The sequence below is a fragment of the Lysinibacillus sp. S1 genome (assembly GCF_044986265.1).
GTDB classification, from domain to species: Bacteria; Bacillota; Bacilli; order Bacillales_A; family Planococcaceae; genus Lysinibacillus; species Lysinibacillus capsici.
This window is the reverse complement of record NZ_CP173154.1, coordinates 4,432,187-4,547,161: the sequence shown is the minus strand read 5'-3', so window position 1 is coordinate 4,547,161 and position 114,975 is coordinate 4,432,187. Positions and strand designations below refer to the sequence as shown.

The 114,975-nt window shown below is 36.4% G+C and carries 136 protein-coding genes and 2 riboswitches (2 of these 138 only partly in view); of the genes, 15 read left to right on the top strand and 121 right to left on the bottom strand.

Annotated features, from left to right (window positions below; genetic code table 11):
• From ACHZEU_RS22930 to ACHZEU_RS22920, 3 genes are all read right to left on the bottom strand, one after another.
• A protein-coding gene (locus tag ACHZEU_RS22930; protein ID WP_279495461.1) for a hypothetical protein crosses the window boundary here: on the bottom strand, window positions 1-425 show its 5' portion. It extends 106 nt beyond the left edge of the window; only the first 425 of its 531 coding nucleotides appear in the window; its start codon is at window positions 423-425; its stop codon lies beyond the left edge, outside the window.
• Window positions 426-796: 371 nt separating this feature from the next.
• Window positions 797-1,159 carry a hypothetical protein gene (locus ACHZEU_RS22925; RefSeq protein WP_279495463.1) on the bottom strand — a complete coding sequence of 121 codons (363 nt, stop codon included), beginning with the start codon at window positions 1,157-1,159 and terminating at the stop codon, window positions 797-799.
• Window positions 1,160-1,240: 81 nt separating this feature from the next.
• Entirely contained in the window at window positions 1,241-1,489 is a 249-nt protein-coding gene (locus ACHZEU_RS22920) for a hypothetical protein (protein WP_279495465.1), read from the bottom strand.
• 184 nt (window positions 1,490-1,673) lie between these two features.
• Here ACHZEU_RS22920 and ACHZEU_RS22915 point away from each other — a divergent pair, with 184 nt between their 5' ends.
• Window positions 1,674-1,898 (top strand): helix-turn-helix transcriptional regulator, encoded by a 225-nt coding sequence (locus ACHZEU_RS22915; RefSeq protein ID WP_009371981.1) that lies wholly within the window; start codon window positions 1,674-1,676, stop codon window positions 1,896-1,898.
• Window positions 1,899-2,091: 193 nt separating this feature from the next.
• Window positions 2,092-2,457 carry a hypothetical protein gene (locus ACHZEU_RS22910; RefSeq protein WP_279495467.1) on the top strand — a complete coding sequence of 122 codons (366 nt, stop codon included), beginning with the start codon at window positions 2,092-2,094 and terminating at the stop codon, window positions 2,455-2,457.
• Between the two features lie 192 nt (window positions 2,458-2,649).
• Here ACHZEU_RS22910 and ACHZEU_RS22905 read toward each other — a convergent pair whose 3' ends face one another.
• The 14 genes from ACHZEU_RS22905 to nusB all read right to left on the bottom strand — a co-directional run bounded on the left by ACHZEU_RS22905 (window position 2,650) and on the right by nusB (window position 17,524).
• Window positions 2,650-3,363: a hypothetical protein gene (locus tag ACHZEU_RS22905; protein ID WP_279495468.1), complete on the bottom strand. Its 714-nt coding sequence runs from the start codon at window positions 3,361-3,363 to the stop codon at window positions 2,650-2,652.
• A 726-nt stretch (window positions 3,364-4,089) separates the two neighbouring features.
• A complete protein-coding gene (locus ACHZEU_RS22900; RefSeq protein WP_279495469.1) occupies window positions 4,090-5,061 on the bottom strand; it encodes a tyrosine-type recombinase/integrase in 972 nt (323 codons plus the stop codon).
• A 140-nt stretch (window positions 5,062-5,201) separates the two neighbouring features.
• Window positions 5,202-5,993: a sporulation transcription factor Spo0A gene (gene spo0A, locus ACHZEU_RS22895; protein ID WP_016993890.1), complete on the bottom strand. Its 792-nt coding sequence runs from the start codon at window positions 5,991-5,993 to the stop codon at window positions 5,202-5,204.
• Between the two features lie 384 nt (window positions 5,994-6,377).
• On the bottom strand, window positions 6,378-7,325 hold the full coding sequence (locus tag ACHZEU_RS22890) for a SpoIVB peptidase S55 domain-containing protein (RefSeq protein WP_048392300.1): 948 nt from the start codon (window positions 7,323-7,325) through the stop codon (window positions 6,378-6,380).
• A gap of 122 nt (window positions 7,326-7,447) precedes the next feature.
• On the bottom strand, window positions 7,448-9,139 hold the full coding sequence (gene recN, locus ACHZEU_RS22885) for a DNA repair protein RecN (protein ID WP_054549167.1): 1,692 nt from the start codon (window positions 9,137-9,139) through the stop codon (window positions 7,448-7,450).
• A gap of 33 nt (window positions 9,140-9,172) precedes the next feature.
• A complete protein-coding gene (gene ahrC, locus ACHZEU_RS22880; RefSeq protein ID WP_004231170.1) occupies window positions 9,173-9,622 on the bottom strand; it encodes a transcriptional regulator AhrC/ArgR in 450 nt (149 codons plus the stop codon).
• 100 nt (window positions 9,623-9,722) lie between these two features.
• Window positions 9,723-10,541, bottom strand: a complete 819-nt coding sequence (locus tag ACHZEU_RS22875; protein ID WP_004231167.1) for a TlyA family RNA methyltransferase — start codon at window positions 10,539-10,541, stop codon at window positions 9,723-9,725.
• Window positions 10,541-12,442, bottom strand: a complete 1,902-nt coding sequence (gene dxs / locus ACHZEU_RS22870; RefSeq protein WP_048392297.1) for a 1-deoxy-D-xylulose-5-phosphate synthase — start codon at window positions 12,440-12,442, stop codon at window positions 10,541-10,543. The genes ACHZEU_RS22875 and dxs overlap by 1 nt, the downstream gene beginning before the upstream one ends.
• Window positions 12,443-12,605: 163 nt before the next feature.
• Window positions 12,606-13,487, bottom strand: coding sequence for a polyprenyl synthetase family protein (locus tag ACHZEU_RS22865; protein ID WP_269898196.1), 882 nt, complete (start codon window positions 13,485-13,487; stop codon window positions 12,606-12,608).
• 3 nt (window positions 13,488-13,490) lie between these two features.
• A complete protein-coding gene (gene xseB / locus ACHZEU_RS22860; RefSeq protein WP_008179899.1) occupies window positions 13,491-13,724 on the bottom strand; it encodes an exodeoxyribonuclease VII small subunit in 234 nt (77 codons plus the stop codon).
• Window positions 13,721-15,079: an exodeoxyribonuclease VII large subunit gene (gene xseA, locus ACHZEU_RS22855; protein WP_054549164.1), complete on the bottom strand. Its 1,359-nt coding sequence runs from the start codon at window positions 15,077-15,079 to the stop codon at window positions 13,721-13,723. The genes xseB and xseA overlap by 4 nt, the downstream gene beginning before the upstream one ends.
• 230 nt (window positions 15,080-15,309) lie before the next feature.
• Complete coding sequence (locus ACHZEU_RS22850) at window positions 15,310-16,125, bottom strand: undecaprenyl-diphosphate phosphatase (protein WP_048392294.1); 816 nt, start codon at window positions 16,123-16,125, stop codon at window positions 15,310-15,312.
• A gap of 129 nt (window positions 16,126-16,254) precedes the next feature.
• Entirely contained in the window at window positions 16,255-17,109 is an 855-nt protein-coding gene (gene folD, locus ACHZEU_RS22845; protein ID WP_054549163.1) for a bifunctional methylenetetrahydrofolate dehydrogenase/methenyltetrahydrofolate cyclohydrolase FolD, read from the bottom strand.
• A gap of 31 nt (window positions 17,110-17,140) precedes the next feature.
• Window positions 17,141-17,524, bottom strand: a complete 384-nt coding sequence (nusB, locus tag ACHZEU_RS22840) for a transcription antitermination factor NusB (protein WP_004231146.1) — start codon at window positions 17,522-17,524, stop codon at window positions 17,141-17,143.
• A gap of 385 nt (window positions 17,525-17,909) precedes the next feature.
• Here nusB and ACHZEU_RS22835 point away from each other — a divergent pair, with 385 nt between their 5' ends.
• Together ACHZEU_RS22835 and ACHZEU_RS22830 are read left to right on the top strand one after the other, a co-directional pair.
• A complete protein-coding gene (locus tag ACHZEU_RS22835; protein ID WP_054549162.1) occupies window positions 17,910-18,812 on the top strand; it encodes a MerR family transcriptional regulator in 903 nt (300 codons plus the stop codon).
• Window positions 18,813-18,936: 124 nt separating this feature from the next.
• Window positions 18,937-20,106, top strand: coding sequence for an MFS transporter (locus tag ACHZEU_RS22830; RefSeq protein WP_404803800.1), 1,170 nt, complete (start codon window positions 18,937-18,939; stop codon window positions 20,104-20,106).
• A 95-nt stretch (window positions 20,107-20,201) separates the two neighbouring features.
• On the opposite strand, the gene ACHZEU_RS22825 is transcribed toward ACHZEU_RS22830, so the two are convergent.
• Window positions 20,202-20,612 (bottom strand): Asp23/Gls24 family envelope stress response protein, encoded by a 411-nt coding sequence (locus ACHZEU_RS22825; RefSeq protein WP_004231142.1) that lies wholly within the window; start codon window positions 20,610-20,612, stop codon window positions 20,202-20,204.
• A 111-nt stretch (window positions 20,613-20,723) separates the two neighbouring features.
• Entirely contained in the window at window positions 20,724-20,972 is a 249-nt protein-coding gene (locus ACHZEU_RS22820; RefSeq protein WP_404804611.1) for a phosphoribosyl-ATP pyrophosphohydrolase, read from the bottom strand.
• 124 nt (window positions 20,973-21,096) lie between these two features.
• Here ACHZEU_RS22820 and ACHZEU_RS22815 point away from each other — a divergent pair, with 124 nt between their 5' ends.
• Window positions 21,097-21,504: a hypothetical protein gene (locus ACHZEU_RS22815; protein ID WP_404803799.1), complete on the top strand. Its 408-nt coding sequence runs from the start codon at window positions 21,097-21,099 to the stop codon at window positions 21,502-21,504.
• A 172-nt stretch (window positions 21,505-21,676) separates the two neighbouring features.
• On the opposite strand, the gene accC is transcribed toward ACHZEU_RS22815, so the two are convergent.
• The 13 genes from accC to ACHZEU_RS22750 all read right to left on the bottom strand — a co-directional run bounded on the left by accC (window position 21,677) and on the right by ACHZEU_RS22750 (window position 30,378).
• Window positions 21,677-23,044 (bottom strand): acetyl-CoA carboxylase biotin carboxylase subunit, encoded by a 1,368-nt coding sequence (gene accC / locus ACHZEU_RS22810; RefSeq protein WP_004231135.1) that lies wholly within the window; start codon window positions 23,042-23,044, stop codon window positions 21,677-21,679.
• 14 nt (window positions 23,045-23,058) lie between these two features.
• Window positions 23,059-23,565 carry an acetyl-CoA carboxylase biotin carboxyl carrier protein gene (gene accB / locus ACHZEU_RS22805; protein ID WP_004231133.1) on the bottom strand — a complete coding sequence of 169 codons (507 nt, stop codon included), beginning with the start codon at window positions 23,563-23,565 and terminating at the stop codon, window positions 23,059-23,061.
• A 200-nt stretch (window positions 23,566-23,765) separates the two neighbouring features.
• Window positions 23,766-24,320 carry a SpoIIIAH-like family protein gene (locus ACHZEU_RS22800; RefSeq protein ID WP_404803798.1) on the bottom strand — a complete coding sequence of 185 codons (555 nt, stop codon included), beginning with the start codon at window positions 24,318-24,320 and terminating at the stop codon, window positions 23,766-23,768.
• Window positions 24,321-24,740 (bottom strand): hypothetical protein, encoded by a 420-nt coding sequence (locus ACHZEU_RS22795; RefSeq protein WP_066036340.1) that lies wholly within the window; start codon window positions 24,738-24,740, stop codon window positions 24,321-24,323.
• Between the two features lie 62 nt (window positions 24,741-24,802).
• Window positions 24,803-24,946 (bottom strand): hypothetical protein, encoded by a 144-nt coding sequence (locus ACHZEU_RS22790; RefSeq protein ID WP_004231124.1) that lies wholly within the window; start codon window positions 24,944-24,946, stop codon window positions 24,803-24,805.
• A gap of 1 nt (window position 24,947) precedes the next feature.
• Window positions 24,948-25,859: a stage III sporulation protein AE gene (locus ACHZEU_RS22785; protein WP_004231121.1), complete on the bottom strand. Its 912-nt coding sequence runs from the start codon at window positions 25,857-25,859 to the stop codon at window positions 24,948-24,950.
• A gap of 12 nt (window positions 25,860-25,871) precedes the next feature.
• Window positions 25,872-26,249, bottom strand: a complete 378-nt coding sequence (locus tag ACHZEU_RS22780; protein ID WP_016994741.1) for a hypothetical protein — start codon at window positions 26,247-26,249, stop codon at window positions 25,872-25,874.
• 5 nt (window positions 26,250-26,254) lie between these two features.
• Window positions 26,255-26,464 (bottom strand): hypothetical protein, encoded by a 210-nt coding sequence (locus ACHZEU_RS22775; RefSeq protein WP_012295089.1) that lies wholly within the window; start codon window positions 26,462-26,464, stop codon window positions 26,255-26,257.
• Window positions 26,465-26,554: 90 nt separating this feature from the next.
• Window positions 26,555-27,562: a nitronate monooxygenase family protein gene (locus tag ACHZEU_RS22770; RefSeq protein WP_048392287.1), complete on the bottom strand. Its 1,008-nt coding sequence runs from the start codon at window positions 27,560-27,562 to the stop codon at window positions 26,555-26,557.
• 194 nt (window positions 27,563-27,756) lie between these two features.
• A complete protein-coding gene (gene efp / locus ACHZEU_RS22765) occupies window positions 27,757-28,314 on the bottom strand; it encodes an elongation factor P (protein WP_404803797.1) in 558 nt (185 codons plus the stop codon).
• Between the two features lie 17 nt (window positions 28,315-28,331).
• Complete coding sequence (locus ACHZEU_RS22760; RefSeq protein ID WP_404803796.1) at window positions 28,332-29,393, bottom strand: M24 family metallopeptidase; 1,062 nt, start codon at window positions 29,391-29,393, stop codon at window positions 28,332-28,334.
• Between the two features lie 2 nt (window positions 29,394-29,395).
• Complete coding sequence (gene aroQ / locus ACHZEU_RS22755) at window positions 29,396-29,830, bottom strand: type II 3-dehydroquinate dehydratase (protein ID WP_404803795.1); 435 nt, start codon at window positions 29,828-29,830, stop codon at window positions 29,396-29,398.
• 122 nt (window positions 29,831-29,952) lie between these two features.
• On the bottom strand, window positions 29,953-30,378 hold the full coding sequence (locus ACHZEU_RS22750) for a hypothetical protein (protein ID WP_048392286.1): 426 nt from the start codon (window positions 30,376-30,378) through the stop codon (window positions 29,953-29,955).
• Window positions 30,379-30,490: 112 nt separating this feature from the next.
• On the opposite strand from ACHZEU_RS22750, the gene ACHZEU_RS22745 reads away from it, so the two are divergent.
• Window positions 30,491-31,462 carry a DUF1385 domain-containing protein gene (locus tag ACHZEU_RS22745; protein ID WP_404803794.1) on the top strand — a complete coding sequence of 324 codons (972 nt, stop codon included), beginning with the start codon at window positions 30,491-30,493 and terminating at the stop codon, window positions 31,460-31,462.
• 36 nt (window positions 31,463-31,498) lie between these two features.
• Here ACHZEU_RS22745 and ACHZEU_RS22740 read toward each other — a convergent pair whose 3' ends face one another.
• The 9 genes from ACHZEU_RS22740 to ACHZEU_RS22700 all read right to left on the bottom strand — a co-directional run bounded on the left by ACHZEU_RS22740 (window position 31,499) and on the right by ACHZEU_RS22700 (window position 41,279).
• Window positions 31,499-32,233 (bottom strand): ABC transporter permease, encoded by a 735-nt coding sequence (locus ACHZEU_RS22740; protein ID WP_279495495.1) that lies wholly within the window; start codon window positions 32,231-32,233, stop codon window positions 31,499-31,501.
• Window positions 32,230-32,952 (bottom strand): ABC transporter ATP-binding protein, encoded by a 723-nt coding sequence (locus ACHZEU_RS22735; RefSeq protein WP_066036343.1) that lies wholly within the window; start codon window positions 32,950-32,952, stop codon window positions 32,230-32,232. Before ACHZEU_RS22735 ends, ACHZEU_RS22740 begins: the two co-directional genes overlap by 4 nt.
• Window positions 32,945-33,412 (bottom strand): DUF3021 domain-containing protein, encoded by a 468-nt coding sequence (locus ACHZEU_RS22730; protein ID WP_048392282.1) that lies wholly within the window; start codon window positions 33,410-33,412, stop codon window positions 32,945-32,947. Before ACHZEU_RS22730 ends, ACHZEU_RS22735 begins: the two co-directional genes overlap by 8 nt.
• A gap of 10 nt (window positions 33,413-33,422) precedes the next feature.
• Window positions 33,423-33,905 (bottom strand): LytTR family DNA-binding domain-containing protein, encoded by a 483-nt coding sequence (locus tag ACHZEU_RS22725; protein ID WP_254659972.1) that lies wholly within the window; start codon window positions 33,903-33,905, stop codon window positions 33,423-33,425.
• A gap of 382 nt (window positions 33,906-34,287) precedes the next feature.
• Window positions 34,288-35,214, bottom strand: coding sequence for an alpha/beta hydrolase fold domain-containing protein (locus tag ACHZEU_RS22720; protein ID WP_048392280.1), 927 nt, complete (start codon window positions 35,212-35,214; stop codon window positions 34,288-34,290).
• A gap of 1,111 nt (window positions 35,215-36,325) precedes the next feature.
• On the bottom strand, window positions 36,326-36,802 hold the full coding sequence (locus tag ACHZEU_RS22715; RefSeq protein ID WP_279495498.1) for a hypothetical protein: 477 nt from the start codon (window positions 36,800-36,802) through the stop codon (window positions 36,326-36,328).
• Entirely contained in the window at window positions 36,799-37,584 is a 786-nt protein-coding gene (locus tag ACHZEU_RS22710; protein WP_279495501.1) for a Nif3-like dinuclear metal center hexameric protein, read from the bottom strand. Before ACHZEU_RS22710 ends, ACHZEU_RS22715 begins: the two co-directional genes overlap by 4 nt.
• A 144-nt stretch (window positions 37,585-37,728) precedes the next feature.
• Window positions 37,729-40,299: a vitamin B12-dependent ribonucleotide reductase gene (locus ACHZEU_RS22705; RefSeq protein WP_259950873.1), complete on the bottom strand. Its 2,571-nt coding sequence runs from the start codon at window positions 40,297-40,299 to the stop codon at window positions 37,729-37,731.
• Window positions 40,300-40,499: 200 nt separating this feature from the next.
• Window positions 40,500-41,279, bottom strand: coding sequence for a biotin/lipoate A/B protein ligase family protein (locus ACHZEU_RS22700; RefSeq protein ID WP_279496366.1), 780 nt, complete (start codon window positions 41,277-41,279; stop codon window positions 40,500-40,502).
• A gap of 263 nt (window positions 41,280-41,542) precedes the next feature.
• Here ACHZEU_RS22700 and ACHZEU_RS22695 point away from each other — a divergent pair, with 263 nt between their 5' ends.
• Together ACHZEU_RS22695 and ACHZEU_RS22690 are read left to right on the top strand one after the other, a co-directional pair.
• Window positions 41,543-41,929: a rhodanese-like domain-containing protein gene (locus ACHZEU_RS22695; protein WP_004231073.1), complete on the top strand. Its 387-nt coding sequence runs from the start codon at window positions 41,543-41,545 to the stop codon at window positions 41,927-41,929.
• A 523-nt stretch (window positions 41,930-42,452) separates the two neighbouring features.
• Window positions 42,453-42,529: riboswitch (glycine riboswitch) on the top strand.
• Between the two features lie 152 nt (window positions 42,530-42,681).
• On the top strand, window positions 42,682-44,019 hold the full coding sequence (locus ACHZEU_RS22690) for an amino acid permease (RefSeq protein WP_349531903.1): 1,338 nt from the start codon (window positions 42,682-42,684) through the stop codon (window positions 44,017-44,019).
• Window positions 44,020-44,053: 34 nt separating this feature from the next.
• Here ACHZEU_RS22690 and ACHZEU_RS22685 read toward each other — a convergent pair whose 3' ends face one another.
• The 27 genes from ACHZEU_RS22685 to ACHZEU_RS22555 form a co-directional block, all read right to left on the bottom strand.
• Window positions 44,054-45,019: a glutaminase gene (locus tag ACHZEU_RS22685; protein ID WP_404803793.1), complete on the bottom strand. Its 966-nt coding sequence runs from the start codon at window positions 45,017-45,019 to the stop codon at window positions 44,054-44,056.
• Between the two features lie 69 nt (window positions 45,020-45,088).
• Window positions 45,089-46,504 carry a M20 family metallopeptidase gene (locus ACHZEU_RS22680; protein WP_404803792.1) on the bottom strand — a complete coding sequence of 472 codons (1,416 nt, stop codon included), beginning with the start codon at window positions 46,502-46,504 and terminating at the stop codon, window positions 45,089-45,091.
• A 19-nt stretch (window positions 46,505-46,523) separates the two neighbouring features.
• Window positions 46,524-47,555: an MFS transporter gene (locus ACHZEU_RS22675; RefSeq protein WP_404803791.1), complete on the bottom strand. Its 1,032-nt coding sequence runs from the start codon at window positions 47,553-47,555 to the stop codon at window positions 46,524-46,526.
• Window positions 47,556-47,582: 27 nt separating this feature from the next.
• Window positions 47,583-47,744: a hypothetical protein gene (locus ACHZEU_RS22670; protein ID WP_404803790.1), complete on the bottom strand. Its 162-nt coding sequence runs from the start codon at window positions 47,742-47,744 to the stop codon at window positions 47,583-47,585.
• A gap of 298 nt (window positions 47,745-48,042) precedes the next feature.
• Window positions 48,043-49,344, bottom strand: a complete 1,302-nt coding sequence (locus ACHZEU_RS22665) for a hypothetical protein (RefSeq protein WP_048392271.1) — start codon at window positions 49,342-49,344, stop codon at window positions 48,043-48,045.
• Between the two features lie 153 nt (window positions 49,345-49,497).
• Window positions 49,498-52,347 (bottom strand): hypothetical protein, encoded by a 2,850-nt coding sequence (locus ACHZEU_RS22660; protein WP_404803789.1) that lies wholly within the window; start codon window positions 52,345-52,347, stop codon window positions 49,498-49,500.
• A gap of 264 nt (window positions 52,348-52,611) precedes the next feature.
• Window positions 52,612-54,966, bottom strand: a complete 2,355-nt coding sequence (locus tag ACHZEU_RS22655; RefSeq protein ID WP_279495507.1) for an ATP-binding protein — start codon at window positions 54,964-54,966, stop codon at window positions 52,612-52,614.
• Window positions 54,939-55,097 (bottom strand): competence pheromone ComX, encoded by a 159-nt coding sequence (gene comX / locus ACHZEU_RS22650; RefSeq protein ID WP_131522431.1) that lies wholly within the window; start codon window positions 55,095-55,097, stop codon window positions 54,939-54,941. The genes ACHZEU_RS22655 and comX overlap by 28 nt, the downstream gene beginning before the upstream one ends.
• A 276-nt stretch (window positions 55,098-55,373) precedes the next feature.
• Window positions 55,374-55,757, bottom strand: coding sequence for an SMI1/KNR4 family protein (locus ACHZEU_RS22645; protein WP_054549147.1), 384 nt, complete (start codon window positions 55,755-55,757; stop codon window positions 55,374-55,376).
• A gap of 29 nt (window positions 55,758-55,786) precedes the next feature.
• The gene (locus tag ACHZEU_RS22640; protein ID WP_048392267.1) at window positions 55,787-56,734 is read right to left on the bottom strand and encodes an ADP-ribosylglycohydrolase family protein; all 948 of its coding nucleotides are present in this window, start codon (window positions 56,732-56,734) and stop codon (window positions 55,787-55,789) included.
• Window positions 56,735-56,764: 30 nt separating this feature from the next.
• Window positions 56,765-57,532, bottom strand: coding sequence for a macro domain-containing protein (locus ACHZEU_RS22635; RefSeq protein WP_048392266.1), 768 nt, complete (start codon window positions 57,530-57,532; stop codon window positions 56,765-56,767).
• Window positions 57,533-57,929: 397 nt separating this feature from the next.
• Entirely contained in the window at window positions 57,930-59,393 is a 1,464-nt protein-coding gene (gene gcvPB, locus ACHZEU_RS22630; protein WP_404803788.1) for an aminomethyl-transferring glycine dehydrogenase subunit GcvPB, read from the bottom strand.
• A complete protein-coding gene (gene gcvPA, locus ACHZEU_RS22625) occupies window positions 59,386-60,732 on the bottom strand; it encodes an aminomethyl-transferring glycine dehydrogenase subunit GcvPA (RefSeq protein ID WP_004231057.1) in 1,347 nt (448 codons plus the stop codon). The genes gcvPB and gcvPA overlap by 8 nt, the downstream gene beginning before the upstream one ends.
• A gap of 25 nt (window positions 60,733-60,757) precedes the next feature.
• Window positions 60,758-61,861 carry a glycine cleavage system aminomethyltransferase GcvT gene (gcvT, locus tag ACHZEU_RS22620; RefSeq protein WP_048392264.1) on the bottom strand — a complete coding sequence of 368 codons (1,104 nt, stop codon included), beginning with the start codon at window positions 61,859-61,861 and terminating at the stop codon, window positions 60,758-60,760.
• A gap of 248 nt (window positions 61,862-62,109) precedes the next feature.
• Window positions 62,110-62,202: riboswitch (glycine riboswitch) on the bottom strand.
• A gap of 144 nt (window positions 62,203-62,346) precedes the next feature.
• Entirely contained in the window at window positions 62,347-62,862 is a 516-nt protein-coding gene (locus tag ACHZEU_RS22615; RefSeq protein WP_004231053.1) for a shikimate kinase, read from the bottom strand.
• Between the two features lie 20 nt (window positions 62,863-62,882).
• Window positions 62,883-63,044 (bottom strand): hypothetical protein, encoded by a 162-nt coding sequence (locus ACHZEU_RS22610; RefSeq protein ID WP_225340350.1) that lies wholly within the window; start codon window positions 63,042-63,044, stop codon window positions 62,883-62,885.
• 16 nt (window positions 63,045-63,060) lie between these two features.
• Window positions 63,061-63,486 carry a competence type IV pilus minor pilin ComGF gene (gene comGF / locus ACHZEU_RS22605; RefSeq protein WP_404803787.1) on the bottom strand — a complete coding sequence of 142 codons (426 nt, stop codon included), beginning with the start codon at window positions 63,484-63,486 and terminating at the stop codon, window positions 63,061-63,063.
• Window positions 63,479-63,796 (bottom strand): hypothetical protein, encoded by a 318-nt coding sequence (locus ACHZEU_RS22600; protein ID WP_048392262.1) that lies wholly within the window; start codon window positions 63,794-63,796, stop codon window positions 63,479-63,481. Before ACHZEU_RS22600 ends, comGF begins: the two co-directional genes overlap by 8 nt.
• Window positions 63,789-64,226, bottom strand: a complete 438-nt coding sequence (comGD, locus tag ACHZEU_RS22595; protein WP_048392261.1) for a competence type IV pilus minor pilin ComGD — start codon at window positions 64,224-64,226, stop codon at window positions 63,789-63,791. Before comGD ends, ACHZEU_RS22600 begins: the two co-directional genes overlap by 8 nt.
• Window positions 64,226-64,546: a competence protein ComG gene (locus ACHZEU_RS22590; RefSeq protein ID WP_279496367.1), complete on the bottom strand. Its 321-nt coding sequence runs from the start codon at window positions 64,544-64,546 to the stop codon at window positions 64,226-64,228. The genes comGD and ACHZEU_RS22590 overlap by 1 nt, the downstream gene beginning before the upstream one ends.
• A 117-nt stretch (window positions 64,547-64,663) precedes the next feature.
• Complete coding sequence (locus ACHZEU_RS22585) at window positions 64,664-65,917, bottom strand: hypothetical protein (RefSeq protein ID WP_279495520.1); 1,254 nt, start codon at window positions 65,915-65,917, stop codon at window positions 64,664-64,666.
• Window position 65,918: 1 nt separating this feature from the next.
• A complete protein-coding gene (locus ACHZEU_RS22580) occupies window positions 65,919-67,547 on the bottom strand; it encodes an AAA family ATPase (protein WP_279495522.1) in 1,629 nt (542 codons plus the stop codon).
• Between the two features lie 86 nt (window positions 67,548-67,633).
• Entirely contained in the window at window positions 67,634-68,689 is a 1,056-nt protein-coding gene (locus tag ACHZEU_RS22575; protein WP_404804610.1) for a GTP-binding protein, read from the bottom strand.
• A 133-nt stretch (window positions 68,690-68,822) separates the two neighbouring features.
• Window positions 68,823-69,794, bottom strand: coding sequence for an HNH endonuclease (locus ACHZEU_RS22570; protein ID WP_279495524.1), 972 nt, complete (start codon window positions 69,792-69,794; stop codon window positions 68,823-68,825).
• An 87-nt stretch (window positions 69,795-69,881) separates the two neighbouring features.
• Window positions 69,882-71,498 (bottom strand): excalibur calcium-binding domain-containing protein, encoded by a 1,617-nt coding sequence (locus ACHZEU_RS22565; protein ID WP_279495525.1) that lies wholly within the window; start codon window positions 71,496-71,498, stop codon window positions 69,882-69,884.
• A 195-nt stretch (window positions 71,499-71,693) separates the two neighbouring features.
• Window positions 71,694-73,130: an S-layer homology domain-containing protein gene (locus ACHZEU_RS22560; RefSeq protein WP_279495526.1), complete on the bottom strand. Its 1,437-nt coding sequence runs from the start codon at window positions 73,128-73,130 to the stop codon at window positions 71,694-71,696.
• A 166-nt stretch (window positions 73,131-73,296) separates the two neighbouring features.
• Complete coding sequence (locus ACHZEU_RS22555; RefSeq protein ID WP_279495527.1) at window positions 73,297-73,515, bottom strand: hypothetical protein; 219 nt, start codon at window positions 73,513-73,515, stop codon at window positions 73,297-73,299.
• A 172-nt stretch (window positions 73,516-73,687) separates the two neighbouring features.
• On the opposite strand from ACHZEU_RS22555, the gene ACHZEU_RS22550 reads away from it, so the two are divergent.
• Window positions 73,688-74,062, top strand: coding sequence for a hypothetical protein (locus ACHZEU_RS22550; protein ID WP_279495528.1), 375 nt, complete (start codon window positions 73,688-73,690; stop codon window positions 74,060-74,062).
• A gap of 59 nt (window positions 74,063-74,121) precedes the next feature.
• On the opposite strand, the gene ACHZEU_RS22545 is transcribed toward ACHZEU_RS22550, so the two are convergent.
• From ACHZEU_RS22545 to ACHZEU_RS22360, 38 genes are all read right to left on the bottom strand, one after another.
• Window positions 74,122-74,838, bottom strand: coding sequence for an N-acetylmuramoyl-L-alanine amidase family protein (locus ACHZEU_RS22545; protein ID WP_404803786.1), 717 nt, complete (start codon window positions 74,836-74,838; stop codon window positions 74,122-74,124).
• Window positions 74,838-75,098 carry a phage holin gene (locus ACHZEU_RS22540; RefSeq protein ID WP_279495529.1) on the bottom strand — a complete coding sequence of 87 codons (261 nt, stop codon included), beginning with the start codon at window positions 75,096-75,098 and terminating at the stop codon, window positions 74,838-74,840. The genes ACHZEU_RS22545 and ACHZEU_RS22540 overlap by 1 nt, the downstream gene beginning before the upstream one ends.
• Complete coding sequence (locus ACHZEU_RS22535; RefSeq protein WP_279495530.1) at window positions 75,088-75,381, bottom strand: hypothetical protein; 294 nt, start codon at window positions 75,379-75,381, stop codon at window positions 75,088-75,090. Before ACHZEU_RS22535 ends, ACHZEU_RS22540 begins: the two co-directional genes overlap by 11 nt.
• A gap of 78 nt (window positions 75,382-75,459) precedes the next feature.
• Window positions 75,460-75,672, bottom strand: a complete 213-nt coding sequence (locus tag ACHZEU_RS22530; RefSeq protein WP_279495532.1) for a hypothetical protein — start codon at window positions 75,670-75,672, stop codon at window positions 75,460-75,462.
• Window positions 75,673-75,738: 66 nt separating this feature from the next.
• Window positions 75,739-75,993 carry a hypothetical protein gene (locus tag ACHZEU_RS22525; RefSeq protein WP_279495533.1) on the bottom strand — a complete coding sequence of 85 codons (255 nt, stop codon included), beginning with the start codon at window positions 75,991-75,993 and terminating at the stop codon, window positions 75,739-75,741.
• A 70-nt stretch (window positions 75,994-76,063) separates the two neighbouring features.
• Entirely contained in the window at window positions 76,064-76,453 is a 390-nt protein-coding gene (locus ACHZEU_RS22520) for a hypothetical protein (RefSeq protein ID WP_279495534.1), read from the bottom strand.
• 14 nt (window positions 76,454-76,467) lie between these two features.
• Window positions 76,468-78,348 carry a phage tail protein gene (locus ACHZEU_RS22515; RefSeq protein WP_279495535.1) on the bottom strand — a complete coding sequence of 627 codons (1,881 nt, stop codon included), beginning with the start codon at window positions 78,346-78,348 and terminating at the stop codon, window positions 76,468-76,470.
• A 204-nt stretch (window positions 78,349-78,552) separates the two neighbouring features.
• A complete protein-coding gene (locus ACHZEU_RS22510; protein ID WP_279495536.1) occupies window positions 78,553-78,711 on the bottom strand; it encodes a hypothetical protein in 159 nt (52 codons plus the stop codon).
• A complete protein-coding gene (locus tag ACHZEU_RS22505; RefSeq protein WP_279495537.1) occupies window positions 78,711-79,025 on the bottom strand; it encodes a hypothetical protein in 315 nt (104 codons plus the stop codon). Before ACHZEU_RS22505 ends, ACHZEU_RS22510 begins: the two co-directional genes overlap by 1 nt.
• A gap of 20 nt (window positions 79,026-79,045) precedes the next feature.
• Window positions 79,046-80,212 carry a hypothetical protein gene (locus tag ACHZEU_RS22500; protein ID WP_279495538.1) on the bottom strand — a complete coding sequence of 389 codons (1,167 nt, stop codon included), beginning with the start codon at window positions 80,210-80,212 and terminating at the stop codon, window positions 79,046-79,048.
• 539 nt (window positions 80,213-80,751) lie between these two features.
• Entirely contained in the window at window positions 80,752-80,943 is a 192-nt protein-coding gene (locus ACHZEU_RS22495) for a hypothetical protein (RefSeq protein WP_279495539.1), read from the bottom strand.
• Complete coding sequence (locus ACHZEU_RS22490; RefSeq protein ID WP_279495540.1) at window positions 80,940-81,302, bottom strand: hypothetical protein; 363 nt, start codon at window positions 81,300-81,302, stop codon at window positions 80,940-80,942. The genes ACHZEU_RS22495 and ACHZEU_RS22490 overlap by 4 nt, the downstream gene beginning before the upstream one ends.
• The gene (locus ACHZEU_RS22485; RefSeq protein ID WP_404803785.1) at window positions 81,259-83,334 is read right to left on the bottom strand and encodes a tail fiber protein; all 2,076 of its coding nucleotides are present in this window, start codon (window positions 83,332-83,334) and stop codon (window positions 81,259-81,261) included. The genes ACHZEU_RS22490 and ACHZEU_RS22485 overlap by 44 nt, the downstream gene beginning before the upstream one ends.
• A 15-nt stretch (window positions 83,335-83,349) precedes the next feature.
• The gene (locus ACHZEU_RS22480) at window positions 83,350-84,246 is read right to left on the bottom strand and encodes a phage tail domain-containing protein (protein ID WP_404803784.1); all 897 of its coding nucleotides are present in this window, start codon (window positions 84,244-84,246) and stop codon (window positions 83,350-83,352) included.
• Between the two features lie 7 nt (window positions 84,247-84,253).
• Entirely contained in the window at window positions 84,254-88,327 is a 4,074-nt protein-coding gene (locus ACHZEU_RS22475) for a hypothetical protein (protein WP_404803783.1), read from the bottom strand.
• A 15-nt stretch (window positions 88,328-88,342) separates the two neighbouring features.
• Window positions 88,343-88,645, bottom strand: a complete 303-nt coding sequence (locus tag ACHZEU_RS22470) for a hypothetical protein (RefSeq protein WP_279495545.1) — start codon at window positions 88,643-88,645, stop codon at window positions 88,343-88,345.
• A gap of 50 nt (window positions 88,646-88,695) precedes the next feature.
• Window positions 88,696-89,202 (bottom strand): tail assembly chaperone, encoded by a 507-nt coding sequence (locus ACHZEU_RS22465; RefSeq protein WP_279495546.1) that lies wholly within the window; start codon window positions 89,200-89,202, stop codon window positions 88,696-88,698.
• 62 nt (window positions 89,203-89,264) lie between these two features.
• Window positions 89,265-90,017, bottom strand: coding sequence for a phage major tail protein, TP901-1 family (locus tag ACHZEU_RS22460; protein ID WP_279495547.1), 753 nt, complete (start codon window positions 90,015-90,017; stop codon window positions 89,265-89,267).
• 11 nt (window positions 90,018-90,028) lie between these two features.
• On the bottom strand, window positions 90,029-90,448 hold the full coding sequence (locus ACHZEU_RS22455) for a DUF3168 domain-containing protein (protein WP_279495548.1): 420 nt from the start codon (window positions 90,446-90,448) through the stop codon (window positions 90,029-90,031).
• Between the two features lie 4 nt (window positions 90,449-90,452).
• Window positions 90,453-90,881, bottom strand: coding sequence for an HK97 gp10 family phage protein (locus ACHZEU_RS22450; RefSeq protein ID WP_279495549.1), 429 nt, complete (start codon window positions 90,879-90,881; stop codon window positions 90,453-90,455).
• Window positions 90,881-91,195 carry a phage head closure protein gene (locus tag ACHZEU_RS22445; protein ID WP_279495550.1) on the bottom strand — a complete coding sequence of 105 codons (315 nt, stop codon included), beginning with the start codon at window positions 91,193-91,195 and terminating at the stop codon, window positions 90,881-90,883. The genes ACHZEU_RS22450 and ACHZEU_RS22445 overlap by 1 nt, the downstream gene beginning before the upstream one ends.
• Window positions 91,188-91,523, bottom strand: coding sequence for a hypothetical protein (locus ACHZEU_RS22440; RefSeq protein WP_279495551.1), 336 nt, complete (start codon window positions 91,521-91,523; stop codon window positions 91,188-91,190). Before ACHZEU_RS22440 ends, ACHZEU_RS22445 begins: the two co-directional genes overlap by 8 nt.
• A gap of 1 nt (window position 91,524) precedes the next feature.
• A complete protein-coding gene (locus ACHZEU_RS22435) occupies window positions 91,525-91,839 on the bottom strand; it encodes a hypothetical protein (protein ID WP_279495553.1) in 315 nt (104 codons plus the stop codon).
• Between the two features lie 56 nt (window positions 91,840-91,895).
• A complete protein-coding gene (locus ACHZEU_RS22430) occupies window positions 91,896-92,933 on the bottom strand; it encodes a major capsid protein (RefSeq protein ID WP_279495554.1) in 1,038 nt (345 codons plus the stop codon).
• 14 nt (window positions 92,934-92,947) lie between these two features.
• Entirely contained in the window at window positions 92,948-93,304 is a 357-nt protein-coding gene (locus ACHZEU_RS22425; RefSeq protein ID WP_279495555.1) for a hypothetical protein, read from the bottom strand.
• Window positions 93,305-93,319: 15 nt separating this feature from the next.
• Complete coding sequence (locus tag ACHZEU_RS22420; RefSeq protein ID WP_279495556.1) at window positions 93,320-93,937, bottom strand: DUF4355 domain-containing protein; 618 nt, start codon at window positions 93,935-93,937, stop codon at window positions 93,320-93,322.
• A 104-nt stretch (window positions 93,938-94,041) separates the two neighbouring features.
• Window positions 94,042-94,332, bottom strand: coding sequence for an ImmA/IrrE family metallo-endopeptidase (locus tag ACHZEU_RS22415; RefSeq protein WP_404803782.1), 291 nt, complete (start codon window positions 94,330-94,332; stop codon window positions 94,042-94,044).
• A gap of 6 nt (window positions 94,333-94,338) precedes the next feature.
• On the bottom strand, window positions 94,339-95,400 hold the full coding sequence (locus ACHZEU_RS22410; protein WP_404803781.1) for a hypothetical protein: 1,062 nt from the start codon (window positions 95,398-95,400) through the stop codon (window positions 94,339-94,341).
• 11 nt (window positions 95,401-95,411) lie between these two features.
• Window positions 95,412-96,878 (bottom strand): phage portal protein, encoded by a 1,467-nt coding sequence (locus ACHZEU_RS22405; RefSeq protein WP_404803780.1) that lies wholly within the window; start codon window positions 96,876-96,878, stop codon window positions 95,412-95,414.
• Window positions 96,879-96,886: 8 nt separating this feature from the next.
• Window positions 96,887-98,167, bottom strand: coding sequence for a PBSX family phage terminase large subunit (locus ACHZEU_RS22400; RefSeq protein WP_279495560.1), 1,281 nt, complete (start codon window positions 98,165-98,167; stop codon window positions 96,887-96,889).
• A gap of 82 nt (window positions 98,168-98,249) precedes the next feature.
• The gene (locus tag ACHZEU_RS22395) at window positions 98,250-98,726 is read right to left on the bottom strand and encodes a hypothetical protein (protein WP_345803558.1); all 477 of its coding nucleotides are present in this window, start codon (window positions 98,724-98,726) and stop codon (window positions 98,250-98,252) included.
• 266 nt (window positions 98,727-98,992) lie between these two features.
• Window positions 98,993-99,787: a phage terminase small subunit gene (gene terS / locus ACHZEU_RS22390; RefSeq protein WP_279495562.1), complete on the bottom strand. Its 795-nt coding sequence runs from the start codon at window positions 99,785-99,787 to the stop codon at window positions 98,993-98,995.
• Window positions 99,788-99,844: 57 nt separating this feature from the next.
• Window positions 99,845-100,273: a hypothetical protein gene (locus ACHZEU_RS22385; protein ID WP_279495563.1), complete on the bottom strand. Its 429-nt coding sequence runs from the start codon at window positions 100,271-100,273 to the stop codon at window positions 99,845-99,847.
• Between the two features lie 168 nt (window positions 100,274-100,441).
• On the bottom strand, window positions 100,442-101,248 hold the full coding sequence (locus tag ACHZEU_RS22380) for a GIY-YIG nuclease family protein (RefSeq protein WP_279495564.1): 807 nt from the start codon (window positions 101,246-101,248) through the stop codon (window positions 100,442-100,444).
• 334 nt (window positions 101,249-101,582) lie between these two features.
• A complete protein-coding gene (locus tag ACHZEU_RS22375) occupies window positions 101,583-101,819 on the bottom strand; it encodes a DUF3953 domain-containing protein (RefSeq protein ID WP_112118263.1) in 237 nt (78 codons plus the stop codon).
• Between the two features lie 299 nt (window positions 101,820-102,118).
• Window positions 102,119-102,511, bottom strand: a complete 393-nt coding sequence (locus tag ACHZEU_RS22370) for a hypothetical protein (protein WP_112118262.1) — start codon at window positions 102,509-102,511, stop codon at window positions 102,119-102,121.
• Window positions 102,504-102,719, bottom strand: coding sequence for a helix-turn-helix transcriptional regulator (locus ACHZEU_RS22365; protein WP_112118261.1), 216 nt, complete (start codon window positions 102,717-102,719; stop codon window positions 102,504-102,506). The genes ACHZEU_RS22370 and ACHZEU_RS22365 overlap by 8 nt, the downstream gene beginning before the upstream one ends.
• Before the next feature lie 154 nt (window positions 102,720-102,873).
• Complete coding sequence (locus tag ACHZEU_RS22360) at window positions 102,874-103,308, bottom strand: hypothetical protein (RefSeq protein WP_279495565.1); 435 nt, start codon at window positions 103,306-103,308, stop codon at window positions 102,874-102,876.
• A gap of 320 nt (window positions 103,309-103,628) precedes the next feature.
• Here ACHZEU_RS22360 and ACHZEU_RS22355 point away from each other — a divergent pair, with 320 nt between their 5' ends.
• The gene (locus tag ACHZEU_RS22355) at window positions 103,629-104,339 is read left to right on the top strand and encodes a copper amine oxidase N-terminal domain-containing protein (protein ID WP_279495566.1); all 711 of its coding nucleotides are present in this window, start codon (window positions 103,629-103,631) and stop codon (window positions 104,337-104,339) included.
• Window positions 104,340-104,937: 598 nt separating this feature from the next.
• Here the strand turns inward: ACHZEU_RS22355 and ACHZEU_RS22350 are convergent.
• The 12 genes from ACHZEU_RS22350 to ACHZEU_RS22295 all read right to left on the bottom strand — a co-directional run bounded on the left by ACHZEU_RS22350 (window position 104,938) and on the right by ACHZEU_RS22295 (window position 111,664).
• A complete protein-coding gene (locus ACHZEU_RS22350) occupies window positions 104,938-106,101 on the bottom strand; it encodes an XRE family transcriptional regulator (RefSeq protein WP_279495567.1) in 1,164 nt (387 codons plus the stop codon).
• 33 nt (window positions 106,102-106,134) lie between these two features.
• Window positions 106,135-106,884 carry a DUF5986 family protein gene (locus tag ACHZEU_RS22345; RefSeq protein WP_279495568.1) on the bottom strand — a complete coding sequence of 250 codons (750 nt, stop codon included), beginning with the start codon at window positions 106,882-106,884 and terminating at the stop codon, window positions 106,135-106,137.
• Between the two features lie 189 nt (window positions 106,885-107,073).
• Window positions 107,074-107,259 (bottom strand): hypothetical protein, encoded by a 186-nt coding sequence (locus tag ACHZEU_RS22340; protein ID WP_279495569.1) that lies wholly within the window; start codon window positions 107,257-107,259, stop codon window positions 107,074-107,076.
• Window positions 107,260-107,439: 180 nt separating this feature from the next.
• On the bottom strand, window positions 107,440-108,393 hold the full coding sequence (locus ACHZEU_RS22335; RefSeq protein WP_279495570.1) for a DnaD domain protein: 954 nt from the start codon (window positions 108,391-108,393) through the stop codon (window positions 107,440-107,442).
• Window positions 108,394-108,417: 24 nt separating this feature from the next.
• A complete protein-coding gene (locus ACHZEU_RS22330) occupies window positions 108,418-109,218 on the bottom strand; it encodes a PD-(D/E)XK nuclease-like domain-containing protein (RefSeq protein WP_345803557.1) in 801 nt (266 codons plus the stop codon).
• A complete protein-coding gene (locus tag ACHZEU_RS22325) occupies window positions 109,172-110,071 on the bottom strand; it encodes a hypothetical protein (RefSeq protein ID WP_279495572.1) in 900 nt (299 codons plus the stop codon). Before ACHZEU_RS22325 ends, ACHZEU_RS22330 begins: the two co-directional genes overlap by 47 nt.
• A gap of 68 nt (window positions 110,072-110,139) precedes the next feature.
• Window positions 110,140-110,412: a hypothetical protein gene (locus ACHZEU_RS22320; protein ID WP_404803779.1), complete on the bottom strand. Its 273-nt coding sequence runs from the start codon at window positions 110,410-110,412 to the stop codon at window positions 110,140-110,142.
• Window positions 110,413-110,420: 8 nt separating this feature from the next.
• Window positions 110,421-110,705, bottom strand: coding sequence for a hypothetical protein (locus ACHZEU_RS22315; RefSeq protein ID WP_279495574.1), 285 nt, complete (start codon window positions 110,703-110,705; stop codon window positions 110,421-110,423).
• 48 nt (window positions 110,706-110,753) lie between these two features.
• Window positions 110,754-111,020 carry a hypothetical protein gene (locus ACHZEU_RS22310; RefSeq protein WP_279495575.1) on the bottom strand — a complete coding sequence of 89 codons (267 nt, stop codon included), beginning with the start codon at window positions 111,018-111,020 and terminating at the stop codon, window positions 110,754-110,756.
• 14 nt (window positions 111,021-111,034) lie between these two features.
• Window positions 111,035-111,283, bottom strand: a complete 249-nt coding sequence (locus tag ACHZEU_RS22305) for a DNA-entry nuclease (protein WP_279495577.1) — start codon at window positions 111,281-111,283, stop codon at window positions 111,035-111,037.
• A complete protein-coding gene (locus ACHZEU_RS22300; RefSeq protein ID WP_066036413.1) occupies window positions 111,264-111,467 on the bottom strand; it encodes a hypothetical protein in 204 nt (67 codons plus the stop codon). Before ACHZEU_RS22300 ends, ACHZEU_RS22305 begins: the two co-directional genes overlap by 20 nt.
• Complete coding sequence (locus ACHZEU_RS22295) at window positions 111,464-111,664, bottom strand: helix-turn-helix transcriptional regulator (protein ID WP_279495579.1); 201 nt, start codon at window positions 111,662-111,664, stop codon at window positions 111,464-111,466. Before ACHZEU_RS22295 ends, ACHZEU_RS22300 begins: the two co-directional genes overlap by 4 nt.
• A 99-nt stretch (window positions 111,665-111,763) precedes the next feature.
• Between ACHZEU_RS22295 and ACHZEU_RS22290 the strand changes: the two genes are divergently transcribed.
• Window positions 111,764-111,892, top strand: coding sequence for a hypothetical protein (locus ACHZEU_RS22290; RefSeq protein ID WP_256389903.1), 129 nt, complete (start codon window positions 111,764-111,766; stop codon window positions 111,890-111,892).
• Here ACHZEU_RS22290 and ACHZEU_RS22285 read toward each other — a convergent pair.
• Complete coding sequence (locus ACHZEU_RS22285) at window positions 111,879-112,079, bottom strand: hypothetical protein (RefSeq protein WP_112118250.1); 201 nt, start codon at window positions 112,077-112,079, stop codon at window positions 111,879-111,881. The genes ACHZEU_RS22290 and ACHZEU_RS22285 overlap by 14 nt on opposite strands.
• 310 nt (window positions 112,080-112,389) lie before the next feature.
• Between ACHZEU_RS22285 and ACHZEU_RS22280 the strand changes: the two genes are divergently transcribed.
• Window positions 112,390-112,983 (top strand): hypothetical protein, encoded by a 594-nt coding sequence (locus ACHZEU_RS22280; protein WP_279495580.1) that lies wholly within the window; start codon window positions 112,390-112,392, stop codon window positions 112,981-112,983.
• Here the strand turns inward: ACHZEU_RS22280 and ACHZEU_RS22275 are convergent.
• Window positions 112,952-113,251 carry a hypothetical protein gene (locus ACHZEU_RS22275; RefSeq protein ID WP_279495581.1) on the bottom strand — a complete coding sequence of 100 codons (300 nt, stop codon included), beginning with the start codon at window positions 113,249-113,251 and terminating at the stop codon, window positions 112,952-112,954. The genes ACHZEU_RS22280 and ACHZEU_RS22275 overlap by 32 nt on opposite strands.
• Window positions 113,252-113,294: 43 nt before the next feature.
• Window positions 113,295-113,561, bottom strand: a complete 267-nt coding sequence (locus ACHZEU_RS22270; RefSeq protein ID WP_279495582.1) for a hypothetical protein — start codon at window positions 113,559-113,561, stop codon at window positions 113,295-113,297.
• A gap of 121 nt (window positions 113,562-113,682) precedes the next feature.
• On the opposite strand from ACHZEU_RS22270, the gene ACHZEU_RS22265 reads away from it, so the two are divergent.
• The 3 genes from ACHZEU_RS22265 to ACHZEU_RS22255 all read left to right on the top strand — a co-directional run.
• Window positions 113,683-114,369, top strand: a complete 687-nt coding sequence (locus ACHZEU_RS22265; RefSeq protein WP_181574697.1) for a LexA family transcriptional regulator — start codon at window positions 113,683-113,685, stop codon at window positions 114,367-114,369.
• A gap of 104 nt (window positions 114,370-114,473) precedes the next feature.
• Window positions 114,474-114,959, top strand: coding sequence for a hypothetical protein (locus tag ACHZEU_RS22260; RefSeq protein WP_279495583.1), 486 nt, complete (start codon window positions 114,474-114,476; stop codon window positions 114,957-114,959).
• Window positions 114,956-114,975, top strand: the start of a protein-coding gene (locus tag ACHZEU_RS22255) for a hypothetical protein (RefSeq protein ID WP_279495584.1). Its footprint extends 703 nt past the window's final position; the window shows 20 of its 723 coding nt (coding positions 1-20); it begins with the start codon at window positions 114,956-114,958; the stop codon falls past the right edge of the window. The genes ACHZEU_RS22260 and ACHZEU_RS22255 overlap by 4 nt, the downstream gene beginning before the upstream one ends.

Sequence of the window (114,975 nt, the reverse complement as noted above, 5' to 3'; positions counted from 1 at the left end):
GCTTCTAATTCGTTGATACGTTCGCGATACGCTTTTAATGTGTCGATTTTACCATCGAGTACTTCCGATTTTGCTTGCGCCTTTGCTTTCGTGGACTCTGCGGAAGGCTTAGCGATTTCGTATGTTAAGGAAACGGGTAAGTCCTCGATTAATTCGCGAGTTTGTTCATCCGAAATTCGGATAATCGTTTCATATCTCCTAATTAAATCGTAAACCTTATTACGTTTGATGCCGATACTCTCTGCCCACGATTGAAAACAGCCGTACCCATTCTTTGCCAGCACGTCTTGTGCCTCTTTTAATTCTCGCCCTAAATTCGTATACGCCTTACCTACAATCTCTCGCATATTCGACTCTTTCATACGTAGAAAGTCAGCGGTTGCTAAGTCTAAATTTTCGTATTGAAACACTGCTACTTCGTTCATTTCCGTTAATTCTCCTTTCGTTTTAGACGTTCTAGCCTTCGCATGATAAATACGTCGACTTGCGATTTAAAACCGTTTTTAGCCACGTTTATAAAGGCGAATCGATGGCGCTATGCTTCGTTTGCGCGCACGGCGCACAATCAAACGTCAAAAATTTTGACAATCGAGTCAACTTATATATGAGCTAAGCACGTAATAGAAAAACGGCTACTCTGCAAAGTAACCGTCTCTAATCGCAGTTGGCGCTACGATTTGATTGTGACAAATTGTCACGAACAAGAACTACTCTAAGATTTGCCAGTCCTGTTGGCGCAGGATCAGTTGGCGCAAGTGAGCTTCCTCATAACAATTCGCTTTAATATCGTTCAGGATTAATTTGAATCCGAGATTACTTCCTCTATAGTTAACGTCATCTTAAAATCTCTTTTCCAGCGTTTACTGACCTTCTTACGAATGTTTACTGAAGTTTCAATATCTCCGGCTATATTTCGTAGTGGATTTAAAACAGCATCCAACCTAGCCATTTCATCCTTCACAACTCGACGCTTTTTAAGTGTGTCTTGTAATTGCGTTACAAAACTTAACGAAAATTCTTCTGATGGATCGATTCCCTCTAAGTCGTGATACATACTACTAATATACTTATCTAGTCGAGACAACTCTTTAGTTAATATGCCTCGTTGATTGTTTAATTCCAATAATAATCCATTAAATTTTGAATGATACTCGCACATATTAACTCCTCCAATCGTTTATTCAGGTACAAATGATGTCAATCAAAGCGTGATTTAACGTCAACAGAAGTAAATAATGTATTAAGAAACTAATCGATCAACTTGCGCTAATGCCAGGAGCAGTTGCTCCGCTGTATAGTTGCTGAGGTTTCCTATGATATTCGCTAATTCCGCTGTGTAAACTAGATTGATATCCTGGTCATTAATCATTAACGTAGCTTCACATTCATCTGCGCAAGTAATTAGCTGCACACCTTCCATTAATTCCGTTGTCACCATCGTTACTGAGTAGTCGTCATCTAAAGTTACGTGTTCAATAGTTTGATTCATCTGTAAAGCCTCCCCATATTTTAAATTTCTTAATATAAGCAATACCCATCGTTTTTATTACCTAAAAAGTATTACTTAATTCGTAATATAAAGATACCACCTTACATATAATACGTCAAGCGTAATACGGGAAAAGTTTTATATTGTTTTAAAACATGCTATACTACGAGGAAGGAGTGATATTATGACAATAAAAATTACACTGAACGAGACATTAGAAAACACATCATTAACACGAAATGCAATCGCAGTTAAAGCAGGAATAAGACCAGCAACACTTCATGAATTAGTAAACAATAAAACCAAAGGAATCACTTTTGAGACATTAAGTAAAATCCTAAACGCCATGAACGAATTAGACACGACACGCACTTACGATATAAAGGATATTTTTATTTATGAAAAGTAAAAAAGCACAGGCCTTATTCGCCTGCGCTCAATATTTTGCAATTATTAATTAAAAAATGCCGGAATAACGTGATGTAGCACTACATAAGCACCTGCACCGAGACCCATTCCTACCACAAATAGCATCTAAAACACCTCGCTATATTTTTTATTACTTTAACCCGTATTCGCAAAAAACATACGGAGGTGCAACATTGGAAAGTGTTTGGGATTTAAGAGACAGTTATAGTCCGTTAGTAATCCGTAAACCAAAAGAAACTGTCTTGGAAAGAAAGACTTTGAATAGTAGCCTTAAAGTTATGTACTCAACGATCCCTCTATTACTGACGCCAGGAATTGCGTACGCAAACGACGGAAGCAGCACGTTTTTTAAAATTTACGATACAGTTATGACTCTATTCGATCAAGGCGTCGTATTGGTTATCGTATTTGCTGGCGCTTCTTGGGCGTTAGGTCACCGCAGTAAAGCTATAGAATTATTAATCGCTTGTTGTTGCGGATATTTACTAGCAGCTCATGCCGTCGAGATTCGCGACTTTTTAAAAAGTATCAAAAGTTAGTTCTAAAACGACATATCAGCTTCATAAGCTATATAGCAACAACGTGCTATTAGCTTTTTCCAAAAATATGACGCTTTACTGCCCTCGCAGTGAGGCGTTTTTTATGGCCAACGTCTAGCAATTTACACAAATCGTCGGAGGTTTTATTTTCTAAGCTTGACAAGACGAGTAAATCGTTAGCGTGCGCCATTTTTAATTGGATAAATCGATATATTCGTCTCTCAGTTTCAATACTTCCGAATTTAGATCTGTTTTAAAGCGTCTCATTACCTTTAACTCATTCTCGATATTTTCATATATAGAAGGATCGTATCCTTTGTAATCATGTATGAACTCCGCATCTTGATATTCTTCGTCCACGTAGATGTAAATTTTATCAGAATTGATTATCCTATCTATTCTAATTATTCTTTCGAACATAGAATAAACACAATCATAGAATTCAAAATTAACTTTTGCAGCATCTTCCAAGTATTTTTGTTTAAACTCCATGCATGAACTTGTTAGCTCTCTAATTCTATTTACTGACCTTTTAGGAATAAATGCTTTTGATTCGTCCAATTGATTATGCACTTCATAGGATTTTAAAATATCAAGCATTAAACCATTTAATTTTTCAGCTTCCATCATTTTTTTAGGTAATTGGTTTCGTCTTTCTTTTTTATCTTGAGAATTAATTGTATGTATTACTCCTAATAGAGTTAACCCTCCACTTATTACCCCTCCGAAAATAGCAGCGATAATTGTGGCGTAAAAGCTAATCCAAGTGGAATTTTGAGAAACATTAAAACCTAAATCTGTTTTAGCAATTAAGTTAACTACAATTGCAGCAATAAAAACGAATATTATTATGTAAACACTGTACTTAAGAACGAATCTTTTATTCTTTATTAAATAATCCCGCATCTAAAACACCAACTTTTTTAATTTTTCAATTAACATATAGTAATTATAAATTATTATTCTATTATTTGGTATTATTAGTTGACTTGAAGCTTTCGCTTTGGCTGACTGAATTAGAGCGGAAGGCTGACCGCAAAATTATCTACCTTGTTCGCAAAACAAGGCTGAAATAGCGATGTTAAGGAACAAGATAGATAATCCGGTTCGGCTGACGTCACCGTCGCGTTGAGTGTGCCGCCCTATTCAATTACGAGATTTCTCTCCGTATTCCTTTAACTCTCACCAATCCCTTGAGCGAGCTATAACGCTTGCAAACGCAGTCTTACGTTGCACATTTAAGCCGCCGTTCCGATCATATTGTCGGGCTGCGACACGTTAAGCATGAAATACGCTACTGCTCCGTAGAGCAATCGGTATCCTTCATACAGCACTTATCGGTAGCTTTCACCGTTCGGCCGCAACGAGGAATAGGGAACTCGTATTCTGCAGCCTACGCTTAATTATTGCAACGGCTAAGCGATAACCTTCCAAGGTTAGATTAACGACGAATTGGTTGGCGAATCCTCGTCGCTACTGCTAAAAAAGTGTGCACTTAATAGGAGTTGCATCATCGAATTTTTTTCGATATAATGAACCCTAAGTAAACGCAATTGCTGGCAGGCAATTATTAGCGTAGATATTAAGTTGTAAAGTCGGTCGACGCTCCAACGTCAGCCGGCTTTTTTCTGTTTAAATATCCAAATTTTCAAGCGGACTATGCTGTCGATACTTCTTCATCACTTCCTTATCAGCGAAATCAAGATAGATTTGCGATGTGACCTCAACACTCGCATGTCCGAGAAGTCGAGATAATGTTGCTAAATCACCACCGTTTATTAGATACCTCTTAGCAAAATTATTTCGAAGTAAGTGCGGTGTTATTTGAAGGCCAACGTCTCGACTCCGAAGTCTAAACGAACGCTCCACGCCTTCTATACGATGCTTTGTCCCTCGATTTGTCGGGAATAGGTAATTACAATCTGTATATCTATCTTTAAATGCAATCCACGATTTTAAGTTATTGCGAGTTTTCTGTGAGAAATAAACAAATCGTTGCTTTCCCGATTTAGTCTTCCTTAATAAAATTGCGTTACTACGTAAATCAATATCTGATGGCACCACTTCTAAAATTTCGCCAATCCTAGCACCGCTATCAAAGATTAATCGAGCTATTACCCAATCACGGTATTGATCGAATTTAGTAACGTCGAAAGAACGGAAAAACTGTTTTAATTCATTATCTTCGAGCATAACTTTGATTTTTCGCTCGGGTTTAACATTCTTTAAATCCTTTAACGGATTGCTGCGAATAAGTTGCTCTGAATATAAATGCGAATAAAATGCTTTTATGTTACGTACATAATTCGCTATTGTCGTTTTACTCACCGGTTTACCAAAATCGACCCGTCGTTCTGGGTAGTTTACAGGCGATTCTACGGCACTTACTGTAAACTTACCTCTATCTTCGATTGAACGAATATAAGCTTGAATATGCTCTACCTTGACGCTTTTAACGTCATCTATTTCGAAGTTATCCAATAAGTACCTTGCGAATAATCTAAGCGTCTGTTCATACGATTTTAATGTTTTAGGCGACAGACCTTTCGCTGAACAATCGAGCATGTAGCGATCAATTTCTACTAAAAACGGATTTAAAGCCATAAAAAAATACGCCCCCTTAATCAGTCGTAAAAAACTGTTTAAGAAGACGTTATAATTAACGTAATATAACTGTTTTATATAATAAGTTTACCGCATATTCTCCGCTAGCCTGTCGTCCATAAACGCAGTCATACCAACGTTTAGCTAGCCATCATATCAATACGAATTTTGTCTGCGATCATGGCGATGAATTCGCTATTTGTTGGTTTGGATTTCAAGTGATGGACTGTATAGCCAAACATTGACGAAATGGATTCATAATTGCCACGATTCCAGGCTACCTCTATGGCGTGACGAATCGCACGTTCCACGCGGGATGGTGTCGTATTAAATTTTTTAGCGATTTCTGGATATAAAATTTTTGTCACAGATCCTAATAATTCAATATCCTCAAAGACCATTTGAATGGCTTCACGCAAATAGGAGTAGCCCTTAATATGTGCAGGTACACCGATTTCTTTGATGATGGCTGTAATCGTACTGTCTAATTGATGCTGATTTAATTTTTGAGGTACTGTCGGTTGTAATACGCTTGTCTTTTTCGGAAGTGTCGCCTTCTGTCCAGCACAATGTAAAATCTTTTGTACCAATTGGTCGAATTCAAAGGGCTTTAGCATGAAATAAGAAGCTCCTAAATCCACCGCCTGTTTCATGACATCCTCTTGGCCAAAAGCCGTTAGCATAATGACTTGAATGGATGACATTTTCTCATTTTGATACATGGACTCTAATACAGCTAAACCGTCAAGATGAGGCATTATTATATCTAGAAGTAAAATATCTGGTGTAAATTCCTCAAGCATTTGTAGACATACTTTTCCATTTGAAGCAGTTGCAATAATTTCTATTTCGGCATGTCCTTGAAAATACTGCTCCATTGTTTTTAATAACTCACGATTATCATCTGCAATCGCTACTTTTACCTTTGTCATTTCAATTCCTCCTTCTGGACTTGCTTTGAACACCTCAAAGCGATAACCTAAACCCCTAAATGCCGTTTTTGGCACACTGTGGAATTTTCGACATTTTTGTTTTAAAAACCTTTTCTATTTCCAAAAATGAGTATGTAGTCCGATACTTTCTTTTAATATCGACAAGTTACGCTAAATGACGCGACTTGTCGAATGCTCTTATAACTTATTTTAGATAAATTTAGTAGATAAAACTACAGTTTTTTTAAATATCATGCCTTCTTCAGGAAATTATCGGAAATACATGTTGGATTCGATGAAATAAGGGTAAAAAATCCGTGTAGTTTCCCGCGGCTTTTGTCCTGCCTGGGGAAAATTAAACGGATTTTTACCTTTCATACCTTTTTATGAAGACCTTCTTAACATTTCCGCTACTGTTAGCGCTGCACCTTTTTTCGGCTCCTCCACAAACATATGTGTCACAGCACCGACAAAACGACCGTCTTGGATAATAGGACTGCCACTCATTCCCTGCAAAATGCCACCTGTTTTTTCAATGAGCTTCTCGTCAGATACTATAAATTCAAGGCGTTCATTTTCCACTTTGGTAATTTCTATTGAAAAGGTTTCCACCTTACTGCCTTCAATGGCTGTATAGATTTCAGCTTTCCCCGTTTTTATATCTTTTTCATGCATAATTTCTATCGCTTTGGGTAATCTTTGTTGATAACCGTCTTCCCAGCGGCCAAAAATACCATAAATAGTATTTTTATCTATACTACCTAGACGTTCTTGATGCTTTTCAATGGAGGAAATTTTATAGCCAGGTTGGCCTGGTGTGCTTTTTCGGATTTGCTGAATAGAAGCTAAAAAAATGGAGCCAGCTCTAAAAACAGGGGCTTCTTGTAGGGTTGAATCGACAATTTGATGACCTAGTGCACCGTAATTTTTTGTCTCTGGATCAATATAAGTCAGTGTTCCTACTCCATCTGTTTCATCTTTTAAAAAGGAAATGACATGCTCTGCTTCTTGGTTTTGTAATTCCAATGTAATTTGTTGGCCTTCACTATTGATCGTCCATGTCTGTTGGCCATCTTTTGCCACAGCCTGCTTGGCATCAGCAAGAGATTTTACTGGTATATCGTTTATTTTTTCAATAACAGCGCCTCCTTTCATCCACTGATTGGAAGCTAACAGTACATCGTGTGCGACAAATACATGGGACAATTGAAGTTGAATTCCAATTGCTTCGCCCATTGGTATAAGCTTTTTGGCGGCTAAAGCTTGTATAGGCAACACTAATAAAAAGATGAGCATAGGCAAAATGACTAATTGACGCCAATGACGATTCATACGACACCTCCTTTTCATTTTTGTCTTTTTACTATGTGTTGTTGTGACGTTCTTATAAGCGGTAAATATTTGCGCAAAATGAAAAAAGCCAGAAACAGCTGAAACTGTTTCTGGAATAATGGTTAACGCATTTGTTTTTTTCGTTCATCTGCCATTTTTAAAAGCTCCGTGGCATGCTGTAGTGTCAACGCTGTAATTTCCGTTCCAGACATCATACGGCTAACTTCCTCTATACGAGCATCTTGATCAATCTCTGATAAGGAAGTAAACGTTCGATCATGCTCGACTTCTTTTTTAATGAAGTAATGATGATCAGCCATCGCTGCAACTTGAGGTAAATGTGAAATACATAAAACTTGAGAATTAACAGAAATCGCGGCAATTTTCTCTGCAATCGCCTGCGCAACCCGACCACTGACACCTGTATCCACCTCATCAAAGATAATGGAAGTAATTCCATTGGAAGAAGAGAAAATGGTTTTCAACGCTAGCATCATTCGTGATAATTCTCCACCTGATGCAATTTTCGGTAAAGACTTTGGTGGTTCCCCAACGTTTGTGGAAATGTAGAAGATAATTTGATCTTTCCCATTGGCATCGAAATAGGGTAATTCATCGAAATTGACAATAAATTTTGCTTTTTCCATATGTAATTCACGTAGCTCTGCCATAATTGCTTCACTCAATTGTTGAGCTGCAGCTTTACGTACAGTTGAAAGTTCACTAGCCAGCTCATTGAGTACAGCTTCCATCTCTAACACACGTCGTTCTTTCACCTGCAAAATCTCATCACGATTCAACAGCTCATTTAACTCGTTTTTAATTTTTTCATAATAAGCCAAAATCTCTTCCACTGTCGTACCATATTTGCGTTTTAAAGTTTGCAACAACGCTAAACGCTGCTCAACCTCGTTTAAACGTGCAGGGTCAAATTCCAATTCATCTAACACATTTTTGACCTGATAGGCTGCATCCTGTAATGCATAAAACGCAGTTGTCACTGCCTCAGATGATTCTTTGAATTGTTCATCAACCGTTGCAGCATCTTCTAAAGCACCCATTGCTGTTCCGATCCAATCAAGCCCTTTCGTTTCGCCCTGAATGGCTTCATAGGCTGCACTAGAACGTTCAAAAATTTTATTAAAATTCATCAGACGACGGCGTTCGTCTAGAAGCTCGTCTTCCTCACCTAACTTTAAATTAGCTTCGTCCAACTCTTTAATTTGAAATTGATACAAATCGATACGTTGTGCCATCAACTGCTCATCAATGGATATAGAAGCTAAGTCTTTTTTGAGCAAACGGTATTCATCATATTGGGCGCGATAGTTTTTTTGAATCGGCGACAGCTCTTCTTCTGCAAACTGATCAAGCAAATTGATGTGCTGCTTTTCATCCATTAGCTCTTGATTTTCATGTTGGCCATGAATATCTATGAGACTTGCCCCAATGTCTCTTAGTACCGACAAAGGCACGAGCTTTCCATTCACTCGGCAAATACTTTTACCGGTATCATTCAAATCACGACGTAAAATAATTGTATCTTCTTCTATTTCAATGCCTGCTTCTTCTAACTTTTTCAGAACAGGATGAACTGAACTCGAAATTTGAAATAAGCCACCCAATTCTGCTTTTCTTGCGCCATGACGAATAAATTCAGTGTTGCCTCGTCCTCCTGCAAGTAAATGCACCGCATCAATGATAATAGATTTTCCGGCACCTGTTTCCCCAGTGAGAACTGTTAAGCCTTCTAAAAAGCTGACAGTCAAATCCTCAATGATGGCAAAGTTTCGAATACTAAGCTCTCTTAACACAAATTGTCACCTCTAAATCAAATTAACCATTTTTTATAGCATGTCTAATAAACGATTTTTTGTATTTTCACGCTCATTTTCATTTCGACAAATAATTAAAATGGTATCATCTCCAGAAATTGTACCTAAAATTTCGGGCCAATCTAAATGGTCAAGTAGGGAAGCAATGGCATTCGCATTCCCAGGAAGAGCTTTCATGACTAAAAAATGTGATGCCCCATCAATACTTACAAAAGCATCCGCTAATGCACGATGTAATTTTTGGACTGGATTGAAACGTTGATCTGCGGGTAGGCTATATTTATAACGCCCATCCTGTAATGGTACTTTTACTAAATGAAGCTCTTTAATATCTCGTGATACAGTAGCTTGTGTCACATTATAGCCTGCTTCTTTTAAAAAATCGACTAAATCATCTTGTGTTTCAATTTCATGATTGGCGATAATATCCCGAATCCGTATATGTCGTTGTCCCTTATTCAACGAAATCACCTCTTATAAATAATTGTATATGTGTATAATCACACTACCATTTTCAACAAAAAAGCACAAGAAAAAACACGGCTCTATAAGCGAGCACGTGTTATTTTAATGAATTATGCGCTTCTTCAACGAGTGCATTAAAAGCTGTATATGCAGGTAGCACTTCTTGTCCAATAGGATTCACTAAATGGAATAAAAATTCAATATTTCCTTCTCCACCTGTGATTGGAGAGAATGAAGCATCTTTTACTACAAAACCAACCTCAGTTGCCATTGCAGCCGTTTTTTCCAAAACTTCTAAATGTACTTTTTTATCACGAACAATTCCTTTTTTACCTACTTTATCTTTCCCAGCTTCAAACTGAGGTTTCACCAATGCCATAACATCCCCGCCTGGCAGCAATAATGTTTTTAATACTGGTAAAATCAGTGATAACGAAATAAAGCTAACATCGATTGTTGCAAAATCAGGTAAACCTTCTGATAAATCAGCTGCCGTTGTGTAGCGAAAATTCGTTTTCTCCATTACTGTCACTCGTTCATCAGAGCGAATTTTCCATGCTAATTGGTTCGAACCAACATCTAGTGCATAGCAATGTCTTGCACCATGTTGTAAGGCACAATCTGTAAAGCCACCTGTAGAGGAGCCAATGTCAAGCATTAGCTTCCCTTCTACAGACATATCAAAAATTTGTAGCGCCTTTTCTAATTTAAGGCCTCCACGACTCACATATTTTAAATCTGAGCCCTTTACTTGTAGCGGTGCATCGACGGCAATTTTCTCGCCTGCCTTATCAATTCGTATTTCATTTGAAAAGACAAGGCCTGCCATAATGGACCGTTTTGCTTTTTCTCTTGTTTCACATAGTCCACGCTCTACAAGTAAAATATCTACACGTTCTTTTGGTTGTTTTGTCATTATTTATTCAAACCCACTTGCTGTTTTTGTTGAAGTAATACATGCATACGTGCAACCGTATCTTCTGCTGTCATATGAATTTCTGCGAGTAGCTGATCTACGTTACCATGCTCAATATATTGATCTGGAATGCCCATTCGATCAACTAGTGCATTTAAATAGCCGTGGTCATGAGCAAACTCTAATACACCACTACCAAATCCACCTTGTAGAACAGCTTCTTCAATTGTTAAAATCGGTTTTTGACTAGATAATATACGGTGTAGCATATCCTCATCCATCGGTTTGATAAAGCGTGCATTGACCACTTCAATATCGATTCCTTGTTGCGCAAGCATTTCAGCAGCAGCCATTGCCATTGGAATCGTTGTTCCAAATGTCAAAATAGATGCATCTTTCCCCTCACGTAAAACTTCCCAGCTACCAATTGGTAAAGCTATAAGCTCATCATCTAATGGCACACCAATTCCATTACCACGTGGATAACGAAGTGCAATAGGACCACCATCATAATCAATTGCTGTTTTTACCATATGTTGCCCTTCATTCTCATCCTTTGGCATCATAATTGTCATGTTTGGAATATGACGAAGGAAAGCAATATCAAATACACCTTGATGTGTTTCCCCATCTGCTCCCACTAAACCAGCCCGATCAATACCAATAAAGACATTTAAATTCGGGCGAGCAATATCATGCAATACTTGGTCATATGCACGTTGCAGGAACGTAGAATAAATCGCTAAAAATGGCTTCATCTTTTGCGTAGCTAATCCTGCAGCCATCGTTGCCGCATGCTGCTCCGCAATCCCTACATCAAAGAAACGATTTGGGAAGTCCTTTTGAATACCTTGTAGCTTTGAACCTACAGGCATGGCAGGTGTAATCGTTACCACTCGCTCATTTTCATGAGCAATTTTACGAACCGTCTCAGCAATTAAACTACTCCAAGCTGGTCCAGTAGTCTCAGACTTCACAAAGGCACCATTTTCAATTTTATAAGGACCTGTTCCATGCCAATTTCCGATTGTATCATCCTCGGCTGGTTTATAGCCCTTTCCTTTTTTCGTAATAACATGAACAAGGACTGGCCCTTTTACTTTTTTCGCATGTGATAATGTCATTTCAAGCGCTTCAAAATCATGTCCATCAATTGGACCAAGATATTTAAAACCTAGCTCCTCAAAAAACACACCAGATACTACTAAATATTTTAAGCTATCCTTTACGCGTTCAACAGTAGAGGCAAGCTTTCCACCTAATACTGGAATCTTATTAATAAGTGATTCCAGCTCTTCCTTGGCTTTTGAATACTCCTTGGCTGTACGTAGACGACCTAAAACATTGTGTAATGCGCCAACATTTGGTGCAATCGACATTTCATTATCATTGAGGATGACAATCATATTTGTTTTTGCATGGCCAATATGATTTAATGCCTCAAGTGCCATACCACCTGTTAAAGCCCCATCACCAATAATAGGGATAACAAAGTTGTTTTCTTTTTTTATATCACGTGCTGCTGCCATACCCATGGCTGCTGATAAAGATGTCGAGCTATGACCTGTTTCCCACTCATCATGTTCACTCTCCACGCGCTTCGGAAATCCACAAAGCCCTTTGAACTGACGTAGTGTGTCAAATTGACTCGCACGACCTGTTAAAATTTTATGCACGTAAGCTTGGTGGCCAACATCCCACAAAAACTTATCTTTAGGACTGTCAAACATTTTATGCAGCATCATCGTTAACTCAACTACGCCTAAATTTGGCCCGATATGCCCACCTGTGACAGAACATTTTTCGATTAAGAAGGTACGAATTTCTTGGGCAAGCTGCTCAAGCTCCTTCTTATTTAAGTTTTTTAAAAAGGATGGACTAGTTATTTTATTTAAATCCACCTTTCTCACACACCTTTTCAATAAAATATTCACCGCAATTGTGTTTCCACCATTATAGCAGTGTTATCAATATGCTAAAAGTACGAGCACTTCATTGTTTACATATTGCAAACGTTCCCACCTATTCTAGCATATTCTTTTCCTTCAACGCCTTGATTTTCTCTTAGTTTTTACGATGAACTATATAAGCAGCAAAGTCACGTAATAGGCTGACATCTATTGGTAATTGATCGAGTGCGTTAATGGCATGTTGATAATGCTCAGCAAGCTTTTCTTTTGCTCCCTCTAGGGTTAAGAGTGCTGGATAAGTGCTTTTATCACTAGCGACATCTTTTCCAGCTGTTTTTCCTAGTTCTTCAGTCGTTCCCTCAATATCTAAAATATCGTCTTGAATTTGGAAAGCTAAACCAATATGGTGCGCATATTCTTTCAATGTAGCACGGTCTTGTGCTGATACATCTGCAAGTACGGCTCCCGCTTCAATACTAAAACGCAATAAAGCACCTGTTTTATTGACATGGACTTGTTCCAATTCAGCTAAATTAAGCTGACGTTGCTCCCCTTCCATATCTAGTACTTGACCACCAACCATGCCTTCTGCACCTGCTGCAACGCTTAGCAACTGGACAAGCTCAATACGCTTTTCAGCAGAGATATCCATGCGTGCTAAAATGCCAAATGCCAGTGTGTTTAATGCATCACCAGCAAGCGTAGCCAGCGCTTCTCCATAAACTTTATGATTTGTTGGCTTGCCTCTTCTAAAATCATCATTATCCATGCTTGGTAGATCATCATGGATTAAAGAATATGTGTGAATGATTTCAATAACCGAACCGACAATCAAACCGTCCTGAAGATTTTCACGGTAAAGCTCTAGTACCGCTAACACAAAAAGCGGACGAATTCGTTTACCCCCTGCCTTTAATGAATAAAGCATAGATTCCTTTAAATCTGCTGGTGCATCAATTTGTTCAACAAGTGCAAACATCATCTCTTCAATTTGTGGTGTATTGCTTTCAATAAAGTACTTTAATGGCTCATTCATTTCCTAATTCTCTCCCTTTAGTGGATCAAATGCTGTTGTTTCACCAGTCTCTTGGACAATTGATACAAGCTGCTCCTCAGCATGTTGCAGCTTACTATGGCAAAACTTTGATAGCTCCATTCCTTGCTTGTATAAATCAATCGCATTTTCCAATGGCACATCACCCTGTTCTAACTGGCGAACGATTTCTTCTAGTGCCGTCATGGCTTCTGCAAATGTTTGTTGTTTTTCAGTCACAACAATTCCCCCTCATTCTTTGGCAAGATATTCGTCACGTTAGCCACAACCTTTCCATCATGGAAAGTCAGTGTCAGTTGATCTTGCTTTTGTACCTCAGTGGATGATTTGATCATTTGCTGATCTTTATATGCTACTGTAAATCCTCTTGTTAGAATTGACAGTGGATTTAAAGCTTCTAATGTTCTAACGGTTGACTCAAATTGTTGTTGCTTTTTTGCCACATAATACGTTGTAGCACGTGATAATTGTTGAACGCGCGCTTCAAGCTCTCTCTGATGAAAAGCAAGTGCCTTTTTGGGTGAATGTTGCTCCACCGTACTATGTAATTGTTGAAGTTGGGCAGCTTTTTTCATCAAGCTCACTTGCATTGCTGCCTGTAATCCTGACTCAAGCTGTGCCAATCTTTCTGTAAAAGGTCGATAAAGTCTTTCTGGCATTGACAATGGATAAGACTGCTGGAGCTTATTTAGACGTTGTCGCTCTGCCATAAGTTGCGACCTAACCATTTGATGTAGCTGTGATTTCTGCGTAAGCACGCGTTGGTAGAGATCCGCTTGATCGGGCACAGCCAACTCAGCAGCAGCTGTTGGAGTAGGTGCACGTAAATCGGCTACATAATCGGCGATCGTTGTATCTGTTTCATGGCCAACCGCACTAATAATAGGAATTCGGCTTTCAAAAATAGCTCTTGCCACAATTTCTTCATTAAAAGCCCATAAATCCTCGATGGAGCCTCCTCCTCGCCCGACAATCAACACATCACAGCTTGCCTCTTGATTAGCACGTTGAATATTTTGCACAATATTCGGTGCAGCCTGAGCTCCTTGTACAAGGGTTGGATAAATCAAAATTTCAGCAAGTGGGTAACGCCTCTTTAAGGTTGAACAAATATCCCGTATAGCTGCACCAGTTGTTGACGTGAGCACACCAATTTTTTCAGGAAATTTTGGTATCGGTTGCTTCCACTCAGGTTTAAAAAGACCTTCTTTTTGTAATTGCTCTTTTAATTGATTGAAGGCAACAAATAGGCTACCAATGCCATCCGGTTGCATTTCCTGTACATATAGCTGATAGGTTCCATAGCCTTCGTAAACGTTTACATCCCCTCGGATAAATACTTGCATACCTTCCTTTGGTTCAAACGCTAATTTGGTAGCCGCTGCTTTAAACATCGTCGCAGCTATTCGGGCACCATCATCCTTTAATGTAAAGTAAATATGGCCGGATTGATGAATTTTCACATTTGATAATTCACCTTTTACATACACTTCACGCAAATGTGGATCTGCATCGAATTTTCGTTTAATATATTTTGTTAACGCTTTTACTGTTAAATAAGAAGCAGAGGACATGTTTTCGGCTCCTTTACTAAAATCAAGTTTTTCACAAAACTACACCTATCATAACATTTTTTGCAGTCGTTGACGTGCCAAAATGCAGTTTCGATAGAAAAAATGACTGTCTTTCTTCTATCGAAAAACAACTATAACACATTCCTACACGTTCTCACTATTAGAAATCGTATATTATGAAAAATAACAAACAAAGCCCCATAACTTCATACGTTATGAGACTTTATATTTTAATAAAATAGTAATAAAAGAGTTCCTACAATAAAACAATAATACGTAAAGTAGCTAAGTTTGCCACTTTTCATAATGCCCATAAACCAACGCATCGCAAAATAAGTCATAATGAGTGTTGCCAAGAAAGTGGCGGCATATGGAAGAGCTAAGGCACCTTTATTCGGCTCGTCTAAAAAATCTGTAATGCCAAGGACTACCCCACCCAAACTTACAGGAATATAAAGCATAAAGGAAAAACGTAAGGCTGTATCCTGCTTCATCCCTACTGCTATGGCGGAAATAATCGTAGCTCCTGAACGGCTAATGCCTGGCGTTAAAGCAACTGCTTGCCCCAGCCCTACAATGATGGCATCTTTAGCACGTAAATCTGCATCTTTCTTCTTGCCACGCATATTACGAATTAACCATAATGCAGTCCCTGTCACAAATAGCATGAGCGCAATCGTTGTCATACTTACGTTATCTGCAATAACATCACTTAATAACACCCCTAAAACGCCAGCAGGAATTGAACCGATGACAATATAGAGAGCAAAGCGAAAATCTGCGTTATACCGCTTTTCTCTAGTTTTCAAGTAAAGAAAAAAATGACTGATCAGACGAACAATATCCTCACGATAAATATACATAATAGCAAGTAACGAAGCTGTATTGGTTAAGATGGCAAAAGTAAAACCTTGTTCACCTAGTCCCAGCATTTCGCTAGCAATCATTACATGTCCACTCGACGATACAGGAATTGGCTCTGTAAAGCCTTGGACAAGTCCAATAATGATATGCTTGACAATTAACATAATATCGATATTTTCCATAAAAACCTCCTCCTCAGTATGTATGTCCCAAACGTTACATTAGACGACATAATCGAAGAAAAGTTCTGAATTTACACAACAAAAAAGTCACCTCACACAATGTTGAGATGACTTTCTTCAAAAGGTTTTTTATTTTGCAAGCGTATTTTCAGCTGCTTGCACTGTGTTGAATAGTAACATTGTGATGGTCATTGGTCCTACACCACCTGGTACAGGCGTAATATGAGACGCAATTCCATCTACTTCTGCAAAGTTTACGTCACCGCATAATTTATTGTTGTCATCGCGATTAATGCCTACATCAATAACAACAGCCCCTTCTTTCACGTGCTCTTTCGTAATAAAGTTTGCACGTCCGACTGCGGCAATTAAAATATCTGCTTGTTTTGTAAATGAAGGTAAATCTGGCGTTTTAGAGTGTGTATAGGTTACCGTTGCATCCTTTTGTAAAAGTAGTTGTCCCATTGGTTTACCAACGATATGACTACGACCTACGATTACAGCATGCTTTCCTGCGATTTCAATTCCTGAATACTCAAGAAGCTTCATCACGCCAAACGGTGTACAAGGTAAAAATGTTTCTTGGCCAAGCATCATTTTCCCAACGCTTACAGGTGAGAATCCATCCACATCCTTCTCGACAGCAATCGTTGCAATGACTGTATCCTCATCAATATGTTTTGGGAGTGGTAATTGAACTAAAATACCATGAATATCCTCACGTTGATTTAAAAGCTCAATTTGTGCTAGTAATTCCTCTTGCGTTGTCTCTTCGGGTAATTTAATGAGTTCTGAAAACATACCAATCGCTTCACAAGATTTTTGTTTATTTCTCACATATGTAGCTGATGCCTGGTTGTCTCCAACTAACACAACCGCTAAACCAGGTGTCAATCCTCGCTCTTTTAAACGAATGACACGCTCTGCTACAGCATTACGAATTTCTTGACCAATCTCTTTACCATTAATAATTGCACTTGACATAAACCTTCGTTACTCCTTCCAATTCAACACATTATTCTTGTTCTGTAAATTTAGAAAGTACACCATTGACGAATTTAGATGAACTATCATCGCCAAATGTTTTACATAACTCGATTGCTTCGTTTAGTACTACTCTTTTTGGTGTTTCTGGCATGTATAACAATTCATATACAGCTAAACGTAAAACCGTTCTTTCAATTTTGGGTAGACGGGCAAGTGACCACTTTTCAAGATGCTGTTCTAATGTAGCATCGATTTCCTCCAAATGTTCAGCTGTTCCATTTACGATCTTTTCGTAGAAGGCATTGGTAGGTTGACCTTTAATATGGCCCATTGCTTCTTCAACTGTTAGATCCGTATTGTCTAGCTGAAACAAAACTTGCAACGCTTTTTCGCGTGCTTCATGTCGTTTCATGTAAAGCTCTCCTTCTTAAGTGGCATTAAGGTTTATAATAGCATAAAATCACATGAGAAACACGATTTCAAGCAAGTTTTCAATAATCTGAACCTTTTTCAAGGAACTTTTTGTTTAAGCCCACTTCTCATCGAAATAGTGGTATTCCAAAAATGAATGTTTCCTGTTCGTAATGGTATAATAAAGAAAAACGTTAGAGGTGTCACAATGCAAACTGAAGCTATATGTCTTAGCTGCAAAAAACATTTAAAATGGTTGACGGTGAAGAACAATATCAACAAATGAAGGAACGTACATCTCACCTATTTTACTGGGTGGATGCAAGCATAAAATTCGTTTTGATGCCATTCGAAACTTTTTTAGCTTTTATTAGTGGAGGCCATTTATGAAGGAACATTATTATACGATAGGTGAGGTTGCCAAACTTTCAAACTTATCGGTTCAGACATTACGTTATTATGATCAAATTGATTTATTTAAGCCTGCTTATATCGATACCTTCACCAATTATCGGTATTATAAAGGCAATCAGCTATTCTATTTAGACATTATAAAGTCCCTTAAATATATCGGCGTGACGCTTGATGATATAAAAAAAGCACTTAGATTAACCTCTGAGGAATTGCTTGATTTTTTAGCTCAGCAGGAGCTACGCATCAATGAAAAAATTTCACGTTTAAACGAAGCAAAAAATACCTTACTAAAAACAAAAAAGCAATTACAAGAGCAAATTGATATCCCAGTCTTCGGTGAGATTTATGCGCAAATAGAGGAAGCAATGCCCGTTCTTCAAGTAACCACTACTGAATTAACACCGACATCGAGCACCAGTACATACTATGCCACTTTAATTAAAATCATCGAAAAGGAAGGCAGTGTCTTAAACAGTCGTTATGGCTGTATTTATCCACTAGAGCCCTATAAAGATGTCAATGACATCATTTATGATGCTATTTTCACTCCCCTATTAACGGAGCGCACATTTTCGCAGCTTTCACCAAACATACAACAAACCATTATTCCTGGGGGTAGATATGTATGCATTGCCTTTATTTACGATCCTGATACTTATTTTTCATTCTATGAAAAGTTGAGAAATCATGTATTGGCTCAGCAGGAACTATTTGAATCGCAAGTGTATGAGCTATACATGCCAGCAACGCTCACTATGGAACAAGAAAAGAAATTTATAGTAGAATTAAAGATTAGGCAAAAACAAGAGACACAAAATTCCTCCGAAAAAGTAGTGGCGCATTCGTATAACTCTCAGCCAGAACTCCCAAACTGATAAAAATTTTTAAAAATAAAAACAAATCTTTTGACCCTATAGTTACTATAGGGTTTATCGTATTACATGGAAATATTCTAGTAGATTGAAAACATGTATCGCGAACAATTAGAAGGAGAAGTTTATGAGCAAGAAACAAAATATAACCTTAGCTATTTTATTATCTAATCTTTTCATTGCCTTTTTAGGGATTGGTTTAGTCATCCCTGTTTTACCAACCATCATGAATGAGCTACATATTTCTGGCTCTGTTGTTGGTTATATGGTGGCAGCCTTTGCCATTACACAATTAATTGCATCACCAATTGCAGGTAAGCTTGTTGATAATATTGGCCGCAAAGTTATGATTGTTGCAGGTCTTTTTATTTTTGGACTTTCTGAGTTTTTATTTGGGTTTGGTCGTTCTGTTGAAATTCTTTTTGTCTCTCGTATGTTAGGTGGCGTGAGTGCCGCTTTCATTATGCCAGCTGTAACCGCCTATATAGCTGATATTACGACATTGGCACAGCGCCCTAAGGCACTTGGCTATATGAGTGCAGCCATTAGCACAGGTTTTATTATCGGCCCTGGGATCGGTGGTTTTTTAGCTGAAATTGGTACACGTGTCCCATTTTATGCAGCTGGGGTACTTGGTCTGTTTGCAGCTATCCTGTCATTGCTGTTTTTAAAAGAGCCAACACGTGCTACAGACAATGAAGAAGTAGCACAATCCATGTTAGGTAGTGTCAAGCGTGTGTTTAGTCCACTCTACTTCATACCATTCATTCTTATTTTCGTGTTATCATTTGGCMTCGCTGCATTCGAATMATTGTTTAGCTTATTCGTTGATCACAAATTTGCGTTTACACCATCGGATATTGCCATAATTATTACAGGAAGTGGTATTGTTGGGGCACTAGCTCAATTAATACTATTTGATTGGCTGACAAAGAAAATGGGTGAGATTAATGTTATTCGTTACTCTCTAATCCTTTCAGCAGTATTAACATTTGCCATGACGATCGTGAGTCATTATTTTGCCATCTTATTCGTGACATTCTTTATTTTCGTAGGCTTCGATTTAATTCGACCTGCTGTTACTTCGTATTTATCGAAAATTGCCGGAAATGAACAAGGATTTGTTGGTGGCATGAACTCTATGTTTACAAGTCTTGGTAATATTTTTGGCCCAATTCTAGGTGGGGTATTGTTCGATATCAATCTGAACTATCCATACTACTTTGCTACAATCGTATTGGTGCTAGGCGTCATACTTGCTTTATTCTGGAGAAAGCCAAAGCATATAGAATTATAAAATAGCGATACATCCACATGAACATCCTAGAGAAATCCATATAAAAAGGACTGCCCTTTGATGAACGAATCATCATTGGGCAATCCTTTTCTTTTTTATTCATGCACTACTGTTTCTTCTTTTTCAAAGTGAATACCTGTAATATGCACATTTACTTCTGCTGTTTCTAGTGCCGTCATATTAAAAATAGCCTGACGGATTTGCGTTTGAACTTCTTTTGCTACTTTAGGAATGGCATATCCATATTTCACAGAGCAAAATACATCAATCGCAATTTCACCAGTTTCCGTTACACCTGATTTAATGCCTTTATTGTGTACTTTTTTACCGAAACGTTCCACGACACCCGTCGCAATATTTCCACGAGTTGCAGCAATGCCTTCTACTTCATTGACAGCAATCCCAGCCACAACCTCGATCACCTCTGCCGCTACCTCAATTTTTCCAAGCTCTTCTTTCCCAGAAGGTGTTGGTTGTACGAAAGATTGTCCTACTTTCTCTGCCATACAAATATCATCCTTTCCCTTACACATCACAAACAAGTGCTGTACTTACATTTATTATACTATAAAAAGGAAGGTTTGGCTGTCGAAAGCCGTTTTAATTTAAAACCGACTTTACTGATCCACGACATCGATTAAATAAATTCCCTTTTCAAATCCCCCACGAGCATTTCTCTTGTGTACACGGGTCGCTTCTAGCTCCTCAAAGCTTACACCTAGCACACCGATAGCCATATGAATGAGCTCCAGTATGTCTGCGAGCTCTTCAACACTATCTTCTTTATGCTGGGCTTCGTAAAATTCTGTAGCTTCTTCTATCATTTTAGCCTTTATTGCCTTTACCAGCTCACTAGGTTCTAAAATGCGTGCATGATAGGATAAACCCTATCGCTTCATTACTTTAAAATTTTATGACCCTCACTAGCTTATTGTATATTGTATTCTTTCTATAATATAGAATTGATTTGAGATAAAGTAGAGGTAGAGTATGTTACAAAAATGGTTGTTTGGCATCGGTGGGGTTGTCCTAATGTTTACAATGTTTTTTTTATTTTTTGGGAATAGTGCTAGTGAAGATACATTGCTTGCGAAAAATATAATGGAAAAAGCAAATAATGGTACAACTATAGTTTCACTAAATAAATTAACGGATTTTGATTGGGAAAAAGCGCAAATTTTTGGACCTTATACAACGAAAGATGCGATTWAAGAAACAATGAACATACAGTKTAAAGGTAGTATTAGTGGATTAGATGTACGGGAAGATATTTTCCTTCTTGTATTTGCGAAAGAAGGCCATGCGATAAAGACAGCTGTGCTTTACAGAAACATAGGAGATTATTCAACAAAGAATGGTATGTTAACACCAGATAACGATCTTCTATCTATAAAATAGAACTTTTATAATCTTTTTCACACTTCAATTAGTACGGTTTAAGCTTCTATAACGGTCAATCTTTCTTCTATGATTGATCTTCCTACCTGCAAGTAAGTCTTCTATCTAGTTATGCTTAGACATAAAAAACCTCCTAACTAATAATAGCTAGGAGGTTTAAACTTGTGAACGCTTACTTCACTTTTTCTGCTACACCCAATACATCGTTCTCTTCTAGGAACTTCGTATTGAATTGCGCTGATTTGAAGACATCATTGTTCATTAGTGCTTGGTGGAATGGAATGGTTGTATTAATTCCAGGACCAGATACTTCGAATTCACTTAAGGCGCGGTTCATTTTTGCAATCGCTTCTTCACGTGTATCCGCGTGAACAATTAGTTTTGCTACCATTGAATCGTAATATGGTGGGATTGTATAGCCTGCATAGACAGCAGAATCAATACGTACACCATAGCCACCTGGTGTTATATACGTATCAACAGTTCCTGCTGAAGGCATGAAGTTTTTATAGGCATTTTCTGCGTTAATACGGCATTCAATCGCCCAACCATTTAATTTTATATCATCTTGTGTGAATGGAAGCTTCTCACCAGATGCAATTTTTAATTGTTGTTGTACAAGATCTACACCAGAAATCATTTCTGTTACTGGGTGCTCAACCTGAATACGAGTGTTCATTTCCATGAAGTAGAACTTGTCCTCTTGATAGTCATAGATAAACTCGATTGTGCCAGCACCTTCATAGTTACATGCTTGTGCCGCTTTTACTGCAGCTGCACCCATTTCAGCACGACGCTCAGAAGATAGGGCTGGAGATGGAGCTTCCTCTACTAACTTCTGCATACGACGTTGAACCGTACAGTCTCGTTCGCCTAAATGCACCACGTTACCGTAGCCATCTGCTAAAACTTGGATTTCACAGTGACGGAAGTACTCGATAAATTTCTCTAAATATACGCCAGGGTTACCGAATGCTGCAGCAGCCTCTTTTTGCGTAATTTCAATACCTTTTACAAGATCTTCTTCTGTACGTGCTACACGGATTCCTTTACCGCCACCACCAGCAGTTGCCTTGATGATGACAGGGTAACCAATTTTAGCAGCCCATTCTTTACCAGTTTCGATATCTGGTACAATACCAGTACCTGGAACAAGTGGAACGCCTGCTGCTTCCATTGTTGTACGTGCAACGTCCTTGATGCCCATAATTTTAATAGAATCAGATGATGGACCGATAAATTTAATGCCAGCGTTTTCACAAGCTTCAGCAAAATCAGCGTTTTCTGATACGAAGCCATATCCTGGGTGGATGCCATCAGCACCTGTCTTTTCAGCTACGCTAAGTAGCGCTGGGAAGCTAAGATAAGAATCTTTTGATAGCTTCGGTCCGATGCAATAAGCTTCGTCTGCTAACTTCACATGTAATGCGTCAGCATCTGCTTCAGAGTACACAGCAACCGATTGAATGCCTAACTCTTTACAAGCACGAATGATACGCACAGCGATTTCGCCGCGGTTTGCAATTAAAACTTTTTTCATTTGTTTTGCACTCCTTACTCAGCTTTTACAAGGAATAATGGTTGGCCGTACTCTACTAAGTCGCCATCTTTAACTAGAATTTCAACGATTTCCCCTTGCACTTCTGCTTCGATTTCGTTGAATAATTTCATTGCTTCTACGATACATACGATTGTTTCGTCCCCTACTTTGTCACCCACTTTTACGTAAGCAGGAGAATCTGGGTTTGGTGCTTGATAGAAAGTACCGACCATTGGAGATACAATTTTATGTAACGATGGGTCGTTAACTGATGGTGCCGCTGCAGCTGGTGCTGGCGCTTCTTCTTTCGCTGGTGCAGGTGTTACTGCTGGAGCTTCTGCTGGTGCAGATTGTTGTACAACAGGGGCTACTACTTCTTTTTTAGGTGCTACAGTTTCTGTAACAACAACATTATTCTTTTTAAGTTTTACTTTTGCGCCATCTACTTCATACACAAACTCGTCAATAGAAGAAGAATCCACTAATTTGATAATTTCACGAATTTCTTGAATTTTGAACATTTCTAACTCTCCTTATGAATTAAAATCTACTACAATAACTATTCTATATTTTTTCGTATCAATTTGAAATAGTTAAATGAAAATTAAGTAAATATGAACAAAATAAAAGGCTTTCCTTTACTAAGCGAAAGCCTTTTCATGAAGCTGATATATAACAACTTTTTAATAATTAACTAAAAATTTATTTTTTTCTTTATTTTTTAATAATTATTTGCACTGAACTTAACTTGCACATCATTTGCGCCTTCCATCTCTGTTTTTACCAAATAAATAATTTCGTTTGCTTGGGCTTTTGACAATTCCTCTGCCATCACTGTCACCGACACTTTTTCTCCCTCAGCACGAACAAACGCATCAGAGTAGCCTAATGATTTTACGAGCATCTCAAGCATAGCTTCAGCTGRTTCACGTTTAATAMGGCCATCCATTTCATTATATGCCTCATTTTTTTCTTCGGCAGAATATTCTTCTGAGGCAATCTTTTGTGTTAACTGTTCACGAAGCTGACTTCTCTCATCACTAACCTGCATACGCATTTCTTCAAATAAGTGACTTGGTGAAGATACTTCTTGTGTTATATCATTTGTTGCCTCCTGATCTGTAACACCTGTGACAGCTGTTTGTTGCAGTGTATCATCTGTAAAAATAGTAAGACCATTGAATTGCTTTGCTGGATCTACCAAATAATACACTGAAATGACTGCTACTAAACTTAATAATGTCATAAACCAAACTGTTCTTCTACGTACGCGCATTTACTTTTCCTCCTTATTTTCCATTGGAACAATAATAATTCGATGAATCGGTAATTGCATCACTTGACTGACGACAGCACGAATTTCATTTTTCACAAAGATATCGGAAGCACCCTCTGACACAACGAGCATTCCCGTCACGTTTTTCGCGCCTTGTTCAGTCCCTCGAAAATATTGGCTGAATAGTTTATTGGCATCCTGATCATCTGTCATCTCTCCATAATAAAAGTAGACTTTAACCTTCCCAACACCTTCCATTGCCTTCAGGGTTTGCTCAAGTTTTTCTTCATTCGTGAGCGGTGAACCTTTGTCGCTTGTTGAATTCGTTTGGTACATAGGTAAAATGATGAAAATTCCCACGGAGGCAGCTATCAAAATTAAAACCATCAATGACGTTGTTTTTTTTCGTGTCTTTTCCACATCACTTGTACATTGCCTCCTTTCATCTTCTCTTTTTCAAGTGTATGTACGCTTGTTTCTTCCTATGAATTGATAAATGGAATCTTTAATAGCAATTGCAAAAATACTAACGTGATGACCAACTTTGTCAGTGAAATTATTTCCTTATCATCCGTTAGAAACACAAAAATCTGACAGACAAACAGCAATGCCAATAAAAGAATCAATCTATCTCCCCCCTGCCATGACTTGTACGAACACAATGAGGAAAAAACAAGAAAACATAAATGAAAAAGCAATTAAAAATGATACAGCACATAAAGTAAATAGTGATTTGCTAACTTGATCTAGTAGTCTACAAATATCATCAAAGGCAATCGGTTCTAAAATAGCAGCGAGCATTTTCAAAGAATAGGCACTAACTACAAGCTGCACGGTTGGGATAAAAGACACCGTAATGACGGCGATAAAGGCGCTAATACTTGTAAGAGAAGATGTAAATTGAGTCATATGCTGAAACATCGAAAAACTATCCACAATAAAAGAACCAACAACTGGAATATTTTCTTCAATTAATTTTTTGACGGGCTCTGCTACAGCCGCATTGACACTAAATGCTGCTACACCGCTTGCGGTCATCAGTAAGACATAGCAAATAACTGAGGCCGACACGATGCTCATAATTGTAAAGCGAATTAATTCTGCTATTCGAGTAAAGGATATTTCCTTTACGATGACACTGCATACATCAAAGACAATGGCCAAAAGCACGCCAGGAATAAGCCACTTACTACTGATAATGGTGAGGACTTGTACAAAAAACAGTAAAAAAGGCTGCCAGGAAGCAATCGCTGTAATACTACTGGATAATAAAAAGCTTGATGTAAGAATCGGATAAAATGCCGTAAATAGATGGGCTAGTCCTTGTGCAATTTCATCAATTAATGTAAAGGAGTTGACAACAACAGGACCGATTGTTGCTAAAACGATAAGAAAAAAAAGTATCCTTGTCCCTTTTTCAAACTCTGGTAATAGCATGTTCACAATCAAAATGATGATGACGTAGCTGCAAAGCATGAGCGTCATCTTGAGCAAGAGAAAGAATGGGTCGATTAAAAACGATAATATTTGCTCCTGCAATGGCTTCGCTCCTTAGTTTAGCCTTTTTAAAATGGCCGACACCTCCTGTAGAACAGCCAGAAATTCTTTAAACCAATACAGCAAAATCACAATTTTCACCGCAGCAAAAACGATGTTCCCGAGCACTTTATAATTATGTTCTGCCAAAAGCAATGCCACCCACTGCCCGACATAGAACATACTTGCACTGATTAAAATAGCCTTCGCATAAGGTAAAAACGCAAGTGTTTCTAACAATTGTTTGGCGAAAGGCAATAAAAGCGTCGAGAACAACATGCCAAAAAGCAAAAAAGAAAACATCACACTGATTAGCGCATGGAGTGGCTGTATAACTTCTTTTATCAGCAATAATAAAAGCAGCATGACAACAGCGACGATGACAATTTCCATTCACATTACCCGGATGAGGTAAGCCATTGGAAGAAGGTTAAAATCTCATTAAAGAATAGACGTAAAAATCGAAGTAATTCTGCTGTCATATATAAGTAAGCAATGAAAAAGAGGAAAAATGAAAACTCCTTCTTCCCTGTTTGATCAAAGAAAACATGAAGAAGCGCAACGACTAGTCCCACTCCAGCAACTCTTAATACGTCTTGTAATTCCATTCCTACGCCCCCTCGTGTACAGCAATATATGTCGCTCTTCAAAAAAAAAGACCTCKATACAGATGTATAGAGATCTTCTACGAGAAAAAATTATAATAGTTTGCTCACAATGTTTTTCACCGTATCCGTTTGCTGTATGAGGTGACTATTTTCACCCATCCACATGGATAAATATTCTGCATTACCTTGCTCAGCACTTTCCTTACGAATGGTAGTCGTTAGATAATTTTGTAGTGGATAGGGTGCTACTGTCGCATCTTCCATACGTTTCGTGAAATCATTTGCTAAACCTCTTGCTGGTTTACCAGTAAATGCAAGCGTAATCGTCGTTTGTTGTTCTTTTGATGCCAATACAGCATTTTTATAGAGTGGCGAAATTTCGCATTCATCTGCCACTAGTAAAGCCGTCCCAATTTGAACTGCCTGTGCCCCACTTTCAAGTGCCTTTTGAATATCCTCTTTGGTTACAAGGCCTCCCGCAGCTATAATTGGAATCGCAACTTTTCCCACTACTTGTTGTAGTAAGTCATGCAATGGAATTAATTGCAGAGGGTCAGTAAAAGAGCCTCGATGACCKCCAGCCTCTCCCCCTTGTAATACAACCGCATCCATTCCTGCTTGCTCCACCAGTATGGCTTCCTCTAATGTGGTAGCAGTACCAATCGTATAGACGCCATGATCTTTTAATTGTTTAAGAACAGCTGGAGATGGCAGCCCAAATGTAAATGAACAAACTGCTACCTTTTCTTCAATCACAGCTTGAACCTGTCCTGCAAAAACTTCCTTTGATGTTACGCTCTGTACAGGGGATAATCCTAATTCATCGTAAAAAGGTTGCAGTGCCATTCTGGCTTGTTGTAAAACCTCGACATCAATTTTGGGTTCTTCTTGCACAAATAAATTGACCGCAAAGGGCTTTGTCGTTAATTTCTTCACTTCTTGAATAAACTGCTTTGTTTGTTCACCATCTAAGTAACCTGCACCAATTGAACCTAATAGGCCTGCCTCAGCACAAGCCGCCACAAATTTAGGTGATGTAACGCCTGCCATTGGTGCTTGTATAATTGGATATCGCATATCAAATGTTGTTTGTAGCATACCTTTCACTCCTTACTCTGATTGTAAACAATTCTACCAGTAATGACCATCTATCTGATGATAGAAACTTGATAGTACCTCAATAAAAATTAAATAGTGCTTCTATCTATTATCACATTAAATGAACGATTTGACAGTATATGTATAAKAAAAAAATAAAAAACTACTCTTTAATGAAAAGAKTAGGCTGATCATTATGMACGTGAAACGTAAGAACCTTCATCCGTGTTAATGATTAAAACGTCACCTTGGTTAACGAAGAATGGTACTTGTACGATTAGACCTGTTTCAAGAGTAGCAGGTTTTGTACCGCCAGAAGCTGTATCACCTTTGATTCCTGGTTCTGTTTCTGTTACTTCTAATTGAACAGTGTTTGGTAATTCAACACCTAACATTTCACCTTGGTAAGATTGAATATGCACTTCCATGTTTTCTTTTAGGAATTTTAATTCATACTCAATAGCAGATGAAGCTAGTTCAGTTTGCTCATATGATTCCAAGTCCATAAATACATGCTCGTCACCTTGTGCATATAAATATTGCATTTTACGATTATCGATTTGTGCCTTTTCAACTTTTTCACCAGCGCGGAATGTTTTTTCATTCACTGAGCCGTTACGTAGGTTACGCAATTTAGAACGTACGAACGCAGCACCTTTACCTGGTTTTACGTGTTGGAAATCTAACACGCGGTATAATTGGCCATCAACAATAATTGTTAGACCTGTACGGAAATCGTTTACTGAGATCATTTGTGTTCCTCCAAAGTTTATAAAATAATGAGTTCTTTTGACGAATGTGTTAGTAGTTCATTACCCGTTTCTGTGATTAAAATATCATCCTCGATACGGACACCACCGATTCCAGGTAAGTAAACACCTGGTTCAATCGTCACGGCCATACCTGGCTCTAGCACTGTATCAGAACGCATCGATAAGCCAGGGCCTTCATGTACTTCAAGACCAATACCGTGTCCTAAAGAATGACCAAATGCTTCGCCATATCCTTTTTCTTTTAAGTAGTCACGTGCAATCGCGTCCGCTTGAATACCTGTTAATCCAGGACCCACTTTTTCAAGTGCTAACAGTTGAGAAGCAAGGACTGTATTGTACATATCTACCAATTTTTCAGATGGTTCTCCCACAGCCACAGTACGTGTAATATCCGAAATATAGCCATTATAAAGCGCACCAAAGTCTAATGTAACAAAGTCGCCTTTTTCAATCACTTTATTCGTTGCAACGCCGTGTGGTAATGCTGAACGAAGACCAGACGCAACAATCGTGTCAAACGAAGACTGAGTTGCTCCTTGTTTACGCATGAAAAATTCTAATTCATTCGAAACTTCAAGCTCGGTTTTACCAGGCTTGATGAAGCCTAAAATATGTGTAAATGCGTGATCTGCAATTTCACACGCAGCCTTAATAATATTAATCTCTTGTTCCGTCTTAATCAAGCGAATTTTTTCAATTAGCCCAGAAATCGGCACTAAATCTGCTTGAATCTTCGATTTATACAGTTCATAAGTGCCATAGCTTACAGTATCTTTCTCAAAGCCCAATAATTTGATACCCATATTATTTACTTGAGTAGCAATTTCTTCAATAATTGTGGCTTCATGCTTGACAATACGGAAGTCCTGAATTTGTGCAGCAGCCTGCTCTGTATAACGGAAATCTGTAATAAATACAGCATCATTTTGAGACACAATTGCTACGCCTGCTGTCCCTGTAAAACCTGTCATATAGCGACGGTTGTACCYATTCGTAATTRAAATACCATCGATGMTTTGTTCTTGAAGTGCTTTACGTAGCTTTTGTAATTTCAACATAATCAATTCTCCCTCTCGATAAATGTACGTAGTGCCAGTTCATAGCCTTTCGTACCTAGTCCACAAATTTGACCAAGGCAGGACGGAGCAAGATAGGAATGATGTCGGAAAGCCTCACGTTTGTGGATATTGGAAATATGTACTTCGATACCTGGCACAGAAATACCTGCTATCGCATCATGCAATGCGATGCTTGTATGGGTATATGCACCAGGATTAAAGATAATACCATCATATTTTTCGTCCTCTGCTTCATGCACCCAATCTACTAGTACCCCTTCATGATTGGATTGACGAAATTCAACTGTAGCACCTAAAGAAGCCGCAAGATTTTGAACATTTTCTTGAACATCATCCAATGTTTCATGTCCATAAATATGTGGCTCTCGTTTACCAAGTCGATTTAAGTTCGGTCCATTCAAACATAATAACTTCACGCTTCTATTCGCCTCTTTCTATGTACTTGCCATTTATTTTATCATACACCGTGCATTCAGCAACTAATTTCAACTAGTGGTGCCATAAATATCCCCTTAAACGAAGGGGATATTTTGTACCTTCAACTTTGTTTTTGTGCTGTATGTTCCTTCTGATGGAAATTGGCGGTTTCAAGCAAGAAACGTAATAAACAAATAACGGTCACCATAAAGGGAATCGACAGTTTTTTAAAAGACGTAAGCTGTAATGGTAAATCTAAAGCAATCCATTCCAATGAGATGGTCACCAAAAGACCTAATAAAAGGGAAGAAAAAACAGCTGGGATGATATATACATAGCGCATAGTCATGTATAAAAATAAGCCGATAATAAATAGTAGAAAAATAAAAAAGGTCCATTGAAATAATTTGGAGCTTTCTTCAAACCAATTCCATTTTTTATAAAACCCTATCGGATGCCATTTAATGAGATGGAAATAATGTAAACCTTTTAAGCACAGCGCTAAAACAAGCGCATTGACAAGTGCTGTAATTGTCGCTACTTTCACCCTATACCTCTCCTTTATGCACACTAATTATTTCCTAAAATGTACGATTAGTGTAGCCATATAGAAAATTTACTATGCGTAACGGTAGAGGTTTTTCACTAAATTTAGTACAATGGTACAGTTGAAATATATAAAGAGAGTGGTGTTAGCCTTGAGCAATTCACCTGTATACGGGGGACAAGCACAATTAGAGGGTGTGATGTTCGGAGGAAAGGAACATACTGTTACAGCCATTCGTCGTAACGATGATTCCATTGATTATTATCATTTCAAAAAAGTACAAAAACCTTTGTTACAAAAGCTTAAAAAAATCCCATTTGTACGADGCGTTGTCGCGCTAATTGAATCCGCTGGCTTAGGTTCTCGTCACATGCAATTTGCTGGGGATCGCTATGATGTGACACCTGGTGAAGAGGAAGATCATAAAGAAGAAGGCTCTAAACTTCAAATGATACTGGGCGTTGCTGTAGTAGGTATTCTTTCCTTTCTATTTGGAAAATTTGCCTTTACATTAATTCCTGTTTTTATAGCTGATTTTTTCTCAAAATGGATTGAAGGAAAAACGGGACAAATTTTACTGGAAAGCGGTATTAAATTATTGTTACTGCTAGCCTATTTATATTTTATCTCGTTAACACCCCTCATTAAACGAGTATTTCAGTACCATGGTGCAGAGCACAAGGTGATAAATTGCTATGAAGCTGGATTAGACATTACCGTAAAAAATGTTCAAGCTCAATCACGCCTACACTATCGTTGCGGCAGTAGCTTCATATTATTCACAGTGTTCGTTGGGATGTTTTTATATTTCTTTGTGCCTACAGATCCACTGTGGCTTCGTATTTTAGATCGTATTCTATTAATTCCTGTTGTTCTGGGGATCTCATTTGAAGTCTTACAAGCGACAAATGCCTGCCGTAATATTCCAGTGTTACGCTTCCTTGGCTACCCTGGCTTATGGCTCCAATTACTAACAACTCGTGAACCGAAGGACGATCAAGTAGAAGTAGCGATTGCTTCCTTTAATATGCTACGCCAAGTAGAGCAGCAACCTGAAATCGCTGCGACATTAAATCATGATTAATAAAAAAGGCAGCCCAACGTCGGAGCTGCCTTTTTTTCATTTTGTACTGCCTTGCATTTTCTGCTTAAACATAAAGATAGCGAGAATTGTCATAATTATTGTATAACCAATGACAACAATAAGTGAATAAAACACATTCGCATACTCTGCATGTAAGATAGCCCTAGCTGCATTGACTGCGTGCATGAAAGGTAAAAGTTGCGCAATCTTTTGAAATGTTCCACCAATCATATCTAATTCGAACCATGTTCCACTTAACCAAGTTGTCACATTAACAAAGATGGCAAATATCCCTCCTACCTGCTTATCTGTAAATAATGTCCCAAATAATAATCCACAACTAATATAGAGTGGTGAAATTATTAGAAGTGCAAGAATCATAAAGAGGATAGACTTATTAAATGGCAACCCTAAAAACATGGCGGTAGCTAAACAAACAAAAATTTGTAGCAGAGCTATTGGTAGTAAAGGTATCATATACCCTAAAATGTAATCAGCGGCAGACAAAGGAGAAACAAAAATCCTCATTAAAAAGGATGAACTTTTATCTTTTCCTAGTAACATTCCTGAAAACAGTGTGAGAAAAGAAAAACTAAATACAATGACGCCCGGTGTTAGGTTATTCATTTCATATAAAGCAAATGGCATATTTTTTTGCATAACAGAAAATAAGCCCAATAAAAGAATTGGTAAGCCTATACCAAATAATAAAGTGATTGGATCACGGACAATCTCTTTATGATTCCTTGTTGCAAACGCAGCTACCCTCACAATAACGCCTCCTCTGTTTTTTCCAAGAATACCTCTTCTAAAGAATGCTTGCCTGTTTCACTGATCAATTGTTGGATCGTGCCTAGTGCACATATTTGCCCATGATGCATAATTCCTACACGATCAGCTAAAGCCTCTATCTCTTCTAAATAATGGGAGGTCAAAATAATCGTGACATGTCCTTTTAAGTGCTTCAATATGTTCCATACATCATTCCTTGCCCGTATGTCCATCCCTAAAGTCGGTTCATCGAGGAACAATACCTTTGGGTTTGACATTAAAGCCATTGCTACACTTAAACGACGCTGGTAGCCGCCAGATAGTGTCTTAGCCTTGTCATGCTGATGTGGTGTCAGTCCGAATAAGGCCATTTTGTCATATACTTGTTGTTGTGCTTTTTCTTTTTCGTAGCCATAAATCTGACTGAATAATAATAGATTTTCATATACCGTTAAATTAGGCGCAACGGCCGTTTCTTGAGGAGAAATATTAATAACTTGTTTTACAGCCTGTGTATTTTGCACAATGCTTTTTCCATCTATTGTGGCATCCCCCTCTGTAGGTGAAAGGAGCCCGCACAACATTTTGATTGTGGTTGTTTTGCCAGCACCATTTTGTCCTAAAAGAGCGAAAAGTTCACCTTGATGGATTTGTAAATTTAATTGATTAACGACTACACGCTCTTTATAAAGCTTTGTTAAATCTCTTATGTTAATCATCCTGCTCTTCACCTCGATTGGTAAGAATCGCATTAATTTTTTCTATGTCACGTTGTGAAAATCTATATTGTAAAACCCATGTCACAATATAAGTTCCGAGAAAGCTGGCTACGAGAGAAAAAATATTAGCCATCGTTTTTGGCATCCATAGTAGCGTTACAATCGGTATCCAAATCATTGCCGTTATGAAAAAGTGGACGAAATATTGCTTCAACATTCCCCAGCTAGCCATTTCAAAAATAAGTGCAGCAAGAGCAAAGGTAATGCCAATAACACCCGTTAATAGAATTTGAGTAATTATTGCACTTATTTCATCTGTAAAGTAAGCACGAAATTCTGGCACCACCCAAACATATTTTCCTTGCCCTATGCCCATTGATACAAAGAATTGCACAATTTGTCCCATTACTATACCGATCAAAAATCCACCAATAATACGTGTTAAAATGTCTTTTCGCATATTTATCACCTCAGATTCCTAATTGCTTCTTAATTTTGCTTACATAACGCCTAGAAGCGTATGTTTTCGTGCCATTCTTCAATTCAACTCCGATTGTACCTGTTCTACTAATGTCCATATGCTTGATCATGTAGCGATTGACTATTTCAGCATTTGAAATACGGAGAAACATTTGAGGATTGAGCTTTTCCTCCAGCTCATAAAGACGCAAACGTACCGTATAAACACCGTGAATGCTTTGGACACAGACCTTTTTTTGCTCTGTATAAATACGCACGATCTCCTTACTATCGATCAATTCAACACCTTTATGGGAGAAAGCTAATAAAGTGCTTTCTGCTGTCGTAGTAATAATTTGCATAAGATGCTCAATGTCATCAGTCATTTTATCTGTGAGAATGATTACTTTGGGTTCTTTATATGTAGGGTCAATCGATATTTCCACCTTCATATGATCACTGTCCTTTCTACGCCTCACTATAAATTTTTCCATACATGTTGTAAATGGATTATCGACAACTGGTCGTTATCAAGGAATAAGTGGTAATCTCAAAGATTCTGGCGAACAATAAAAACACCCTTTAGATAGGCCTATCCAAAGGGGTTAAACGTACAACTTAGCTTACTTAGAATCTTTTTTTACTTACTAGTAGGGCTGTAAAAACACCCATCATATTCAGGAGCTTTTAAAATATTGGGGGTAAGCTCTAATGATTGATTGTTTTGAAACACCAACTAATTTTGACAAATCCTTCTGCGATTTCTGCAATTCACAAATTTTATTTTTCAAACATCTACAGATAAATAAACCTTGCTAAAAATGTACATAGAAAAAAAACGTATTTTGAATGGCTCAAAACACGTTTTTCTGTGAATTATTTACTTAGGATATTGATAATCTTCTGTTGCGCATCCACTGCCTCAGGGATTGGCATCACAACAAACACATGATTCATCTTAGGATAAACAAAGGTATTGATTGCAACGCCTTGTTCTGTTAGCTTTTCATCAAACTGTATTGCATCTGGATATAAGCTTTCGTGGGACCCAATAAAATGAGTTATCTTGCCAACTCCTTGAAAATCGCCATAAATTGGACTAATTATTGGATCCTTTAGAGCTTTATCAGCTGCCCATATTTTTGTTATGACTTCCATTCCTTCACTAGCTAACATGGGATCGTTTTCTTCATATTCCTGAATAAGTGGATTTTCTAAACTCATATCAACACATGCCGACAATAACATAATATCTTGTGGTTGAGGCAGACCGTCTCGCTTCAACAGTTGAATTAGACCAAGTGCTATATTTCCACCTGCTGAGTCTCCTATAATGGTTAATTGATTGGAGCTTTCAATAGATACTAGAATCTCTTTATATAAGCTGAGCATCTTTGGGTAAGTATCTTGATAGCTAAAATGAGGGACTTTTGGATAGATAGGCGCAATAACTTTTGCATTTAAGGCTTGTGCCATTTTATCCATGAACAACCAGTGTAAATTTAAAGGTTGATTCGTCCAAGCTCCACCATGAATATAAAGAATCACCATTTGTGATGAAGACTTTTGGTCATTTAAAATAAAAACCTGCATATCCTCGAATGTTTGCTCCTTCAAAGCGCTTAAAAGATTGACATCCTCCCCAATCACATAGGGGTGAATATTTTCTGTTCCTCTTTGCTTAATAAATTGTTGAGCATTTTCAATACTAGAAAAGCTCTTTTTATTACTTTGTGAAAACAATAATTTTTCAAATTGCACACTCTCTACAGATCGTTCTCCATTAAAAATTTCTATACTCATGTTTTTCTCTCCTTTTATTGTTCATTCTGTTTCCAAACATGTAATGATTAATAAAGTGATGTGCCAAACCACTAAAACTGAGTCTCGACGATGGTAAAATGCATCTTTTTAGCGAACTTTATTTTAATTCCATATTTTGAAGAATACTCCTTCTAAAATCTATCATCAAATAAAAAAACCTTCCTGATGTAATCCCTAAATGTAAAGAGCATTGATTGTGCTGTATATAAAAAGCTGCCATTTTGAAACAAAATGACAGCTTTGTTGTTGAAAAAAGATGATGTCAACAGCAGAAAAAGTAACTTTGCAAGGTGAGAGGTTGATTTCCGTTCCGCCAGTGTCCTTTCCAGGGGGCGTCCGATGAGCCGCTTCACTCACTTACGTTCGCTCTAGGGTCTCATCTGTGACGCTGGCTCCACTCCAATCAACTATTCTGCAAAATGTCTTTACTTTTTTCATAGTAGTGGAGCGATCAAATCGCCCATTATCTATATTCTTAGAGGGTTATTTTCAATGTGGAGATGTGATGCTTAACAACACCACTTCATAAAGAGTAGTGAACACCTTCAATTTACTAAAAAACTTTCTCTAAAAAGGTAACACTTTGGTGGGTTGGAGTGGAAGGCTACTTGACTCCCGTGGGATAGAGAGACAGGCGAGCCACTAAACGGAGCGGTAGCGGAGGAAGCGGCTTGGCGGTCGCCCACAGGAAAGCAAGTAGCTTGCAACGGAAATCCATTTCTACCTTTCAATTGACTGTTTTATTTTTCAACACTAAGAAAGCTGCCGTTTTGAAACAAAATGACAGCTTTCGATTGGGTATCTATCCCCTCCAAACTACCGCTATATTATTGGAGGTGGATTTGATAATGGCGAGTAACTATACCTATCCCATTTTCTAACCTCTTCCACTCTGTGAATGAGGTTAATCAATTTTGTCTTGCTAACATGTAGATAGTGAAGATTAATTATCCTGAAATAATTCATCTACTTCTTTTGATAAAATTTCTACCTCATCTTCTAAATTTGGAAATAGGGCTTGATTTGCCTTTTCATCTATTGCTTTATGTTTTTGCTTTTTATTATGTGGAGTTCCATCATTCAGAGGTAGCTATACAAAAGTGACACGTATGTATTCCTCGTTCTTTAAGCTTTCAAGGTGATGCAATTCAAGGTCTTCCATCGTAATACGACGGCTTTTTAGTTTTTTATCATAATCCCCTGCCCAGAACCTAATTAATTCAGCACCTTGCTCAGTTTGTATATGTTCCTTCAAATAACTTAAAAAATCTTCTAAAAATTGAGGACCCCAATTTCCCTCGATGCCGTATACAAAGGATTTTTCATTATAAAGCCCTAAGTCGTAAGGTGGATTATTCCATTCGAATATATTCAAATTTTCAAAAGCTGATTCATCTGCTGCATGTAAAACTCGTGCATCATCATCCATCAAATGCCACGACTGTGTTGGTGTACTCTCTGTAATTGGATATAATTTTTTTAATTCTCTTACTGTTATTTCAGCAATTCCTGTACAATCAACTGTTTGTAAAGCACTGTTCGCCACTAGGACAGAATATAACGTCATATGCTTGTCTCCTTAAGCTTTATTCTAATATTCGCTTCATAATGTTCTTCATTTAGTCTCACTACTTCAAGTTCTTTTTTATTGTCATTCAATTTTAATGCTAAACTTTGAATGCCAAAGAATTCTGTGAAGGTATGGCTTCCAATGATAAGATTTATTCCTATAAATTGAGCATATTGAATTGTATATAAATTACATTCTCCTGTAATGTATACATCACATTTATTTTCAACCGCTTCCTTCAGGCAAGCTGTTGTGCCTCCATTTCCACAGACTAAGCCTACTCGATTCACCATTTTGTCATTGAACTGCCAAAATCTAACGGGTTCTTCAAGTAAAAATTCAAGTTTTGTTACGAAATCTTTAAATTCAATTTCTTTCTCATATTGAGCAATTCTACCGAAGAATAGTCCTTCCCATTCATGGGTTCTTTTAATAATCTCTAAATTCAATTTTTTTATTAAGCTATCATTTGTGCCAAAGTTACAGTCATCAAGTGGTAAGTGATTATAGTAATGGCTTATACCATACGCTGCTAGTTTTTCAGTGCATGCCTCTTTTAATCCATAGATTTCATCCCATGCATCATGGTGTGTTATCATCATGTCCACTCCATGAATTCTTGCTTCCTCTATCGTTTCAAGCGTTAGGTTAACACAGTATCCTATTTTCTTCACTTCTTTATCTGCATGGTATGTAACCCCAGACTCATTAGCATAGATTTCCTTATTTGTTACATTAAAAAGTTCATCAATTCTTTCAACTATTTGTGAAACATCCATACTTCCATCCCCCCTAAACATCTATTCTCGATTTAACACTTCGTACCCAAATTAATAGGTATTTATTTCCATTTATACAAAAAATACCCCTTTATATTATCTTATCTAAAGGGGTAAAAAGTTACAACTGTTATTAAATTTAATTTATAGACCGCATTTCAACTGTGCGCCACAGTTTGTACATGTATTACAGCCGCCCATTTCTTCGACTGTGCCTTTACGGCATACTGGGCATGTATTCCCAACGTCTGAGCCAATAACAGTTGTTGACTCTAACGCTTGTATCGTATCTACTAATACGACTGGACGTTTTGTATGTTCTTCAACCAATTCCTCTTCAAATGAAAGTTGATCCATATCATTTTCTTCTGCTTTTAGTGTAAGTACTTGTGAATCACGGCTACCGTCAACATAAACCGTACCACCCTTAGCGCCACCTTTATATAGTCGCTCGTACACTTTTTCAACTTGCTGTACTGTATAGCCTTTTGGTGCGTTTACAGTTTTAGAAATAGATGAATCGATCCATTTTTGAATAATACATTGCACATCCGCATGCGCTTCTGGTTTTAGCTCCATTGCTGTAACGAACCATTCTGGAAGCTCTTGCTCATTTACTTCTGGATGATGGTTCAGATATTCTTGGACAATTTCAGCTTTTACTTCAATGAATTTACCTAGACGACCAGAACGATAGTACGTGAAGGAGAAGTATGGCTCAAGACCTGTTGCTACCCCTACCATTGTTCCTGTTGACCCTGTTGGTGCAACCGTTAATAAATGTGAGTTACGGATTCCAGTCGCTAAGATTTGCTCTTTGATATGAGCAGGCATTTTTTGCATAAAGCCTGTCTCTGTAAAGGCTTTACGTAAACGAGCTGTTTCTTCGTCTGTAGCACCTACTAAGAATGGGAAGCTACCACGCTCTTTCGCAAGCTCTGTAGACGCCTCATACGCAGTTTCAGCGATTGTTTTAAAGATTTCATCGACTAACGCATTACCTGCTTCTGAACCGTATTCTTTTTCACAGTAAATCAGCAAATCGGCTAAGCCCATAACGCCTAATCCAACACGACGTTCACCAAGAGCTTGTACACGGTTTTCTTCTAAGAAGTAAGGTGTCGCATCAATCACATTATCCTGCATACGAACACCAACACGAACTGTTTCACGTAGTGCTTCGTAATCAACTGATTGATTTTCTTTATTCGCAAACTGTGCTAAATTCACAGCAGCTAAGTTACACACAGAATATGGTGCAAGTGGTTGCTCGCCACATGGGTTCGTCGCTACAACACTTTGACCGTATGCCTTTGCATTTGTCATGTCATTGGCGTTGTCAATGAAGAAAATACCTGGCTCTGCCGAGTATGTTGCACATACATTAATTAAATTCCATAACTCTTTTGCTTTAATTGTACGGTATGTGCGGACTTTATAGCCCATTTTCTCCCATTCACGAACATCACCAACTTCATGCCATTTCGTGTTGTAAACGCTCATTTCTTCCTTTGTATATTCTTCAACGGCTGGGAAACGAAGCTCGAAGTCAGCATCTTTTTCAACTGCTTCCATAAATTCTTTTGTTAATGTCACAGAAATGTTGGCACCTGTTAAAAACTCTGGGTTATGAACAGTGTACGTGCCACCATCACGTAATTTATTTTCAGCCTCACGAATGATAGCTGTATCAAATCCACCTAAGCCTTCAATGTTTTTATAATTCACGATGCCTTGATACATCGCTTCTTCTTGCATAGAAAGTGGCTTGAAGTTTAATTTTTCTTTGGCTAGACGGATGATTGTTTCATCCGTTGTATTTTCGATCAGGTAACGCAGAATACGTGGATTTTGCATTTTGGAAATAATAAACTCCACAATATCTGGATGCCAATCTGCTAGCATAATCATTTGTGCGCCACGACGTGATCCACCTTGCTCCACAAGATGTGTCAATTTAGCAATATCATCTAACCAGGAAACAGAACCAGATGATTTACCGTTTACACCACGAGCTAATGTGTTGCGTGGACGTAATGTTGAACCATTTGTTCCTACACCGCCACCACGGCTCATAATCTCCATAACTTGCTTACGGTGATCACTAATCCCTTCACGAGAGTCAGCGACAAATGGCATCACGTAACAGTTAAAGAAAGTTACATCTGTTTCAGAACCAGCTCCATAAATCACTCGTCCAGCTGGAATGAATTTCAAGGATACTAATTGCTCATAAAATTTTTCAAACCACTCTTGACGTTTTTCTGGTGTTTTTTCAACAGCAGCAAGGCCTGTTGCGTTTCGTTTTGCAATTTGTTCATAAAATATCTCAAGAGGCTTTTCTAACACGTCAATTGAACGCGTAATCACACCCGTTTCTTGCTCTTGCGGATCGTCTAATGCGCTACGATAATCCTCTTCAATCAAAATCTCTGCTGTTTTTGTAGACATGTCCAATTTTTGAATTGTCCCTAAACCACGTGCAGGAAATTTCGGATCAGCTTTTACCGTTAATACAACAAAGTCGCCGGCTTTCAATGTTTTCTTTTCTGTGTCTTTAAACGAATAGCGATCGATCATGACAAGTCTTGATACACCTTTGTGTGTAATATGCATATCAGATGTTACGGGGTGTACCTGCGGGAATTGTTCAATATCTTTGTTTAACTGTTCAAATTGATTGTTTACTTCGGGTTGATGATTTGTGAGTACCATCGTTTAGCCTCCCTTGTTCTCTTCATTACAAAATAAATACACAATATCTTGTGTCGTTAAACACTACATATTGTGTATATGTCTTTAAAAAAGATACTATATATAGTTTTTTAATTCAACTCTTGCTTTTTTTAATAGATTCAGAACTACTTGTTATGACTAGGATTGAACGTTAAAAAATATTTTTTTCATACCATTTTTTACTTTTTAAAGTTCCACTCATCTGAAGCATATTTTTTTTCTTCTAAAGCTTGCACATATTCTAATTGCTCCTCAGAAAGTGTAAATGGTTTTAATTCAATTTGCAACGATTTTGCAAAGCCATCTCTAAAAGCTGTCACACATTGTTCAACTGTCACTGGCTCTTTTACAAGACTGTTGATGGCAACAGCCTTTTCTGGTAGCTTTTTACGCATACGATTCTTCGCTTCTTCACTGGAGAAATTAAATACGGATAATAATTTCTCTTGATCCAAATCTAATAAAATGGCGCCATGCTGTAAAATGACACCCTTTTGACGTGTTTGAGCACTTCCAGCTATTTTTTTCCCTTCTACGACAAGTTCATACCAACTTGGTGCATCAAAGCAAACAGCACTTTTTGGACTCTTCAGGTCCGCTCTTTTCTCCTCTGTATCAGGTACACTAAAATAGGCATCCATACCTAGGTTATGGAAACCTTGCAAGATTCCCTCACTTAACACACGATATGCCTCTGTCACAGATTCTGGCATATTCGGATAGCTTTCCGTCACAATGACACTATAAGTTAGCTCATGTTCATGTAGGACAGCTCGTCCACCAGTTGGTCGACGTACAAAACCTAAGCCTTGTTCACGCACAGCATCTAAATTAATATCTCTCTTAGCTTGTTGAAAATAACCAATGGATAATGTCGCAGGCTCCCACTCGTAGAAACGAATTACTGGTGGAATTAACCCCTCACTATGCCAATCAAGTAAGGCTTCATCTAGTGCCATATTAAAAGAAGGACTACATTTCCCTGAATTTAAAAAATACCAAGTTGTCATATGCTCATCTCCTACAAATATAAAATGATCCATCAGGCCCCACCTGTGGGTCAACTTTAACGAATATTATACTACAGTTCAAATTGCGAACGATTGCTTGTGTAACGAAAAAAGCGATTTCGCTACAACCTAGTTAATTTTATCAAACTCATTGGACTATCGCTAGCGCATCTTTTATAATAATAGAGAAGATAGAAAGGGGTAAGAAAATCTTGGACATACTTATCACAATCGGTGTCGTTTTAGTAGTCACAATTGCATATATCGGAATTAATGCACTACGACTCAAAAAAGCCGTAACCAACCTAACACAAGAGCAATTCATAGAAGGCTATCGTAAAGCCCAGCTGATCGATGTTCGTGAGCAAAAAGAATTTGATGCTGGTCACATTCTTGGTGCACGAAATGTGCCTTCGACAACACTACGTCAACGTTATAAAGAAATCCGCCCAGATTTACCAGTATATCTATACTGTCAAAATACAGGCCGTAGCTCACGTGCTGCACTATTTCTTAAAAAACGTGGGTACAACCAAATTTACCAACTTCAAGGTGGTTTCAAAACTTGGACAGGTAAAATAAAAGCAAAAAAATATTAATGCTCTCATCAAAAAAAGTCGTCTCAAAGTACTATGAGACGACTTCTTTTTTAAAAAATTCAGAGTTTCTACTATATTATATCTATTTCAAATGATGCTGTACAAGCTTCATGTCATCAAAATAAAAAAGTAAAGCAACAAAACGCATTATAGTCCCCTTATTTGATACAAAATCTACTTTGAACGAGYTCGCTACTTAGTCGGGTCYTCATAAAAATGAGCGCTTTGGTGTCTTTTTGGAGCGGTTTTCACTTATGTTTGAGCACTTCGAAAGCTACGTTGAGCAATCTTCCAATAAACCACCTCATATTTAAAAACTCCTTCACGAAACACTTTGTATGACCAAAAATACTATTTTTCGTTAGAGATATGCCAGTTACGAACCCTATTCTTCTATTTTTCTGAAAATAGTTAAAATTTATTGTTGAATAATTTTAGAAGCACTGTTAGGATGTATAATATCTTACAATAATAATTGATTATCAAGTTAATAAGCTATGGATGCTATGGATCAAACTATAGCAGGAGCAGTTCTGGAGAGAGCGCACATTGCGTCGCCGAAGGGTTCACTATCTCAGGCAAAAGGACAGAGGAGTAATACAGCTTTTATAAGCGATGCTACACCATTTCATGTAGACATCTGCGAATAAATGGTATTTGTTATTCTGACGTTTTTCCGAGACTAGTGTCACAACTAGTCTCTTTTTATTTTTCCAGTCATAGTTTTTTATGCATCTTTGAGGGGGATTAACGTGGAACAGCAACAATTAAAACGAGATTTAAAAAATCGCCATGTACAGCTTATTGCCATTGGTGGAACAATTGGGACTGGTTTATTTTTAGGCTCTGGAAAAGCTATTGCCTTAGCAGGGCCTTCGATCATCCTAGCCTACTTAATTGTAGGAACAGCGCTATTTTTTGTGATGCGTGCCTTAGGTGAATTGTTACTATCCAATGCAGGCTACACTTCATTTACGGATTTCGCATCCGAATACATAGGGCCTTGGGCAGGTTATATCACAGGTTGGACATACTGGTTCTGTTGGATTATGACGGCGATGGCAGACATTATTGCGGTGGGGGTTTATACACAATATTGGTTTGATATCCCACAATGGGTGCCAGCCATTGGTTGCCTCGTATTGTTATTACTACTAAATCTATTAACTGTTAAGCTTTTTGGTGAGCTAGAATTTTGGTTCGCTATTATTAAAGTTATTACAATTGTAGCACTTATTATTATTGGTCTTATTATGCTAGTAACTGGCTTCCAAACTAGCTCAGGAACAGTATCTGTTGAAAACCTGTGGGCACATGGAGGCATGTTCCCAAATGGAATATACGGCTTTTTAATGGCCTTCCAAATGGTTGTCTTTGCATTTGTTGGTGTGGAATTAGTGGGGGTTTCAGCAGCTGAAACAGCAGATCCTCAAAAAAATATTCCTTCTGCCATTAATAAAATTCCATTTCGCATTTTACTTTTCTATGTAGGGGCATTATTTGTTATTTTATGTATTAACCCATGGTATGAAATGTCTGCTTCAAGCAGTCCCTTTGTCCAAGTGTTTACATTAGCAGGTATCCCGATTGCTGCTGGTATTATAAATTTTGTTGTGCTTACTTCAGCGGCTTCAGCAGGTAACAGTGGGTTATTCTCCACAAGTCGGATGCTCTATAATCTTGGTAACAATAAACAGGCATCTCCAGCATTCGCCAAACTCAACAAAAACAGTGTACCAAGTAATGCACTCGTTATTTCTACTATTGTTGTATCAGCTGGTGCTCTGTTAAGTAAGTTGATGCCAGAGAACGCCTTTAGTGTTGTGACGACGATTAGTGCAATTTGTTTTATATGGGTGTGGAGCATTATCATCATTTCGCACATTATCTACAAACGAAAAAAACGTGCTTTACATGAAGCTTCAATCTTCAAAGCACCACTGACACCTTTTATCAACTACGTCGTGCTTGCGTTTTTCGCCTTTTTATTAATGGTGATGTTTATTTCTGAGGCTACGCGTACGGCACTGCTGTTAACACCAATTTGGTTTATCGTTTTATTTATTATTTATAAAATGAAAAAAAGATGACTTCAGACTAAGCGCTGAAATCATCTTCCACTTATTAAAAAATAGTCATATCCCATTCTGTTGCTAGCTGTTTCAGCAACTGTACACCTGCCACACTGTTTCCTATTGGATCAATCGCTGGTCCGTAAATTCCGATACCACAGCCAGTAGGAAACGGCGAGTGTAGGCCTGCATGTCCTGGAACAGCCGCAAGAATCGCACCTGATACACCACTTTTGGCAGGGAGACCAATAAATGCCGCAAACTTCCCTGAGGCATTGTACATACCACACGTTACCATCAAAGCCTTCGCTAATTTTGCCACTTGTTTTGGGAATAGCTGTTTCTTTAACAGTGGGTGATAGCCATCATTCGCAATAACTAGGCCAATCATGGCTAAATCTGATACATTGACTTCAATTGCACATTGCTTCAAATAAACCTCAAGCGCCGCCTCTACTGGACAATCTAAAAACCCTGAATCCATTAAGTAATAGGCCAATGCTCGATTACGATTAGCCGTTTGCCACTCTGACTGGAATACTTCTTCATTGATACTCAATTGCTTGCCTATGATTTGTTCTAAAAATTGTAGAATCTTTGTGACCTTCTCTTGTGGAGAATGACCAGCCAACATGGAGGATACCGTAATAGCCCCAGCATTAATCATCGGGTTAAAGGGTTTACCTGGCTGATGACTTTCTAAGCGAATAATTGAGTTAAAGGTATCTCCTGTTGGTTCAACATCTACTCTTTCTAAAACATATGGTAAGCCTCGATCCATACAGGCTAAAATAAAGGTAATAACCTTGGAAACGCTTTGAAGGGTAAATAGTTCTTCGGTATCTCCCGCTTTGATTTCGTGGCCTTCAGTCCCAACAATCGCAACAGCTAATTGATTAGGATCTTTTTTGGCTAAAGCAGGGATATAATTAGCACATTGCCCTTCTTTGGTAGCTGCACGATACTGTGATACCCACTGTGCTAGAAGATGATGCTGATGATTGGGTTGTATTGACATGTCGCGTTCTCCTTTCAAAATGAGGCAAAAACAGAGCCTTCATAGTTCTCCTATGAAGACTCTATCCTGTTAGCGCTTAGGTGGCTGTGTTCCCTCTGGAATTAAAGATTGATATGTTTCACCATCTAGACGATCTTGCCMTTCCTTTTTCGCTTTTTCAATGTATAGAGGATTATCCAGCAACGCTATGGCTGTACAAGCCATAATTTTAGCAGCCTGTAGCATTCCTTTATGCGCTATTGGGGTCACTCCCTGAGACACTACCTGCCATGTATGTAATGGTGTCCCTAATGCCATGCATACAGTTGTACACTGTACGGTTGGTACGTTCCAGCTAACATCTCCAACATCTGTAGAGCCACCCATAATAAATTCAGGTAGCATGCCTGGAACATGATTAGCAATCACTTTTCCTTGTAATAGCTTGGCATCTTCTTTACGCAAGCCCACTAATGAAGCTGCTTGTACTTCTGGTGTAAACGTATTGAAAATAGCCTGCGCATACTGTTCATCCTCTATTGTATAGTCTGGCATACCAATTTCAAGTATTTGTTGATACATCACATCATAAAGTGTTTTATTTGTTATAAGATTCGAAGCAGCACCTTCAAACTCGATGTCCACTGACGTCCCTGTCATCATTGTGGCACCCTTTGCAATGTTCTCAACGCGTTGATAAATTTCCTGTACTTGCTGCTTTTTAGGTGCCCTAACTAGATACGTTACCTCTGCATATGGTTGAACTACATTTGGCGAAGTTCCGCCAGAATTAGTAATGGCATAATGCACACGCGCTTCTGGAATGATGTGTTCTCGTAAGTAGTTTACCCCAACATTCATAAGCTCAACAGCATCTAAAGCACTTCGTCCAAGATGTGGTGCAGCTGCGGCATGAGCACTTTTGCCCGTAAACTTAAACGTTGCGGCATAGTTTGCTAGAGAACTACACGTCATCACAGTCGAAAACGTACCTGGATGCCAAGAGATCGCGATATCAACATCATCAAAAAGGCCAGCCTTTGCCATATAAGCTTTACCAGATCCATTCTCCTCTGCAGGGCAACCGTAAAAACGGATTGTTGCTGACTGATGATTTTGCTCTAAATAATCCTTTACAGCAACAGCAGCTGCGAATGCGCCAGTACCTAATAAGTTATGACCACAGCCATGTCCACTTCCACCATCCACAAGAGGCTCATGTTGTGTCGCCCCACCTTTTTGACTCAAGCCTGGAAGCGCATCATATTCACCTAAAAAGGCAATTACAGGCTTGCCAGAACCATAAGCTCCAACAAGCGCTGTGTCAAGACCCGCAACACCGACTTCTGTTTGAAAACCCTCTTTTTCTAGTGCCTGTTTCATATATTCCATCGATTTCTTTTCTTGAAAATGAAGCTCGGGCACAGCCCAAATCGCATCGCTTAATGCTACTGTAGCTTGCTGTTTTGCTTCAATTAACGTTGAAATTTTCTCATGATAACTCATATTTGTCCCTCCAAATTCATTATGCTTTTAACAATGTTCCTTTTTGGTCGTTTAGTGTGACAAGCGACACAATACAGATAAGCGCAAAGCCAATTAACATCCAAAAGGCTGCATCAAAGGAGCCATTAAAGGCATCCACCATAAATCCAATTGCCATCGGTGTAACAAACCCTGCTAATTGTCCCCCTGTATTGGCAATCCCCATTGCAGAACCTGTGATAGAAGAAGGTAATTTCTTGAGTACAATAACAGGTAGTAATGTAATGACAAACGCAATAAATATCGAAACGACTGTTTGGTAACCAATAAATAACGTCACTGTTTTGGCAGTAAACATTAAATACAATAAAAGACCAATGACTGCGCAGGAGATGGAGCCTAACACTTTCTCCATACCTTTTGGTAGCTTATCAATGATATAGCCACTACCATATACACCAATTATCGTTGTAATGGCAGGTATTGTTTGCGCCCAACCAATGGACATTAAATCCAAGCCTCGATTTTTTTGAAGATATGTTGGAATCCAAGAAACTAATCCCCAGTTCACTGCATAAATACAAAAATAAGCAATGATTAAATTCCACATTAGGGGTGTTTTCAATAACTCTTTAAAATTCACTTTGTTCGTAGTATTTTCTGTTCCAGCAGTAGCTGCCTCATCTTGCGGGAGTTGAATGTATTTCCAATATAAAAAGGCAATTATTGCCCCAATTGCCCCAATGATGATAAACATCATGCGCCAGCCAATCGTTCCTAATAAATAAGCAGCTAGCAAAGGGACGATGAGTGAAACAATGCCACCAGAAGTAAGCATGATGGACATCGCTCTACCTCTTTCCTCTTTTGGGAAAATCGTAGCAATAATTTTAGAGCTTGATGGCTGAAAACCACCCTCACCAATGCCAAATAAGAAGCGAATCACAATCATTGCTGTTAAAGACCAAGCAATAGCCGTTAGGCCCGTAAAAATAGACCACGTGATAACAGCCATTAATAAAACTCGTTTTGCGCCAAACTTATCGGCAAGCCAGCCACCTGGTATTTGCATAATGGCATAGCCTGTACTTAAAGCGAATTAAATAATACCCGTTGAAGATGCATCCAGTTGCAAATCCCCTGTAATCGAAACTACTGCGTAGTTCATAATATAGCGATCTAAATTCCCTAAAGACCAGCCTAAAAATAAAAGTGCATGGATGACATTTCTAGATTTCTTCGTTATTTCATTTGTTGTCATTCATATCCCTCCCATATATAGAAATCCTCTCTTTATTGCCACGACTATTCTTGAATATGCTTGCCCCCTTGTCCGTAAATCCCCTTTTATATAACGACATTTTCGTTATATATTCGTATAATAATCAAAGTTCAATAAAAAGACAATATTTTTTTGAAAATTTCTAATAGATAATCGTCTTCGTAAATCCATATTATTTACCTAAATAACTGCTAAATTCATTAATTTATCAGTATTTAAGGCTTCAAAAAGCATAAAAATGTCCCACACCATTTATTGGTTTGGGACATTTTTGTTTTTAGACAAGTTGATACATTTTAATAGGTCTGCCTCGAGTATGCTGTAATTCTTCCCCACAAATTCTCGCTAAATCTACATTACATAAATCTGCTACGATTCGTTGGGCATTTCTCTCGCTCATTTGCAGTTGTGACGCCAAATCCTTTGTCGTAAAATGCTTCCAATGCATTTTTTGTACAAGTGCATGGATTTTCATATAGGTTTTAATACTAATATTCCCTTTTTTTAGTTTTTCTAAAATATAAGGGTCTTCGGCTCGGTAGGAATAGGATAGCTCTTCTACATTCCCTACCGATTCAATAATGGTGCCATCATCCTGTATCATCACGATGTCAATAGCCTCGTTTTCCTTCGTCTGTCTTAGTCCTCGGTGAGCATGTAACTCAGCATTGAACACTGTTTGAGCAAAGCCAATGCCTGCTGTCACCTTCGTCTCCATTTCAATCGACAACTGATACATTTTTTCCTGTAAAAATCGTATTTGCCCTTCAATCGCACCTCTTGTACTAAAGATCGTATATTTACCATTCCCCTCTTCAATAAGAGAGCCATCAATCTGTTCACAGAGCTGTAGTAGATTTTCCTTCGTACGCAATTCTAAATATTGAATACGATAGCCTTGCTTCATGCGCTCTTTTAATGAATCAAAGTCCTTAATTTCAAGCATGACTGCACCAATTTGTGTCTCTTTATAGTAGGACGTTTTGATCTTCTCTGTAAAAAGCTGAACTGTATGATAAATTTCTGTTTTTGTCGGGGAAACCCAATAAGATGGAACGCCTCGTTTCTTCAGCTCTTCATCAACAGAGGGATAACAAGTAATCGCAAAATCAATTTTGCTCGCCTGCCAAAGACTATAATGGAAATCAAATAGCTCTTGTGGATCAATAGCGACATCAAATTCCTTTAAATACATATGATGGACATTATGCTGAATCTCTGCAAGACTTTCTGAAGCCATTTGAGAAGGCGAAGGAATAATATCGATACTAACATTTTCTATAAACTTTTTTTGCTGATAGGATTGCTCTAAAAAACCCCGATAAATAGCCGCTTCGGAAAAAATAATATGGGTCAATTTATCTTTGGATACATTCGTTTGACTGGCAAGCTTATAAGGGATGTAACCAGAAAACAACCAGAAATCGACAGCCTGATTATGTGTCTCCACAAGATGCTTTGTTTCCGTCGCCACTTCATATATATACGGAATAAATTCCATATCCTGTTCGATTTCTCGTGCTAAGGCAATAATTCTTTCAACGGATTGAATGGGACCAACAACACCTATTTTATACATCTTTTGTTCCTACCTTCTTTGTGAAACTACAATCTTTATGTAAAAAATTTATTCCTTTGTTGTACATAGTATAGCGGACAATCAAATTACTAGACAAATCTTATGTATAAAGAAAAGCCTCGAAAACTGTTCGAGGCCATCTGGAAGTAACAATTATTGCTCGGTTGGATACATGTTTGTATAGAGTAACTCTAATCTTTTAGAGAGCTTTCCATAGGCTGTTTGCCATGCTTTACGTGCAGCATCATTATTGCTCCCTGCTGGTTCGTATATAGCATGCACCTCTTCAACCTTCTTCAAATCACCCTCTGCTTGTGTGAGCTTCGAATAATTTTTAACAACCTTCTTATCAGCATCACTCAGAGCATCATAGGCTTTACGGATTTCACTTACTTTCTCCTGTAAACCATTGATATATTCACCTTTTACAAGAAGTGAATTGATGGATTCAATTAATGACAATGCATTTTCATTCGTTTGCTGTTGTCCTTTTTGCTTATCAATGATCAATTGTCTAGTTCCTGCATCAATCAGGCTCACTTGTTTAGATGTAAGCTTTTCATATGCCTTGATCACAGTGCTGGGATTTGAAGCAAAGGATTTCTCATAGGTCTTCATAAAGCTTTCCACTTTTTTCACGTCTGCAAGCGCAGTTTTTAAAATATCATAGTTCGTAATCAGTTTTTTCTCACTTGAACTAAGGCTACTATATTGTGTAGAAAGATTTTTAATACGTTCAATCGTTACGACATAGAGATTATTGGAAACAATTGTGGCAATACCATTATTTAGCTGTGTAATTTTCGATGCATTTTCATCTATATTTTGATTTTTTAATAAAGCTTCATATTGTTCTTTTGCTAAATGCTGCTGATTCGCAGGTAATTTCGCATAAGCTTTTTGCACTGTTTCAATTTTTTTAGCCTTTTTCGCAGCATCTGTTTCTTCTCTAGCAGTCTGTATTTTTTTATAGAATGATTTTACTCCTGTAATATCCTTATTTGCTGCTGTTAATAAATAATAATTTGTCACGTATTTTCTTGCAGCTGAAGACAATTTTTTATAGGATTCAGAAGCTGTATTAACAGCGGTTTCTAATTGATTGAATGAATATTTCGTAACATCCGCAAATTTGGCTATATCCGCCTTTAACGMCTCTGCTGCTGCTTTATCAGTAGGCACTTTACCATTGCCATCAACTGAAATCTTTGGCGTGTTTAGTAAAAATTCTTCAGCATTATATACAAGTGATTGCTGTAAATTTGTAAGATTATTATAAGCTTTTAAAGTACTTGTATAGCTTGAATTAAGTTTACTTTCCGTTACACCAGTTGTTGCAGATAATTTTTGATAGGCATCCATATCTTTAATTACTTTTTCAGCTGCTTTTAAATCTTTCTGTAAGGTAACAAGACTATCGTAGCCAATAATTTGTGCTGCGGAGGCTTTTGTTAAGCTCTTATATTCCTTGATCATTTGATTAACATTATTGACATGACTTTGCCATGAACCAGCAGACGGATTGAACGGATAAACATCATCGCTAATATAGCTATCTATAACATTATTTAAATTTATAATTTGGCTTTCTTCTGCACGTTCTGCTGTAGTCAAACGCTGCACATACACATCTGGCACTAATTTTAATTGTTTATACGTTAATTTTTCATAGGCTGTACGGATTGATTTAGCAGTCGTCACTTGTTTATTAGGCGTACTATTTGTAGCTAATTTATCAAATGATTTAATGAATTGCTCCACCTTTTTAATATCCGATTTAGCCTCAGACAAAATTGCTTGGTTTTGAACAGCGGCTCGGTAGCTTTGTGATAATTTCTCAATATCTGCTTCGATTGTCTTTACGCTCGCTTGTAAGGAATCAACATCCGAAGCTACATATTTCACAAGTGAATTCTCATAAGATAATAAATTAATAATAGCTTGATTGAGTTTTCTGACTTCTTTTATCTCTTCAAGATCATTTGGCTCGTTTAATAGATTTTTAATGCTCGTATATAGGGTCTCATCTACATCTAAGCTACGCTGTAACAGATCTAGCTTATTATAAGCCTCTTCTAGTTCCTTTATTTCTTTTTCATTACTAGTCTCTATTTTGCTCCATTTTTCATTTAACTTAGTTATTAATTCAACATCAGCAAGTGCTCGCTTTAAGACATCATAATTAGACACATTACCTTTAGCTGCCGCTGATAAGGATTGATAGTTTTTTTCTAGTTCCGCAACTTTAGCACTAAATTCTGCTAAGCTTGATACATTGTATTTATTATCATTGACCAGTAAAGCTTTAATCTCTTTCGTTAAAGTATCAGTGGGTTGTTTAGAGACTGTGATGGTATCAGATAGTTTAGATTCCGCAAAAGAAAGACCCACTTTTGCTTTGACAGTGACAGCAATATTTTTGATATCCTTTTCAATGGCATCCTTCGGAATCGTATATGTACTACCTGCAGCTCCCTCTATGATAGTAAAGGAGTTATCGCCTAATTTATAAAACCATTGATAACTATATGTAATTTGATCACTTTGCAATTTTGCACCATTCTTATCGGTTACAGTAATACCAGCTACTTTCACTGTTTCTCCAGGTGCTACAAAACCAGAGGATTGACCTTCTAACGTTGGAATGGTGATATCGAGCTCTAATGGCTGAATAGTGCGGGGTGCACTTTTAAATTTTTTACCGTCTGTCGTAGTTGCTTCCACAAAAATGCTTTTTCCAGCTGCTTCAACAGGCACTTTTAAGGAAATAGATGTTGCTCCCGAGATGGGCTTATTTGTTGAACCCTCTTCACCAGTAATTTCCTCTAGATAATACCATTGATAGGCATTGACGATTGTATCATTTGGTAATTTTTCTACTTTTAATGTTGCATTGACAATATTTTCTCCAGTGACTGAAACTGTTTCGGCCGCACCTGCTACAGTGGGAACGATAAGTGCAACAGGAATAGCTGCTGCTGTTAAAAATAATTTTTTATTCAAATCTATTGACCTCCTCAATCCTTCTCCTGAATTATATCGGTCATATGGCCATAATTTCCTTGAATATTAGGTAAATACTCTAAAAAGTGTATTTTTTCCTGATTTACTATTTATCAAATAATATTTTTTTGATAACGTTTTATTATTTTTGATTATAAATAAATACTTTTCAAACAAAAGCCTTCTAACCCACATTCGTAGCCTCTACGAAGAGATTAAAAGGTGTTAAAAAAATAAATGCACTTATGCTTCCGCTTCATCTGGTTATCCTCGTATCATATAAGTTGGTTGGATCAGGGTCTTATAGGTATAGGGATTCGTATGTTGGGTTTCACTTACTTGGATACGAATCGTCATCCCTTCTCCTACTTTGCTATCTAATGCGAATTTCCCATTAAAAGCTTGAACGCGCTCCTGCATGCCTTGTATGCCCATAGAATCGGCAAGTAGAATATCATCTATATTACAACCAACACCATCATCGCTATACAAAATTTGGAATCCCTCTTCGGTGCCCAATAAATGTATTTCAACTGTATTAGCATAGGAATGTTTTAACGCATTGTTTAATAATTCTTGAAACAGTCGATAAATCATTAAGTTTAAACGCTCATCCTCTAAATAGAGGCGGTCAATCGTATATATCAAAACAAAATTAGCCCGTTTATGAATTTTCTGTATTAGTTTTTCAAGGGCTGCATTTAAGCCCAATGTATCTAATAGAGGTGGCTTTAAGTTTTCGCAGTAGCCCCTCAAATCATTCAGAGAGATAATCATATGTTCATGAAGCTTTATAAGTTTAGATGGGATCTCCTCTTTTTCTTTGGTATGCATGAGGACATCCATTTCCCTTGCAATGTGCAGTTGTTCTTGTAAAATCGTATCATGAAGTTCCCGTGCTAACTGATATTTTTCTTCCTCGAACCTTAGCCAGAGTAATTTATTGAGCCATGGTAGCTGTCGATTATCAGCTTCTTTCATATGCTTTAACTGATTTAAAAGCTCCTCAACCATTTTTGTGTTTTCGATAAAATTATTTAAATAGAGCAGTAATAATTCTAGCCATAGCAGTTCCTCGTCCTTGAGATAAATCGTTTTATTATGATCCACAACAAGGATTCGTTTATAGTTCACATCCTGATGAATAAAGGCGATATAGAAATGATCTGTCTTCTTTATATCTCCCAAGCCTAATCGTTCGACTAGTACCTCATCTATTTGATGCTGCGTGTATTCTTTTGATTTATTTGTTAAGGTAACTTGATGTGTTTGAAAATCATATGTGAGCACATACACACTTTCCATTTCAAGCTGAACCACAACCTCTTGTACAAATTTCTCCAATAAGTCCTCAATCTTCACCACTCTACCAATACTCTCAACGGTCGTATACAAGCGGTGGATGTAGTCGCCTTTTGTAGAAAATAAAATTTTCCGCTTACGATAATCAATCCGCTCTTTAATGTAGAACAACGCCATTAACGATAGAAAGGCAAAAAAGAAAATCTCTGTCATGCGCGAAACTGATAAATCTGCAAATAAATATAAACCGATTAACAGCCATATCGTAAAGCCAAATGAGAAATTAAAATAATAACGCAATCGAGAAATGAAATACTCCATATCAAAAATACGTTCAGTGAGTTGTGTGAAAATGAAGCTGAATGGAATTAGTAAAAGAAATAATGAACAAATATCAGCAGAAAGTAGTTGTTCATTGACAAAAATTTGAGGTAAAGCGTATAAAAATAAAAAAGGCAGAAATGGGATAATTATACTCATTAATAAAAGCTTTAGATGGGAAGATTTATACTTAAAAAAACCTACAATTAAAATTCCAAGATTCAATAATATTAATAGAAAAAATAGCCATAGTATCAATTCAGATAATATCGGATTAATTGATGGATAAAAAATACTAAAAACACTCATGGCAACAGCCAAAAAAGGTAAAACAAAGAAATTTCTTATATTTTTTAAGAATAACCACTTTATATCTAAAAACAAAAAATATTCTTTTAAAAAGAGCAATAAAATGACTAAACACAGAAGTAAACTACTACGATTAATAATCATACCTATATTATCTAAACGTCCTGAAGCACCAATACTTACATAGGCTAAAGAAATACTTAGAATAAATAATATAAGTAAATTAGTAAGTTTTTGGTTAATTCTTTTAGAATATAAGTATATTGTAATGAATAATGTTAGAAAATAATAACAAGCTGGTATTATCAATAAATAGTAAAATTGTTGAGGAATATCTAGATTTTTTATCTGTATAGAGACTATCCTTCCATCCGACTTTTGAATTGTAATTTCTTTCGCTGCTCTTATGGCAGAATCAAAGGATATATAAGATAAATTACTTATTTTAACATTATCAACGTATAAAACAATATCTCCAGGAACAATTTTATGCTTAGACGCCCAATTTTTATAGTAAGAATCCGTTATTGTCCAATTATCATTTATTTTTTCTAATTCTATATTTAAAAAGGGCGTGCTATAAGTAATATAAAGTAAATAAATACCTGAAATTAAATAGAATCCTATAGCAAGCCCAAACCATTTATTTTTTAAATATTTTAGTACCAAACGCGATTTTCTAAACATACATCTTCATCAAACGAATCCAATATTGCCTTTTGTTCTAATGCTGTTACACCAATGAGAGAAGCTTTTTTTTCTTTTAACAATGTCACTAACGTCGGATTTTGCTCTAAATACTGAATCATGTTAATCATTAAAATCGCCTCATTTCTTCATTTTTTTAGTTTATAGTCACTATTTTTTGCCAATAATTCCTCTTAATAAGGAATTATTAACCATTTATGTAACTATATTTTCATTATACTACCTCTCTCCAATAATTCAACATAATTTTCTAAAAAATTCAAAAAATAATAGATTACGTAATAATTTTGCTTTATTTTCAATTATTTTTCTCCAATAATAGACATAAAAACAAATGAAAAGCTCCTTCCTTCTAGTAGGAAGAAGCTTTTCATTTTTCTCTTTTGCTAATACTGACACCCTTCTTGTAGCCACTTGTAGAAATCACAAGTAATCAATGTTGCATGCTTTGGGTTCATATCACCACTATCTACTGCTAAAACACGATAATCCTCTGCCTTTATGTCCATTAAAAAGACCATTCCTCCACTATCATCACCAATTGCAATATAGCCTTTTGCATATTCTTCCACTTCCCAAGTCTGGTTTCTTTCTATTACTTCCTCTGTACCATAAATAAACACGCCATTCGTAAACGATAAACCGTTACTTTCCTTTAATACAAGTGTATACGCACTCGGAAGTTGACAATTCAGCCTATGTTCTATGTGTACAATTTGGTGATCTGTTGCTGGTGGATTAGCTGTATAGCTATTATGTATAGGTAACATGTCGTCACCGTCCTTTCCAATAAACTTTTTTACGTCTGCGCTGCACAAAATTCATAAAACGCCAGGATTAAGGCATCAACCTTTTGTTTACTGACAATTTTACCTAACCATTCTTCTGGAATATTGTCCAACTGTTTATACATTCCCGCGATCGATCCTGTAATTGCTGCAACGGTGTCCGTATCTTCTCCTAAATTAACTGCCATCAGAATCGCTTCTTTAAATGTTGTAGAATTACCTACACACCAAATAGCCGCTTCTAACGAATGAACAATATAGCCACTCGATTGAATCTCGTCTTCAGGCGTATTTAAAAAGTTTTCATGAAAAATCCTTGCATAAGCATTTAACTCTGCTTTCATTTCATTTTGTAAATTATTTTGGAGTAGTTCAAAGACCTCTTTTAAGGCCACTTCTAGTGAATTATTTCGGTATAAGCTTAATAATAGTTCAATGTAAATGATGGACCCTACTATGGAACGCGGATGACCATGAGTAATCTCTGTATACTGATGAACTAATTCTTTTCTTTTAATAAAATCTAACTCATGCATTACCACGAATACTAAAGGAGCAATTCTCATTAACGTACCATTGCCATTATCAAATTCGCCCGTTTTACCACATTTTGCTGGCGGAACACCTTTTTTATAGTTCGAAACGGCTTCAGCTGTAGTAATTCCAATATCAAACATTTCGCCAAATGGTGTGAGATAGCCCTGCTCCATGTATTGTACAAATTTATTCATTAATGTTTTGGTATTCCCATTTTCAATAATGTTCTCGACCAGGCAGAGTGTTAAAGAAGTATCATCAGACCAAGTACCAGGTGGCTGATTGTAAGTACCGTACCCCATCACATCTTGCACATGGAAAGTCCCTCTTTGTTTAAACTCAACAGGTACGCCCATTAGATCACCGATAATCCCACCGTATAAAGTGTCAAACACCCGCTCCCTCAATTTTGTATCTACCATAGATGCCACCCCTAACTTTAATTTAATTTATCACAATTCAAAAACAGTACATTTAATTTTATAATAAATCAATTCCTCATTTATTATTTTTTCGATCTCTCTCCAATCTCCTCCAGCTAAACCTGAACCAATTTTAGGCATCTGTATCGATAATCTATTTTTTAAGGCAAACCTCGCAACTTTTCTTAAACATAAACGAAGCACATCATAATCAATATAGGTTGTACGATCTTTATCATTTTTCCTCACACCATGCTGTGCAAGCATATTGGCAACAAAAGTAGCTTTCTGCTGGTCTACACATACAAACTGAACCTCTCCTAACCCAAAAGTTTCTTTATCCTTCGACCATTTTACATAATCATTTTTAGCAATAGGGAATTGCTTTGATAAAGATAAAACAAAGCCTTTTCCCCATTTTCCTAAAATATTGACTACATGAATAATGAGTGTATGTTCTTCTAAAGGAAGAGATGCATCGCCCTTTAAGTAGTTTATTGGAGATTTGTTAGCTACAATTCCCTCCTGCCATTTTTTCTCAAAATCTAATCTTGTAATAGGTACACTATCGCTTACATCTAAACTATCGATATGTCCGTCATACAATAAAAATCCAATATCTTCGTTCCAATCGTGCAATGATGAAGAACAGTACATATCATTTTTTATTATATTGATCTGCCTAGTTGCAACGCCATCATCAAATTCTGTATATAATTGACCATAACCTTTTAAAAATTCAATATTATCACATTTATAGTATAATAGACTATTACCAAACTTGATATCTTCTTCCATCACTTTCCCCCCTTAATAGAACCAACCTAACCCTATCTTGTGCTTAATAAGGTGCAAAGATTTTATTAATTATACTTTCGATTGTAGATAGTTAGGCACTACCTCTAAGTCCTTAAATTGAATCCCTTTAAGATGGAATTTTTCACAGATTTAAATTTTTCTGAACAAAACAGGTATCTACCCAGTTTAAATCGTTTAATGGAAATAAATCAAGATCAGAGTCTTTTAACACCAATCTTATATACTTATCAACGAAACTTCCATCAACTTTTAATTTTGCATTACTTGGCACTTCTCTTGTAAGATACTCAGATTTTCATAATCAATTGAAGATTCGTTTAGCCTGTAATTTAAGGTGCAAAAAAACCGCTCACATAAACGTGAACGGTTTTGGAAACTATGCTTTTTGATAACGAAGCACTGGTGTACGAGCAGCGCGTGTTTCGTCTAGACGAGATACGACTGTTGTATGAGGTGCTTCTTGAACGATTGATGGATTTTCTTCTGCTTCTTTCGCAATTTGAATCATTACATCACAGAATGCATCTAACGTTTCTTTTGATTCTGTTTCAGTTGGCTCAATCATCAATGCCTCTTCCACATTTAATGGGAAGTATGTTGTTGGTGGATGGTAGCCAAAGTCTAACAGACGTTTTGCGATGTCTAATGTACGAACGCCTAGTTTCTTCTGACGACGACCCGATAAGACAAATTCATGTTTACAGTGACGGTTATATGGTAGATCATAGAATGGCTCTAAGCGACGCATCATGTAGTTGGCGTTTAATACAGCATATTCTGTAACAGCTTTTAAGCCATCAGGACCCATTGTACGAATGTACGTATAAGCACGAACATTGATACCAAAGTTACCATAGTAAGGTTTTACGCGTCCGATTGATTGTGGACGATTGTAGTCAAAGTGGTATGTGCCTTCTTCAGTTCTTACTAATACTGGTTTTGGTAGGAATGGAATTAAATCTGCTTTTACACCTACTGGACCAGAACCTGGACCACCGCCACCATGTGGGCCTGTAAATGTTTTGTGTAGATTTAAATGCACACAGTCAAAGCCCATATCGCCAGGACGTGCTTTACTCATTACAGCATTGAGGTTCGCACCATCATAGTACACTTTACCGCCTACAGAGTGAATTAGCTCTGCCATTTCGATAATGTTTTCTTCAAATAACCCTAGTGTATTCGGGTTCGTTAACATTAGTGCTGCTGTATCAGAACCTACTACTTTGCGAAGGTCTTCGATATCAACTAAGCCATTTTCATCTGATTTAACAGTGATTGTTTCAAAGCCTGCTACTGTCGCAGATGCTGGGTTTGTACCGTGAGCTGAATCAGGAACGATTACCTTGTTACGGTGTCCTTCACCATTTGCTTCATGGAAGGCACGAATCATCATTAACGCTGTCCATTCACCATGAGCACCTGCTGCTGGTTGTAATGTAACTWCATCCATCCCAGTAATTTCCACTAAAGAAGTTTGAAGATCATAAAGAAGCTCCATTGCCCSTTGTGCTGTTGATTCATCCTGTAATGGGTGAACATTTGCAAAGCCAGAAAGACGTGCAACTGTTTCGTTAATTTTCGGATKATATTTCATCGTACAAGAGCCAAGCGGATAGAAGCCAGAGTCTACTCCATGGTTTCTACGAGAAAGTGCTGTATAATGACGCATAATATCAAGCTCAGACACTTCAGGTAGTTCTGCTGCCTCTGAACGTACTAAGTTTGCAGGTAATAAATCTGCTAGGTCTACCTCAGGCACATCTAGTGCTTCTAAACTATAGCCAACGCGACCTTCTTTTGAAATTTCAAAAATGAGTGATTGATTTTCGTTATGCATTAAGAGCCCCCATTTCTGCAACAAGTGCATCAATTTCTTCTTTCGTGCGTAATTCAGTTACTGCGATTAGCACATGATTTTTAAGAGAGTCATAATTTTGACCTAAAGGATAGCCACCGATAATACCCTTTTCGATTAAGCCTTTATTGATTTCCTTCACACATTTATTCGTTTTCACAACGATTTCATTGAAGTGTGCGCCTTGGAATGCTACTGTAAAGCCTGCTGCTTCAAAGGCATTTTTTGCATAACGTGTTTTCGCGATATTTTGAGTAGCCATTTCACGAATTCCTTGTTTTCCTAGAGCTGTCATCGCTACAGAAGCTGCAAGTGCAAGTAGTGCTTGGTTCGAGCAAATATTGGAAGTTGCTTTATCACGGCGGATATGTTGCTCACGTGCTTGTAGTGTTAATACGTATCCACGACGGCCTTCACCATCCACTGTTTCACCAACAAGACGTCCTGGTACCTTACGCATCAATTTTGTTGTCACTGCAAAGAAACCACAGTGTGGGCCGCCGAAAGCTTCAGAAATACCAAATACTTGCGCATCACCTACACAAATATCAGCACCAAGCTTGCCAGGAGGCGTTAAAATTCCTAATGCCAATGGGTTAGAAGATACAACGAGTAAGCTTTTTGCAGCATGTGCAATATCCCCGATCACTTGGATATCTTCCACTTGGCCAAAGAAGTTTGGATATTGGGCAATAACAGCTGCTGTGTTGTCATCGATTAACTCTTTTAATGCATCCACATCTGTCACACCATCTTTTTGCGGGATAGTCACGATATCAATGGATTGACCATATGCATATGTAGCAACAACATCGCGATATTCTGGGTGCACTGCTTCTGACACTAAAATTTTCTTGCGACGCGTATGACCAGCTGCCAACATACCCGCTTCTGCCAATGCTGTACCACCGTCATACATAGAAGAGTTAGCAAGATCCATTCCCGTTAGCTCAGCAATCATCGTTTGGAATTCAAAGATGGCTTGTAGCTCACCTTGTGAAATCTCTGGCTGATATGGTGTATAAGCTGTATAGAATTCTGAACGAGAAATAACATGGTCTACGATCACTGGTTTATAGTGGTTATAAACACCTGCACCTAAAAATGATACGTTGGCATTTGTGTCCTTATTTTTAGCAGCAAGTGCCGTTAACTCTTTTAATAACGCAGATTCTGATTTTGCTTCTTTAATATCATAAAGGCCTTTAAAACGGACTTTCTCAGGAATATCCTCAAATAACTCATCGACTGAGGATACACCGATTACGTCTAACATTTCTTTTTGATCTTGCTCCGTCATAGGTAAATAACGATGTTTCATAAATGTAGGTCCCTCTTTTCAACTATTATTTTGAACGCTTGTAAAACGGTGTTTCTACTGTTATTACCTTTAAGTGTTTACCGCGAATTTCAATTTCTAGTTCAGTTCCGATTGTTGCGAATTGACTGTCAATTAATGCGTGACCAACATTACGTTTTGATGAAGGAAGCTGTGTACCAGTTGTCACTTCACCGATTTCTTGACCATCCTTAAACACTTTGTAGCCATGGCGTGGAATGCCTTTATCAATCATTTCAATGCCTACAAGTTTGCGTGGTAGACCATTTTCCTTTTGAGCTACTAATGCTTCATGACCAATGAAGCCTTCTTTATTTAATTTCACAGCGAAACCAATACCAGCCTCTAGAGGAGAAATTGTTGCTGATAGCTCTTGACCATATAGTGGTAGCCCCGCTTCAAAACGAAGTGTATCACGACATCCTAGTCCAGCTGGAACCACACCTTTTTCTTGACCTGCCTCTAAAATTTTACCCCAAAGCGCTTTGATGTCTTCTGGAGCGCCATATAATTCAAAGCCATCTTCACCTGTGTAGCCACTGCGAGAAACTAATACTTTATGTCCTGCAACCTCCACATTCTCTTGGAAGCGGAAAAATTTAATGGCACTTACATCAGTCGAAGTAAGGGATTGAAGAACTTCTTCTGCTAGTGGTCCTTGAAGAGCAATTTGTGCGTAGGCATCCGATTGGTTATCAATCGTCACATCATATTGATGTTGATTTTCCATCATCCAATCATAGTCTTTTTCAATGTTAGCTGCATTGACACATAATAAATAGTGATTGTCAGCTAATTTATATGTTAATAAATCATCAACAACGCCACCATCTTCGTAGCACATTGCCGTGTACTGCGCTTGACCGTCAGCAATTTTTGATACATCATTTGATAAAAGATTTTGTAAAAAACCTAATGCATCGGGACCTGTTACTAAAATCTCTCCCATATGTGATACATCAAATAAGCCTGCACGATTACGCACTGCATCATGTTCTTCTTTAATAGAAGAGAATTGAACAGGTAATTCCCATCCACCGAAGTCAACTGTTTTTGCACCATATTTCGCGTATTCTTCAAATAGAGGTGTACGTTTTAATTCATTCGACATTCTTTTTTGCCCCCTTATTGTTAGTTACATTTTTACTGGTAGTAGTTCGTCTGCTTTTTGTATTCCTACAGTCAATTAAGTAAAACGGGCTATAGACATAAAAAAAGACAGACGAACCCCTTTTCGGGATTCTCTGTCCTTGCACCTGAAAGTTACACCAGACTGGCTCGCAAGCTTTACCGTTGCCAATCAGTMGGCTTTCCCCTTTGGTGGCTGTTATTGTTATACTACAGCTCTCTCCAGAGTTGCGTCTTGTACGAGTCCTTTTACCTGAGAGATTCATAGCCCATTGCTACTTGCTCCTTCGGTGGCGTCTACACGCTCTCTCCCCGCACAATCATCCGCCCAAGATAAATCTTGGTACTATTTAGTATTCAATGAACATTTAGTTACTTATTTGTCTATATCCTAACATTAAATGCATTGGAAAGGCAATCATTTTTTAAAAGATAATAAAATACGAACATTAAATAAAAATAAGCTATTTATCGTTCGTTTTTCAATCTTTTCACTTGAAATACTAAATACTCTAGAATTTGGCGAATCGTCCTACCTTCTGTCAGTACCTGAATATGACCTGCATCACGGTAAAACTTCCTTCTGTAGTGATACAGACTTTCTAGCTCCTCCTTTGTAGAGCTCTGTACAATGGGTCTATTTGGATCATGCTGAACTCGTTTATAAATATCCTCAAACGACGCATCTAAAAAAAACACCAGTCCACTGCGTCTCATAATTTTTCGATTTTCAGCATTGATGGCAACGCCACCACCAGTCGAAATAATACAGGCCTCGTCCCTAAAATTTTTCAAAAATTCTGTTTCTATTTCTCGAAAGTGGGCCTCACCGTATTTTTCAAAAATCTGTGGAATTGTCATCCCCTGCTGACGCACAATCTCATGATCCATATCATAATATGGCATCTTCAATAAATAGCTTAAACGTCTTCCTAATGCACTTTTTCCACTACCCATAAAACCAACTAAATATATTTTTCGCAATTCGATTCACCTTCTTATAACTACGATTCTACACTGTCTGACAAAATTTGTCCCAATAAATTTATCGTAGCTCGAACATTCAATTTTTCTAGCCCATCATATGTTCGATACTGCATTTCATAAGACATATAATACGCAAGAACAAAAGTAGTTACAAAAAATAATAATGCAATTGCGATCAAAAAAATAGCCCCTCTGTCATTTTTCAATAATTGGCACATAAAAGGCTCGCTCCTTTTGAATACCACTAGCCATTTCAACAGCTACCGTCAGCTTATTTTCGGAATAGCTAAATTGACATTTATTGATTCCTATTAGCATAGGAACATGTCCACCCTTTACCTGCTCACGAATAATATTCGAGTAGCWATCAATATGATGGAGCGTATTAGCTGTTTGGAAAGTTATTCTTTTTTGATCTTCACGAATGGAAAAGGTGGAAATATCTTTTAGAGAGAGGTTCAAGTCAGAAACAAATAGTTCCCACTTTGTTTGTTCATCTATTAGCATAGTTGATTTCATTTCAGCAAACCAAAGTATTATAAGGACAAAAAAATGAGAAATAAGCACAAAAACGACTAATTGAAACATAGCTTCTATTAATGTATAGCCTTTCTCATTCATGCACTTCACCTGTCACTTGGATACATTTTTGGCGTGACTCCTGTAAATTTTGAAATTGGACACAAACTTGTTGTTCGTCAACTATCCAATGATAAGCAACCTGTTCAATGGTCCGAGAGCCCTCTGTTACTCGTATAGCATGGTACTGTTTTAAACCTTCGTATGCTGTTTCAGCTGCAATTAGCTCCATTTTTTTATTAGCAAGATTTGTTTTCATCGTATAGGTAATGGGGATTAACGAGGTACAAAGCAGCATCAAAATACCCACACCTAAAATAGTTTCTACAAAAGAATAGCCTGACTCATTCAATCCTAGCTCTCCCTCGCCCTAATGTTATGATTACTTTTTTCTTGCCCTGTGGTGTTTTAAATGCCATGGTGCCTGCTGTCATCACATTGCCGCTATAGTTATAGACAAGTGTTTGAATTGAACTCTCAGCTGGCAAAAATTCAACCCCCTTTGGAAAAGAGCGTTCATATAAATGAGTATAAATATCTTTTTGAATAGTATAACGATTTGTTGAACCTTCCATTTTCAGGGCTATATATTGTCGTTGGCTCATACTATAGGTTTGAATATATTGAATATCCAGTTGTAATTGCGTAAAAAATCGTTCTAATTCCTTGGTTTCTGCTATTTTCAATGAGAATTTACTAACAATAGCTGTTAAACTCATAACAAGAAATAAGACAACCAGCATTTCAAGAATTGTAAAACCACCGTTTTTATGAACATTCATTAGCTATCCGTACCTGTTTCCAAGTTGACATTGGCTGGACGTACCTCTCCCTCATTAGTAATCACTATTTCTTCTTTATTTGGGCAGGTTGTTTCATTTTCCTTTAAATAGCCCTTTGCCACTAAATCCTCTAAGGTAGGATAAGCCATATAATCTACACGATACGCCTCTACTTGACCTTGTACCATGGATATATAAGCCGTACAGCCTTTCTTATCTATTGTGGCGAAATGCTTTGTAACATTTGGGATTGTAATTAAAATAAGAATAGAAATTATATAAGTTTTTCTTCTAAAACATCTCAATGAATGTTTATTAATTTAATAACATAGGAGTACAACCTTAATCTAGGTTGTACTCCTATGTTTATAGATCCCTAAAAAATATACTCTCTACTTAAATAATAAGTAATTCTTATATTTTTAAAATATATGTAGTTAAAATTTAGGTTTGGCTAGTCCCCATTCTTTAATTTGGGTTCCCAATATTGTTAAATACTTTTTCTGCGAATCCAACAAATATAAAGGTAGATTCCTTATCATCTCAATTTTTTCTTCTATTTCAGAAATAACATTACTAGGGGTGTTAGGATGGGCTTCGTTTAGTTTTGTAATCAACTTCTCTTCTAATCCGTCAAAATCAAAATTTCCTAGAGGATTTGATCCTATTGGATTTATTAAATATTTCTTTGTTCTTTCCCTTTTTTCTAAAGTTAATTGCTCATTATAATAATGAATAAAATCCCGTTTTGTCCCTATATATTCATTATGAAAGCCCCTGCATTCCTCTTGATTCTGTGGTATTAGATTAGGTATATCAAATAAACTTTCAAAATGAGAAAAATAGTTACTAGAACTTATTCCTTCTTTAACATCAATATATGGGATAAAGCAGAAATTCTCATCGTAATTTTCAATTAATTTAAATTGATCAACCGCATACTCACAAATATTAACTCCAAGTTTTTCATAAACGGTTGCTGAAAAAAGGTTTTCCTTTTCGTGAAACGGTAAAATTTCACAGTAAGAAATAGTATTTTGTTTATAACCATCATATAAATTAGAAACCTGTAGACTAGTATTACCTAAATTCATAGAAGGTTCTTTTTTATCGCTGTCCACAATCGCAAAAACCATATTATTCTGCTCTATTTTATCTTTAAATGTCTTATAGGTATCATTTCCCCCTCCAGTGTCAGGTTCGATGTTTATTTTGCAAGGTAGATTGTTTGAAGAAAATTTATTACCAATATATTCATAGAAATAACAATCATCTATATTTTCTGAAACTAATCTAGTTTTAACCAATATTTCAGGATTTAAAAAATGCCATAGAGGAACTTTAAAGATCGAAGTTGTGTATTGGTACCCTTGAATTAAATTATCCTCCTTCAAAGTATCTATTCGTGCGAACTCCTGATTTGATGGTATAACTTCAATTTTATTTGACACGCTCATCGGAAGCATAGAAAATGTAGTGTAATCATTACTTAGTAATTTTAGTTGTTTTTTATTAAACGTACCTAAATCTCTCAATTCACTTAGATATTCTAATGTTTTTCTATTTGAAAAAACAAAATGAAATCCGTTTCTATGGCTGGTAATTATATTATCTAATGCTTCTAAATCTGCTTCACATAGTTCATTTGATTTAAAATAATCTATTAATAATGGATCTAAATAAATTAACATACTATACCTCCGGATAAAAGAAACCTAGAGGCCAATTTTCAATTGCCCCTTCCTCATTGTAAGAAACAGTGTTTATTGATGATTCAGAAGGATTAGTACCATTTTCCAAATCCCCGAATATTAATACATTAACTTTTTCATTACCAATTTTCTCTTGATAAATTAATTGCCCTACACGATTAACAATTGTTTCACTATGAGTTTCAAGAACAACGGTTAAATTAATTCCACGTTTATTAGTAACATCAATACACTTAACTAATGCATCGGTTAAACGAGCTTGAAGTGCTGGATGCAAATGTAGTTCAGGTTGTTCAATAACAATTGTATGTGTATTAATGTTTATTGAACGGCGTAAACTTTTTTTATTAGTTTTCTCATTCTCAACTCTCCAAACCAATAATAAAATTGGTAATATTTGAGAAAAACCAAACCCGGTATCTGCTAAATTTAATTTTTCATTGGTACCGAATGAAATATTTAAGGATACATGTCCACCTACAGTATTAGTATCTATTTCAAATCCAAAGTTTTGCTTCATCCATTTTTTAAAATTATTTTTATCTTGCCAATTAAGGTGAGTAATAGCCATAGGAATATTTTCACCTTGCGGATCTATTTCATCAACAGCAAGCCCTTGTATTCTATAGTATCTTTGAGCACTGGCTCTTAATGGTGCAATATAATGAACTTTTGAAAAATAAGTAGTTAAATACTCATTACACATATTTAAAATATTTCCCAAATAGACACCATAAAGTAAATTATTCAATCGCTCTATTTCTACCTCACTAGCTTCTTGTAGAACGTTCACAATTACTTTATTTAAAGAATCACTTTTTAAGTCATATTCCTCTAGAAAAGAATCTCCAAAATAATAACTATTTTTAGTAAATTCTCTATTTATCGCTTTATTAAGTTGTCGAATAGTTTTCTCAATACCTTCATTAATTAGTTCTAAATTAACAAGATGTATTTTACTTACAATTTTTTTTAATTCTAAATCTAGCTCTGAATTATTTATTTTTAATTTTTGATTTTTTACTATTTTTGATAATTCACCGTATAAAATTTCTCTGAAATACTCAACTAAAGAAATTTTTCTTTTTTCTTGATTATCATTCACTTTTAATATAAAACTTGGTAAGAATTTATCAAACACTTCTGAGTTTAATATAATGAATGGATCATTAAATTTTTGATTATTTATATAAACGAAATACTCATCACCTACTTCTATGAATTTAATGATGGTATCAAACATAGTAATAGTAATTTTTCCTAAATTTTTTTCTTTTAGGTCTACACTCAAAAAAATCTCCATAGGTTTTGCTTCAATAGTACCATCATTTAGTTCACTAACAGTGAAATTAAAATCAAATCCTATATGTTCTGTCACACTATTTCTATTTAAACTTTCGTAAAAACTACCAAAGTCTACATTTTCTTTACTGTACCAAAGAATTGGCTCATTTTTCTTTATTGATAATGTCTGCTTCATAAGTGGAAAAAATCTAAGAAATGTACTTTTTCCTGAACTATTTTTTCCAACTAAAATAGTTAAAGGTTTTATATCTATATCGTTAGTATCTTTTAGACTTCTTAGATTCCTAATTCTAATTTTGTCCAATAGCCTCACTCCAATTATCTAAAATTTAATCATAGTAATTATATTGATTGAATATATAAAATATTCATTTTCTTATGCAGTGTCTATCATTTAACAAAAGTAATATCTTCGTCGTCATCCCCCTCATATTTTTCTTGTTTCTCTTTTTCTTTTTTTAATAACATCTCATAAATCGATTTTAATTGCGCAGCTTGTAAATCAATATTATTCTCATGCATATATTTTATGGCGTAACCTAGAGCTACTGTTGTTGCACCAGCTACACTAGCTCCTATTATAGAACCAGCACCAGGAACAAATTTCACAATTTGTCTGAATATAGTTTTACCCACATTACCAACAACTGTTACTATCAGTAGTTCTTTAGCGTTTTCTTTTGAAATAGGCTTTTCGTATAGTGTAGATAATTTAAGCATTAATCCAACTTGGATACCTGTTAATGGAATAAAATCTGATCCTGGAATAGGTGATGCCCCAACTGTAGCCGATGATACCCCTGCTGCAAGAATCCAGCGATTAGCAGTCGTGCTTTTTTCCTTTAAGTTCATGGCAAACATTATATCTTTGGACTTTTTTTCTAAAATATCAAGTAACTTATTTTGTAGCATTGATATATTCTCACCAGTTCGTGAAGAAATAGGGACTACAGGATATTTAAAATTAGTGTGATCTTGAATATATTTAACTAATTCAGGAATATCGTCTGCAGCATCAATTTTATTTAATACGATTATAATATCCCGGTTAACTTTCTCTATATCTTTTAAATTTTTCAGTTCATTTTCAGAGAGAACTGTCCCAGCAGCATTTAAGAAAAACAAAATAACATCTGAGTTTTTGTAGTAACCTAAAGTAATTTCAGAATTTACTTTAACAACATCATCTAAACCAGGAGTATCAACGAAAATAATGTTATCTTTATATGGGATTTCTCTAATTTCAACAGTTTCTCCTGGTTTTGACCCTACGCTTGCAATGTCTTCTTTCATTAGTTTGTTAATTGTAGAAGATTTACCGCAGTTTACATCTCCTACCATGGCAATTAAAACCTCTCTATTTAACTGACTATTTATTTCTTCACTCTTTTGCTCAAATGCTTCATCAAATGTCTTTTCAAATTCTTCATTATTAATTTCCACTATTAACACTCCTTATTTCTATATTAAAATATGGTTCTTGTTCTCATAAGCCCAAACATCCCCATCATGATTATGCTGCATGAGTAGATGTAACAATCCCACTAAATTATCAAATAAAAATCACAATTGTTACCTATCACTTAAATCCATGGTATTTTTGATGCCATTGAAAATACAACTTACTATTTTCATTCCAAAAATCACAATGGTTCCCTTCTAATTTACCTAATTTCTTATTAAAACTATTAGTATTACCTCTGCGATTAATAATAACCTCTCCGTTATTAACAACAATGTAACCTTTTTCAAAAAGATCGTCACAACCAAACTTACAAATTGGCATAACTATATTTTTAACATCTAGTCTTTCATTATCATCACAAAATTGTCTTTTCTTTATATGTGCAGTATGTAAAAATTCAACAGGATATTCTTCATTACATATTTGACACTTACATTTATATTTACCTTCAAACAAGTACTCGCTTAATAAGCGTTGCTCTTTTCGAGCCTTTATATTTCTCTCAGAATCAGTTCCTGTTACTAATAATTTTTCCAGCTTTTCTTCAATATTGGTTTTATTAGTTGGAGAGTAATGTTTATCTGAATACAAATCATATGATTCTATTATTAATCTACTTTTATGTTCATCTAAAACGGTGAATCCTTGGACAACATAATTATCCTTATACCCAATAAGCTCATTTATCACTTCAATGGATATATCATGATTTTTAATGTTGTCTAGAAAGTATATATATTGCCAAGTATCATTTTCTTTGTTTTTCCCCCATAGGTGTAATGCCAGTGATTTATTATTTATGGTTAAAGCTACAGTACCACTTGTAAATAAAACTTTATTTGCTGAAAAGAATGCTATATCTCCCTTATTAATTTTCCCCCACTTGTTCACATTGACATTATTTTTACCAGGAGTTACTCCCCAAATATGTGCATAACCATTAGGATAAATTTCAAATAAATCTTTATAGATTTTCTTATCCAAGAATTCTTCAATAGATTTTAACTCAACAGGATTATGTATCGTATCATTGTAATGCATTCTAGATTCTTTACTACCAGTTGGTTGTAAAATTACTCTTTCCATTAGAAACCTCCTATTTAATGTAGAAAAGCTGTCTCTAATATAAACAACTTTTCTACAACATTTTATTATTACTACTCTTTATTTAACTTATTTTTCACAAGCCAAACCGTCTCCGTCGCGGTCATGCTTCTTTTCATAAGCTGGATGCGAAGAGTCTACGCCATTAGGATAAACTTTTCTTAGCTCTGTACAATTTTTAAAACTCTCTCTTGAAGGTTCACTTGGTGTTGTTATAGGAGTTGTAGTTGGTTTTTCTGTGTAACTATCCTCCACTGGTTCACATGCCCATCCATCATTATCTGCATCATGTTGTAATTCATAAGCTGGGTGACCACTCATTACGCCTCCCGGATAAACAGCTCGCAATTCTGAACAGTTTTTAAAGGATTCTTTGACTGGTTCTGTAGGTTTTGTTTCGGGCTTCTGCTGAGAAGGTTTTGACTCTGGTACGTTAAACTCCTTAGCAGCAACATTATAAGTCTTACCATTAGTTTTAATTACGATTGTACCGTCTTGAGCTGTTGAATACACTTTACTTCCCGCGCTCTTTAGATTATTTAAAACCTCATTATTTGGATGACCATAGCTATTATCCTTACCATAGCTTAATATTGTTACTTCAGGTTTAACTGCATTTAAAAATTTTGATGATGTACTTGTATTAGAACCGTGATGCCCAGCTTTCAAAATCTGTACATTTAAAGAATCAAAAGAATTGGTAAGTAATTCTTCCAAGTCTTTACTTGCATCTGCCATTAGCAAAAATTCAACGTTTTTATATCCTGTTTTTAATACAATTGAAGCATCATTTGTATCTACTGCTTTGGCATCAGAATATAACGATTGTAAGTAAAAATCAGAAGTCCAATCACCTATTAAAATTTCACCTATTTTAGGTTCTATATACTTAATATTTTTTTGTTCTACAAGTTTTAAAAGTTGAGTGTATGTTTCTGTAGTATGAGATTTACCACTATTCACAAACTTACCAACAGAAATTGAGTTTAATACTGCAATTAGTCCCCCAACATGATCAGCATCTGGATGTGTTGCTACTACATAGTCTAGCTTTTTAACACCTTTTGATTTTAGGTAATTGACAACAGTCTTTCCTGCTGATTTTGGTCCTCCATCTACTAAAATATTCTTTCCATCGTGAGATTGAATAAGTATAGAATCGCCCTGCCCTACATCAATAAAATGAACCTTCATTTCACCTTTTTTAGTTGGTGCTGCTGGAGATGTTGTATTAGCATTTTTCCCTGACACTACGGCATCGATTGAGTCAGCGTACTTTTTAAAGTCAGCATCGCTCATATTACCGTTCATTTGTAATAAAATTAAGCCATTTTGATGTGTATGTGAGTAGAATAAGGGTCCCATACTACTTAATCCGTCATAATAACCTTTAGCTTGAGCTAAGCTCTTAGCATCATTAAAAATAAACAACCTTCCACCAGCATCTTCACCTAATGAAGGAATTAAAATTCGATTTCCTTCCTTACGCCCATTCCCAAATTCTTTATTAGGCAAATCTGAAACAGCACCTACTTCTAATCCATCAGTTTTAAATTGTTTAATGATATTTTCTGTTGTGATTGGTGAACTATTATCTGTGCTTTTTTGAGCAGCTTCAGTATTGATTGGTAACACCAAAGCAATTACTAGAATAAAAGTTAAAAATGATAATAATAACTTTTTCATAATTTCCCTCCTTCAAATTTACTATATTTATTATACATAATTGGTTTTTTATTGGCATAATTATATTGGGAATTTTTTTAAAAATAACAATTAAGACCACCCATCATGGAGTGGTCTTAATTGTTTTTTTCTTTATGCTTCTTTCACTTGTTATCTTAGTTAAAATTGTAAATTCTAAGTATTTGAATACACTTTTTATTTTATAATTTCATAATAGTAGCGAATTCCATCATCTGTACGTCCTGATATTGGATCGTTAGTTGTTTCACTTTCAAATTGTTCCGCCCAATAGCGGACAGTTTTACCTTTTGTGAAGAAATCGTTTGTTATTTTTTTGAATACTCCCTTTTCCACTTCCTCATAGTACCATCCGTCTGTTGTTCGAGGTGATGTGATACCAAATTGTTCTACTTTTACTTTATTAACAACTTGCGAACTTACTTGTCCCATTACAGAGCCATTATACATACTAGATAAAGTGGTATTTTGACTTGGTGTTGTTGTGTATTCGGAATATACATGATATAAATTTCTATTTAATATATTAAATGAGTTCGGGTTTTGATCTGTATAAAAAAACATATCCTTGTAGATACCTTTTGCTTGTGAACCTCTTGTGTCCACGAAAATGACACGTTCTATAGTGTTAACAGCACGTTTGTTTAGCAAAGTATATGGTTTCCCTAGTACATCCTCGAAACCACCTACAGCTTCTCCCTCAACTGGTAGCTTAAATGCCACCCCATAGACCATATTTATATATTCTTCTACACTCATATTTAGCTTTTTCGCAGATTTTTCTGTACTTCTGTACCAAGAAGCAGTATCGCTATACCTCCTTTTTTCAAAATTTGTGAGTGTCAATATATTCGTCCCTGTATTAGCAACCTCACGAAGTTCCTGTAAACCTATGAAATCAGATGGCACTCTCTTCAATGTATCCATGTAACGAATAAGGATTGTTGCTACCTCGGCACGAGTTGTATTACCATTCGGCTTAAAGGTGAAGTCCTCATAGCCTGAAAGCAATCCCGTACCTAATGCTACCCCAATATAAGGTAAGTCTTTTTTGTCTACTCCACCCTTATAAAATTCGGGAATCGGTATTAAAGTAAGGTTTGAATTCGCCATTTCCTCGATTGCTTTGCCATAATTAGCATTAGCATGTGCTAAACCATTCGCTAACCAACGGGACATTTCCCCACGAGTCATTGGTTTATTTGGTTCAAATTTATTTTTAGAGAAATCCTCTGCTTTGATAAACCCTAAAGCTAATCCCTCTTGGATTGCTTCATGAGCCCAATGTGTATCTGAAACATCACTAAAACTTACAGTAGCTCGCTCGTTACGATCAAATACTCTAGCTAAAAACGTTGCAAACTCAGCGCGAGTAACTTGAGCAGAAGGTTTGTATGTACCGTCTTCATATCCAGTAACTAATCCTTTTTCCGCGACCTGTTTAATGGACTTATAGGCCCAATGGGATTTAGGTACATCTTTAAACGTTGTTTTTGTAACTGGAACAGCTTGTGCATTTTCAGTAGCAACTGGAATAACCATAGCAGCTGTCATAACACTCGCTGCTATTGCTTTAATCATTAAATTATTTTTCCTTGATTTCCTATGTAACATTTCATACTCTCCTTTTTATAAAAAATCTATGTGCATACCAAAGTTACCATATTAAACCTGAACAAGGAATACATTCTAACTAAAAAATCATAGCCTATTTAATCCTAATTACTCACTTAACTACGGTTTTTATGCAAAAAAAATAGCCCTCTATAGTTAGAAGGCTTTAATACTGCTTAAAATCAACTCCTATTACATTTTCACCCTCACGGATCAACCTGATTACATTGCAGCCTTGATCTCGTAAAAGTTTTAAGACCATTTCATCTGTTAGAGCTTCGTGTTCCTCTCGAATCAAAAACAAATTTGATACACCTACAATCTCTACATCATCTGGCCTGCGCTTGAATAAAAACCGTACTGGCACTATTGTTTTGTAATTCATGATCTTCACCGCCTTTTACAAATATTTCTGCATAAGATGTTGATTAACCTTCTTACTGCCGTTTTAAGATGAAGCAGATAACTAATAATGTTGTCTGTTTTTTTGTTATATACAAATTATGTCGAATTACCTAAAATGGTAATGAAGGGGTGTGTGTAAAATTAAAAAAATAGTGGCAGTAATTGCAATTGTCTTAGTAGCGCTTGTAGGAATATCTTACTTTGTGCTAGATTCAAGATATGAAGAAGGAGTCATAGTAAACGGGTTTCCAGTACCTAAAGATGCTGAAGTATTTGGGGAAGATGAACTTATAGATATTGAATCAAATATATCTAACTCGCTATATTTGGATTGGCCAAAAGTGACGAATGGGCTTCCTTTTGACTATAAGCTTTTAATTATGTTAAAAGGCTGGAAAGAGGTCGACAGTGAAAAATTTGAAGATGGGGACACATTAAGGGTTTATACAAAAGATGATGCAGAAATTAAGCTTACAACTACGGAAAGTTCTATAGGTATACTTTTATCTATGCCTAATAAAAAATAATTAATATTTAAGTTAAACCAAAAAAGCCCAGATACTCAATTTGAGTCTGGGCCGAGTGATTATTTACTTCGCTGCTCAATAATAATCTTCAAACCTTCAAAATCTCCAGTTGTTAACGTACCAGCATCGAATTTATCAAGCCAAGACTTATCAATCTTGCCTTTATCTACAGATTGTTTAATGTAATCACGTACAGTATTTTCAGTTGTTGGGTTTGTAAATCTCATTGTTTCATCATCCTTTTCTGTTGGTTTTTGTATTTCCATTGGCTTCATTGCTTCTTCAATCCGTTTCAAGAAACTATTCCAACGGTCCTCATTTAAAATTCTATGTGGACAATATTTACCATTCCAGTCCTGATGTTTCTTCACTCTCTCAATGCCCCAGCCATATTGTTTCAATAATTTTGCAATGTACTGAACAGCATTTTCCTCAGCTATTCCGTATCGAACACCACCACTTTTGCTGTAGCAAATTTCTACCCCGATAGATATACGGTTACCCTTCTTGTGTGCGTTAGGATCAGTATTACCTCCCCCATCTCCACAATGCCAAGCGTTACGCGTAAACGGAATAGCTTGAATCACCTCTTTATCATCTACAGCAACATGGTAAGACACTTGGTTGTTGTTACTAATCATGTACGAAATCTCGTTAGCTGCTGGCGCATCATTGGCTGTATTGTGTACAGTGATATATTGAGGCACCATTATATATGGAGCCTTGATTGAATACTTGCTTGAAGGTAAAAAGATTTGCTTGAATGTATAAGACATTATTCATCATCCTTTGGTTTTTGGTATTTTAATGCCTGAACACTATCGCTGACATCACTTGTTGTAGGATCAACGACGATCCCTAGCAAAATCAAAATACTTAAAATGGTATTAAAAATAGCAGTGGCTTGTTCGCCAACTGCTTCAGGTAAACTATATCCAAATGCTGCCGTTACTTGTTGAACGAGCAATAACAAAAATGCGAATAATGACACTAAAAACGGTTTGTGTTTTAAACGTACTTTCCAATTAATTTTCATATAATTTTTCCCCCAGTTCATCAATTCGTTTATGGGCCTGCTTACTTGATTCTTCTACACGTGTGACACGTTCTGATAAATCCATACGTGCTTTTTGCTCTACTCTCATGTCCACCCTAATGTTTTCTACACCATTACTAATTGCGTCTAATTTTGTACTAATTACGGCTGATTCTGCGGCACTTTGTTGCACGTCCTTATCTCTGTTTTTCAGGAATGCAAGATAAGTAAATAGCATTCCAAATAAAGCACTTAACACACCTACAATAGCTGTTAACTCCATAAAACACCTGCTTCCTCAAATATAAATGCAAAATCCCAAGCGTTTGGGAATATAAAAAGCACCCTTAACAGAGGATGCCTACTCACTACGAACTGGTTCTTTTCCCACGAATGTGAAGGATTTTACTGTTCGTCCAGTTTCTATCAATATTTCATTTGCTAATTTCCTCGCAATAACATTTGGGTTAGTAAAATTCTGACTGACCTTTGGTGAAATGTACGTAGCTGATTTTTCTACACCTTTTCTTAAGTATGTGTAACCACATTTAAAATGCACTTTTTCATCTTTCATCTACATCACTCCTTTATTTATCTTTCGACAAAAAGAAAGGATGACCTCTAACAAGTTTTTGAGCAACTACAAATGATATTTTATCTTCAATGTTGCTCCTTTATCTTTCGGAGGTTTCTCTAAAATCTCATCGTTTTCTCCCATAGCTTTATACATCGCATCACAGCACATAGGCATCCGATGATTGGGCCCAGGATAACCACCTACTAATTTATGAACTTCTTTAGAAGTAACTACTAGTTTTGATAGATTATTTTCTCTTCCGATCTGTTTTAATAGTTCAACACAATTATAAAATGTTTCTGTCGTTAAATTGATCATATACACACCTCGCTTATTATTTCCAGTGTAAGGAAATAAACTGCTTGAAGCAATAAAAATAACGCTAAGCCTATGCTTGCGTCTCTGCTTCATTTTCAGTATTTGTATTTTCAATCACCTCTGCATGGCTGTAAAAAGAACGACTGATTAAAATTTCATCATTAGCCATTGCAAATTCTTTATTATTAACTTCGTTAGTTAACGTATCTAAGAATTTTTCAGGTTCTGCCGAAGTGTATAAAATAGTTTGCCCAACTTGAACCATCACATTGGATTCACTCGTTTTGTCTAGTGCCTTTAGTTTAGCAACAGCAGCTATCAAACCTTTAGACATACTTTTCTTACCTATTACAGCTGCAATTGATTGTCGCTGATTATATACACCTGCTACACTTTTCAAATCAACTCCTGTCGTTACTACCTGTCTGCCATCATTCAATATCATTACGTATTTTTCCATTTTATTATCTCCTTTTATGATAGTTTTACTGAACCTACTGTTGAGCCATTCACCTGTACATAAAGAGTACCATTAGAATAAGAGATTCCGATGCCAGATGAATTTGCCCTTGCAACCCCTCGAACAGCTGCATAAGAGAAATCAACGGTTCCGTTAAAGTCTGTAGTTCCTCCACTTGTTCCAATTGTTATATCCGTAGAATTCAAATTAATTTCTTGAGCATTTAATTCCATACCGTAACCGGAACTGTTGATTCGATTTGAGTTATTAAATACCAAAGACTTATAACCGCCACCCTGGCCTAGATACAGATTGTTACCTACTGTTGCATCTGTAGCAATATTAAGACTAGATGTACCGGTTATGCTTCCATTAGCAATCACAGCACCATTAAAGTTAATACGTTGGGCGTCAACAGTATACGACCAAGCATCTTGATTGATTTTTGAAACGATCGTATTACCGTTGTACTCCGTGTAAGATACCTTTTGAGTGATTTGGTTACTCATCTGTGTAATGCTTGACTGTGCACTACTCATTTGTGTATTCAGTCCACCAATTTGAGTGCTATGAGAGGTAACGGTGGATTGGATGCCACTTGCTGTAATCTCTAACCGAGAAACATCTTCTTTAACTGAATTAATGCCACCGTTTATTGTCGTCACTTCTGACCTTACTTCTGCCCTAATTTGAGCTGCTGTTTGAGAAATTGACGAGCTGAGACGCGTTTCCATACTTCCCATGTCCGTATTAATATTCGTTACATGTTGCGTCATTTCGGTTCGTAATTCACGTGCTGTAAGACTTACCATAGCTGTGTATTCAGTTGTAATATTTTTTTCTAATTCAGTGACTGTTTCGTTTAACTCCCAACGATACTCGCGTTGGATAATCTCTTTTGTCTGGTCAATACTCTCGTTGACGTTATCTTCAGTATCTTTAATCTGATCCTGCAAAATTTCTTCTGCTGTTTTAAATACATAGTTTCCTACGTTTACGCTTGTAGCAACAAATTCCTCACCGTTCCATTCTTCACGAACTTTTAAAATCCGTGTGACGATTGATAAGCCATCCATAGGCTCATAGATTGTGTGAATGGTCTCTCCTAGCTCATGCGTCTCACCTAATTGAGCAATGTCCAGTTCATAAGAAATATCGATATCTTGAAACTTAGCTTTCGCGCGCTCATAGGCTTCTTCATATGTTTTAATACGCTCATCATTGATGATGTCACCATAAACGGCACGGTCGTATTTACTAGACGTTGGCGATTCAAAGGTTGCTGTTTGCTGCAGGTCCTCTCCATAGTTGACGATGACATGAGTAGCTAGGTTAGTTGAAATGGAATCCTTGGATAGATTTCTAAGGTTATGAGCATATCGATACTGCTGGCCATAATCATCACTCAATGATTTTCTAATCTCAAAAACTCGACTAGGTAATAAACCGAATTCAACCTGTAATCTGTTGCAGAAGTCTCTAAACAGTTTCCAGACGTTACTACGCCCAAAATCCTTTAACTCAATACTTGATTGCACACCTGCAGCATCAAAGTTAAAAGACCATCCTGTGCCAGCTAATAATGTGGAAAACACTTCGTTCGGAGTATAAACGCCTGTCAATCTCTGATTGAATGGTGTTCCAGCAAGATCCATAACAATATGCAAAGCACTTATGTTTTTATAATTTGTTTTATTACTTAACTTTTTAATACGGTACTCATGGTCATTCACAACTACAATCGCTTCTTCTTGCAGATATGGATAGGCTGGATTGTTAGCCCTATTAACAACAACCATATTCAGTTCATGAGCATGACTGATTTCTAAATCGATACGACCTGATTGTATATGGTTGATTGGGTATTCGATACCTTTATGTTTTACTAACGGCATGATTGAACACCAACTAACGTAATTTTTGGCGCTGTAATTTTAGTACAATGAACATAATGTTCAATTTTTGTTTTACCCAGCTGCATTGTGATTTTCATAATCTCACTTCCTTTCAAGCAAAAGAAAAAAGCATCCTCAAAAGAGGACGCTTTGATAATTATTTGATATTTAATTTTTAAAGACTTACTGTACAATATGGAACTATTAAATACCTTCAGTATTAGCTAAAATATAATCTTCAACAGCAACACGATAATCCTCATTCGTAACATCTTCAATGACATAAACTTGATTGGTCTTCGGATTTAAACCGCCATTCATGATACGCTCTGCTGCAATACGCACTACAATTTGGTTAATCATTATAAAATCCCTCCTACTTGTGCATCTGTTTGTAATAAAAGAATATCTTCTTCTAATTGATTTATTTTCAATTGTTCCTTTGACGGTTCAGGTTCGGAAAAATACTCAAATACAGGTTCTTTTGTTTCAGGATTAATTGAAGCAATATACTGTTTCAACGAGTCATAATAATTGACTTCTAAGTCCACGTATCGAATTTCTCCTTTTATTTCTTCATGTTGCACAGGAAGCGTAGATTCCCATATCTCTCCTGTTTGCCATAGAATCTTACCTGTAGAATCAAAGAAAATCCTATTTCCTCTTGAGAAGTTCATATTAATACCACCCTCCTTATCTAACCGACAATTGTATACTTATAATACCTAGACGCTATTGGAACTGGCATAATAACTGTCCACTTACCATTCAGACTCGTAACACTAGCTATCATCAAATAAGAAGCCTGACCAGTCGCAGTTGCCCCTCCAAAGTACCCTGTCACATGTCTAGATAAGTTAACTCCTAAACCTTCATCCTCAGCTATATACAGTGACGAGTATTCTTCTCCATTACCAGTTAGCGTCATTGAAACAACACGTATGATTTTGGGCGCAAATGGAATGTCTTCAATGGATATATAAGGTTGAAATAACGTACCTGTACCTTTAGCAAACTTAAAGCTATACGTATTTGATGGTGATAATTTTGTACCTGTCATCATTAGCTTTGCAGGAATAGCATCAATGTTAGCAACCATTTGAGCAAATGTAGCATTTGCTGAGGTAGCGACACCCTTACCAGTAATAGCGGTTGCTAAATTCTGTTTACTATTACCTACATGTGTAAAAATCGACTGTTGTTTAGGCGACTCATTTGGCGTAGCTTCAGGTACTTGTAATTCAAATTCAATAGAATCTAAAGCTTCAAAGGCATTTCCTTCACCTGTTAGATATTCAATTTCTAAATAAATAGCAGCATTACTTTTTCGCTTCGTTATAGGAATTACGGGCTGTTTAGTTGCAAGCTTAACAACCTGAGAACCTAACACAAACCTATCAGCAACATATGAACCTAGATACAATATTTCTGTAGGGTTAGCTAAAGATGATGTATCTCCTGCTAACCTGAAAACATTTAACGAGTACTCAAATCCACCTGCATTAGTTGTTGAAATACCATTGTGTACAGCTCCCCTGATAAGTAATTGACCGTTTAAAGTCATATCTTTAAACACCAACCATAGTGATTCTGCTGTACTGTCATTTGCCCATCCATTGAATACAGGAAAACGTCTTATTGCATGGTAAGGACTCAGTGATTGAGTACCCCTAGCGTTTGCTTTGCCGATTTCAATTTCTGACCAAGTATTACCATTTTTAGTCTCTAACTTATCATTAAAGTACCTTATACCATGTGCGCCATTTTCAGAAAGTACATCTTGTACCAAATGTTCAGTAAATCCCTCAATCTCTAATTGTAAATTCTCATTTAATTCATTTTTAGAAATACGATTTCTTGCCAATTGTATCTCCTACTTTCAGTTACTTTGATTATTAATCCTTCAAATAAATTTATCCCCTAACTCAATTAAGAAGTAGGGGGAGTATTGTAACGATATTTGAATAAAATTCTTGTTTTACATAGTCATAATGATTGCTACGTAACACTGAACAATATGGAACAATAAAAAAATAAAATTTTTTTTACTATTATTTAAGAAAAAAGTCATCTTTGCTTGTTAAAATTTCAGAAAATGACATATGTTTAAGGGGTTTTTAAGTCCTTATCTAATATCAAAAATTTCACCACCTTTATTTATATATCAAACTCCTTATAAAAACACCGTTTTTCACCCAAATATTTACATTATATAGATTCTATAGTATTATAATCTCAAGTATTAAATTTATAAAAAAGGAGCGATAACTATGATTGGAACAATCATTTTCGTATTCATAATAACGCCGATTATGGGAACTACCCTATTTTTCGGTGGCCAACAAGTTAAAAGCATTTTATCTTAAACATATTATTCTTATCGAATACTATGCTTTATTTAAACTAAATGGCATTAACCGAATTATTGGTTAATGCCATAATTTCTCGCTCTGCAATTTCTAATTCAACATAATGTTGCAACTCAGTTGGCTTAACATCTTCAATCGTCCGAACTTCACCCATGATACTTGTAGCATAAGCTTTTACCAAACGTTTTTGTACAAGTGTCAATCCTTCAAGATGTTCCTCTGTCATTGTATAACCTCCAATTCTGTAAGAATTGTTAACATTTTAATTTCTAGTTCGGCATTAGCAAGTTCTTCTAGTGTAGGTTTTAACGACTCTAGTAATTGTAGTGCTTCACGTTCAGTTTTTTCTTCTTCAGTTTCTCCTTCAATCCATTCTGCTCCATTCCATTTATATTTGAACAAGCCACTTGGAATATCTACAATAATGAAACCTTGTTTATCTTCATCAACAATATTCCCATGTTCGTTAATTTCAGCAATATATATTTCTTTTAAATACATATTTTCATCTAATTCATAAACCTGTTTACGCTTACGCAAATTAAGCACCTGCCCTGTAACTAAATTTGAATGATGCAAACGCACTAGCTGTAAGTCCTCCTGAAACGATTAAATAACCGTTGACTTGTAGTGTCATAGTTTTCAGACCGACAGGGTTTGTGGTTTGAGGTATTACAACCTGAGTAGCTATGGCTGGTCTGTACCCTACAGGCATTGTAAAAGCAATCATACCTGACGCATCTGCTCTTGCCTGACCTTCCACATGCACTCTACCTAGACTGTCTTTGTAATACGAAATAGGGTAAGTGGAATCTTGCGTACCCATAGTTAAAACTGCTTGTATGAAATTTTCTTGTACTTTGTTTGCTTTTAAATCATTCACTTGCTTAACAGCTTTAGGAGATGCAGCTTGTAAAGGTGTTTCTGAATCAATTGAATCAGACAAACGAATATTACCTATCATCCAGTTATTTAAATAACCAGATGTGCCAGCAGCCACAGTTCCCCATACATACTTACCAGACACATCTTTCTTTGCAACTCTTTTGAACGAGCTTTCTCCTAGATTGTTGTTATTCTCGCTATAGGCTGTCTGTACGATAAAACTACCATCGCTAGACTTTTTCACTTCTACCAACCAACTACCAAAATTCGAAGGAACATTAGGTGTGTTTTCTGGAACAGAATAAAGTCCATTTTCAACTAAATCATTCAAGTCACCTATAAATGGTTTAGTCACACTACCAGTCTCAATTTCATTCCAATTAGAATCCTCTTTAAACTCTAATTTATCATTAAAATAACGTATACCATGAGCACCGTTTTCAGAAAATACATCTTGTCCCGAATGTTCAGTAGTAGTATTGATCTCCTGCTGTAAAGATAATTCTAATTTCTGTTTAGCTACACTGCCATCAGTTAATAAGCTACCATCAGTAGTTGGTACTTCGCTATCTTTTGGTATGTTTTTTAAAACTCTAACAAAAAATGCAGAATTAAAATAATCTAGAACAGGTTGTTTTAGTCTCACAATACTTCCTGAGATAGTGTAGTCGGTTTCTGGATATAAGACTATTCCATTCAATACTAAAAGCAAATCATCGTCTACTGATAAGGTAGATAGAGGAATTTCTAAAGTTGTTTGACCTTCACTTGTAGCAGGAATAGTGTATTCGTACTTCGTCATTTTACCAATTTCTCCACGTACTCCTTTAAGTGAAGCTAACCATTCTTCAGATGTACCAATATATCCGTTATTTACAGCAACCTCATATGCTGATAATCCATCTTTTCCAGTGTCACCTTTCTCCCCTTTTTCACCTTTAATATTACCCACGTTTACCCATGTATTCGTATTCTCTGACCAAACGTATAATTCTCCATTAACAGTGTAAGCATCTCCTTCATTTCCTTCAGTAGGCAATTGGGAAACATCTGTTAATTTATCTAAAATACTTAATGCAGCACCTGTATCGCCTTTTTCCCCTTTATCGCCCTTAGCGCCTTTGTCAGCAAACAAAGCCCATGTACTTTTATCTGTGACAGGTGTATTGATATTATCTTTTAAAGCAATATAGGTTCGACCATCAACCTCTGCTAGATTATTTTTATAGTATTGAGTTGTAGATGACCATGTACCTTTTGGATCAAAATTATCAATAAGTGATTGCATTGAGTTAATCGCATTTTGGGCATCTTGAGTAGCTTGAAAAGCAGCATTTTTAGCCTCTACCGCATTATTTGTAGCAGTTTCAGTAGCCTGTATTGCTCCACTTACCTCAGTTAAAGCATCACCAATTGTGTTGAGAGCTGTTTGTAGTGCGTGATTATTAGCATTTATTGCATCCTGTGTAGCTGTATTGTTAGCGTTGATTGCTTCTTGTACAGTTGAATCGACTTGAGCAATATAATTTTGTAAATCTGTTTCAGCGTTCGCAATAGCCTGCTCAAGACGAGCAATTAATTCATCTACTTCATGACCGCCTGCTAGTGCTTTAATTTGTAACTGCACATGATCAAAGTAAGCCATGATACGTGTCCAGTTCTCATTCAATCTGTCGCGACCTTTTTTATCAATAGGTGAGAGCGTTTCTTGTAAAGGGTATTTTTCTGACACCTTTGACTACCTCCTTTACTTAAAATAAAAAGGAAAATCAAAACTGATTGAAGTGATGGTGCCACCACTAATCGAGAATTGATTATCCCCTCTTTTTAGAGATATTAATTTTTTATTAGTTTGACCTGTGACTTGTTGGCCGTTTTTCAAATAGCTCACACCATCAAGTACAAGAGTATCATTGGTTGAAAGAGCTCCACTGTATCGGAATACATCTCCTGTTGTAAGGTTCTCTATTTGTACATAATTAGCAAATGAACCTTTTAACACGATTCTTAAAGGCATGTAACGTGGATTGACGATAACTTGACCATGATTTCTCACCATAAAATCGTTACTAGAAAATGTGAACTGTGGTGAATCTTCATCCCAATCAAAGCCTAATCCCCAAGCAATTTGATCTAAATCCCACTCCTTATTAAGTAGCTGCATCGATGTAAAAGGCGTTTCGCCATAAGGTAAGTCACTTGTCTCGAACTCTATGACTCGCTTACCCTTTAGCCCTTTCCACTCAATCGCATCATTATTAATACGTTCGACTTTCCAGCGTTTATACATGTGCGGTGTCCATTCAACGGCATCTAATGCACCAGTAAACGATGATTGCCCTGGCATTTCAAATCCATAACTGCTCGTCATTAGTTGCTGATAAATATAAAATTCCTCATCACCATCAAGAATGTCGGCCAGTTGATCCGTTAAAAGTTCTGTGTCAGTAAGGTCTTTAGCTTGCAGTATCATCGTTAACTGTAGTTTTCTAACACCATGATAGCGCTCTGTTCTATTTCTACCTGGTCGCCCTTTAATGTTCTCTGAATTGTAGACGATATCAATTGGAGCAACCTTCAAGATCGGGACGCCATAATCAGTTAAATTATGACGTTCACCATCCATCGTCTCTAAAATAGCCATTATGGCATCACCCTTTCTTAAATGTTTTTAGTTGGAGATTAGTAGCACTTCGATCATCTAACCAATACTCAACCTCTTCACCGTTCCACTCTGAATGCACATTTACACTTATTGGTTGCTGCTCATAATCAATATCTTGTACGAGATCCTGATTAATGTATTGTGATGTATCACTTGTAAAACTGTTACCTGAAAAGGCTGTTTGAATAGAACCGTTTTGTAACCAAGAAGCTAAAGAAGCTCCTGCATTTCTGGTTACTGCATTTGCACCATCTAAATCAAGAGTTGTTTGAAGTGTATTTTTCAGGCTATTTGCCATTGTTTTAGCTGTTGATTGCAGTTTACCCTTCATAGAGTTCAATCCATTGATAAGCCCTTGGATAGCTTGTACACCAATTTTAGGAAGAGATGCAGACATGAGGTTAAATTCACCTTCAGCCCCATACCGTAGCTTTTTGACTTCAGACTCAAATGATTTTTGTAGCTTTTTCAACTCTGTTTCAGCATTGGTATTTAGCTTTTTAACCTCTTCTTCCATAGAGAGTCGTGCTGATTCTAACTCTTTGGTAGCTTGTTTTTTAGCAAGTTCTGATTTCGTTTGCCACAGCATCTGGTACTCATTTAATTCACTAGCAGTCATTCTTGTTAAAGCTGCTATTTCAGCTGCAGACTTGGCACCCATTTGTTGCAGTTCACCGATTAATGCAGAATCAAGCCCTCTGGCTTCAAGCTCAAACAGATCATTCATCCAGCCGCGCATCGTATCAACTTGACCTCGTAAATTTCCCAATAAGTCAACATCAGTCATGTCAGTAAGCGATACTTTATCGAAAAGACCCCAAGTATTTTTCAGTGTTTCTACTCTTGCATCATACGTTTGTTGCCACTCGTCACGTAATCGCTTTTCTTCATTTGCTAGATTATCGTAGACAGTTTGCACTTTGGATAAGTAGTCATCAGATAAAGACTTCAATTGATCATACAGCTCTTTTTTAGCATCATAGATTTTTTCTTCATACGCTATTTGCTCATCACTACCAACCTTATATTGTTTCATATATTGTTGGTAAGCTTGAATTCTATCTGTCAAAGAAAGAGCGTTATACTTGGTTGCTTCATCAATGAACTTGATTTCACGATCATACTGCTCTTTTAACACTTGTTGATAAGCACCTTGAGCATTTTCTAATGCTTTTCGCTTAGCAGCTGTACCGTCCTTTAGATGCTTCGCAACATCTTCCCAGTAGGCTTTTTCATAGTTAGCACTAATGTTGTACCATTTCTTTTGGTCACTTAGTAGTTTTTCAAATTCATCGTAGCGTGTTGCAGCATGCTCTTTGGCGTATTTCTTACTAATGTCATTGATTTGTTTTAATAAACCCTGTGAGGCTTTAAGAGTACTACTGAAATCTGGAACAATCGCATTAGCCATTTCTTGAATTGCTGATTTTGCAATGTTGATGTTGTCTAATATTCCCTTAGCAATTCCAGCTGGAATCCAACGCGATATTGCGGCCATGACGCGACTGGGGCTATGAATTCCAAGCGCTTCCTTCACCCATTTTGGAATCTTATCAGTTAGTTTTCCAAGTGCTTTTGCGACAGAACCGAACATTGAGGTGATACCAGAAATAAGTCCATTTACGATATCAACTCCAGCTTGTTTCACACTACCGATAATTGATTGGAAGGTTTTAACAATTATTGAACCGATTGATGCAGCTGTTTCAAGTATGACGTTCCAAGCTTTCGACCAATCGCCTTGTAAAATTGCCATTCCAGCTTCTTGAATTCCAATAATTAAAGCAATTCCAGCCTCTATGATGCCAGTAATTACAGACCAGGCAATTTTAAAAATGCCCTTTATAACAGCCCAGCCAATGCTTGTCGCTGTAAGCATGCCATCCATCATAAGTGATATTCCAGTGACAACAAAAACACCAATTTTCGACACGATTTCCATGATGCCTTTTCCGTGTTCATCCCAGAAACTTTGGAACTTAGCGAGCTGTTTTTTACCGAAGTCAACTATAGTTGATAGCGCCTCTGAAATATCTTTAGCGATTTTTCCGTAAACTTCTTTTGTTCGGGCACTTATCTTTGCCCACGCCTCGTTAACAATGTCGCGGAACCACTCTACTTTGTTATAGGCCGTTACTAAAATAGCAATAAATCCTGCTATAGCAGCTACTACTAAACCTACAGGCGTAACTAACCAACTAAGTTTACTTCCAAATTTCCCTAGTACATCCCACGCCAACTTAACAGCATCTTTGACTTTATCAACAATACTAGAAAAGTTCTGTAGGTTTGGAAGTACACGTAACACAGCTGCTGCTAAGTTACCAAAAATCGATACTACAGAGATAACTATAGGTACTAAAGCAGAAATGACCCCTAAAACCACTGGCAGAGCTGCTATCAACATAGCTGCAGTTTCATTTGTTTTTAGTAAGTTATTAAACCATTGTAGAAATGCGTTAGCTGCAGCTAAAACAGCGGCACCAATTGGAGCGAATGCAATACCTAGATTTATAATCAAATCCCACAGATTGCCTAATAATGCTAATACAGCTGGCGTTGATTCTTGAATAAAGTTAAGGAATTGTTGGAACTGTTGATTTTCACCTAATGTTTCAGCCCAGGCTCTAAAGCTCTCCATCATCTCTGCAAGACGTGTCATGAAGCTACCGCCCATATCACTAAATGCGCTAAAGAATGCGATAATCCCCATTGTTAAGTCCGCAAAAATAGATGAGATAACGGGCATGTACTTTTGAACATAGTCTATAAACGTTTTAAAACTTTCTGATTCACTTAATTTATCGGCCCAGGATGCAAAGGATTGCATCATTCCATTGAAGTTTTTGGACCAAGCTTCAGCTGCAGGTGCAAGAGCAGCTATTAAACTACCAAGCCCAGCTATCAGATGACCGATACCTGCAATTACATTTTCAAAAATTGATGCACCGTATTTGTTGAACGTTTCGAAAATCTTTTGAATCGGTTGACTGTTGATAGATTTATCAAAAGCTTGCATCATTTTAGCTGCACTTTGTGCTACAGATTCAATCATCGGTGATAATGATTTAAGTATTTTTTGTGCCCCTTGCATAGCGCTCGTAAAGGTTTGTAATACAGGTTGTTCAGTAGCTTTAACTAAATCATCGTAAGTATCTTTAAAACCGTCCCATGAATCTTTTGCACGTTGTTGCTCAGCGCTTAACTTTGCGGTCTCATCAAACAAATCTTTGATTGTAGGAATGGCTACTGCAGCTAATCCCACAAAACCTAACGCTGCTATTCCTAGCGCACTAGCCATAATTAACAATTGACCTGCTAGCACGCCAATCATGACACCCAACGAGCCGATCAAACCAACAAGAACGGATAAAAATTGTGACAGGGCAGGCACCAAAGATAATAAGGCTCCACCTATCATTTGTTGTCCAGCTTCAGCGAATGCTTGGACAGTATTGGCGTACGATTTCATTGCACGAGTGTAGTCAGCCCAAATCTTTATGACAATATTTCTACGATCTAACGCATTTGCCTGGTGATTAACTATAGCTGCGCCTGCCATGAAATTACTGATATCTGCTCTAATATCAATAGTTACATCACGTATAGCAGTAAGCAAAGCCTCGATGGTTGTTAAATCTGTGACAGCTCCTCCACTGTGCATATTTAAGTCAACGTCAACTTCAACTGATTGTTTGCCCAAAGCTTCTAACTCTGCTTGAACCATTAGGATTTGTGTATAAAACACATCCATATCAAGCGATACTTTTATTTGAATAGATTCACCATCTAAATCTTGTGCTAATGCTCTGACTTGTAAGAGATCACGCATAAAATCATTGATCATCGCTTCAATTTCAACAGTTGCTTCAGTCGCATCCAACTTTTGCAATTGTGCTTGTACTTGCTGCACCTTCTGCATAAACTCATTGATCGATGCATTAATCTCTACTGACACACCTGTAGCAAGTTCATGCATTTGCCTATCAACTTCGGCCATTTTTCGTTTGAAGTCTAATATATCTGCATCAACTTCGGCTTTAAAGCGCTCAACTGGCATATACTCACCACCTCTTTATGATTTCTTCTCTACAAGCTCCCAATCAAATGTTTTTAACTCTTCGCGCATTTGATCATATAGCGTGAAGTCTAGTTCAATTTGTTTCGTGTTATTAGTTCCTGAAAGTATTTCATTACGTGCTTTTTCCGCATCAAAGTATTTTTTGGCTGGCGGTTCTTTAGATTTCTTTTGCTTAGAAACAATGCCAGCCACCCAAGCAGCTTGAATGGCTCGATCAAATTCATCGATTTTTGCTAACTGTGAACCTTGCAAGAAATTGCGATACTCCCTAGGTGTCCATGAGTAAATCAGTTGCATGTCATATATCCCTAGGAATCTAGCACAATTACGTTCAAAATCATCATAGGTTAAGCCTTCGCTTTTTCCTCGAATAGTTCTAGTCCAGTGATCTCCTTGTACCCCTCCGCCAGACGTTTCAACATCAATGCTGTCTTCTGTTCCTCGTCTTCGTCTTTGCGTTTCATCTCTTTTACGAGCAGCATATTCTTCTTGAATTTCGCAAACTCGTTTCGAGAAAAAGCTGATTCATCAATAGCATCAAATACTTCTGAAAATAGAGCTGTTGCATCGTTTTCTTCATCCATACGTTGGTCAATAGCAGTTAAAATTTCATCTTGCGTTGGTGGTTTTTTTGTTGCTAATTTAATTGCTGATTCCCAAAGATACAAAAGCCCCTCAAAATCTTGTTCAATCAATAGAGGTAATAATCTTGAGAAACCGCCTGAAACTTTCTCCTTTTGAGGAACATCTTTATCTTTTGATTTCTCTTCTGGAATCACTTTGTTTAGTACTTTATCCAGCATAATTGAACATTTCAAATCGTAATCTGTGTCTTTAATTGTTAATGTAGGCATTTTTATTCCTTCTTTCTTTTAATTTGAATTTTGAATAAGAAAAAGACGAACTTAAGTCCGTCTTAATTAACTTCTACAGTTACCGTAGTAGTAATCGTAGGATTATCTTTAGATTTCACTGTAATCGTTGTGGTACCAGCTGCTACAGCTGTAACTAATCCATTAGGTGATACAGTAGCAACAGATGCATTAGAAGTTGTGTATGTGACATATTGATTTGAAGCATTAGCAGGAGTAACCTCTACACTTAATTGCTGCTTATCTGTTGGTGTTAAAGTGAGTGTGTCAGGTGTCACCGTAATTCCTGTCACCTTTGTGCTGTTGACAATGTTTTTTGAATCGCCTGTAGTGTCACCTGGCTTCTGGAATCCGTATTTCGCAAAATTAATTAAGCCTGGCGGTAAATCCATGAATGCGCCTTCTGTTGACTCAATTTGAACTGTCATAGATGCTGACAATTCATCTAAACCTTCAGGCGGACTAGAAGTTTCGAACGAATCAACAACTGCATATGCAAACTTCGCGTCATGCGTACCTTCGTCATTTTTTTCTGTTTCAATTTCCCACACCTTTAGCTCTTTTCCATCCTTTATCGCTTGATAGATGGCTTTCTGTCCTGCATCTCCTTTACGGCCATACATGGATAATTCCATTGTTTCTGTTAAGGTACCAATTGCTGAGATTGAACCCATCTTTGTAGATTCAGTGGAATTGTCACGTTCTACACTGTGTGTATAATCTGTTTGGAAACCTGGCACTAAACCATCGGCACCCAGAGCATTATCGACAGGTTGTACCATAATAATTTTTACCATTGTAGATCCTCCTATTTTGTTTTTAATAGTTTGTATTTATAAGTGATTACACCATGTTTTTGTACAGTGTTGATGTCATCAAAGACACGTGGCTCTCTTGGTGTCACTTGCAAAATTTCATAAGACGGCAATTCAATTCTGTACTTAAGCGCCTCATGAACAGCATCTAAGATTTCATAAACTTTTGCATTGCCATACTCACCACTTGTTTCTTGATTGTGATATACATGTATGGCTATTGTTTCTTCAGCAATGTCCTCGACCTTTACGTCACGGTCAATGTTCAATAACGGTTCTCCAAGGTACACATAAGGAAATGGTGTATCCTCTGTCACATGATCGAATACACCGGTGACTAAAATTAAAAGCGATGCATCATTGGATAACCTTTGATACACCGCCGTTTGCAATTCTAAAAATGGTAGTGCCATATTGTCACTTCCCTAGCTTTCTAAATTCTTTAATAAAATAATCTGCTGCTTCATCTACAGCCTGTTCCCAGAAGAACTGAGCTCGTTGTCCATGAGTCAGTACGAAACGGCCCCACCGTGTATTGAAGTACACCCAAGGGATTTTCTTTGCTCTACTTCCTCCTGGTCCTTGTGCGTAGATTCCTGTTCCGTAGTTTACGTAGATTGCATAAAAAGCTCCGATTTCTAGTTTTGCACCATACCCATCAGCATCAAATGTCACCATAATTGAATCAGCCATTTCACCAGTTTCATGTGGCATTCTAGCTTTCAACTCTTTTTCTAGTAACAGAGTTGTGTTTCTGATAATACGCTTTATTTCATCAATAATATCGTCCTGCCACTTTTTAAGAGCTCGCTCTACTCGTCTATTTCCTCGCTTTGTGATACCCATTACTGCACCCTCTTTAATGGTAAACGCATGACTTCATGCATGCCGCCCTGGTCCTCTGCATCACCTGCAGCTGTGTACTCGATACCTTCAAACTCAATTCTTGCTGTTAAAGGTATTGAATCCTCGTATGGATAGTAAATATCTCTATGGAATGACACGCCAAGTTGTTTCATCTCTACTAATCTTGATGATGTTGGTGTATCTACAAAACAGTCAAGCTCACCCGTTTTAACCCATTTCTTCGTAGAACCGCCAGAGCCGTTTGGAACTGGCTTTTCTTCTTTAATAATCACAGTATGAGGGAACTCATCCATAGGGTCGAAAAACATGGAATCTCGCCTTTCTATAACGTTTTAATAAATCCGTAATAGCTACAGGCATATCATTAAAATCAAATGAGTATGAAACAGATCCCATTTTTCTTGACTTTAATCCACTGGTTCCACTGAAAAATGGGACTGCTTTAGCCAAAAACAATTTGACATTTGGTGGCATGTTTTGAGGTGTGAAGCAGGTATTATAATCCTCATTCACTTTATCAAGCAACACCGGTAACATAGCTTTGTAGTAATCAACATTTGGCTTTTTAACTTGACCTAAAGTTGCATAATATTTCACATCATCATCTGTGACATCCCACATACTATTCACCTGCTGTTTCGGCCAAGGACGCATTATAACCTGCTTCCAAAAGAGCATAAGCAGCTTTTTTGTCTTTAGCTCCTGAATGATCAATTCCTAGTGTATCTAAATCTTTTCGGATATCGCTTTCTGTAATTTTGTCATAAGGTGCTAAGAACCAATATCTTTGTTCTTCCGCAACTTCCTCTACAGCCCCAGCAAGACCTTTCTCTTTTAATTCCTCAAGTAAATCATTGTCAACGTTCACAAGTTCACCTGCTTTATGGGGGTTACCATGAACCTTTGCATTTTTTAATAACTCTACTGAATATTTCATTCATACCTCTCCTTTCTGAGAAATAGAAAAAAGCGACTAATGATCAAGTCGCTTGATTATAAAACAGTTGCAATAAACACTTTATCTGCAACAGGGAATGATGGCAGTACAATTTCAGAAACAATCGTTTGAACATTCACTGGATGCTCTTGTTTTACAGTAGTGATAGCCACTCCTGTATTCACGATCTCAACATTAGCTTTTGTAGCACCTGTCATTAGATCTGATTCTTCTGGTGTAGTACCATACACTGTATTGCCTAGCGTACCTGTTGGTGGAATTAATGTGAACACACCATCTGGTACAAACTTTTGTTCAACACCAGCTTCATCTATATACGTTTCATCATAGACTGCAATCTTTAACTTTAATTTACGCTCCAGATAGTTCTTCACATCATCCACAGTAAGAATGATATTTGATGCACCTAGTGGATTTAAATCCTTACGAATAGACTCATGTGCAGCTAAATAGGATAAAGTCACACTGTTTAATATACTTCGAGCTCCATTTGCTAATTTAATTGCTAGCATCCATCGCATGATATCTTGAATTGGTGTCGAATTTGGATCTGACCAGACGTCAGTGCCTGTTAGCACTTCAAATTGTGATGGATCAAACTCATAATCGTAATCGTACTGTGCACCTTCAGCACCGCTGTCGATAGAAATTTTGCCTGTTGTAAGAAGTTGCATACGCATACGTTCAGTTGTAGCATTTGCTCCATCAACAAGTGCTTTCTGGTCGTCATACACATGCTTTAACACTGCTTCAGCCAATTGAGTTTGACCACCAGCTAAAAGAGTGTTTACTTGTTGACGCTCCTTCTCCTTCACATTCATTTGTTCTCGGAAGAAGGGCATTTCTGTTTCGATTTTTTGAACACCAATACGTGGACGAACAGGAGCATTAGCATCAAACGCTGCAGCTTTTAAAACTACTGGTGCACCATGACGGCCCTTTAAATAAGATAATTCTAGTCCTAGTTGTTTATCATTCGGAAACAAAGACGCTCCTAAATAAACCTTTTGCTCGGAATTTTCAATGTAATCCTTGGTATTTTTCGCTGTTACTAAATCAAAGATAGTTGGCATACTTTAAACCTCCATTATTTTAAGAATGTAATTTGTTTTAACGCTGTTACTGCTTCAGCTGCTGGTACTTCAGGTAATCTGTTTAAGTCAACAAAGCCGTGAATGACTGCTGCTCCGTTAGCAGGACCATACGTCACATCTACGTCATAACGTAGAACGCCTTCAGCAGAAGCACTATTTGCTTTCGTTGCTTTTACTGTGCGGTTATTTAAAAAACCGCCACCAACAATCGTACCTGCAGGAACAATTTTCTTTCCTTCTGCATTCGCTATAATGCCTGTGTCGTCTACATACACTGATACTGATACATGATGTTCAGGAAATTTTAAAATCTCAACAGGCGTTGTATATTCCGTCTTTTTAAATTTCATAATTGCTTATCCTCCTTATCCGAAGAACGCTTTTTGTTGTTCTTCAGCATTTTTATTCTGATTTTGTTGTGCTACACGTGCACCAGTTGATAAATCTACACCGCCGCCTGATCCACCACCAGGATTACGATTAGCACCTTTAAGCTTTTCTTCTACTTGGGCTTGTACAATGGCATCAAGATCCGTTTTAAAATTATCCAAAGTGGTATTTGTAACTGTTTCATCGTCACCAAGTAATTTGTCAATCCACTTGGTTGCAAACTTTGCATCATACCCTTTGTCAGTTGCATAAGTAAGAGCTGCTTCTTTCAATGCTGCTCGTTGTTCTGATTTTTCTTTTTGATCAAGACGTTCTTTTAATTCACGAATAGTCTTTTGTTCAGGAGTCTCTTGCGGATTTCGCTTTGAAACTTCCTCATCGATTAATGATTGAAGGTTGTTATCCTTCCATGTTTGAAGTGCTGTATTGTGATGCTTGTCCTTCTCTGAATCTAGTTCACTTTTTACTAGAGCATTGTGTGATGCTGCCACAACTACGTCACCTTTTTCCAAACTCTCAAAGATATGTTTTTCAAAAGCCGACTTATCACCAGCTTCAACCAATGTTTTTAATGTCTCAAAATTTACTTGCATGTTATCCTCCTGTCCTTCGCACACTCTCGCCCGCGAAACACTTAGTCATTTGTTCTTTAATGTCTTCAAATGCTTAAAAAAGACAAAACAAAAAAGCCGTATTTCTACGCCTTGAATTTCAATTCATTTTGTCTTAGCACTTGATATAAAATGATGGCTAATCGATTGACCATATCTTCATCCTGCTCTTCATACCCTGATTCTTTAAACATAGCGTGAACTAATTCGTGTATAAACACTTGTTCTTTTTTAGTCTTACTCATTGAAGAATCGATATCTATTCTGGATTCAGCATATAATACCTGTCCCATAAGATTATATGTTTTAAGCAAACCTTCTTGATAATGCACTGTATAGTCAATACCAGCAACATTTACTTGTAGTGGAATTGGCATTTTATATCACCCTTTCTCTCCATATTGCTCAAGCCAGTCCTCAAACGTAATGTACGGCACAATCCGTTTTGGTGGTTTAATTCCATCTTGGGCTTGCTTCAATGCCTGAAGATATGTTTTATTAGGTAGCAATTCATCAATACGCTCAGCAATCTTTATTTGATATCCTGGATCTTGATAATCATAAATGCGACTGAACTTTGGATTTCGACCACCAAAAAGAAGGATTATTTTGCAACGACAGCCATAATTCATCGAAGGATCTTTCCACAGTTTTGGTCGCTTCGCTCTATCTCCAGCATAATGGAAATAACCTCCCTCATCTGCAAATTGGCTATCTAGAATTCGATGTGCATGTCTCACCTGCATATCTCTCATTGAGATCCACATCTTTTCAACACCGTCTACCTTGTCTTTGAGAGCATCATATACTATTTCTTGTACGTAGTTAACCGTACTATTAAACATCTCCTGAAGACGTTTAATTCCATTGTTTCTGGCTGATTGAGTACGCTTTTTTGCTTGCTTAGAAGTGGCCGAAAATTCTTCTTCTGCTTTCAGGTTATCTTGTGTGTCCATAAAGACGCTATATACATAATCATCTTTATGCTTTTTAAATCTGAGCAGAGTTTCATACTCTGACTCTTTTAAAAATTCTTTAAGTAACCTTTTTCGATTCCTCAATAACCAGTAGATAATAGCAACTGCTGCGCTTGTGCCAGCTGCTGCACTTGTGATATTCAGTAACTTACCTTCCTCGTTACTTAGGTACATGTAAATCAGATAGGTATAAAGTAAAAACGTCATATTAAACGTCACTTCCTGCATCTTTAAGGCTTCTTCTAACAGCTTTTGATACTCTGCTGTAGAAATGCCATCAAATTGCTTTACCAAAGCCTGTAATCGGCTGTATTTACGATATTCTAATAGGTTGTTTCCATACTTCTCATAAGCTTCCTGTAGGCATTCAACCATTCTGCTTTGCAAATGAGAGTAATGCTTATCAAAAGATTTCTCGTATTCTTCAAGTATCTTTTGCAATCTTTCAAAGATTTCTAGTTGGTCCATGTAGCCACCACCTATTCATCTTCATTTGTCTCATCATTTTTATCTGAATCCTCAATGTCCTTACGTTTCAAGTCTTCAAACTCTCCCTGGAACTCGGCCTTCTCTTGTTTCATGGCCTCCAGTTCAGCCTCTACATCATCAATTTGACTGAACAACGACAAGCGTGTTCGTTCTGATACCCTGCCTTGGAGAATCGACTGAATCTCGGCCTCTTCTTTCAGGTTTGATGGTAGGTTACGTTTGAAGCCAAACCAAATTTTGAGATAGTCATCGGGGCTACAGATATTCAGTAATGACCATCCAGCACAGAGCAATTTAAACTGATAGGTCAAAGCACTTCGGAAACGTTGCTCTGCTAAGATTGTTTTGAACTCAAGTGCAAAGATTTTGAAACGCATTGCAATTCCACTGATATTCCCAGCAAAAGCCTCATCGTTGAAATTCACACTCTTTGCAAAACGAGTGATATTTTCATCAAGACGGTCTAGTAAATGCTCAATCATCGAATCATTTACATCTTTCGTCAGGTACTTCACATCTGAGTCAGCACCCCATAGTTCAAGTGCACCTGATTTATTAAGCTCTTGTATGTCCTCATCATCCATACCAATATTCCGTAAAATAAGAATAGCCAAACGAGTAGCTTCTACCTCGCTGTTTGCATCACTCATTGTGCGGTCATATGCATCTACTAGGGCAAGTATCTTAGAAGCTTCACCTTGTAAAGCATCATTGTTCTCTACACCGAACAGAGGAGGATTAAGCAAGTAATGCGGTATAACATCTACTAACTCAAAACCACTTGAACCACTTTCAAAAAACCAGGTATTCTCCTTATCATGAAACTCTGCTACCTGCACTTTCATTTTGGTACCATCAGCTTTTATACGAATTGTCGAGTAATACTGGATAGAGTAAGAAGGTTCATGCATGTTTTCGTGATACAAGAAGATACACTCAGCTGGGTTAACATTTGAGACTCGTAGCACCTGTTTACCGTTGTCCTCTGACCAGTAAACTAACCTAGCACCATAGCCAGCGATAGATGTCTGTATTCCAGTTGACGTGTCCTTAGCAGGCATATTCTCACGTATACGCATTTCATCAATTGTAGCAGTAAGTACTTTAAAGTTTAGTGATTCTTTTTCTACTACATAATTAATCGGATGCCCAAGGAAATACCCAACTTTCGTGTCAACCACATCTGCGTCAAAGGCATTATTGAGCTTGTTGTTAATTAGCTGGTCAATACGTTTCATATTTTCACTAGCTATTGGAAGCTCTATGATTGGACGCTTCATAATAGGTACATCTGTTGTGTCATACCTTTTCTGCAACATTTCTACTTCACGCCTAATTGGCTTATGCTCGTTGATTATTTGAGCAAGAATAGTCTCGTTGATGCCATGGTCATCTAGGTAAGGTATGTATGCTTTAAAAGCATCCATCTGTTGACGAATTGTTAGTTTCTCATCCATGTTTTCACCTACTTTCTTTTAGCATTAGCTCCTTTAACATTAGCTACTTCGTAATCATCGAGTCCGTACCACATCGCTGAAAACGTATGTGGGTCAATATTAAATTCATCTTCAATGATTTCATCTGTTTTAGGATCCTTTTTGAAAGTAAGTTCTTTCAATTCTCGAATTGTGTTCACGCATGCCTCTGAGCAAATGATACGCTTGAATCGTTTCATCTTGCGCGTGTTATCAATTCTTCTTAACTTTTTACATGAAAGCATTCTAAAACCTCTTTGTTGATAATATGCAATGGCTTTCGCATCCTCGTTATCCGCTTTAATCAAAACTTTCTTTAACCCTTCTGCTGCTAACTCATCCGCCACAATATCATCAGTTAATCCACGCTTATAGTACTCCCAGTAGATGTATAACCATTTGTTTTCATGGTCCACTACCATTCTCAAAATGGCATTGTAAGAATCAACAAATCCAAAATCCATGCCATTCTTATACAGAGGCTTTCTTATGCGTGCTATTTCATTCATCACTTGGTCATGCGGCTTTGTTTCGAATTGAGGAAGTACTAACACTCCATTAACTCCAAAACGCCCTTTACGAGCAATTCTGTGAAGGTCTGGGTCATACGAAGCCATTTCATCAAGCTGCTCAATGTAGCTACCTGGTAAAAACAAATTATCATCAGCTGTTGAGTGGTGATAATACGTGTTGTTCACTATGACTGTACGTAGCTTATATAACTCCTCGTCGTCTAAGACATAATAGTCTTCCAGCTCGTTCTTAAAGAAATGCTTGTATACCCAATTCCCTTTTGATACTGGATTGGTCGAGAGAATAATAAACAGGTCCAGTGTTGGGTGTCGTAAGCGCCCTAGCAACTCTTTAAAACCTGCATATTTAATCTCACTACATTCCTCCAACCAAATAAGAGAAATGTTGTTGATTGATTTTAGTTTTTCAGGTTTATCCATTCCTCGAAAGATTATCTTTGAACCATTCGGAAACTTCACTGTCATTGGTGATGAACTTGTCTTTATCTTGCCCGATAGCCCTAAGTCCTCAATAATTTCTGTAAACAAAGAAAACGTACTGTCTCTATGCGTATCGTAAACTTCACGAACGACAAGAGCTGTACGTTTTTCTTCAAGTAATTTTAAAAGTATTTTCAACGCTACGTGATAGGATTTCGAAGAACCGTACCCACCGACAAGAAGTTGAGCTTTACAACGCCAGTCGAAAAGGAAATCTTCGAAATGTGGATTCACTTCCTTCTCGACTGAAAGTGTCATTTCTTGCTCAACTCCTGGTCGTAGGATCTGAATAGCATATTGTAAAATATGTATATATTTGGATACAATCCTATAAATATAATTATTTCTTTTCATATATTTCAATTAAAATAGCTAAAACTGCATCTCCAGAAACCTCCTGGCTTTGTCCATTAACTTTAATAGCACCTTCAATTGAAGTAAATACACCTGCATTTGCTAAAGAAATACCTTCTTCAGAATAAGGAAACCCTAAAATAATTTCCTCTAAATCATCATAGCCATTAACTTCGGCTTGAACTGTTACATAATCACCAGATTCATTCTTCCAAATTGGATTTTGAGTTGTATTATCAATCAATTCTTTAAAAGTAAAATCTTCTTCAAAAACTTTAGTATTTTGTACTTCACGAATATTTCCATCTAAAATCGATGTTACTTTATTAACTTTATTATTTAAGTTTGCTGCTACTTCCTCACCCTTTTCTAAAACTTCTTCACCTTTTTCTAATACTGATTTTCCTTCTTTTATAGTTTCATCTAAAGAACAGCCTGTTAAAAATAATATAGTAAATATCAATAATACATTTCTCTTTAACACCCAACTAATCATTATGTAGAATATAATCAGGCTTAATTTGTATATATGACCCAAACATTCCAATCACCTCCTGTGAAAGTAGTATACCAAATAATTTTCGGAAGTTGAATATTTGTAGAAACATTGTTATATCAACATTCTTACAACTACACTTTTTATTGATTATGCAAGATTTTATATATCGTTGATTTATCGGGCTTTAAGCCAACTACTTTAATTTATTCCCCATTTTTTCTTGCATAAAATCATAGACGTTTTTTGCCGACAATTTTAATTTCAATAGGTCCGTTTTGTTCATCGCTACCAAGCTTATCGATCTCCACTTTCGTTTTATCAATTGCCAACTGCATCTGTTCAAGTTTTAATCTACGTTCGTCAGCTTCATCGGCCAGTTTTATAAAATGGTTAATAGAAGTACGCAACTCACTAATAGCTCTTGATTGAGCAGTAAGTAGTTGCGCCTGTCGTTCCCATGCGAATTGGAATTCATATTCTTCTTCTGTTACAGCCTTTTCTACGCCTCCGCCATCCTCTTTAGAACGCGGATAGTATTCGTACTTTGCCTTTTTGAGCTCCTTTATTATTTCGTCTTTTGATTCAACGTGCATAATGCGTTGAGCCCTTATGATTGCAGCATACTGTATCTGTATTTGGTCCCATATTAAATCGGCTGGAGAACGCTCATTCATTGCTTCCATTATTTCGAGTGTTTCTTCTGGTAGAAACTTCGAAAAGAAGCCATGTTTCTCTGCTATTGAGTTGCGTTTCGGAAACTTAGGCGTTGGATTAGGATTACCTTTGTTTCCTTTAGCATTAGCATTGCCTTTCGGTGCTCCTACCTGTCTCTCGTTGGTTGCAACCTTTGTAGTTTTGGTTGCATCCTTTTCAGTTGCATCCCTAGTCCACGGATTACCGTTTTTAGAATCCCGGCTCTTTTGGCTCTTAATAGTACCTAATGGAACATCATGTTTTTCAGCTAGTTTAGCAAGTGTAATCTTTGTGGTTTCCCACTCGTTTTTTATTTCATCCCAATTAGCCATATCTCATAAACACCACCTCCAATAAAAAAGCTACCACTAAGAGAGTGATAGCCAAATTTATGTATTTTGTTCGGATTTTTTTATATCTAATAAAACTCTAACTATAGTTTGTATTCTAATATTTCTTCTATTTAACCGAAAGTGATTAATATAAACCATAGTTATAAATAAGACAAAAATTATCATAACTGTTGAAATAGATGTAAATGATGCTGTATTAATGATTGCTACATACCCAATCCACAAAGCAATAAGTATACTAATTCCTGAACCAAGAAGTGAATTATTTAAATTGCTATCGTTAATATCTTTTTCTATTGTCTCCTCCATTAATTTTAAATCTTCAAATGTTAATTCGGCCCATGTTGTTCTTAAATTATATTCCATAGTATGACTGTCAAATATATCTATACGGTTTTTATATACAAACTTAAAATATTTAAAGATTTCTTTTGATTTTAATAATAATTTATAGTTTTTTCTCATATTTTCGCCTCCATTACAATTATAGGACAAGGAGACTATATAAAACTGTAACAACTTTTTGCTCTCAAAACCACACCAAACTCTGTCCTCTCAATTCATAGCGTTTTGGCTGTTGAATGTAGTTTTCAAAGCAAAAGAAAAACACCCTGAGGGTGCTTTATTAATACTCTAATTTTTATTTAGCTGAATTCCATTGTAGGGACCTTTATTGATTGTTCCAAACGTTTTTTTCCACATAGACTCCTTCTGGATTATTTCTGAATTCGTCCCTTCCATAAACTCAATGACGGAAAAAGTAATTGAATTATAGCCGTTTTCTAAAATATATAAATTCAAATGATGTGCATCACCTAAAAACCCTAAATGAGTCATCCATCTACCTATAATCCCACCTGTACCATAAGCACTACCAAAATATCGACTTTTGCCATCTTCTGAGCGTTGAATATAAATTCCGTTTTGACTTAAAACTTTTTTCAAATTATTCTGCTCTGAATTATCTTCCCAAATTGCAATAATCTCTCTCCAGGAAAATGTTTGTCCTAGCACCTCTTCTTGAGATACATCAACATCAGGTAATTCCAGTCCTTCAAACCTGGATGTATGTGCAAGTCTACTAGTTGCTTTACTTTCTTGTATTATTTCTTCTGAAGCCAATATTTCAGCAATATTAGTTGCTATTTGTAAGTAATCAGCTGCTTGAAAATCAATAAAATACGTTCCTTTTTTAACAACTTCAGGTAATGACATTAACGTATTTTTTAAGTATTCATTCATATCAGGTGCATGATAAATTCTAAAAAATCTTTTTGGTTCATTATCCCATAATTCAAAAGCTCTAATTTTATAGAAATTTGGCTTTACACTATACTTTACCCACGGTGTTGATTCATTTGTTTTGTCATATCTTTCTTTCAACTTAAACATACTAGCAAGTCCACTTGTAGTTAGAATTGGTTCTAATACATCAAACATAATTCTCTTCCCTTCATTTATGAATAACTAATTATACCAAATTACTAATAGTTTTCTTAATAATTTCCATTTAGTTTTGCATAAGAATGTTCCATCCAATAAAAAGGAAGAAGCTCTGCTCGATGCTCACTTTTCAAAGCAAAAGAAAAAAGCATCATAAAGCTTTTTACAGCCTTTACAATGCTTTTATAGTTCCTGTTTAGACAGGAGTAAATACTTAGTGAAGTAACGAATTGTGTTTAGTGCATTTCCGTGCACTTTGTTGATGTAGTAAGTTTGACTGAAATTATGGAAAGTGGACGAAGTTCACATATAAACCACTCCTTAATGTTGGTCATAGTAAAGCTGTGAATTGATACATTGATAAATAAACCGCAAATAAAAATAGCCCGATTAATAACCAACCATAAACTTTTCTCTCGCTCTGAAATGCTTCAATTCCTTTAGTTAACATGAATAAACCTGAGAAGAATACCATTAAAAAAGTCAGATCGTAATCCCGTGTTATAAGTAGGTAAGCTGAAAGAGAGACAGTTATGATAGCAAAAACAATTTGTAAAATGTTCATCATAATATTCCACTCCTCTTTAAATATCATATAACAAATAAGAAGTTGTGGAAATGATTGTAAATATTTCACCTTTTATATTAATTAAGATATCTAATCTCTTAAAAAATATGGGCCGGCCGTATGTCATACTCCGAACAAACCGCACCGTCCTGCCTCCCAGTTTACATCATATTTTTCCTCTTACAAAACATGCTACATGTTTTACATTTGTTCCTTTTGTTACATCTGTTACATTCGTTACATTTGTTCCTTTGTACTTACTTTTGGTTTATTAGATTCAAAGTATTTAATCTTATCGTTTATTTATATTTTCTTGAATATACAAATTCAATTACTGGAGATGTAACGAATGTAAGACCAACAACTATGAGTAAAGGGTAATTTTTCATGTCATTTAAATTGGATACACCCTCTGAAATAAACAAAATTAGACATGCCATAATCATTAAAACATAATACCCAATCTTTGCACTCTGAGTTTCAATATGTCTATCTAATTCATCTTTATCTTTAACACCATTATGGTTACCCCAATTAATCCAGTTGAAAAGATAAGACAAGGCAATGAAACTAAAAATTATAGAACCCCCATCTATTGTTCCGAATCGCATCCATCTGTATAATGTGTAGCTTACAAATCCACAAAAAACTACAAAAACAATAAGTCCTATTATCTTTTTTGATTTATCCATTCTTTTTCTCCCCATTCTCCTGTGGTATAAATAATTCCTCCATAGTGGCACCTAAAACTCTTGCAATATCAAAAGCGAGCTTTAAACTTGGATCGTATTTGTTATTCTCTATAGCATTAATTGTTTGTCTAGTTACGTTACACAGATCTGCCAACTTCCCTTGTGAAATGCTACATTTTTCTCTTAGTTCTTTAATATTATTTTTCATAATATAACCACCTTCATATTATTAAGGTGTAAAATATCTTTTACATCCTAATAATACCCAATTAAACGATTGCATGTCAAATATCTTTTACATCAAATTTTAGTACACTTGAATTCAATCCTTTTCATAACTAAAAAAAGAAGCAGCCTTTAGGCTACTTCATCATCTGAATTAAAATATTGTTTCTGACCCTAAATATCGTCGTGCTGGATAAATTCATGTGCTTACCAATCGCTCGCAAGCTATCTCCATCAAGCAGTCTATGCAAGACCTCAATTTCTCTATCCCCATGCACTAACGGAATACGTTTTTGCACCTCTATAATCTTTTGCTCGTATTCCTTAATTCGATAATTTAACGAATATACACGACGTTGTACTTCTGTAAACACTGGATCACTTGTACCTCCGCTTGCCTTTGGTAGAGTTGCTTCAATACCATACATAGCTGTTTTCGCCCCAATGTAACTATTGTTATCAACCTTCGCTACTGGCTGCCTTGCTTCCTCAATCGTTTCAACCATCCACCGATAATTCTCAATCCACTGAAGTAAATCCTCTTTTGTAACTTTAATTTTCCCTGATAACATAGGTTTGCCCTCCTAAGTTGTGATATACTACGTTTACTAGATTGTCTTAAAAGGGCATAAACCAATTCGAGCTGTAGCGTGTGACGATGCTGCGGCTTTTTTATGTTTTCAAGGCTTTATTGATTATGATTGTTGATAAAGTAAATATTTTAAAAAGTTCCATATTTTTAAAAACGTTATTAAAAATTACAAAAAATGTCCGATACTTTCAAAAGATGGGCAAAATTATTCATCCGACACATAACTTAACAGTGAATAAAGGATTATAACAATTAAGTAATATGCCTCATCTAATTAAAACTTACGGAGGAATCGAGTATATGAAAAAAAAATTGATTGGATTATCAGTTGCAGGTGCGCTTCTTTTAGGAAGTGCAGGGGTTTACGCTAGCACCAATAGTAAGACACTAGAAGTTTTCTATAATGTCAAAAATATAAAAATTGACCAGGTTTCAAAGATGCCTGAAGATAAACCTTTTACATACAATGGAACTACTTATGTTCCTTTACGCTATATCAGTGAGCAACTAGGATATCCAGTTGAATGGGATAGTTCCAACCAAACAATAAATATCGGAAAAACTAATGACAAAACTGCTTTTTATCCTGGAAAAGATTTAGAATATTTGAGTTTCCAAGAAAATAAATATGATAATTCATATAAATATTCTTATAATAAAGATACTATTTCGGATAATATAGGTAATAAATATAGTAATTACATCACGATTAAAAACAGCTTTGGTGGTGCAGGAGAGTCTTTACTTGAATTTCCTTTGAACGGTCAATACAGCACTTTTAAAGCTATTTTGGGATTGACAGAATCCGGAAAAGATTTACCTAAACCATTAACATTAGAAGTTTTTCTTGATGAAAAATTAATCGAAACTTATACTGTTTCTGCTGGTGATATGCCACAGGAAATAGAATTCAAACTCAAAAGTGTAAATAAAATAGGCTTTAAATTAAATAGCCAACTTGGTCCATTCGATACAGAGGTTGGTCTTTTTGATGCAAGGTTTTACAAGTAAGAGAGAGTTTAAGGGAGGAGTAAATCCTTCTCCCTCTTTATCATCTAGGTTGTCCTCCATTCACATATTTCTTCCACCTACGCAAATTACTAATCTGCTCCAACTCTTTCCCGATACTGCGTAGTTCTCTTAAATTTTGCATCCTCTGCATTTCTTTGTAGAATCATAGGCAGCACGTTTTAAACACTTGGATATAGTCGTGCGATAAATTCCTTTTTTATGGTTACCTTTAGGTTTAATTATTATAATATTCACCTAAAGAAGGTGATTAGCCTGGCTACTTATAAGCAATTATCAGTCCAGTATTAAAGAAAAGTATGGTTATATAGCTAAATCATGTTGGATTGGGCATATGAAGGAAGTGTGTGGTCTGACGCCGAAAATGTCCGTAAGGAGACATTCTCCCAATTCAAGAGTTCATCAGTGCTAAAATGATATAATAGAAACTTTTAAATACTTCAACATGCTCTAGTTAAATCTGTTTTAAAATAATGTACCATTATCAAATAAAGAAAAGGAGGCACCAACAGAACAGGTTTTTACCCGTTTGTTAGTGCCTCCGGTATTTTCCGTAAAGGCTTAGAAATTTTGAACAACTCTATATACTTCTAATATTTTTAATTTGAACAATATTATTAGTTAAAGGTGGCTCTTTTTCTATCAAGTAACCTTCTTCAAGTCCTAGTAACTTTTCTACCTCGTTTGGTAGAACTGTTAGTCCAAATTCTTTAGAAAGAATTTTAAGCAGCTCAGAACCTGAAAAATAATCATTTTCAACTAAAAGTTCTATAGCTTGTCTATTTGCCATTGGCTCTGCAATCTCCTTAATATCATCATAAGGTTCTTTCTGTCTCCAACCTTTTTTACTTATTAATCTTTGCATATACTGATAAGTTCCATCATTAATCGCTTCTAATTTATATGCTCTCATTAGCATTGCTGATATAGAAACGCCCCATTTTTTCTTTAACATCTTATAATATTCTAAATCATTAGGGTGCATCAATACATCTCTTAAAAAAGGTTCTCTTGGCAATAAGAAAGCTGCCGCAAAATCATTTGCTTCTTTCTCTATTTGTTTTTGCTCTTCTTTATCTAAATCATTAAAAACTATTGACGACTCATGTAGCAAAGCATGACCCAACTCATGAGCGACATCAAATTGACGTCTATAAAATGATTGCTTATCGCTACTTAATACAATTGAATAGTAATCTTTATTACCTATAGAACAGTTTGCACCAAAGGCGTCAATGCTCTTATTTTCAAGATAAATTGAAGATAAAATAAATCCTTTTTCTTCTAATAGCAAAACAATATCTTTTATAGGTTTATCCCCTATCTCCCAATAGGTTCTTAATTGTTGAGTAAAATGCTCCATGTCATTTTCATATTCAAAATTCTTTAATATATCTAATTCAGGAAAATCTATATATTCCTCTAACATTCTTCTTAAAATTGTAATATATTTTATTCGATCTAATTGCATCTCCCTATCTTTTTTCCCAGTACTTAATAACGATCTAAAATACGTATTACCAACCTTTACTTCGACGGATTTTTCATAAAAATATTGTACTGGAAAATCAAGATAACTGGCAATTTTATGCACTGTCTCAAAAGCCGGGTCTACATGTGCATTTTCATATTTCGATACCATTTGCTTACTTACTTCTAAGTATTCGGCTAATTCCGTAATAGTGTATCCTCTATAAATTCTTCCTTCTTTTAATCTAGCTCCATTAAATTTACGGTTCAACACCATAGAATCCTCCTTTAGACACCAAGGTGCTTATTAACTTTTTAGAAACTCTGCTTCTTTTTCTGCTTGTTTCCAATCTGCAATCTGTTTTTCGTTGCGTTTTTTCAAACCATCTTTAATTCCGACAAGTGGTTTAGTAGTTGGTTTATCACCGTTTTTAGCTACTTTCAATAAAATATCTTCATACTCACCCTTAGAGATATATTTTGACAAATCCACCTCTTTTAGAAATTCGAACTGACGATTAAAATGTTGTACCTTTACTTCTACAATTTGCTTATTTCTTTCTGTTCCAACAATAAAGTATACCTGTTTTACTTGTGAGTAATATTCCATCAGAATCTTTTGGACTTCTCTTTCTCGACGAAGTTCAAAACTTTCATCATAGTAATCAAATAAATCCAGCTGTACGTTAGTTCCAACATTTTCAACATTTAAATATACAAGGGCATGAAAATAATGGATTTTTTCGGTATTGCTTTTCTCTTTGATAACTTTATCTAAATTTTTTTCTTTAGTAAATACGAACAATGTACCTGTTGTTGCAAATAAAATAGCTTTATACTTCCAAATACCTCGTTCTCGATTTAGAATTGCAACATCACTTTTATTTTTAACGGAATCCTCAATTCTTCCGAATCGCAGATCCCAAGAACCCGATTGTCTAAAGTTCCCAGTACCCATATTATAGTTAAACTCTATTTCATCTAATGTATTCTCTGTATTTTGAGAAAATGCCATTACTAATTTTTTCATCTGAAGTTCATCTTTTATAAATTCCATTGATTTTAAGCCCCCTTTTCTATAAGTATATATAATTTTACTACATATTTAATAGAAAAGTAAACCAAAAAGTAGAAAGAATGTTCGGTTAGAAATTTTAATGAACTAAAGACCATTTGCCATCTTAATCGTTTATACATATCGTTTAGGATTTTAAACTCAGCTAAGTCCTACATTTATAAACATAATTTATATACGTTTCTTCTTTACTCCGACACGTCTTCGGGTACTTTCACTCACTTCAAATACCTTACCATGCTGCCACTGAATTGAGTCTTGTCCATATTCTTTAGGCTCAAGGAACTCTAGAATCACTCCTTGTTGTACAATATATACTCCATCACCTAATGCAGCCAAATTCACTTTATTACCCATTTAAACCCCTCCTTGCTATAATTTCCGTACTGTAAATTGTTAGAACGTTTAAATGTAAAATACTATTCAACCATCCCCTACACTATCCACCCCATATTCCCCAATAAATTGTTCACCACACATCCTTCTAATAACACCAATGCCTACCGGAATAAAATTCCAATTCACATGGCATTTATTCTATCCTCCCAACATTTCAAGTATTTTTTGTCTTTCAGCATCAAAGTCTAGAGTAGAATTCTTAGGTTCTGTAACGGAGAGGGGTTCTTTTTCATTACGATTATTGAACCATTCAGGAATAACTTCAGTGCGTCTATTTGGCTTATAGTTTTGTTGTGGTCTAGCTCGCTGTTGAGCTTTTACCTGCTCATTTTTCCAACGCAAATCTTCAGCCTCAATTTCTTCAAGTGTTAAGAGCTTTTTGTTACTCCAATCCTTTAAGATAGTTTCAACATAAGCCCAGTTAGTTTTTCCGTTAAAGATTGCTTTCTCCATAGCTTTTATAACTAAGGGCTCTGAGAGATCTTTAATCCATGAGTCGATTTTGTAAACGATTAGAGAACCTAATGCTCCAAAGTGATTTTGTTCGTAAAAGGCAAATGCATTTTGTGGAGTTGTTGTAGCCGAAGACTTTGAAGCTGCGTATGCAGGCTCCTTATCATCATCATTATTATTATTTAATGTATTAGTATTTAGTGAATCAGTACTTAGTGTATTAGTACTTAGTAGTTGCGGATTTTCCGTGAACGGTTTATCCGTCGACGGTTTTTCCGTTAGTGGTTTTCCCGTATGCGGTTCATCCGATGATGGATTATCCGTAAGTGGTAAATCCATGTACGGAACTTCATACACAATGGTAACGTAATCAAACTTCCCACCTTCAACACGTCGTCGTTCTTTTTTTACATATCCAAATTTCTGTAGCTCTCTTAATCCAGCAGTAAACGAGTCCTTGCCATCTTTTGCCCATTGCTGCATTTCCTCGTTATAAAATGTCCAATCATCAGGCTTAGATAGCATGAATACATGTATTGCTTTAGCTTTCCAACTCAATCTTGTATCCTGGATGGAAGTATTGTTAATGATTGTATAATCTTTATTTTTTTCTACTCTTACGATGCTTCTACTTTCCATCGTTGTCCCTCCTATATGCTTTCATCATTCTAATAAATAGCCAACTTTAATTGTTTTAGTAAGTTGTTTAGTCATACGACAATATTCGCATTTTTCACATCGTACTGGCTCTTTTCTAGAGCTTTTAGCTTCAATAATGCTAGGTAACATGATTTTTACATACTCAAATTCAAAATCGAAATCAGGTATTTCAAACTCCAATATTTCCTTATCCGGAGGTGTTTCCTTAGTTACCACAACGAGATAGGGATCATAATACTGTCCTGTGTTTTGATAGATTATTTCGCGATAAATTGCCATTTGTAGTACATAATCATAAGCCTCAACGAACGAAACATACTTATTGTACTTTTCACTCCAATACCGTTTATAAAGGCTCTGAGTGGTCTTTAAATCACTGAATGATTTACGGTCATGGTGTATAGAATCAACTTTGATTTTCCAAGGTACTCCAAAAAGCTCACCTGTAAAAATAACTTCTTTTTCACCTTCAAGAGCAAACATTGCAAATCGGTCATTTTTTAAAGTTTCTATCATTCTTTCTGCTTGCTCAAAGTCAGCGTATTTTCCTCCACGACTTTTAAAAATGCTGTCATGATGTTTCTCACAAAACTGGGTAAAAACTTGTTCACTTTCGAAAGCTGCGTGTGTGTAGGAACCAACAATTAGGGCTGTTGATGAAGGACGAATAAACTCGCCCTTCAACTCAGCAACAAAGCTTGCTTCACATTTCATAGCACTTTTAAACTGAGATACTGACATATAGTATTGATTAGCCTCATTTGAGTGGTAATTCTGTCTGTTCAATTGGAATGTCTGTGTCATCTTGCTTCACCTCAGATTTTGGTTGTTCTTGTGATTTTTCAAACTCAGCAACTAAAGAGCTTGGCTTCTGTTTAGCTGTATCTTTGTCAAACCAATCTTCTACCTTTGTCATACCATCACATAGAGAATTGTAGATTTTGCCCAAATCTATATAATCTCTTTCTGTAAATTCATTAATTTTATACCCAAACTTTTCCTCAACCATTTCTTGCGTGACTTTGAAATATTCTTTTAGCATTTTTAAAGCATTTGCTAGTCGATCTTTTAGTGGCTCAGTGTTATTCCCTTGTAATGTCAACTCACATTCTTTTAAAGCTCTTTCAACGATATCACCTGGAATAATGCCAAGAATACATGCTCTTAGTCTACGGGAACCATCATTTGCAACCTTTTCATAAATATCACGTGGATCAGAGAATGTTTTTAACCCATTTTTTGTTTTTATTGAGTGTTTAACTGTAAAAGTTTTTTCTTGTCTTGTATTCGTTTCTAGATCCCAACAAAATGCCATAGCTGTTGATTCACCATTTCGTTGTTCTAATTCTTTAACACCAAAAGAAATATTCCCCCAATTTTGCGCTAAAACCTCTGCAAGACGAATTGAAGGTCCAGTAACATTTGTACCTGCTCTTGGATACGAATACATTGCTGACTCTGCAAGTGAGAAGCGTTTGCAAGCATCTAGGATTCTTCTCTCAGCTTCGTAATAATTTCTTGGATAAGACTTTGCCATAAATATTTGTCCTTTCACTTCCTCCATTTCACGAGAGGAACTAACTTGTGTTAGTACCCCTCCCCCTTGCGAAGGTTGATAGGAAGTAGGGTTGTGAAATTGATCAGTTAAGTTACTCATTGAAATTCCTCCTATAGTGCGCTATAATGACGCTAATAATGTTTGTTTAGACCACTCTGCCAAGTGGTTTATTTTTTTGTATGAGCAAAGCCATAATGCTTTTCCACATACTCAATAACCTTTGAGTCACTCATGTCGTAAGTTGTATCGTCCTTATATCCAGCAGCCAAATAATCACTGATATTGTCAATGTGAATCAATGCATCACCTATCTCAAAATACACATCACCACAAGCTATAAAACTACCAAAATCATCGTGCATTTCAAAAGATACAGCTGGCTCATAAGGTGCATATGGATACTCAATACGCCCTAGTACCATTGGATTTTCTATTTCCATAAGTGTTCTCATGCAATCGCCTCGTCCTCTCTTTCCCAACAGATAAATGCAATACCTTCCTTAATAATTCGGAATTGTTTCCAATGTGCATCGTCATAACCTAACGTGCTCTCAATTTCACAGACACCTAGTTTTTGAATAGCTTCTTTTGAATGCAATTGAACAAGAACATTAATATGATGTGTGGTACTAGCACAGTATTCTAAATTAAGAACATTCTCAGGAGCTATACCGTATTGCTCCAAAATCTTTGGCAACTTAGCAATCTTAGATAATGCATTAACTAATTTCATACATATCAACCCTTTCGTCTATTTGATGGATAAGCCTGTCGCCATACGCTAACTTTGATTCTCAAGTTTTTTCACCGTACTTAGAAAAATTCCACGTTGGGTAAAATCCTTTATGATCCCTCCAAAACTACTATTATCTTGTAGTTGGACCTCTAAGCGTCTAATAGTATATTGTGCCTGTTTTATCCGCCATGCACATTCTGCAGCCAGGTGGTATGTTCCTTGTTGCTCATGAAATTTTATAGCAGCTCGTAAATCCTCTATACATGCTTTCTTTACAGCAATTTCTAGTTTCAGCTTCGTTACAATATCCATAGAATAAATGCCTCCTACCAATGCTTATTAAGATTTTTATAATAATCAAACAGCCCTTTTTTTCTTAGAGAAGTTACTTTAGTTTGAACAGTATGTTCTGTTCGCCCAATAGCAAATGCTATGGTCCTCGTGTGGTCGATCTCATAAAATTTACAGATATATTCAAGTTCACTTTCTGAAAAAGGCTTTCCATGCGAAAAATGAAACTCTGGGTGATACCGCATACGCCCAAAATTGTCATAGCTAATTGCTGTGTTCTCCATTGTGCTCCCCTCTTTCTAAACCTTGATGAACTAAAGTCCAAAGATCGCGAAGGGGCTTATCACCATTGCCCCACATCCGCAATATTTCGAGCGCTAAAGCCTCATTCTTGTTTGATAACTCAGTCAGCTTTTCAGGTAAAAATGCGCGAATTTTAACTAGCTCCATATTTATAGTGTTTTTCATTGTTCCGACTCCTTTCTTAAATCATCCAAACTCACTTCTAGAGCATCTGCAATTTTACACATTACTCGAAATGTGGGATTAGGATTATCACTGTTTTCTATCATTTGAAGAGTTGATTCATTAACCCCTGATAGTTTTGCAAGTCGATATCTTGATAGATTGCGGTACTCTCTTAGCTCTTTCAAACGAATACCCAATATATAGTTCACCTCCCATTTGATTACAACAATATAATGTGATATATTAATAAAATAGAACAAACGTTCTTTTCAAAATAGAAAGGAAGTGAATTACTTATGGCTAATAAGAAACAAACATCTAAAAGTATTGCTAGTAAGGCTAGTAAAATTTTAAAAGACGGTCGATACAGCAAAACTGCTAAATCTGTTGCTGGCTCAGCATTAGCTCAAACTAAGAAGAAATAACCTTGAAAGTTTGAGTTACCTGTAAGGAAATAATCATTTCTCTTTGTAGAAAAACAGTGTAGTTGCTTGCATTTACTCCAATAAATTGACCAGGAGCTACACTGTCTACCTCTTGCGGTATGTTATTAAAAAGCTCCACATCCTCATACTCATCGCCATTTACAAGAATCAAACGCTTGACTTTCACTTATACAAGTCCCCCCTTCTCCTGATTAACGTTTCCACCGTTATTTATTAGCTACAAGTCCAATGCTAATTCATTGGCTACCAGCTCAGCGCTTAGGTTAATAATTTGGTATAATTCACTTGTAGAAAGTGAGGTGATTAAAATGGATTTTGAAAGTTATTTAAAGCAAATAGAGCAATTTCAAAAACGAATGGACAAACTATATAGACCTCTTATGTCCCAAAATCAAATATGGGCTCAAAGTTTTCAAGCACAAATCGAACCTATAAATAAAAACATGGAGTTATTTAGCAATACTATTTCATATCAAATGACACAAACAGCACATGCACTTAAGCCAATTGTAGAAATGTTAAATAGGCAAAAAGCATTTATAGAACAATTGGATAATATCAATCCTAATTTCCAAAAATGGCATCTTAGTATTGAACACTTAGTTAACTCTCAATCAGAAAATTTAGATGAACCACTACCTGAATCTGTTTACCCTTCATTAAATGACATTACATTAGAATTTGAGAATGCCAGTTATTTAAATGAAGAAGTTCTAGATGTACCAATCGAGGTCACTGAGAGAGAACTTTCAATGATGCAAGATAAAAAGATGACCTGGGCAGATTTAACAATTCTCATTATTACTATTTGGTCGGCTATTTACTTTATTTACTCCGACTATGCAAGTGCTCTTCAACGTGAAGAACAAATTTCAGAGTTAAAACTTCAAAATGAACTAACAAAGAAACAAATTGAAATTGACGAGAAAAAATTAATAAATACTGAACAACTATTAGAACTAGAACAAGAGAGACACGAGCAACAACAACGTTTTGAAGAGAAATTCAATACTTTTATTGAATCACTTGAACCTTATCTTACTGACCGATCTCCTTCCGATAATGATTAATTGTCACTTTCAACCTTTCCAGTTCTTCAACTTGTTGTTCAAGCAACTCTTCTTGATGTTTAAGCAGTATTTCTTGCCTGGTATTCAACTCTGATATTTCGTGATTTACTCGTTTTGTATATTGATTTGAATTGACAACATGAACAATCATAATTAGATTTACACTTAATACAACAGCCGTTAATGGCTGGAATAAAGACTTAACTTTTTTACTATTACCCTCGCTTGTTGCGCCAACAACCTGTGAGGATTTTTTATTATCTTCCACCATCTCATCCCCTTTTAAATCATGTTTATTTGTAATTTATGGGCTAGATTGTACAAGATAATTCATTATCCAGTACACATTTCGTGTACTCTATTTCAAAAAAAAGGACTACAGGACTTTCTTCTAAAATTTCAGCTATTATCTGCATCTCATCTTTTTTAAATTCACGAATGCCATTAATTTTGTTTCCTAATGCTGAAGGAGTTAAAATTACCCCTTTTTCCCTCATAAGATGAGCTAACTCTTTTATTGTTAATCCGTTAGCGGCAAGTGCACCCCTTAACTTTGGAAATGTAACATCTTTTTTCATTTCCTCACCTCCTTGTCAAAAATTATAGTACACACTTTGTATACAGTCAACAAAATACACAATATTAATTTACAAAACGTGTACTATACTGTATATTATGTGGTGTAAGGAGGTGATTCAATTGGTTGACATATCAACAATATTAAAAGAAATAGTAGCAAAAAGTGGGATGGAACAAGAAAAATTTGGAGAAACCATAGGATTGAAAAAAGCTGCCTTTAACAACTATGTGCAAGGTCGCAGAGAGTTACCTAAATCCGTCATAACAAAAATGATGGAAGTTCATAATATTAATCCAGCTGTGTTTTTTGACAAGGATGCTCCTTTGTACATTAGAGACATTAATGATTCACGTAAAATTAACTCATCAAATAACCTAATCTCTGTACAATCGACATCGGAATATACTTATTTCCCTGTGCACGCTTCTGCCGGTCCCCCAATACGAATTGACAGTTTAACCGATGCGGAAACTATCACAATCCCAGACGCAGTTTTAGGTAGACATGCTGGAGATGAAGAACTATTTTTTATGCGTGTAAACGGAGATTCGATGAATAAAGTAATACCTCACCAATCTCTTATTGGTGTGAAACCTATTCAAATTAATGAACTAAAAAATGAAGATATAATTGTGTATAGTGATGGATATAACTACTCAGTCAAAAGGTTTTATCGGGATGGGGATCGGTTAATTTTTAGACCTGAGTCACATGATGCTAGCTTCACAGATTACACAGTTAGCGAACCATACGAGGACTTGAGATTACATGGCAAAGTTGTTATTTATATTGTTAACTTAGATTAATACTTAACGTTAAGCATTAAACCATGAAAAGAGCAGACTCATTTGTCTAGCTCTTTTCACACATGGAAATAGAAGGTAATATTAATGGAAAGGAGGGAAATCAAATGGATATTCAAAAAATTTTGGCGGTTGAGAGTTTGGAAGAGTTAAAAGAGCTGGGTAAAATGAGAGAAATAAGAAGCACCCTGCAAGAAAAGTTAGGTGACAGATTGAAAATACGTGCACGTGGTTGGGAGCATTTATTCACAGCCATTCAGCAATTAAGTGGCTTCATCTCTGTGGAATTAGCTAAACAATCGGAAAATGTAACAAATATGTCTTTAGTAGTACATGAACAGAAGTTCGATTCAAGTGTTCCTTATTTCAAAACGGAAGCAGACCAAATTATTTATGCTTTACTTGAATTACAGGGTAAACAGCGACAAGAAAAACTACACATAACTAAGTTCTGTTATAACAACGCCCAGTATGCAAAAAAATGGCGAAATGACTTAGCTAAAATTATTCATCCTGATAAAACTGCTCATCCGAAAGCAGAAGAAGCCATACAGGCTTTACAAGAACTCTACGAAGGGATGGTAGAGCGATGAAAAAAAAACATGAATT

What these genes read in the sequence shown, in the direction of transcription:
- ACHZEU_RS22925 (WP_279495463.1), bottom strand. Translation starts at nt 1,159, where the DNA reads ATGTGCGAGTATCATTCAAAATTTAATGGATTATTATTGGAATTAAAC.
- ACHZEU_RS22920 (WP_279495465.1), bottom strand. Translation starts at nt 1,489, where the DNA reads ATGAATCAAACTATTGAACACGTAACTTTAGATGACGACTACTCAGTA.
- ACHZEU_RS22915 (WP_009371981.1), top strand. Translation starts at nt 1,674, where the DNA reads ATGACAATAAAAATTACACTGAACGAGACATTAGAAAACACATCATTA.
- ACHZEU_RS22905 (WP_279495468.1), bottom strand. Translation starts at nt 3,363, where the DNA reads ATGCGGGATTATTTAATAAAGAATAAAAGATTCGTTCTTAAGTACAGT.
- ACHZEU_RS22900 (WP_279495469.1), bottom strand. Translation starts at nt 5,061, where the DNA reads ATGGCTTTAAATCCGTTTTTAGTAGAAATTGATCGCTACATGCTCGAT.
- spo0A (WP_016993890.1), bottom strand. Translation starts at nt 5,993, where the DNA reads ATGACAAAGGTAAAAGTAGCGATTGCAGATGATAATCGTGAGTTATTA.
- ACHZEU_RS22890 (WP_048392300.1), bottom strand. Translation starts at nt 7,325, where the DNA reads ATGAATCGTCATTGGCGTCAATTAGTCATTTTGCCTATGCTCATCTTT.
- ACHZEU_RS22875 (WP_004231167.1), bottom strand. Translation starts at nt 10,541, where the DNA reads ATGACAAAACAACCAAAAGAACGTGTAGATATTTTACTTGTAGAGCGT.
- ACHZEU_RS22865 (WP_269898196.1), bottom strand. Translation starts at nt 13,487, where the DNA reads ATGAATGAGCCATTAAAGTACTTTATTGAAAGCAATACACCACAAATT.
- xseA (WP_054549164.1), bottom strand. Translation starts at nt 15,079, where the DNA reads ATGTCCTCTGCTTCTTATTTAACAGTAAAAGCGTTAACAAAATATATT.
- ACHZEU_RS22850 (WP_048392294.1), bottom strand. Translation starts at nt 16,125, where the DNA reads ATGGAAAATATCGATATTATGTTAATTGTCAAGCATATCATTATTGGA.
- folD (WP_054549163.1), bottom strand. Translation starts at nt 17,109, where the DNA reads ATGTCAAGTGCAATTATTAATGGTAAAGAGATTGGTCAAGAAATTCGT.
- nusB (WP_004231146.1), bottom strand. Translation starts at nt 17,524, where the DNA reads ATGAAACGACATGAAGCACGCGAAAAAGCGTTGCAAGTTTTGTTTCAG.
- ACHZEU_RS22835 (WP_054549162.1), top strand. Translation starts at nt 17,910, where the DNA reads ATGAAGGAACATTATTATACGATAGGTGAGGTTGCCAAACTTTCAAAC.
- ACHZEU_RS22825 (WP_004231142.1), bottom strand. Translation starts at nt 20,612, where the DNA reads ATGGCAGAGAAAGTAGGACAATCTTTCGTACAACCAACACCTTCTGGG.
- accC (WP_004231135.1), bottom strand. Translation starts at nt 23,044, where the DNA reads ATGAAAAAAGTTTTAATTGCAAACCGCGGCGAAATCGCTGTGCGTATC.
- accB (WP_004231133.1), bottom strand. Translation starts at nt 23,565, where the DNA reads ATGTTCAAAATTCAAGAAATTCGTGAAATTATCAAATTAGTGGATTCT.
- ACHZEU_RS22780 (WP_016994741.1), bottom strand. Translation starts at nt 26,249, where the DNA reads ATGGAAATTGTCATCGTCGCTGTTGTCATGCTGCTTTTATTATTGCTG.
- ACHZEU_RS22775 (WP_012295089.1), bottom strand. Translation starts at nt 26,464, where the DNA reads ATGGAATTACAAGACGTATTAAGAGTTGCTGGAGTGGGACTAGTCGTT.
- ACHZEU_RS22735 (WP_066036343.1), bottom strand. Translation starts at nt 32,952, where the DNA reads ATGATTAACATAAGAGATTTAACAAAGCTTTATAAAGAGCGTGTAGTC.
- ACHZEU_RS22730 (WP_048392282.1), bottom strand. Translation starts at nt 33,412, where the DNA reads ATGCGAAAAGACATTTTAACACGTATTATTGGTGGATTTTTGATCGGT.
- ACHZEU_RS22725 (WP_254659972.1), bottom strand. Translation starts at nt 33,905, where the DNA reads ATGGAAAAATTTATAGTGAGGCGTAGAAAGGACAGTGATCATATGAAG.
- ACHZEU_RS22720 (WP_048392280.1), bottom strand. Translation starts at nt 35,214, where the DNA reads ATGAGTATAGAAATTTTTAATGGAGAACGATCTGTAGAGAGTGTGCAA.
- ACHZEU_RS22715 (WP_279495498.1), bottom strand. Translation starts at nt 36,802, where the DNA reads ATGACGTTATATTCTGTCCTAGTGGCGAACAGTGCTTTACAAACAGTT.
- ACHZEU_RS22710 (WP_279495501.1), bottom strand. Translation starts at nt 37,584, where the DNA reads ATGGATGTTTCACAAATAGTTGAAAGAATTGATGAACTTTTTAATGTA.
- ACHZEU_RS22705 (WP_259950873.1), bottom strand. Translation starts at nt 40,299, where the DNA reads ATGGTACTCACAAATCATCAACCCGAAGTAAACAATCAATTTGAACAG.
- ACHZEU_RS22700 (WP_279496366.1), bottom strand. Translation starts at nt 41,279, where the DNA reads ATGGCACTAGATGAAGCCTTACTTGATTGGCATAGTGAGGGGTTAATT.
- ACHZEU_RS22685 (WP_404803793.1), bottom strand. Translation starts at nt 45,019, where the DNA reads ATGTCAATACAACCCAATCATCAGCATCATCTTCTAGCACAGTGGGTA.
- ACHZEU_RS22675 (WP_404803791.1), bottom strand. Translation starts at nt 47,555, where the DNA reads ATGCAAATACCAGGTGGCTGGCTTGCCGATAAGTTTGGCGCAAAACGA.
- ACHZEU_RS22670 (WP_404803790.1), bottom strand. Translation starts at nt 47,744, where the DNA reads ATGACAACAAATGAAATAACGAAGAAATCTAGAAATGTCATCCATGCA.
- ACHZEU_RS22665 (WP_048392271.1), bottom strand. Translation starts at nt 49,344, where the DNA reads ATGTATAAAATAGGTGTTGTTGGTCCCATTCAATCCGTTGAAAGAATT.
- ACHZEU_RS22655 (WP_279495507.1), bottom strand. Translation starts at nt 54,966, where the DNA reads ATGTTTAGAAAATCGCGTTTGGTACTAAAATATTTAAAAAATAAATGG.
- comX (WP_131522431.1), bottom strand. Translation starts at nt 55,097, where the DNA reads ATGATTAACATGATTCAGTATTTAGAGCAAAATCCGACGTTAGTGACA.
- ACHZEU_RS22645 (WP_054549147.1), bottom strand. Translation starts at nt 55,757, where the DNA reads ATGTTACCTATACATAATAGCTATACAGCTAATCCACCAGCAACAGAT.
- ACHZEU_RS22640 (WP_048392267.1), bottom strand. Translation starts at nt 56,734, where the DNA reads ATGGTAGATACAAAATTGAGGGAGCGGGTGTTTGACACTTTATACGGT.
- ACHZEU_RS22635 (WP_048392266.1), bottom strand. Translation starts at nt 57,532, where the DNA reads ATGGAAGAAGATATCAAGTTTGGTAATAGTCTATTATACTATAAATGT.
- gcvPA (WP_004231057.1), bottom strand. Translation starts at nt 60,732, where the DNA reads ATGAAACATCGTTATTTACCTATGACGGAGCAAGATCAAAAAGAAATG.
- gcvT (WP_048392264.1), bottom strand. Translation starts at nt 61,861, where the DNA reads ATGTCGAATGAATTAAAACGTACACCTCTATTTGAAGAATACGCGAAA.
- comGD (WP_048392261.1), bottom strand. Translation starts at nt 64,226, where the DNA reads ATGAATGTTCATAAAAACGGTGGTTTTACAATTCTTGAAATGCTGGTT.
- ACHZEU_RS22585 (WP_279495520.1), bottom strand. Translation starts at nt 65,917, where the DNA reads ATGTTAATTTATTTAGATCCATTATTAATAGATTATTTTAAATCAAAT.
- ACHZEU_RS22570 (WP_279495524.1), bottom strand. Translation starts at nt 69,794, where the DNA reads ATGGAAAGAGTAATTTTACAACCAACTGGTAGTAAAGAATCTAGAATG.
- ACHZEU_RS22565 (WP_279495525.1), bottom strand. Translation starts at nt 71,498, where the DNA reads ATGAAAAAGTTATTATTATCATTTTTAACTTTTATTCTAGTAATTGCT.
- ACHZEU_RS22560 (WP_279495526.1), bottom strand. Translation starts at nt 73,130, where the DNA reads ATGTTACATAGGAAATCAAGGAAAAATAATTTAATGATTAAAGCAATA.
- ACHZEU_RS22555 (WP_279495527.1), bottom strand. Translation starts at nt 73,515, where the DNA reads ATGAATTACAAAACAATAGTGCCAGTACGGTTTTTATTCAAGCGCAGG.
- ACHZEU_RS22545 (WP_404803786.1), bottom strand. Translation starts at nt 74,838, where the DNA reads ATGTCTTATACATTCAAGCAAATCTTTTTACCTTCAAGCAAGTATTCA.
- ACHZEU_RS22540 (WP_279495529.1), bottom strand. Translation starts at nt 75,098, where the DNA reads ATGAAAATTAATTGGAAAGTACGTTTAAAACACAAACCGTTTTTAGTG.
- ACHZEU_RS22535 (WP_279495530.1), bottom strand. Translation starts at nt 75,381, where the DNA reads ATGGAGTTAACAGCTATTGTAGGTGTGTTAAGTGCTTTATTTGGAATG.
- ACHZEU_RS22530 (WP_279495532.1), bottom strand. Translation starts at nt 75,672, where the DNA reads ATGAAAGATGAAAAAGTGCATTTTAAATGTGGTTACACATACTTAAGA.
- ACHZEU_RS22525 (WP_279495533.1), bottom strand. Translation starts at nt 75,993, where the DNA reads ATGATCAATTTAACGACAGAAACATTTTATAATTGTGTTGAACTATTA.
- ACHZEU_RS22520 (WP_279495534.1), bottom strand. Translation starts at nt 76,453, where the DNA reads ATGGAAAAATACGTAATGATATTGAATGATGGCAGACAGGTAGTAACG.
- ACHZEU_RS22515 (WP_279495535.1), bottom strand. Translation starts at nt 78,348, where the DNA reads ATGCCGTTAGTAAAACATAAAGGTATCGAATACCCAATCAACCATATA.
- ACHZEU_RS22510 (WP_279495536.1), bottom strand. Translation starts at nt 78,711, where the DNA reads ATGATTAACCAAATTGTAGTGCGTATTGCAGCAGAGCGTATCATGAAT.
- ACHZEU_RS22505 (WP_279495537.1), bottom strand. Translation starts at nt 79,025, where the DNA reads ATGAACTTCTCAAGAGGAAATAGGATTTTCTTTGATTCTACAGGTAAG.
- ACHZEU_RS22495 (WP_279495539.1), bottom strand. Translation starts at nt 80,943, where the DNA reads ATGACAGAGGAACATCTTGAAGGATTGACACTTGTACAAAAACGTTTG.
- ACHZEU_RS22480 (WP_404803784.1), bottom strand. Translation starts at nt 84,246, where the DNA reads ATGGCTATTTTAGAGACGATGGATGGTGAACGTCATAATTTAACTGAT.
- ACHZEU_RS22475 (WP_404803783.1), bottom strand. Translation starts at nt 88,327, where the DNA reads ATGCCAGTTGAGCGCTTTAAAGCCGAAGTTGATGCAGATATATTAGAC.
- ACHZEU_RS22470 (WP_279495545.1), bottom strand. Translation starts at nt 88,645, where the DNA reads ATGCAACTGATTTACTCATGGACACCTAGGGAGTATCGCAATTTCTTG.
- ACHZEU_RS22465 (WP_279495546.1), bottom strand. Translation starts at nt 89,202, where the DNA reads ATGCCTACATTAACAATTAAAGACACAGATTACGATTTGAAATGTTCA.
- ACHZEU_RS22460 (WP_279495547.1), bottom strand. Translation starts at nt 90,017, where the DNA reads ATGGTAAAAATTATTATGGTACAACCTGTCGATAATGCTCTGGGTGCC.
- ACHZEU_RS22455 (WP_279495548.1), bottom strand. Translation starts at nt 90,448, where the DNA reads ATGGCACTACCATTTTTAGAATTGCAAACGGCGGTGTATCAAAGGTTA.
- ACHZEU_RS22450 (WP_279495549.1), bottom strand. Translation starts at nt 90,881, where the DNA reads ATGGGTATCACAAAGCGAGGAAATAGACGAGTAGAGCGAGCTCTTAAA.
- ACHZEU_RS22445 (WP_279495550.1), bottom strand. Translation starts at nt 91,195, where the DNA reads ATGGATGAGTTCCCTCATACTGTGATTATTAAAGAAGAAAAGCCAGTT.
- ACHZEU_RS22440 (WP_279495551.1), bottom strand. Translation starts at nt 91,523, where the DNA reads ATGTGGGATGTCACAGATGATGATGTGAAATATTATGCAACTTTAGGT.
- ACHZEU_RS22435 (WP_279495553.1), bottom strand. Translation starts at nt 91,839, where the DNA reads ATGAAATATTCAGTAGAGTTATTAAAAAATGCAAAGGTTCATGGTAAC.
- ACHZEU_RS22430 (WP_279495554.1), bottom strand. Translation starts at nt 92,933, where the DNA reads ATGCCAACTATCTTTGATTTAGTAACAGCGAAAAATACCAAGGATTAC.
- ACHZEU_RS22425 (WP_279495555.1), bottom strand. Translation starts at nt 93,304, where the DNA reads ATGAAATTTAAAAAGACGGAATATACAACGCCTGTTGAGATTTTAAAA.
- ACHZEU_RS22420 (WP_279495556.1), bottom strand. Translation starts at nt 93,937, where the DNA reads ATGCAAGTAAATTTTGAGACATTAAAAACATTGGTTGAAGCTGGTGAT.
- ACHZEU_RS22415 (WP_404803782.1), bottom strand. Translation starts at nt 94,332, where the DNA reads ATGCCAATTCCACTACAAGTAAATGTTGCTGGTATTGACTATACAGTG.
- ACHZEU_RS22410 (WP_404803781.1), bottom strand. Translation starts at nt 95,400, where the DNA reads ATGGACCAACTAGAAATCTTTGAAAGATTGCAAAAGATACTTGAAGAA.
- ACHZEU_RS22405 (WP_404803780.1), bottom strand. Translation starts at nt 96,878, where the DNA reads ATGGATGAGAAACTAACAATTCGTCAACAGATGGATGCTTTTAAAGCA.
- ACHZEU_RS22400 (WP_279495560.1), bottom strand. Translation starts at nt 98,167, where the DNA reads ATGACACTTTCAGTCGAGAAGGAAGTGAATCCACATTTCGAAGATTTC.
- terS (WP_279495562.1), bottom strand. Translation starts at nt 99,787, where the DNA reads ATGGCTAATTGGGATGAAATAAAAAACGAGTGGGAAACCACAAAGATT.
- ACHZEU_RS22385 (WP_279495563.1), bottom strand. Translation starts at nt 100,273, where the DNA reads ATGAGAAAAAACTATAAATTATTATTAAAATCAAAAGAAATCTTTAAA.
- ACHZEU_RS22380 (WP_279495564.1), bottom strand. Translation starts at nt 101,248, where the DNA reads ATGTTTGATGTATTAGAACCAATTCTAACTACAAGTGGACTTGCTAGT.
- ACHZEU_RS22375 (WP_112118263.1), bottom strand. Translation starts at nt 101,819, where the DNA reads ATGATGAACATTTTACAAATTGTTTTTGCTATCATAACTGTCTCTCTT.
- ACHZEU_RS22370 (WP_112118262.1), bottom strand. Translation starts at nt 102,511, where the DNA reads ATGGATAAATCAAAAAAGATAATAGGACTTATTGTTTTTGTAGTTTTT.
- ACHZEU_RS22365 (WP_112118261.1), bottom strand. Translation starts at nt 102,719, where the DNA reads ATGAAAAATAATATTAAAGAACTAAGAGAAAAATGTAGCATTTCACAA.
- ACHZEU_RS22360 (WP_279495565.1), bottom strand. Translation starts at nt 103,308, where the DNA reads ATGTTATCAGGGAAAATTAAAGTTACAAAAGAGGATTTACTTCAGTGG.
- ACHZEU_RS22355 (WP_279495566.1), top strand. Translation starts at nt 103,629, where the DNA reads ATGAAAAAAAAATTGATTGGATTATCAGTTGCAGGTGCGCTTCTTTTA.
- ACHZEU_RS22345 (WP_279495568.1), bottom strand. Translation starts at nt 106,884, where the DNA reads ATGGAATTTATAAAAGATGAACTTCAGATGAAAAAATTAGTAATGGCA.
- ACHZEU_RS22340 (WP_279495569.1), bottom strand. Translation starts at nt 107,259, where the DNA reads ATGGGTAATAAAGTGAATTTGGCTGCATTAGGTGATGGAGTATATATT.
- ACHZEU_RS22335 (WP_279495570.1), bottom strand. Translation starts at nt 108,393, where the DNA reads ATGGAAAGTAGAAGCATCGTAAGAGTAGAAAAAAATAAAGATTATACA.
- ACHZEU_RS22330 (WP_345803557.1), bottom strand. Translation starts at nt 109,218, where the DNA reads ATGACACAGACATTCCAATTGAACAGACAGAATTACCACTCAAATGAG.
- ACHZEU_RS22325 (WP_279495572.1), bottom strand. Translation starts at nt 110,071, where the DNA reads ATGAGTAACTTAACTGATCAATTTCACAACCCTACTTCCTATCAACCT.
- ACHZEU_RS22320 (WP_404803779.1), bottom strand. Translation starts at nt 110,412, where the DNA reads ATGGAAATAGAAAATCCAATGGTACTAGGGCGTATTGAGTATCCATAT.
- ACHZEU_RS22315 (WP_279495574.1), bottom strand. Translation starts at nt 110,705, where the DNA reads ATGAAATTAGTTAATGCATTATCTAAGATTGCTAAGTTGCCAAAGATT.
- ACHZEU_RS22310 (WP_279495575.1), bottom strand. Translation starts at nt 111,020, where the DNA reads ATGGATATTGTAACGAAGCTGAAACTAGAAATTGCTGTAAAGAAAGCA.
- ACHZEU_RS22305 (WP_279495577.1), bottom strand. Translation starts at nt 111,283, where the DNA reads ATGGAGAACACAGCAATTAGCTATGACAATTTTGGGCGTATGCGGTAT.
- ACHZEU_RS22300 (WP_066036413.1), bottom strand. Translation starts at nt 111,467, where the DNA reads ATGAAAAACACTATAAATATGGAGCTAGTTAAAATTCGCGCATTTTTA.
- ACHZEU_RS22290 (WP_256389903.1), top strand. Translation starts at nt 111,764, where the DNA reads ATGGCTAATAAGAAACAAACATCTAAAAGTATTGCTAGTAAGGCTAGT.
- ACHZEU_RS22280 (WP_279495580.1), top strand. Translation starts at nt 112,390, where the DNA reads ATGACACAAACAGCACATGCACTTAAGCCAATTGTAGAAATGTTAAAT.
- ACHZEU_RS22270 (WP_279495582.1), bottom strand. Translation starts at nt 113,561, where the DNA reads ATGAAAAAAGATGTTACATTTCCAAAGTTAAGGGGTGCACTTGCCGCT.
- ACHZEU_RS22260 (WP_279495583.1), top strand. Translation starts at nt 114,474, where the DNA reads ATGGATATTCAAAAAATTTTGGCGGTTGAGAGTTTGGAAGAGTTAAAA.